The following is a 110901-nucleotide window of genomic DNA, read 5'->3' as shown; positions in this document are numbered from 1 at the left end:
CTGGACGATCCTGAGATCCGGGCGATCATCGATGAGCCCTCACCGGGCAAGGTCGCCCGCATCAGATACCTGATGGTGATGGCGGTGGTGAAGGGTTCGCATTTGCTGCACCCCACCGTGGACGAGGCGCTGGAGACCCTGCGCGACGACGACGCCATGCGACGCAAGGAACTCCGCCGCCAGGTCGCGTCGCTGCGCGACTACCTCGTAAAGGGCACCGGCCAGGAGCAGGCGCTGCGCCTGCGGGCAGTGAACGTACTGCTGGACGCGCTGGGAGACGATCTTATTGGGTCCGCGTGCGCAGTCGCGGATCACGCCTATATGGGGCATCTCACCGACGACCAGAAAGCCGTCATCGTCCTCATGGACCGATGTCTGCGCCGTATCACCCGCTCTTCGCCCTAGAGAGTGCTGAAGAGTGGGTGACTCGGATCTGGCTAGTCAAGCTCCCAGGCAGGCGGGATTCAAGAATAGCCTTGGGTCGCCCATCAGCGTCCGGGGACGGCGTGACGCGCAGGCGGTCGTCAACACGCATCAGAGTCGTCTTGGGCCCGTTGTGGACGAGCATGGACCTCCGACGTGCCCGGATGGATGGTGAGGATTTCCTTCAGCCAACTCGCGACTGGCAGCGTGCAAAGGGTCAGCGGCAGGTTCACCAGCAGCGGACCTGCCTCCTGCGACAGGCCCGGTGCGTCACCACCGAGGTGATGATCTTTGTGGTGTCCTCCCGCTCGTCGACCCTTGTACTCCCGCGCGTGCGGCAATGGTGCCACTCCCGGGGCCTGGTCGCGCTTCCATTGGAGGGCGCTTTCCTGCACGCGGGGATGGTCCTGGAGACGGACGTCGCCCGGATAGGGCCGTGTCGCGTTCCCCGCGCAAAGGTACCGGGCCCTGCCTCACTGTCTCGCGCGTGGGCGACTTCCGTAGCTGGCGGACTTAACCCGTCCGCGCGTGATGCACAGCTTAAGAATCTGCGGAAACTTGAGCTCGATCACCATTTGATGGTAGGACAAATCTATGGTGAGTATCGGGCGGTTGGAACCGGTGCCCTTGCGAAATGTATGGCCGAACGAGGCTTCAGACTTCACACCGTGGTTGGCCGAGAACCTTGATGTACTCGGTCAGGCGGTCGGGCTCGCACTGGTGTTGAAGCAGCGTGAGTATCCGGTGGGCAGATATTCCCTGGACCTCTTGTTAGAGGACGCCGAAGGGCGAGTTGTCGCCGTAGAGAATCAGCTCGATCAAACTGACCATACGCATCTCGGACAATTGTTGACGTACTGCGCTGGTATTCAGGCGCAGTACGTGATCTGGGTCGCTCACTCCATCACCGACGAGCACGCAGCAGCTTTGGCATGGCTGAATGAGAACACCATCGAGGGCGTGGGCTTCTTCGGTGTACAAGTCGAAGCGCTACGCATCGGTGATTCTTCACCCGCACCGAACTTCAACGTGATCGTCCGGCCCAACGACCAGATCAAAGCTGCACGCCAGGCCCGTATCCGCTCGGACTGGACCTGGGCCGGCTACGCGGAAGAACTGCGCATCCCTCCGGAGCGGATCGAGGTCGGCCGACTCCTCGTCGAGGCTATAGCGGAAGCGGTGGAAGAGCGCGGACTCGCCTGGCAAAAGGTGATGAACAAGGGTTACATCGCATTCCAACGCCCCGGCAGCTACAACGTTCTGGTCATCGACCTCTGGAACAAGCGGGTGCCCCGCCTCGCGGCCAAGATCCCAGGTCTGCCGAGCGAGCTCGGTCTCATCAACCCCTTTCCGCAACTGGAAGAGTCGTGGGACAGCGACAACCGGGAGTGGGGGTGGACCGTCCCACCAGGTACCGCGATTCCCGACCTCAATCCGCTCCTTGACCTCATTCAGCCCTTGCAGCCAGCGTCAGGACCGATGCAGGCCAGCGCGGCGTTGATTTCGTCGAGCGAAGTGTAGGACTCCAGCGAACGAACGGGCTTCCGGCCGTGACTTCGGTGCTGTCGAGTATGTGGGTGCTGCGGCGTAGGACGTGGATCTCACGTCCGGCCCACAGGTCGGCCTCGAACAGGGTGATGTCGTCGGTGAACGGGCGTAGCCACGTGGTGCGAACGGTCAACGCCATGGCCAGGATAAGGAGCACGCGGTCGGTCAGCTGGGGGCATGGCGGGGATGAGCCCGCAGGTCTGCTCCTTGGCCCAGGTGTCGAGTCAGAGTTGGTCGGCGGTGGGGTCTGAGGTCAGTTCGCCGTACATGCCTGCGGGAAGCGTGGTGATCCAGGCCGGATGCAGGGGCAGGTTCGGCCGGGACCACAAGCCCAGTGTCGACCGGATCGCCGCGGATCTGTCCATGATCGCCAGTACGGCTTGGGCTGTCTGCGAGGCGGTGGCGGCGTCCATCCCGACGGCACTGCAGTTTCCTGCGCCCTTGTCCCTCGGCGGCCGATGCCAGGTGGGCCAGCAGCGGCCAGGCGCCTGCGCTGGCCATCACGACCGCTCCACCCAACCGGTCTTCACCCATCGGGCGGTGAGTGTGTTCACTGCGGTCACCAAATCGTGCTGGTGCTGCCCGTTCATACGGGTGACCGTACAAGAGCCAAAGTCCTGGGCGAGGACATTTCTGGCCCTGGGATGCGCCAGTGGCGCCTACTCGCTGCGGGTGGTGAGCTGCTGAGGGGAGATTTGATCAATCGGCCGCTGCTTAGGACGGGCAATGATGATCTTTGCAGGTTGGCCATTCTGATGGCGTTGGCGTCGATGATGTCGATCTGGCAGGCATGTCAGTGACGGTCGTGGTTCCACGGTCGGGCGGCCGTGGGCGTTCTGCAGCCCTGGGTAATCCCTAGATCGGCACCTGACCTGGGAAATGCCGCCAAGATCATCCCCCATATGTCCCCTGATCATGGTCATACGGCTGCGTATGGGAGCTCTCGGCTGCCTATCAAGGTCCACCGAGCAAAAGACCTGCAGTAGCGAAACCGCAGGTCAGGGGATGAAATGCTTGTTCAGGTGAGTGCCCCCGGCAGGATTCGAACCTGCGGCACCCGCTTTAGGAGAGCGGTGCTCTATCCCCTGAGCTACGGAGGCGGACCCCGTAAGCCTAGCGAAACTACGGCAGTGTGTGGGACGCGGGGCGGCGGTGAGTTTGGCGGGGTGGGTCATGGGTGCTCTGAGCTGCAGTAAAGGCATGGCAAGCGATCAGATTGTTGCGCATCCCGCGTCGATAGCGTCGGGTCTGTGACCAGAAGGCGACGTAGTCAGGTGCGTAGGCGGCCTGTTGTGTTGATTGCGGCCGTGTTGGCGCCGGGGATCCTTGCTGGGGGGTTGTTGGCGGGGGAGCTCACCGGCTATGAGGAGGCGGCGGCGCAGCGGGGGATGCGGGCTGGGGTTGGGGGATGGGTGGGGTTTGAGCCGGTTTTGATGCCTGCGCCTGCTCGGCCTGAGCGGTGGTACGAGGGGGTGGTGCCGGCGGTTGTGCGCGAGGCCGCGCCGAAGCCGAAGCCGCAGGAGGACGAGGCGGAGGGGGTGGCGCCCCCTCCGGCGCCTGTCGTCGTGGAGCGAGGTAAGGCTGAGCCTGTGCGTACGGAGCGGGAGTGTGCAGGGGAGTGGGCGGATACGTGGCTTTGGAAGTCTTGTCGGGAGCATGGGCGGCGGCCCAAGCGGGAGGCGACCGGGCTCAAGCGGGAGGCGGCTGGCTCCAAGCGAGAGGTGGCAGGGCTCAATCAGGAAGTGACCGAGCCCAAGCGTGTGGTGACCGAGCCCAAGCGGGAGGTGGCCGACGGGGGAAGCGAGGGAGGGAACGAAGGCGGAAGTGAGGGTGGAAGCGAAGGAGGGGAGGTGGATGTTTGGGAGTGGTGGTGGCCTGCTTGATGCCTTTTGCCCGTGAACCCGCTCGCCCGTGAACCCGCTCGCCCGTGAACCCGCTCGCCCGTGAACCCGCTCGCCCGTGAACCCGCTCGCCCGTGAACCCACTTGCCCGTGAAACCGAGTGCGCGTTGATCCGACCATGAGTAGTGCGGCAGTCGCCTGCCCCGCCACGCACCCTTATGTGTGCCACACCCGACCGCCGGGGTCATCACATCCCCCGGTGGGCCAAATGCCCATCAGCGATGCACCGGCCGCACAGGTGGGTGGGTCTGTCCGTGATGTACCCGTCCTACCTGGGACGACAAGCCTATGAAGGCTGCCGGGAAGGCAGTTGGAAGTACAAAGTGGGTCTTTGGCGGTCATAACAGCTCTTCTGACTTCGGTCCGGGCACTCGAAGGGCTGTAGTAACGTGCGTGCCGGACCCTGGTAACAGAGTTGCAAACGGAGGAGTCGACGGTGCCATCCCCTCGGTCAGCGGGTCTGATCGCGGTTGTCATGGCCATGACTTCCCTGGTCGTGCTGCCTGCGGCGACGCCTGCCCACGCCGAACGGCGGCGGGATCCGGCGACCCTTACCGAGCTCCGCAAGGAGGCCGAGAAGTCGGCCAAGGAGCTTGAGGACGCGACCAAGGCGCTGGACAAGCGTCGTAGCGACATCGCCGCCTCTGAGAAGGCGTTGACGGGCAAGCTCAACGCGCTGCAGGAGGCGGAGAAGAAGCTTGCCGTGATCCGGCAGCCCGTGTCGCAGATGGTGGAGTTGCTGTACGAGCAGCCCGTCGGGGGTGATGGGATTGCGCCCTTCCTGTCCGGTGACGCTAACGCGGATACGTTGCGGGCCATGACCAACACCTCTCATATCGTGGCGAATCGGCAGCAGGTGGTTGAGCAGACCAGCACGCTCTACAAGGAGACCGAGCGGCTGGCCGGGGAGGCGCAGGAGTTGCGGGCGTCGAATCTGCTGGCCGAGGCGCAGATGGCGGTGGAGATCGACACGCTCAGGCAGCGGTCGGACAAGATCGTGAAGTCGTTGACCGCGGCGCTGGTCAAGATGGGCATCAAGGTCGACAAGGTGGGGCGGGCGGCGCTGGGGTGCAATCCGTTGCGGGCGGCGACGGCCAACTCCTATCCGAATGGGTTGATCCCGAAGGCGATGTTGTGCCCCTTGCAGCAGAAGGGGCAGAGCCTCAGGGCTGATGCGACGATCGCCTTCGTCAGTTTGAATGAGGCCTATCGGAAGCGGTTCGGCAAGCAGATGTGTGTGACCGACGCGTACCGCAGCCTGGCTGAGCAGCAGTCGGTTTACTATCGGCGGCCGGGGTTCGCGGCGGTGCCTGGGCGGAGCAATCACGGTCTCGGGCTGGCCGTTGACCTTTGTGGTGGGGTGGAGCGGTTCCGGTCGGTGGAGTTCGTCTGGATGGAGAACAACTCCAAGAAGTATGGGTGGTTCCATCCGTCCTGGGCCTACAGCAGCCCGTTTGAGCCGTGGCATTGGGAGTACGACCCCAAGAAGGATTCGGTTCTCTAGGCGAAGTCCATTTCGGGACGGTTGCTACGGGTGTGGCTTGATGGTGATGGACAGCCGGCCGCCTGCCTGGGCGGCGGCCAACTGGCTTGCTTGTGACGGGGTGGTGGCCAGCACGATCAGGGCGCCGTGGTCGTCGTCGGCCTTGGGGATGGTCACGACGGTGACGTCGTCGGCGACCAGTTGGGCCGGCTGGCCCTCCCAGGCGGCCAGGACGCCGATCGTCGAGCCCGGGGCGATCAGCTGGGCCGTGTCGGAGTCGGCGATGCGCACCGGTGCGGCCACGGTGCCGGGTGGCAGCGGGAGCGAGTGGAGCAGGCGTACGTCGGTGAGGGGCTCGCCGCGGCGCATGGCCCCGGCCAGCACGCGGCCGACGGCGCCTGAGCGGACGGCGCCGGACGGGGGTGGGTTGAGGGCGGCCGGCCGGAGGTCGCCTGGTTTGAGGATGCCGGGGGAGAGGTCATGGGTCGCCACCAGTACTGAGGGGGCGTGAGTAGGGCGTAGGGCGATATATGCGGAAAGGACGCCGATGCCGGTCACCGTCGCCGCGACCAGCCGTCGCCGACGCCCAAGCCCCCTGAATCCGCCGTGCCCTCCGAGCCGGTCAGGCCGCCCCGGCGAACCGGGGCGTGCGAGCCGCGGCCAGCCACCCGCAGGGCTCCCGGTCACGGCAGCTCGAACGGGAGCTTGATGCCGTCGAGCGCCGACCCGCATGGGCACGATCGCTCATTCGGCAGCGCCTGCACGGCTGCGGCCACCAGGGTCCGCATGCGCGTCACATTCTGGGCGAAGAACTCCAGCACCTCGTCATGGGTCACGCCTTCGCCGGCCTCGACCCCGGCGTCGTGGTCGGTCACCAGCGACAGGGACGTGTAGCAGAGCGCCAGCTCGCGGGCCAGAATCGCCTCGGGGAAGCCGGTCATGCCGACGATCGTCCACCCGTTGCCCGCGAACCAGCGCGACTCCGCCCGGGTCGAGAAGCGCGGGCCCTCGATCACCACGAGGGTGCCGCCGTCGACCGTGGCCCAGCCGCCCGCCCGAGCGGCCGTCACGGCCACGGAGCGGCCCGAAGGGCAGTAGGGGTCGGCGAAGGACACGTGCGCCGCGCCATCGATGTCGTAGAAGGTCTGGACTCGTCCTGACGTACGGTCGATGAGCTGATCGGGGATCACGATCGCGCCCGGCCCGTGCTCGACCTGGAGCGAGCCCACGGCGCTGGGCGCGAGCACCTGGCGGACGCCGAGTGAGCGCAGCGCCCAGAGGTTGGCCCGGTAGGGGATGCGATGGGGCGGAAAGCGATGATCCCGCCCGTGTCTGGGGATGAACGCCACGTGGCGCGAGCCGATCCGCCCGACCGTGACCACGTCGCTGGGTGGCCCGTAAGGGGTGGCGACCTCTATCTCCTCCGCATCGTCGAGCAGGGAGTAAAAGCCCGAGCCGCCGATGACGCCGATATCTGCACGAGTGAGCATGGCGCCGAGATTAGCGGCATTGGTGGAGGGGGAGCAGGGCCTGAATGACGTTCTGTGGATAACTTACTTCGTTGCGTTAGCACACAAGTGCGAAGAGTAGTATCTTCGCATGCGGCAAAAGGGCCTCGTCTTCATCATCGTCGCGCTCATGCTGGGTCTGCTGCTCGCGGCGCTCGACCAGACGATCGTGGCCACCGCCCTGCCGACGATCGTGAGCGACCTCGGCGGCCTGGAGCAGCTGTCGTGGGTGGTGACGGCCTACCTGCTCGCCTCGACGGTCTCCACGCCGCTCTGGGGCAAGCTGGGCGACCAGTTCGGCCGTAAGAGGCTGTTCGTCGCGGCGATCGTCATCTTTCTCGTCGGCTCGGCGCTCTGCGGCCTGAGTCAGAACATGGGCGAGCTCATCTTCTTCCGCTCGATCCAGGGCCTGGGCGGCGGCGGGCTCATGGTGCTGGCCCAGGCGATCGTCGGCGACGTCGTGTCGCCCCGCGACAGGGGGAAATACCAGGGGTTCTTCGGCGGGGTCTTCGCGGTGTCCAGCATCGTGGGGCCGCTGCTCGGCGGTCTGTTCGTCGACCATCTGAGCTGGCACTGGGTCTTCTACATCAACCTGCCCATCGGCGCGGTCGCGCTGTTCGTGATCGCCACGGCGCTGCCGGGGGACCAGACGCGGACCAAGCACAAGATCGACTATATGGGCGTCGTGCTGCTCGGCGGCGCCACGTCCTGCCTGGTCCTGATCGCCACCGGGGGCGCCGCCGTGAGTCCGGTGATCATCGGGCTCGCGGTGGCGGCCGTCGCCCTGCTCACCGGGTGGGCGCTCGCCGAGCGAAGGGCGGCCGAGCCGGTTCTGCCGCTCGGGCTGTTCAGGATCAGGGCGTTCTCGATGACGGCGTTCGTCGGGTTCGTGGTGGGGTTCGGGATGTTCGGCGCGCTCGCGTACCTTCCGCTCTATCTGCAGGTGGTTCACGGGGTCAGCGCGACGCTGTCCGGGGTCTATCTGCTGCCGATGATGGCGGGGATGTTCACGATGTCCATCGTGAGCGGTCAGATCATCACCAGGACCGGCAGATACCGCTTCCTGCCCATCGCGGGCACGGGGGTGGCGACGGTCGGGATGTTCCTGCTCTCCATGGTGACCGAGCACACGAGCCTGTCGGCGCTGGGTCTATACCTGCTGGTCCTGGGTGTGGGGCTGGGGATGACCATGCAGGTGCTGGTGATCATCGTGCAGAACGCGGTCGACTTCAAGGACCTCGGTGTGGCCACGTCGGGGGCGACGTTCTTCCGGATGATCGGCGGCTCGTTCGGCGTCGCCGCGCTCGGCGCGGTCTTCACCGCCCGGCTCGACGCCGATCTGCGCGAGCTGCTGGCCAGGACCAGGCTGCCGCCGGGCTTCGATCCGGCGCGGGTCCAGCAGGATCCCACCACCATCCAGCGGCTGCCGGGCGACCTCGTGGCTGCGTTTCTGCACGTGTACGCCGACGCGATCGCCGCCGTCTTCCGGGTGGCGGCGCCGGTGATGTTCGTCGCCTTCCTGCTCAGCTGGCTGATTCCGCAGCAACGCCTCAGGGAGACGACCAAGGCGACCGATCTGGGCGAGGGGCTGGGCGCCACGTCGGCGGAGCGGTCGTCGCTGGCCGAGGTCGAGCGAGGTCTCGTACGCCTGGCGGACGCCAACCTGCGCAGGGGCTTCTACGCGAGGCTGGGAGACCTGGCCGGTTTGACCGGCGTGCCACCGCAGGGCGTCTGGATCGTGGCCAGGCTCGGCGGCGAGGGCTGGGTCAAGGCCGCGGACCTGGCGGAGCGGGCGAACGTCAGTCGCGAACAAGGCCGCCCCTATACCAACCAGCTGATAACGGACGGCCTTGTCGAACGATCGCCGGACGGCGACTCGCTGAGGCTCACAGAAGACGGACAGCGGGCCGCGCTGAGGCTGCTGCGGTGCTCGAGTGAGGGATTGAGCAGACTCGTCGCGGACTGGGGCGCGAACCCCCAGCTGGAGCAACTCGTCGAACGAGTCGCCCCGGCCCTGCTCGGCGACAACGCCGATTGCCCACGCCAGACGAGGCAGCGTAAGGGCGCAGCGTAAAGGGCGTTAGGAGGTCGCGGAAGCGGCCGCGGGGGCCGGAGTCGTGGTGGACTTCGACTCGGCCGGCTTGGACTCGGCGGGCTTGCTCTCGCTCGACTTCCCGTTGGAGGAGGACGAAGAGGACGAACCAGTCGAACTGGCCCGGTTGTCCGTGCGGTAGAAGCCCGATCCCTTGAACACGATCCCGACGGCGGAGAACACCTTGCGCAGGTTCCCCTCGCAGGCCGGGCAGACGGTCAGCGCATCGTCGGTAAACTTCTGAACGACTTCGAGCTGCTCACCGCAGTCGTTGCAGGCGTACTGGTAGGTCGGCACGCGCTCCTCCTTCAAGTTCTGGCACTCGAGCGATGCGACTGCTAATGGTAACCGATTAGGTCAAACGTCTATTCCGAACCACGTTCTCCGTACCATCCGGCCAGCTTGCCCCGGCGGCTGACGGCGCGCATGCGGCTCTCGACCTCGTCGCGGCAGGCCGCCGTGGCGACCACGAGGAGCTGGTCGTCCGACCGGACCCGGGTGGTGGCCGAGGGTACGAACGATCTGCCGTCGCGGACGATGAGGGTGACGGCGGCCCCGGCCGGCAGGCGCAGCTCGAAGATCTCGACACCGTGCAGCTGGGAGCCGGGCGGCACCTTGATCTGCAGCAGGTCGGCCTTCAGCTCCTCCAGCGGCGCCGACTCCACCTCCAGGTCGTGCGCCTCTCCGGGGGCGGCCACGCCGAGGATCCTGGCCACGAACGGCAGCGTCGGCCCCTGCAACAGCGTGAACACCATCACGATCACGAAGACCTCGTTGAAGATGTCCTTCGAGCCCGCGACCCCGGCTGCCCAGGGGATGGTCGCCAGCACGATGGGGACCGCGCCCCGCAGGCCGGCCCATGACAGGAACGCCTGTTCGCGCCAGTTCGTCCGGCCGAGGCGCAGCAGCCGGGCCGCCAGCGCGCTGACCATCACGGACAGTGGCCTGGCCAGGAGCACCAGGACCGTTCCCGCGATGAGGCCCTGCACGATCGCCGACGGCATCTCCTTGGGATCGGCCAGGAGTCCGAGCATCACGAACAGCCCGATCTGCGCCAGCCAGGCGGCCCCTTCCGCGAACCCCCTGGTCGCCGCCCGGTGCGGCAGCCGCGAGTTGCCCAGGATCAGCGCCGTCAGGTAGACGGCCAGGAAGCCGGAGCCGTGCAGCAGCACCGCGCCGCCGTACGAGACGAAGGTCAGCGCCAGGACGGCGATCGGGTACAGGCCCGAGGCGGGCAGGGCGACGCGGCGCAGGGCGTACGCGCCGGCGGGTCCGATGGCCAGGCCGACCGCCGCGCCGATGACCAGCTCGGTCCCGGTCCGCAGCAGGAACGCGCCGAGAGACGGGGGTGAGTGAGTGGCGCCGCTCAGCAGCACCACCGCGATCACCGTGGGCGCGTCGTTGAAGCCCGACTCCGCCTCCAGCACGCCGGCCAGACGCGGCGGCAGGGGGAGCCGCCGTAGCACCGAGAACACGGCGGCCGCGTCGGTGGAGGCCAGCACCGCGCCGAGGATCAGCGCGGAGTTCAGGCCGAACCCCAGCAGCCCCTGTACGGCCACCGCCACCACCAGGATGCTGACCGCCACGCCCAGGGTGGCCAAGATCAGGGCCAGCGGCACCGAGCGGCGCACGTGGCTCCAGTTCGTGGTCAGACCACCCTCCGCCAGGATCACCGCCAGCGCGCTCAGGCCGATCTGCTGGGCCAGCTCCGGATTGTCGAACTGGATGCCGAACCCGGCCTCGCCCAGAACCAGGCCCAGGCCGAGGAACAGCAGAAGGCTGGGCAGGCCGCTGCGATGCGCGATGCGTACGGAGGCGATGGCCGCTATGACGATCGCGGCACCAAGAAGAAGCCAGACATCTAGCGTCATCTGGCCCCCTCCTGTGTGTTTCCTTCACATAAGCCTAGTGAGTCCGCTGGGTGTGATCGCCCAGCGGACCTGCTGATCGTGCGCTTCGACCGGCACGTCGTCGATCAGCTCACCGTCATGGAGAAGGGCGACAGTCGGGACGTTCGGCCCCACTCTGGACAGGGCGCGGTCGTACGAGCCGCCGCCGCGGCCGAGCCGTACCCCTGACCGTCTGTCCACGGCGAGAGCCGGGACGATCACGAGGGCGGCCGTGCGGACCGCGTCGACGCCGCGCCGGGTGTCGACCGGCTCCATGATCCCGAAGCGGCCGGGCGCCAGCGTGTCGGGACCGTCATAAACCGCCCAGTCGAGGTCGTCGTCCTCCCGCAGCACGGGCAGCATCACGGTCGCGCCGTGCTTCCACAACGCGAACACCAGCCCGTGCGTCCCCGGCTCCGATCCGACGGACCAATAGCAAGCCACCAGCCCGGCCATCTGCGCCCACGGCTGATCGAGCAGTGTTTCGCGGACCTTCGAGGCGTTTATCCGCAATTGCTCCGGGGAGAGGAAGCTACGCGCTGAGAGCAGCTCACGGCGCAGTTTCATCTTGTCCACAGATACCTCCACTAGGGTCTACTCATGGCTGACTTCGACCCTGTGACGAAAGCCGTCGTGCCCGCCGCAGGTCTGGGCACCCGATTCCTACCAGCGACGAAGGCGACACCCAAGGAGATGTTGCCCATCGTCGACAAGCCCGCGATCCAGTATGTCGTCGAGGAGGCGGCCTCCGCCGGGCTCCTCGATCTCCTCATGGTCACCGGCAAGAACAAGCGGTCGATCGAGGACCACTTCGACCGGGCGTTCGAGCTGGAGGAGGTGCTGGAGGCCAAGGGCGATGAGCATCGGTTGTCCCAGGTCCGCGACCCTGCCTCGCTGGCGACCCTGCACTACGTACGGCAGGGCGAGCCGAAGGGGCTCGGGCACGCGGTGCTCTGCGCCAAACAGCACGTCGGCGACAATCCGTTCGCCTGCCTGCTCGGCGACGACCTCATCGACTACCGTGACAAGCTGCTCGAACGCATGATCCAGGTGCGGGGCACCTACGGCGGCAGCGTGATCGCGCTGATGGAAGTGCCCAAGGAGCAGGTCTCGCTGTACGGCGTGGCCACGATCGAGCCCACCTCCGAGTCCGACGTCGTACGGGTGACCGACCTCGTCGAGAAGCCGGCGGTGGACGAGGCGCCCTCCAACTGGGCGATCATCGGGCGTTACGTGATCGACCCGGCGGTCTTCGAGGTGCTCGAGAACACTCCGCCGGGCCGCGGCAACGAGATCCAGCTCACCGACGCGCTCCGCACGCTGGCCGCGCGCGGTTCCGAGGAGGGCGGGCCGGTTCACGGCGTGCTGTTCCGCGGCCGCCGCTATGACACCGGCGACAAACTCGACTATCTGCGTACGGTCGTGAAGTTCGCGGCCGACCGGCCCGACCTGGCGCCCGAGTTCGTGCCGTGGCTGCGGGAGTTCCTCGATGAAATCAGTTGACGCCCACCTGGCCGAGATCCTGGCTACCGTGCGTCCGCTGGCCCCACTCGAACTCGACCTGGAGCAGGCTCTGGGCACGACCCTGGCCGAGGAGGTCTCCTCGCCGGTGCCGCTGCCGCCGTTCGACAACTCGGCCATGGATGGCTACGCGGTACGTGCCCAGGATGTCGCGGATGCCCCGGTCACCCTCCCGGTGATCGACGACGTGGCCGCCGGGTCGAGCGAGCTGCGGGCGGTCGGTCCCGGGCATGCCGTCCGCATCATGACGGGGGCGCCCCTGCCCGCCGGCGCCGACGCCGTCGTTCCGGTGGAATGGACGGACGGCGGTACGGTCTCCGTCACGATCGACCGCGCCGCCCCGGCCGGCAACGCCATCCGCCGGGCGGGCGAAGACGTACAAGCCGGTGAAGTCGTCCTCAAGCCGGGCATGGTGATCGGGCCCGCGCAGCTCGGCATCATCGCCGGGGTGGGCCGCCGCCGCGTCATGGTACGGCCGCGCCCTCGCGTCGTGGTCCTGTCGACCGGTGCCGAACTGGTCGAACCCGGCATGCCCCTCGGCCCAGGCCAGATCTGGGACTCCAACAGCGTGACCCTGACCGCCGCCGTACGCGAGTCCGGGGCCGAGGGCTTCCGCGCCACCACCGTCGGCGACGACCCCGCCGCCTTCCTCGACCAGCTCGACGCGCAGCTCATCCGCGCCGACGCGATCGTCACCAGCGGCGGCGTCTCGATGGGCGCCTACGAACCGGTCAAAGAGGCGCTCACTCCGCTCGGCACGGTCAACTTCGAGAAGGTCGCGATGCAGCCCGGCATGCCGCAGGGCTTCGGCGTCGTGGGCGACGACCAGGTGCCGATCTTCGCGCTGCCCGGCAATCCGGTCTCGTCGTTCGTCTCTTTCCTGCTCTTCGTCCGGCCGGCGCTGCTGAAGATGCGTGGCCTGCCCGTGGACCCGCCGGAGACGGTCTCAGCCCGGGTCAGCGGGCCGTTGCGGTCACCGTCGGGGCGGCGGTCGTACCTGCGCGGTGTGCTGTCGTCTGATGGCACCGTCTCGCCCGTACGCGGGCAGGGCTCGCACCAGCTGGCCGCGCTGGCCTCGGCCAACGCGCTGATCGTCGTACCCGAGGACGTGACCGAGGTGCCTGCCGGGGCTGTGGTGGAGGTGACCCGGTTTTGACGGAGTTCACTCATCTCGATGAGACGGGCGCCGCGCGCATGGTCGACGTGTCCGGCAAGGAGGTCGGGGCGCGTTCGGCCACGGCCACCGGGCGGGTGCTGCTGTCCGCCGCGGTGGTGGAACTGCTGCGGTCGGGTGAGGTGCCCAAGGGCGACGCGCTCGGCGTGGCGAGGATCGCCGGCATCATGGGCGCCAAGCGGACGCCCGACCTGATCCCGCTCTGCCATCCGATCGCGTTGCACGGGGTCAAGGTGTCGCTCGACGTCGAGGATTGGGGGGTCGCCATCACCTGCCGGGTGAAGACGGCCGACCGTACCGGGGTCGAGATGGAGGCACTGACGGCGGTGTCCGTGGCGGCGCTCGCGTTGATCGACATGGTCAAGGCGGTCGATCCGGCCGCGGTGATCACCGATGTGCGGGTGGAGGAGAAGGTGGGCGGCAAGACCGGGTTGTGGACGCGGTGACCCTCGATGTGCGGGTGGCGGCGAAGGTGGGCGGCGAGATCGGGTTGTGGGTGCGGTGATCCGGGCGCTGGTGGTGACCGTGTCGAACCGCGCATCAGCCGGGATTTACGCCGATAAATCGGGACCGCTCCTGGTTTCGTTGCTTTCGGCGGCCGGGTGCGCTGTGGAGGGGCCCATCGTGGTGCCCGACGGAGAGCCGGTCGAGGCCGCACTCCGTGACGGCGTTTCGGCGGGGTACGCGGTGATTGTGACGACCGGTGGGACCGGTCTGACTCCGACCGATCTGACGCCGGAGATGACCGCCCGAGTGATCACCCGCGAGATTCCCGGGATAGCGGAGGCCATCCGCCAGGCGAACCGCGACAAAGTGCCGACCTCGATCCTGTCCCGTGGTCTCGCGGGCCAGGCGGGCGACACTTTGATCGTCAATCTGCCCGGATCCTCCGGAGGCGTACGGGATGGTGTGGCCGTACTCGCTCCCGTCCTTCAGCACGCGGTCGATCAGATCCGGGGCGGCGACCACCCCCGCCCTTAGTGCGCGGAGAGTCACCGCTGCTGATCCGTGGCGACATCGTGCCCGATAGGGGGATGATGAGAGATGTGGATCGACTTCGTGGCTGGCCAGCGGTTCTCAACGAAGGCCCGGTGGGCCTGCGACCGCTGCGGCTGGCCGACGTACGTGTGTGGCGAGAGACGCGGCTGCGCAACGCCGAGTGGCTGCGCCCCTGGGAGCCCAGCAATCCGGAGACCCCGCTGTTCCGAACGGGTCTCGGCCCCTACGTCTCCATGGTCGGCACCCTGCGCCGTGAGGCCAGGCAGGGCCTCGCGCTGCCGTGGGTCGTCACGCACGGTGGCCGGTTCGCGGGACAGCTGACCATCGGCGCCATCGTCTGGGGCTCGGCTCGCTCGGCACAGGTGGGCTACTGGATCGACGGCGCGCTGGCCGGTCAGGGCATCACCCCGACCGCGCTCGCGATGGCCGTCGATCATTGCTTCTTCACCACCGGCCTGCACCGGCTGGAGGCGAACATCCGCCCCGAGAACCAAGCCAGCCGCAGGGTGGTTGAGAAGCTCGGATTCAGGGAAGAAGGCATACGGCGTCGCCAACTTCACATCGATGGAGCCTGGCGCGACCACATTTGTTACGCGTTGACCGTCGAGGACGTACCCGGGGGTTTGCTCGTACAGTGGCGTCGCGCGCGTGAGTCAGCCGCTCACGGTGGGTCTCCAGTAGAAGAGGTTTGACGATCTCGCGACACACCGCACCGAATGCTCGTCAATTAGTGACACGCGGTCTTACGGTGCGTGACGTGAGCACATCAAAGACGCCGCCAGCACGTAGGCGTCTTTGTGATGCCCGGAGGTGGCTGTGAGCATCCTCCTCTACCTGGCCATCGTCGTCATGTGGCTGTGTGTCCTGGTTCCGATGTGGTTGCGCAGGGACAAGACCAACCTCGCCGAGCTGGTGGAACTCGAGGAGTACTACACCGGCGAACACCAGCTGCCGGACCTGTCGCAGCAGCCCGACGATCTGGTGGAGCAGCCCGAGGACTACACGGGCGAGTTCGAACGCGTCGACCCACGGCAGTTCCGGGCAAGGCGCCGCGCGATCATCGTGGCCCGGCGCCGGCGACTGCTCTTCTTCACCGCCCTGCTCGTGATCGCCTCTGTGGTCACCGCCGCGGTCAAGGTGATCCCCTGGTGGAGCGTCGCGCCCGCCGGGGTCATCATGCTGGCGTACATGACCTTCCTCCGGATCGCGGTGCAGGTGGACCGCGAACGGCGCGATCGCGCGGTCCAGGCCCGTACGGCCCGCACCCGGCGACTGCGTGAGCAGCAGCGGGCGGCGGAGCTGGCGGCCGAACAGGCACAGGCCGAGATCATCGACCTGGCGGCTCGGCAGGGGGACGTACTGTTCGATCAGTACGCGGACCCGCCTCGGCGGGCGGTGGGGGACTGAATGTGTGGCGCGAGGAGTGCTGGGAGTTTGCTAATCTGGTCGAGTCCATGGGGATGTAGCGCAGTCCGGTAGCGCACTTCGTTCGCATCGAAGGGGTCAGGGGTTCGAATCCCCTCATCTCCACCCAGGTCAAAGGCCACTTCCAGTCATCGGAAGTGGCCTTTTTGATCTTCTGAGTGACATGCTGGCGGGCTACACGTCCGCGATGTCGTCGAAGATGCGATCCATTGCCAGCGCGCCGGTTTGGATCACAGGGCGGATCTGGTGTCGATAGACGGTCTCGGTCACGGTTGTGCTGGCGTGTCCGCATAGCTTTGCGATCTCGTCTATGGAAAGGCCGCCGTCGTCGGAGAGCAGCGACACGAAGCTGTTTCGCCCTCGAACAGCACCCGCAGCTGACTCTGTTCGAGGACGATGGTGACGACCTTGCCCCGGTGTACCTGGCCGACCTGGATCTTGCAGCTGGCCACCTTGAGGCTGCCGTTGCTGGACACCACCCGCTGCACCTGCGGAAAGGCATCGGGGGCGGCGGCGGGGGGTTTGCTCGCTAAGCGGACGCCGTGCAGCCTGCCACGCTGGGCCGGAGCCAGCGGGCTCGGTTTGGTGCGCACCAGCACCCCGTCGGCGATCACCTGGACGGTGCGCGCGTCGATCCGCAGCGTCACCCGCTTGCCGGCCAGCGGCAGGCCGACGCTGAGCAGCTTGCCCGCCAGGCCGACGCATCCGGCGTTGTTGACCTGCCGGTCGACCTCCACCACCACATCGGCGGCAACGGCCCGGCAGACAGCGCCGTGGCCGGAGACGGCCGCCCCGCCCGTCCGCCGTCGGCCATCAACCGGCCCAGATCGGCCCGGGTGAGCGTCACCGGATGCGTCTTAAGCCGCTCATCGCCGGCAAAGACATGCATGGTGGTGCTGCTGGCCCAGATCGTCACCTGCTGCCCGACCCTTGCCCGGCCGAGCCAGATCTGACGCCCGCACGCGCCCAGGTTGCCGCTCGGCGGCACCGTGCGCTCGAACTCCACCGCCACCGGCACCGCGGCTGGCGCCACTGCTGGCACCCCTGCTGGCACCGCTGCTGGCACCGCTGCCGCCGGCACGCCGCGATCGGCAGGCGCTTTCGGCGCCGCAGCGGAGCGGCCAGGCGTTGACGGTGCGCTGGGCAGTGCCGCCAGGTCGGCCGGAAGCCGCAAGGCCGGCTCCTCGTCGCTGCGCTTGCCGGCCTGTGCCGCCGGGCCGGTGAAGTGGGTGGCCGGGGTGGCCATGTCCAGCGCCTGATGCGGTCGCACCGTGTTGTAGTCCTCGATCCAGGCATCCAGTGCCAGCTGCGCCTGTTCCGGACCCTCGAACGGCCCGTGAACCTCCAGGAACTCCTCCCGCACCGTGCGATGCCAGCGCTCCACCTTGCCGGTGGTGGTCGGCGAGCGTGGCTTGGTGGTGCGCGCGGTGATGCCGTTCTCCCGGCAGATCCGCTCGAACAGCACCTCACTCGGCCGCGGCCGGGTGAACCGTCCGGTGAACTGCTTACCGTTGTCGCTCAGCACCTCCTCCGGCACCCCGAACCTCCGCAGCGCCCCGGCGAAGGCCCGGCACACCGCCCGCGCCGACGCGCGCCTCACCAACTGCGCGATCACGATGAACCGGGAATGATCGTCGATGCCCGAGATCAGCTTCAACTCCCGGCCATCGATCAGCATCACCCCGCCCATGATGTCCAGCTGCCATAACTCCATCGGCCGCTCACGCTGCCAGCGCACATACGACGAGCGCGGCCGACGCCGCCGCCCCGGCACCACCAGCCCGTTACGCACCAAAATCCGATACAAGGTCACCAGCGACGGCACCGGCGTCACATCGCGCCGCTCCAGCTCATAGGCCAGCCGCTGCGGACCCCACCGCGGATGCGACCGGCGCAGCTCACACACCATCGCCTCCACCGAAGCCGCCGTCTGATGCGGACACTGCTCCGGCCGATGCGACCGATCAGCCAGCCCCGCCAGACCGCCGGCTCGATACCGGCGCACCCACGCATGCACCGACTGCCGTGACACCCCATGCCGCTCGGCGACCTCGACCACCGCACAGCCCGCCTCTACTTCCAGCACAGCGCGATACCGCTGCTCCATGACGCTCAACTCCACCAGCGCCAACCCGGCCTCCCAGACGATCGCAACCGATCACTCAGGAACGCAGGTCAGCCGAAGGGGTGTAAAGCATCAACCGAAGCTCAGGTGTCAAGCATCAACCGGAACAGGACACAGACTTCCTGCTCTGCTTGTGCAGACTTTCTGTACGTCTTCAAGGCGGCCCCGAGGGGGCCGCACGCGCCGCCGTCTCGGCAACGCCGCCGCCTCCCGCTGGCGCTCCCGGCGGACGGCTAAAAGCACCCCGGACGGCTGGCGCGGACGAGTGGAGGGGCCGCCGTGCGACGGTACAGATCTGATCACAGGGGAGCGCACTTCTCCGGTCACGGGGCCGACCTGGTAAGCGCACGCGTGCGCGGTCACGGTGCCGGCCTTACTGCCTGCCTCCGGCGGGGGCGCTCCGGCTCCGGGCAGCCAAGATCGTTCCCTTCCCGTCTGAGTGGGTTGGCGTGGAAGCCTGCCCGCCTGCCGCCGTCCCAGGGCAAGCCCTAGCAGACCAGCCGCGGGGCCGCCTTCGCTCCATCACGGCCCTGGGCGCCGGGCGCGCGACCGGGGGCAGCCCCGCGGCTGGCTCGCTACCCCTACGGATGGGACGACGGCAGACGGGCAGGCCAAGGGTGATGCTGGCGGGAACATGCGCATCCTTCGTAAGCCGTCGCCAACGTATCCACGACATACCAGAAATATACCGCCGCACTCTATGGTTACATCCACAACCTTGGCAGGACATCCAGGATGCTATCCGGTGATTGTCGGGTGTTCACTCGACATTTATTCGGCCATCGTTGAACTAGCCTCTAGTATCAACTTCAAGGGAAGGCGTTTTGTGAAGCGATTCGTTACGGTTGCCATGCTGGCAGCGGCGACGTGTTTGACGCTGACGGTCAACGCAGCCCCGGCCAGCGCAGATACTTTCGTGAAGTACTACCCCTCTAGTACGGCGTGCTACAAAGCCGCCAAGCTTATGAACGCGCTCACTATCGGGAAAAAGAAGTACTATTGCTCGTCCAATCCGCGCCTCGCCATCTATAAAGTGATGCGTGTGACGAAATAGTGCGGTTGCCTGGCCAGGCAACACATGTGCTCAATCGATCCCCTCGGATGCTTCACACCAAAGCGATCAGAAGTCGCTGCCGGTAAGCGGCCAAGTGACAAAGTGAGTGACACCAAGGGTGCCCAGAGTGACCCGGCGGCACACTACGATGCACATGAACAGACGTTTGACCTGGCAATACGCAAGGTGGAGCGATCAACTCGAATGCTTCGCATCGAAGGGGTCAGGGGTTCGAATCCCCTCATCTCCACCAGGGGCCGTTCTTGAAACGGCTGGACTGAAGTTGACGGGATCCCGTCTGATCATCACGATCAGGCGGGATCTTGTCGTTTCGAAGGTTTCCGAATCGGGTTCGTCCTGGTTTGGGAGTCGCGGAGCAGGTGTCCGGGAAGGCCCGGGTGGTGTCAGGCCGCTGGCGGAGGACCGAGATCCGGCCGTTGGGCGCCTGCTCGCCCTTGATTGTCGTGGTGCCCAGACTCCCTGGAGGCGTGCGGCCAGGCTAAGGGATCGATCGGGGAGATACCGGATGGCTAGGGTGCGCGCGTTCTGGCACGCTGCTGATCATGAATGATCACGCGGTTCTCCTTGAGGAAGTGACCAGGACATATGGAAAGGGTGCAACCGAGGTAACCGCGCTCCGGCAGGTCAGCGTCGGCTTCCCACGCGGCAGTTTCACCGCCGTGATGGGCCCGTCGGGGTCGGGGAAGAGCACGCTGCTGCAGTGTGCCTCGGGGCTGGACCGGCCGGATTCGGGCGTGGTCCGCATCGCCGGGCAGGACATCACCCGCTTGAGGGAGAAGGAACTAGCGGTGCTGCGCCGCGACCAGGTCGGAGTCATCTTCCAGGCGTTCAACCTGGTACCGTCGCTGACCGCCTGGCAGAACGTGATCCTGCCCAGCAGGCTGGCCAGGCGGCGGCCCGACGCGTCACGCGTGCGAGAGTTGCTGCATCGGGTCGGGCTGGCCGGGCGGGAGGGGCATCGCCCGGCGCAGTTGTCCGGTGGCCAGCAGCAGCGGGTGGCGATCGCTCGCGCCCTGCTCGGCAGGCCGGAGGTGCTGTTCGCCGACGAGCCGACGGGGGCGCTGGACCGCAGCACCGGGGGCGAGGTGCTGACGCTGCTGCGGGAGGCGGTCGACGCGTTCGGCCAGACGGTGGTCATGGTCACGCACGATCCGGAGGCGGCGGCGCGGGCGGACAGCGTGCTGTTCCTGACCGACGGGCAGATCGTCGACGTCCTGGACAGGCCCTCGGCCGACGCGATCGGCATGCGGCTGGGCGGCCGCCGGTGACACTCGTGCTGGCTTGGAACAACGTGCGAACCAATCGGATGGGCTTCGCCGCTTCGTTCACGGCGGTGGTTTTGGCCGTGATGCTGGTGGGTGGTAGCGGCCTGGTGGTCGCCGGCGCGGCCACCCGTGACGAGTCGAACGGCGTCATGGGGTTGCTGGTGTTGTCGGCCGTGGTGTCGGGGTTCGTGTCGGTCTTCGTGGTCGCGGGCATGTTGAGCCTGCACGTGCTGCGGCAGCGCAGGAATTGGGCGCTGCTGCGGTCGGTCGGCATGACACCGCGGCAGGTGAGCCGCCTCATCACGGCGGAGGCGCTCGTGGTCGCCATGCTGGCGAGCGCGGCGGGCTGCGTGCTGGCCGTGCCGTACGCCGTGATGATGGCGGCGTTCATGCGGATGACCGGACTGGCACCCGGAGGCGTACCGGTGAAAGTGACGGCGGGGCCATTCATCGTGGCGCTGGTGGTCGGGCTGGCGGTGACGTTGCTGGCGGCCCGGATCGCGGCGCGCAAAGCTGTAGGTGTGGGCCCGCTGGAGGTGCTACGGGACAGCGCGGCGCAGCGGCGGCTGCTGCCCTGGACCAGGGCCGTCACCGGAGCGGCGGCGCTGGCCGGCGGCACCGTGCTGCTGTGGCTCGTGCCGCAGGTCAAGCCTAAGGACGCGGCACCGACCGCGCTGGGGGCGACGATGGTACTGTGCGTGGCCGCATCTGCGCTGGGCCCCGTCGCGCTGCGGGGGATGGGGTGGCTGCTCGGAGCCGTGGCGGCCCGGCTCGACCCGGGCGCTGGGATGCTGGCCAGGTCCTCGCTGGTCACCCAGCCGCGCCGGGCGATGTCGGCGGCGTCTCCGGTGATGTTGACCGTGGCGCTGGCGTGCACATTTTTGTTCGCCGTAGCGACCACCGATGCGGCGGCGGGTGTTACCCGTACAGGTCCGGCGGTGTGGGTTGCCCCGATGCTGGTGGGGTCGGCGGTTGTTTACACCGTGATCTCGGTGCTCAATGCGACGGCCATGACGATGGCCGAGCGGACCGGAGAGATCCGGTTGCTGCGTACGGTGGGGACCAAGCCGCGGCAGCTCGCGAGAGCAGTGTGCTGGGAGACGTTGATCGTGACAGGTGTCGGGACGCTGCTCGGAACGAGCATCGCTGCCGCCTCGCTCACCACGCTCGGCAAGGCCGCAACCGGCGAGCCGTGGTTCGCCTATTCCCTGCCACAGTACGTCGGGCTGGTGCTGGTCTGCACCGTTAGCAGCTTGGCCGGAGGACTGGCCGCCACGCGCCGGGCACGGCGCGGGGCCCTTCTGCCCGATTGACTTCGCAGACCTGACGCCGTGCTGGGACGGCTGCGGATGAGGCAGGTGGAAGCCGCGTCCGGGAAGCGATCACATCAATCCCGGGAAGCGATCTTCTTTGCCTCTCCTCCATCCCAGGCCAGGCCCATTGGTGAACCCCAGGGGGCCGTTCTTGAAACGGCTGGACTGAAGTTGACGGGATCCCGTCTGATCATCGCGATCGGGCGGGATCTCGTCGTTTCAGGGGTTTCCGAATCGGGTTCGTCCTGGTTTGGGAACCGCGGAGCGGGTGTCTGGGAAGGCCCGGGTGGTGTCAGGCCGCTGGTGGGGGAGCGAGATCCGGCCGTTGGGCATGGCGAAGCCGACGGTGAGCGAGGCGCTGCGACGGGGTGGCGGGTTTTGCGGCTTATGGGGTGGGTGGTGGTCTGCTCTGGCCTGCGGGTGGAGCGCCGTCGAAGGGCTCGGCTGGAGTCTGCGGGGTGTCGGCGGGTGTGACGGGCTCGTCTTGGGGCTGGTGGGCGTGGCGCCACGCGTGATGGCCAGGCGCTGCAGTCGTTCCTCGACCGTGGCCAGCTGCCTCCGCAAGCCCTCGGCCTGCCGTCGCGCAGCCATCTCGGCCTGGGCCACGCGTTCCAACAGTGACATCTGCCATCGCCTCCCACAGGAGAAGCAGCCGTACCCGCCTGCCGCATTCACGCCATGCAGCCAATAACTCCACGCTGTAAACGGCAAAGCACTGACAGTCGCTACGAGGCTTAAAGATCCTTCAGGCCATGCATCGTCAATGGTGGAACAGTCGAACGCCGGTGCGGGCGAGCGCGATCTGGCGCTCCCGGCAGGCGTCGTGCACCTCCGCAGACCGGATCGAACCACCCGGCTCAGCGATGTAGCGGACGCCGTGGCGGGAGGCGTGGTCGACGTTGTCGCGGAAGGGCAGGGCGCCGTCGGAGACGAACGCCACCTCGTCAAGGGTCGCGAGCCATGTGGCGCGCTGCTCGTCCGTCAGCTCACCCAGCGGTGAGGACAGCGCCCCCGACAGGCGCAGCTTCTCATCCGCGGTCAGGTCACCCTCGATGAAGCGGATCTGCCAGTTGATCCGATCCTGAAGCCGGACATCGGGCCGGAAAGCGAGCGCACGCACCATCGGATGGCGCCGCAGCCACCAGGTATCGACCTTTGCGCCAGCCAAGCGGGTGCAATCCACACGCGACTGCTGACCGGCACCGATACCCAACGTGGCGCCACCACGCAGATAACACACGGAGTTGGACTGGGTGTAGCGCAGAACGATCAAGCCCAACAGCAGGTCCTCGGCCGCCGTGGCCGGTAGCGTTCCGCACACGACGTCGTCCAGAAGCGCGGTCGAGAGCACAACCTCATCGCGCTCCTGGGTCAGCCGCACCCCGAACACTTCCCGCGCCTCCTGCCGCGGCGGGACGTAGACCGGGTCCGCTTCCATGACCAGGAACCGGCCACCCTTCTTCTTGCCGAGCACCGCCACGGTGCCCGGATCGTACCCGGGGGCGATGACGCCATCGCAGACCAGCCGGGTCAGCAACTCGGCGAGTTCGACATCGACCGGCTGCGAGACCGCGACGAAGTCGCCGTAGGAGGATTTGGGATCCGCGTCGCGGGCCCGCAGGTAGGCACTCGTGAGCGCTCCGACAGCGGCCCGGTCGACGCCATTGAGCTCGGCGGTGACCTCGTCCACGGGCCCGGCAACAGCCGCTCCGGCGGGCGATACGTGCTTGAAAGACGCAGCCGCCGGCCTGTTCAAGGCCTCACTTGCCTCGCTCACCAATTGCCAGCCGTTCAGCGCGTCGAGCATGTTGATGTAGGACGGGCTGCCGTGCAGCACCTTAACCGGCCAACGGCCAGGGCTCAGCGGTACGGCAACGGCCGATCGCTGCTGCGGATTCATTCCGTAACGCAGGTCCACGTCACGACCTCCTGTGTCAGTTGGACATCACTGACGCAGGCGCCCAGGCGGTCGACGCTCACGCGAGAATGCGGCCGCTCCCCGGTGGTTGTCCACCCTCGCCAGTCGCGGCCAGACACGATCTTAACCACACACGTTCGGACCAGTTGGAGCCGCCAGAGCAAACAAGTGCAGAGGGTCGCATATCCGACGAGCCGACCGACTCCCGTACCGGGAAACGATCACCGCAAGACTGGGAAGCGGTCTTCAGGTCATCGTGGGTTTGGCTGCCATGTGGGCGGCGCGCTGGCGGGCGTTGGCCAGATCCACCGCCGCGGGAGAGGTCGGCGGGGTGGGGTGGGTACGGTTGAGGCGCGGGCAGGTCACCGAAGGAGAAGGGCCCGCGGCCGGACATTGCAGTCGTATTCGTCCTTGGGCGTCGGGGTGGAGTTGTCGGGAACCCTGAACGCCAAGCGCGCCCGCGCGGTGAATGTGCAGGTGCTGGTGGACGGCCTCCCTTCGACGCCGCCGTCACCCTGCAGAACAGCGGTCAGCGGGTGTGAGTAGTTGAGGTACAGGAAGTCGCGCTGAGATTGATCATGTACGTGAGCTGGGGATGTTGTTGACCGCCTGAAATTGGACGAAGCCCGCGTGGGCCTGGGTGACGGCTTCGGGGTGCGCCTGCCGCTTCTCGTGCTCGGCAAGCGCCCGGTAGATGCTGGCGACGCTGGGGCTCTGCCCCTTCCATCTGCCGATGGGAATGATCAGGTCGGGCTGAATCGTCTCGACGGACTCGCCGCCTACGCGGCGCTGGAGCATGTCGTCGGTGATGACAGGTGGTCGGCTGCCGCGGCGTCGGACCAGCCAGGCTGACAACGGGACTGCGCTTGGGTGTTACGGGTGGGTGCGCGCACTCTCCTTCCGTCGCCCGATTCGCCCGCCCCCTGCCGTGCCACCGGCGTCCGGTCGCTTTCAGCGGGAAGCGCCCGCCCACACCGATGCCCTCAAACCGACCCTGGTCGGCTGCGCCTTCCCTTCGAGAAGGCAACCGTCCGCTCAGGTCGCACTCGCTCGATGGCCGGCGTTTTGACGTGCTGGTCTACAAGCGTATAGTTAACCGTAGTCTACAAGCGTATACCTGTGGTGAACTGGTCTTTCTCCGCATCGCAGACGCGCATCAGCACCTTAGACGGAGGCAAGGAATGAAACTCGATCTCATCGGAAAGCGTGCTCTCGTCACCGGTTCCAGCGCGGGACTCGGCGAGGCCACGGCGAAGCTTCTGGCCGCGGAAGGCGCCGCGGTCGTGGTGCATGGGCGAGACAAGAGGCGTACCGAGGACGTCGCGGAGGCGATTCGGCAGGCCGGGGGCAGCGCCACCACGGTACTGGGAGACCTCGCCACCGACGAGGGCGCCGCTGAAGTGGCCCGGGCGGCCACGGTCGACGGCCCCATCGACATCCTCGTCAACAACGCCGGCTTCTACCGCCACGTGTCGTGGAGCGACGCGAGCCCGGAGGAGTGGAACGAGACCTACAACGTCAACGTCGTCTCCGGTGTGCGAATGATCAAGCACCTGGTGCCGGGGATGCGCGAGCGTGGCTGGGGCCGGGTCATCACGATCGGTGGCGGCCTCGCCCTGCAGCCGATGAACACCCACCCGCAGTACAACGCCACCCTGGCGGCCCGGCACAACCTGGCGGTGTCGCTGGCACGCGAGCTCAGGAACACCGGTGTCACCTCGAACGTCGTATCACCTGGCGCGATCCTGGTCGAGGCGACAAAGGAGTTCGTGACGAGGATCGCGCCCGCCCGCGGCTGGGGCGAGACCTGGGAGGAGATCCAGCCCAACGCGGTCGAGGAGCTCATCCCCAACGATCACGGCCGCTTCGGCAAGCCCGACGAGATCGCGGCAGCGGTGGCCTACCTCTGCAGCAATTACGCCGAGTACGTCAGCGGAGCGACCATCCGCGTGGACGGCGGTCTCATCCGCTCCGCGTTCTGAGCTGATCGCCCAGGACGCCACGGCGGTGCCTCGGAACCCGTAACGACCCGGCTGGCCGCGCAGTGAGGAGGCTGTCCGACCTGCTGGACAGCCCTTCTCACGAGCGTCGAATCAGGCCTGAGCATGCCGGAGCGCGGGGAGGGGCGAGCGGGACGAGTGAACACCGCAAGAGAGGTAGGTGGGGGATGAGTACCGACATTGACGAGCTCTTCGAGCCGTTCGAGCTGGGGAGGGCTGTCGTGTCTTCTGTCAGCTCATGCACTGCGGCCGGCTCTCGGACCCGCTCCTGCTGCCCGGTCAGGCCGACCCTGTCACCCCTCGGCGGTCCGGCCGGCTTCCGACGGGCTGTATGCGCGGGGCTGCCCGCAGCCCGCCCGCCCGTATCCACGCCCTCGCGCGTTGAGCAACAGCGAGGTGCACGGTGTGGTGGCGGAGTACCGGACTGCGGGCGCACGCGCTCTCCGCGGGGATCGACGGCGTGGAGATCCACGCCGGTAACGGATATCTCCCGGCGTAGTTCCTGGCGACGAACGTGAACCGGCGCACAGACGAGTTCGGCGGCGGGGTTGAGGGCCGGAGCCGGTTCCTGCTGGCCCTCGTCGATGCGCTCGCTCCTCTGTGGGGCGCCGACCGGATAGGCGTCCGTCTGCATCCGGGGCAGCGTCTCGCTGACGTCCATGACAACGACCCCGTTCTCACCTGCCGCCACTTGGTGCCGGAGCTCTCAAGGCGGGGCGTGGGCTACCTGCATCTGTCCCTGCGCCCGGTGGGCTGGAACCTGCTCGGCATGGCGCGGCGACTGTTCGACGGGACGATCGTGGCCGGCGGGGGACTGTCCAGTACAAGCGCGGCGCAGCATCTGTCGGAGGGCGTCATGGATCTGGCCTCCTTCGGCCGGGCGTTCCTCGCCAACCCGGACCTGGTGCGGCGCTACCAGCAGGGTTGGTCGATCACCCGGCCCGATCCGGCGACCTACTACACGCAAGGACGCGAGGGATACATCGACTACCCCCTCTTCGCAGACACCGACGTCCCGACCCAGATCCCCCCGACCTGCCGGCCGCGCCCGCCCATGACCTGGCCGGAGGACACCCGGCCGCTTCGCCCGTGAACCCCGCGGGCCGAGCACCTGGCAACGGCCGCGATCAGTCGCTCCGGTGCTCAGCGTCCGGCTCGACGTCAGACTCGCGGGTGATCGGATCGAGCATCCGGGCCAGCAGATCGGCGAGACGCTCGTTGTCGACCGCTACCAGCGCGCCGGTGCCGACGACAGCGCGCAACAACCAGATCCCGGACACCAACGCCAACCCGAGCTGCGCCCGGACGTCGGCTTCCGAACCCCCGATCAGCTGTGCGAACCGTGCGCCGACGTGCGCCTCGATCCCCCGGCGGACGATAGGGCCGGCAACCGGATCCGACGCCGACCGCAGCATCAGCAGGAACGGGTCCAGACGCTCGGCCTCGGGTCCCGTGCGCTCGGCGAGCGAGCGCGCGACGGCGCTCGCCAGTCCGTCCGGCCCCTGAGCGACCACTGTCGGCAGACCGAAGGAGCGATCCACCGCCTCGGCGAACAGACCTTCCTTCGATCCGAAGTACCGGTTGATCATCATCGCCGTCACGCCCGCCCGCTCAGCGATCTGCCGGACACCGGCCCGTGCGTACCCGTGCTCGGTGAACTCGACGACCGCCGCCCCGAGGATCTCCTCACGCGTCCCTGCGGCATCCCGCCGACGGCCAGGCTCTGTGTCGCTCATGGGCCCCAGCGTAGCCCTCTTTGTCTACACCGGTAGACGGTATACGGGCTAGACAGTTTCGCGAAGCAAGCTTCGGTCCTTCCAGGTCAGACGGAGGTGGGCTTCCCCTCATAGCGTGGAGACCCGAACCTGAGAGAAGGTCGGGTCGTGGCAAGCAAGAGGCGCCGGTTTGATCCGGAGTTCCGAGCGGGTGCGGTGCGCATCGTCAAGGAGACCGGCAAGTCCGTCGCGCGGGACCTGGGAATCAACCCTTGCGTGGGTTCTGCCGGGCCGGGGTGCCTCCGGCAGGGTGAGATGCCGTGAGCACCGACGAACAACAGCAGCTGCAGCCACCTCCGCCTCGCTTCGCCGCCGCGGCGGCCTGGCCGCGTCCCGGGGCGGGCACGTCGTTTCGGGAGTTTCCGAATCGGGTTCGTCCTGGTTTGGGGAGCTGCGGAGCAGGTGTCCGGGAAGGCCCGGGTGGTGTCAAGCCGCTGGTCGAGGTCCACGTTCGCGTCGCTGGGCATGGCGATGCCGGCTCCGGGCTGGGCGCTGCGACAAGGTGATCTGAATTGCCGGTTATGGGGCGGGTGGTGGCCTGCTCCGGCCCGTGAGCGACGTGCGGTCGCTGCGCTCTGCTGGGATCGCTCGTCGGAGCGCAGGAGCTGGCACGATCTTGAACCCTGTCGCGACCCCAAGCGCCGAACAGGACAAGGAGCAACCAGATGAAGACCCGGCAAGGTGCTCGCGTCGTGTTGTTAGATCACGATGACCGGCTTCTCATGATGCAGGTCCGCAACGATGGCAACATCGTCGTCCCTGGTCATCCCGTGCCGGAGCTGCTCTGATCCTGTCCGGCGGGGGCGTCGAGCCCGGTGAGAGCCTCCTTCAGTCCGCCTGCAGAGAGCTCTTCCGGAGCTGGTGCCGCTGCTGGCGAAGATGTCCACCGGCCCGCCGCCCAGCGCCGAGATCAGCGGGTGCAGGTCGAACTCCTGACCGCGGATGCCGCCGTCGTCGCCCCGGCGTACTTGCTCACCGCCGCCGACCTGCGCAAACTGATCTGACATGAGTGATCGCTCATGGCGGGAGCGTGGTCCAACATTGGCGCTCATGACCGGGCCGTCGCATAGTGAAGGCCATGGACCGATCCCTGCGCGTCGCGGTCATTGGCGACCGCGACCCCGCGTTTCCTCCGCACCTGGCCACCGACGACGCGCTGCGCCACGCCGCCGCGCACCTCGGCATCGGGGTGGACGTCCGCTGGCTCGCCACCGAACCGCTCGAGTCCAATCTGGCCGAGGTCAAGGCCGCCGACGTGTTGTGGTGCGCGCCCGGCAGCCCGTACCGCAGCCTGCTCGGCGCTCTGGCCGCGCTCCGGCACGGCCGCGAGCACGGCGTCCCCACCCTGGGAACGTGCGGCGGCTGCCAGCACATGGTCATCGAATACGCCCGCCACGTGCTCGGCTATGAGGACGCCCAGCACGCCGAATACGACCCGTACGCCTCGACCCTGTTCGTGTCGGAGCTGACCTGCTCGCTGGCGGGCAAGACCATGCCCGTGACCCTGGTTTCCGGTTCCCGGGTGGCCACGTTGTATGGGCGGACCGAGGTCGAGGAGGAGTACTACTGCAATTTCGGCCTCGACCCCGGCCGACAGGGAATCCTGCACGACGGCGGCTTCCTGGTCACTGGCGTGGACGGCGATGGCGAGGCCCGGGTGCTGGAGATCCCCGGGCACCCGTACTACGTGGCCACGCTGTTCGTGCCGCAGGCCCGCTCGCGTCCCGAGGCACCACACCCCTTGGTGGTCGACCTGCTGCGTGCGGCGCTATGACGTTCACCCAGCTCAGGATCCTGCAGGCGGTCGCGCGAACCGGCAACATGACCAGGGCCGCGGAGGAACTGGCCACCACCCAGTCCGCCGTCAGTCACGCGTTGCGCGCGCTGGAGAGCGAGCTCGGGGTGGCGCTGCTGGTACGAGGCAACCAGGGGGTGAGCTTGACAGCGGCGGGGCGGGCCGTGTGCCGCCGCGCCACGCTCATCCTCACCCAGGCGGAGGCGCTGGAGCAGGAGGTGGCCGCGATCCGCGGGCAGGAGCGCGGCAGCCTACGCGTCGGCGTCATCCCCAGCGCCAACGCCCGGCTGCTGCCGCCCATCCTGCGCCGGTTCGCCGAAGCGCATCCGCGGGTGCGGCTCACGGTGATGGAGGGCTCGGACAACGAGGTCCTGGAGTGGCTCGAGACCGGGGCGGCGGACATCGCCACCGTGTCGGCTGCGGTCGACGAGGCCCCGCTTCCCGCCGGGTCGGTGGCGCGGCGGCTCGCCGCCGACCGCATGCTGGCCGTCCTGCCCAGCGGGCACGAGTTGAGCGTCCGCCATTCGTTGCCGGTGGCCGAGCTGGCGCGGCACCCTTTCATCATGTCCACGGGCGGGTGCGAGCCGCTGATCACGGCGATCGCGCGGGCGGCTGGTGCGAGCCTGAAGTGTCACTACCGAGTGCGCGATACCAACAGCATCCTCGCCATGGTCGCCGAAGGGCTCGGGCTGAGCATCGTCCCCGAACTGTCGCTGCCCGCCCACCACGCCGGCGTGCACGCGATCCCGCTGGAGCCCGCCGCCGAGCGGATCATCCTCCTCGCCTTGCCCGCGGACCCGCTCCCCACAGCCACCGCCTTCGCCGAACTGGCCATCGCCCGCCATGCGGCGTCCCCGTGAACTCACGGGCGGTCGGTCAGGCTCCACAAAGCCCTACAACATCGGACCGGTGCGGGAAACGATCATTCGATGTCCGGGAAGCGATCTTCAAGCAGGTCTTCTTCTTGCTGGACAACACGACTCGTGAACATCCCACCAGGGGCCGTTCTTAAGACGGCTGGACTGAAGTTGACGGGATCCCCTCTGATCATCGCGATCGGGCGGGATCTTGTCGTTTCGTGTCCTGTCGCAGCGAAAACTGAGCATTGTCATCGAAGGTTGATGACGGCTACGGTGTCTCACCGAAGGTTGAGTGACTGCTGGGGCTTGATGTCCGTTGCACCTCACCGACAGCGCGTTCGAGGTCTGGTACGTCGTCGCCGCAGAGGGCCGGGCATTGTGCGGTGTCCCATTAGGTGAGGCGGGTTGCAGTGCGCGGGTTGGATTCACAGGTTTGGCGGGAGGCCGTCCTTACGTGGAGCAGTGCCGCTCGCCGACCGGGTCCGGAGGCGTGATCGAGAAGCGATCGTATGCGTTGACCGCGACCATGGTGGCGAGCTGGCTCGTGGTTGTGACTGGACGGTATCTGCTGTGGCTGGAGTACTACGATCGGATCATCGAGCAGTTGATCCTTGGGATCGCGTTCGTCGTGACCGTGCTTTCCACGTCGTGGTGGGCGCAGAGACTTGTACGCCGACATGGTGACATCCGCGGTTACGTCGCGGCCGGTGCGGCGGTCGTCCTGTGTGCCGCCGTTGTGCTGCTGCCCTGGAACGGGATCTTCGGGCGTACGTGGTTCGCGGTCCATCACGGCAAGTTCACCGAGCTGGCCCAGTTGGCCAAGGACAGGAAGCTGTCGGCGGATATGCCTTCGGGTGGCTGGGTGCATCTGCCTGATGAGTTCGATGTCCTGCATTTTGATCATCTCAATACGCAGGATGTGCCGATCGAGCTTCATCCCGGACGTGTTCTCATGATGGGCCTGTCGAACGAGGAAGTGTCGGAGAACATGTTCCTCTACATCTATGACCGGCCTGACGCCGCGCGGGTAAGTCCCTGTGATCTCACCAAGACCACATTCGACGATTACTACTGGTGCAGCCGGCTGAGTGACGGCTGGTGGTGGCTGGCGCGCAAGGCGACCTATCCGGACGTGGACGAATAGGCGCGCGAGGCTGAGCGGGGCCGGTGCCCCAGGGCCGTGATGCCTCCGTGTCGTGGTCAGCGGAGACACCTCCTCACTGACAGGAAGACCTGAACGACTGCGTTCGGAACCGTCCGAACCAAGGTGACGTGCCGCAAGTCGAGAACTGCCCGCGCCCACGCCGGCCCTGAGGACGCGGAGAGCGGCAGGGCAAAGCCGAAGAAGCGCACGCGCCGGGTCAGAAGGCAGCTGAGAGCACAGCTGACGCGCCTGCAGTTTGATCTGAGACGGCTCCCGTTGAGGTGAGGCATCCCGGGGACAGTCTCGCGTTATATGAGGCATGCAAAATGCCTGGCATGGATCTACGACCGGAGCTGCTTCCCCCGCCCGTCTCCCACGAGCGCCAGGAGCAGCTAGGCAGGGAGATTGACCGGATCGCGGAACTCATAGAAACCGGCAGGCTGATGGAGGCACGCAAGGCCGTCGCCGCGTTCAACATGCAGACTGGACACAGCTACGAGCCGTCGGACTTCGCCGCGTACTGGGAGTCGCAGGATCTGGAGGAACTCGCCCGCGATGCCGCCCGCCCGGAACGGCCCAAGGTATCGGACATCACACGGGAAGAACTCGCCGAGATTGTCCGCAGAATCATGAAGGTTGACCCGGACTCCGACTACTACCTACGCCTGCTAGAAGCCAATATGCTCCATCCGCGCGTCCGTAATCTGATCTTCTGGCCGCCGGAAGAACTACAGGACGCCACAGCCGAGGAGATTGTTGAAGCCGCCCTCAGCTATCGCCCCATCGCGTTGTGAGCGCGGGCTAGGAGTTTGGCCAGGCCCTTGGGCCTCTATGCCTCATGATCTGACGGCTTCCCGCTCCTCGATGTCGTCCCCACTCTCTGAGGCGCCCGGTCACGTCCACGGACGTGACCTCGTACTCACCCGCATCCAGGCCGGACCGGGCACATGCAGGCAGACGGCATCGTGCAAGGCATGGGTGAAGCCGGCGAACTCGAAGTCGATCAGACGCGCATCGGGCGGCCCGTCCGCACAGACCAGGACATTGTTGGTCTCCGGATCGCCGTTGCTCAGCGTCAGGAACGGCCCCGGATCGGCTAGATCCGCCAGCGCGAGGGCGAACTCGCGCTCCACCGCCCCGGTGATCGGCACTTCCAGCACCTCGGCCTGCGACAGCCCTTCTCGGCGCAGTCGGGCGACGTGCCCAAGCCGGTCGGCCTCCGGATCGACCTGCCCCAGCCGCTCTCGCCGCCGGTAGTACAGCTCCGCCTGTCCGGCAGTGAACGCGCCAAGCTCACCACGGGCACGAGCGAACGCCTCCAGGCGTACGGCATGCGCGAAGACACCATCCCCGCGTAACAGTCCGTCCAGCGCAACCCGCGGCGCTAGATCCTCTAGAATGATGCGCCCCGCGAGAAGATCCTCCGCCAGCACGCGCGGCGCTAGATCGACTCTGAGATCCTCTGCCAGAAACCGCAGCGCGCCTACCTCTGTGCGTAACCGCCACGCCTCGGTGTGCCTGCCGTCAACATGAGGGCCCGCCCACTTGACGATCACGAACTCGCCGCGGTCAGTGCGCGCACGGGCGACCCGCCACGGCTCCAGCCTGGTCCACTCCACCACGTTGATCACCGGCACAGCCTAGAACGGCACTGGCGAACACGGCCCGAACTGTATTTCCGGGAAACGATCACACTCTGGCCGGGAAGCGATCTTTCGTCGCGCCCTGTCGTTCCAGGTCAGCCATACTCGTGAACACCCCACCAGGGGTCGTTCTTGAGACGGCCGGACTGAAGTTGACGGGATCCCGTCTGATCATCGCGATCGGGCGGGATCTTGTCGTTTCAGGAGCTTCCGAATCTGGTTCGTCCTGGTTTGGGAGCCGCGGAGCAGGTGTCCTGGAAGGCCCGGGTGGTGTCAGGGCGCTGGTGGAAGTCCACGTTCGCGTCGCTGGGCATGGCGATGCCGGCTCTGGGCTGGGTGCTGCGGGCCCGCGCTGGTGGAGGCGGTCGAAGCGGGGGCAGGCCAGCGATGGGGAGGTGCCTGCTGCCGGGCACTGGAAGCGGATGGCGCCGTCTGCGTTCGCGTTCTGTTTGAGCCGCAGCAAGTACGGCTCTCGCGCGGCGATCAACGCGGTGAGTTCTTCCGATGGTGCGCGGATGGCGGCGTCGTCCAGGCCGGTGGTGGCGTGGGCGAGCTTGGCGGGCATCAGTGGGCAGGTCAGGGTGCCGTCGATGAGCAGGGCGCCGTGGGTGCTGCCCTGTACTCCCCGCTGATCCACTTTGTAGTCGAGGGCCAGCCGGTAGCCGAGTTCGCGTGCGGGTTGAGCGAAGTGGGCGGGTTGTTGGTCGGTGTAGGCGCGGTCGACGACGGCGAAGGCGGTGGGCAAGCCGAGCGCGGCCAGTGGGCGCAGGGTGGTGATGGCGTTGGTGCCGATGCGTTTGTGCGGGGTGTCCAGGACCAGTTCGAGTTCCGCCCGCCGCAGCGTAGGGCCCAAGACAGCCCACTCCGGCGCGTCCCAGAGATGGGATCGCTCAGAAGGAGCGATGCGCACATGGGTATTTTGGGCGGAACTTCGTTGGTGATAAGTGCATCAAACCGAGCGTGTTGATCGAAGGAGACCCTCAGCGGCTCGGTCGTTACTGGCTGGCCGGGCGGCTCGGCGCCGGCGGCCAGGGAGTGGTGTATGAGGCATATGCCGAGGACGGCCACCGGGTGGCGATCAAGGTGCTGTACGGCGATCAGGTGGCCCAGCTCGGCCGGGAGGCGGCGGCCGCCCAGCGGGTGGCCTCGTTCTGCACCGCGCCGATCATCGAGGCCAAGCTGGAGGGCCCGCGTCCCTACATCGTCAGCGAGTACGTGGAGGGCCCGAGCCTGCGCGCGGCGGGCAGGATCTTCGCGGGTGACGACCTGCACCGCCTGGCCACCGCCATCGCGACGGCGCTGACCGCCATCCACGACGCCGGGGTGATCCACCGCGACCTCAAGCCCGACAACGTGCTGCTGGGCCCGGACGGCCCCCGCGTGATCGACTTCGGCATCGCCAGGACCGCCGAGATGTCGCTCACCGCGACCGGCGTGGTGAGCGGCACGCCCACCTACATGGCCCCTGAGGTGTTCATCGGCCAGCGAGCGGACGCCTCGGCGGACGTGTTCGCCTGGGGAGCCGTCATCGTCTTCGCCGCCACCGGCCGTGATCCGTTCCACGCCGAGAACCTGGGAAGCGTCATGCACCAGGTGTTGTCGGCCACCCCCGACCTGTCCGCGCTGCCCAGAACGCTGCGCCGGTTGGTCTCCTCGGCACTGGCCAAGGAGCCGGCCCAGCGGCCGACCGCCCGCGAGCTGCTGCTGGCGCTGGTCAGCGGCGACGGCGACCTCGACACCGCCCGCCTGCTCGCCCAGGGCGGCCAACGGGCCGCCGGGATCGGCGCGCAGGGGCCCGATCCCGCGCTCGGCACGCTGGCCGAGCAGGCGTACACGATGCTCGATCCGGCCGAGCGCGAGCTGGTCCCCGAGGTGTTCCTGCGGCTGGTGACGGTGGACGAGGCGGGCGAGCTGTCGGCCCGGCACGCCGATCTGGCCGAAATCGTCGAGGGGCGGGCGCCGCACGAGGTGGCCGCCGTGCGCAGCATCCTCGCCGTGTTCGGCTACCTCCTGGCCAGGCAGGACGGCGGCGTACGGCTGGCCAGGCCGGCCCTGCCCCAGGCCTGGCCGCGGTACCGCCGGTGGATCGAGACCAACCGCGACGGCCTGGCCGTACACCGGCAGATCCTCGCCGCGGCGCGACGCTGGGAGACGGCGGGACGCCGGGACGGCGACCTGTTCCAGGGCAGCAACCTGGACAACGCGTTGGAGTGGGCGGCCACCGCCCGCCGCGACATCACCCTGTCGCCCACCGAACGCGACTTCCTGTCCGCGGCGGCCACCCTGACCAGGCACAGGGCCAGGCGGGCCCGGCTGACCTCGCTGAGCCTGGGCGGGCTGCTGGTGATCGCGCTGGTGGCCGGCGGGCTGGCCGTACAGCAGAGCGCGGTGGCCGACGACCGGGCCGAGCAGATCGCCGGGCAGCTGACCAGGTCGGAGGCGGCCAGGCTCGCGGGGGTGGCGACCACGACCCGCGGGAGCGACCCTCGCCAGGCGATGCTGGCGAGCATGGCGGCCTGGCGGCTGGACCGCACGCCGGCCACCAGGGCGGCCCTGGTGGCCTCGCTGGCGCAGCGCGAGACGGCGATGTTCCGCGACCCGTCGACCGCGGGCGACACGGTACGCACGCTCGGCGCCGACGGCCGGACGCTGATCAGCGCCGATTCCACCGCGACGCGCGCGTGGGACGTGCGCAACGGCCGGCTCCTGCGGACACGCGGTGCCCGGCCGGCCGAGCCGATGGACAGCGTGACGCTGAGCCCGTCGGGCAAGGTGCTGGTGACTGTGACGGCCAGGCGCGCATCCGCGGTGGACCTCGTCAGCGGCAGGCCGATCAGCGACTACGTCTTCCCCACTGCCAAGGATTTCACGAACGAGGGGGTCGACGTGGCGTTCGAGCGGGACGATTCCGTCCTGCTCCAGGATGCTGACCGGCGTACCCGCTGGGACCTGCGAACCGGCGCCGCCAAGGCGCTCGGGCCCGCCTCCGCGGGCACATTCAGCCGGGACGGGGTCTGGCAGGCCGCGCGGCGCGGTCGTCTGCTGGAGCTGACCAACCTGAGGACCGGGGCGAAGGACTTCATCGGCGACAAGGACGGCGCCGGCACCCAGGGCACCTGGAACGGTGGCGCGGCCGTGTTCGGGGCCGGCCTCGTCGCGACGGTGGCATCGCGGTCGATCCAGTTCTGGCGCAGGTCGGACACGCAACTGCTCACCACGGTCCAGGTACGGGGGGACGATGAGGCGGTGCAGGGGGCCTTCGACGGAAGCACGTTCCGCTACCTGCTGGGCGACCAGGTTTTCTCGGTGGACGTGGCCGACCTGACCACCGAGAACGACGATCACTACGTGAGCACGGCGGCGCTGAGCGGCGACGGGCGGCTCGTGGTCCGCGACGGCGAGCTGTCGGCCGTCGGCGGGAGGAAGGTCGGCGCGTTGCCGGAGGCGGAGTACGCGGTATTCAGCCCGGACTCCCGTTTCGTCGCCACGTTCGGGCCCGGGGTGCGGATCGTGGACACCGCCTCGGCCGCCGTCCAGGGCACGCTGCGCACGTCCGCCGTGCAGGTGGCCTTCTCTCCCGACGGCGCCAGGCTGGTCGTGGTCACCGAGAAGGGCGGGGTCGAGCTGTGGGACCGGCAGAAGAGGCGGCGCATGTGGTCGGCCGAGGCGGGCGCGGCGAAGTATGCGGCCTTCTCCTCCGACGGGCGGACGCTGGTGGTGGCGGGCGACCGCATTCACCTGCTGGAGACGGCCGCAGGCAAGGCATTGGGGCCGGCGTTCGGCGGCGGCGGTAGGAACGCCGAGGGGGTGCGCGCGTATTTCACCCGCTCCGGCAAGGCGGTCGTGGTGCTCGACGCGCGGCGACGGATGACGGTCTGGGACGTGGCCACGCGCCGCAGGCTCGCCACCGCGCGCGGGTTCGGCGGCCCCGCCGCCTACTCGCCGCGCGAGGACCTGCTCGCCAGCCTTCAGGTGGGGGGAAGGGTGCGGCTGGTCGACGTGATGTCGGGCACGGACCTGGGCGCGCTGCTCGACCAGGGCGGCGGGCAGGACCCGGAGATCGGGCAGCCGCTCGACGTGGCGTTCACCGGCGACGGGTCGGCGGTGCTGACCTTGGACGGCAACGGCGCGGTCAGGCGGTACGCCGTGGGCGGGGAGGCGTTGGCGGCGGCGGTGTGCGCGAAGGCAGGCGGGCTGAGCGCGGCCCAGTGGCGGGTGATCGTACCCACGCTGCCGTATAGAAAGGCATGTCCCTAGCCGGCGACCGCGACGAAGCCCGTGCCGCGGTGGGTCACATCGGAGTAGGCGCGGGTGCGATCCTCGCCCTCAAGGTCTGCAACTGACGACACCCGACCACATCCGTGGACGGGTCATGGTGTTCGTCTTCAGCTCTCGTCCGCGTTCCGTTCTCTGCGCGATCATCTGGTCAATCGGGTCATCACGTATCAGGGTCACACAATTGGCTACCCCCACGAGGGCCCCTTCGATGCCTGACGCTGACCTCACCGGCCCTGCATCGTCAACGCTCAGAACGGAGCGACACCGGGCCGGGTGTAACGGCCCGATCGCAGGCTGAGCGGGAAATGATCTCCAAGAGTTCGGGAAGCGATCTTCAAACAGTCGTTCCTCCGCACGTCACAACCACTTGTGAACACCCCACCAGGGGCCGTTCTTGAGACGGCTGGACTGAAGTTGACGGGATCCCGTCTGATCATCGCGATCGGACGGGATCTTGTCGTTTCAGGGGTTTCCGAATCGGGTTTGTTCTGGCTTGGGGCAGATATGCCTGGCCCCGGTATAGGGAAAGATCGCCCCATGCGCCTCGCTCGCAAACCCCTCGCCCTGCTTTTCACCGGCGCCATCGGACTCGCCTCGCTTCTGACGCTCTTTGAGGTGAGCGCTCCCAGCCTGTCCTATTGGGCATTGCTGCTGGCGCTGTACTGGCTGGCGCTCGCCATCACCTGGTCCGCGCTGTTAGGTGAAGGCGCGCGGGGGCGGGCGCCCTGGATGTTCGTCCCACTCGTACTGGTGCTGGGCACCGTGCTGCTGGTCACGGTCGACGCGCCCCTGCACATGCGCTTCGCCCTGTCGGAATCGAGCCTGGAGCGCTACGCCCGGTCGGTGCGTGACGACGACGATGGCAGTGATCGGTGGCGGGGTCTGTATCAGGTGGGCTACACGGAGAAGATCCCGGGAGGAGCGCAGTTCATGGTCACCTCGTTCACATGGGGATGGAAGCGCTACGGCTTCGCCTACATGCCAGATCGGGTACCGGGACCGGACGAGGTCTGGTACGAGCATTTTAAGGGCCCTTGGTACATCTGGACCGATGGGCCCTGAACTCCACGATGCACGACCTTCCGGTTCCACGCCGATGCGTGCCGCGCGCAGAGCGCTGTCAGTACCTGAAGGCGCCGAACAGTTGGGAAACGATCAGTTATGTTACGGAAAGTGATCATCACCATCCCCGACTCGGTGTAGGCCACGCCTATTCGTGAACACCCCCAACCGGGACATCGACGGATTGCTGGAACTGATGACCGACGACGCCGTCTACGCCGCATCCGTCGGCCCAGAACCTGGACGTACGTTCCGAGGGCGTCCCGAACTGGTCGCAGGATTCCGCACCATGTTCGAGCACGACGCGGGCGCCCGCATCGAGCAAGGCGAGCCGCTTGTTCTCGGCGGGTGGGCCGTCAGCACCTGGGCCTACCACTTCGTCCGCGCCGACGGATCACCATGGTCGGGCGTTCGCCACCGCCGTCACCGTTTCGGCCGGTTGCCGTTGCTGCTGGGCAATCTGCAGCGCCGTGCGGCACACCCACCCCTTGGCCAACCGGGTAAACCTCAGCACCGCTCATACAGAATGGCCCGGCTCAGCCGGCCGCGACCAGCGCGGTCGCCGCCGCTCGGGCGTCACGGGCTGCAGCTCCGGTGTAATCGACCAGGCCACGGGCCTTGACGCCGTCATAGAGCACCAGCAGTTGCCGAGCCACGACGGTTGGTTGTGTGGCTCCCGCCGTACCGGCCAGGCGCTCGAACAGTGCGAGCATCCGCTCGTCGTGGGCGGTCAGCGCATGATGAGCGGGATGCTCGGGTGACAGGAAGGCCGCTGCGCTGTTCACCAGAAGGCAACCGTGGTAGCCCGGGTCCGGCAGGTTCGCCGCCAGCAGGTCGAACGGAGCCAGCAGTTGAGCCAGTGGGTCACCGCTGCGTCGTTTCAGCTCGAGGTCCAACTCGGTGAACCACTCCTCGCACGCCGCGGTGAGCATAGTGCCGATGAGGGAGTCCTTGGACTTGAAGTGCGCGTACACAGTGGGCTTGGCGACATTGGCACGCTCGGTGACGGCATCGATCGAGACGCTGTAGCCGTGGGCGTAGAACAGCTCGCGTGCGGCTTCCAACAGTCGATCACGAGCAGAAGGGCGAGGCATAGCCAATTCTAACCGGTTAGTTCAGTCTGTTAATATCCCTACTAACCTAACTGGTTAGTAAGTTTCTCGAGGAGCCTGGATGCGCGCCCTGATCTACGATCCCGACACTGCACACGGCGTACGTTTCGACGAGATCGACGAACCTCGCCCGCAGGCGTCACAGGCGCTGATCAAGGTTGAGACGGCCTCGCTCAACTTCGGCGAGCTCGCCTTCGCTGCGCGGCAAATGCGCCCAGGCCAGGTCTTCGGCAAGGACGCGGCCGGGGTCGTGGTGGAGGCCGCCGCCGACGGCTCGGGACCGCCCGAGGGCGCACGAGTCTCCTCCTTCGCAGGCACAGGTGGGTGGGCCGAGCTGCGTGCCGTCGATACTGCGGACCTGGCCGTTGTGCCCAGCGGTGTCGATCTCGGTGCAGCCAGTGCCCTGCCCGCGGCCGGCGCGACAGCCCTGCAAGCGGTCCGCCGGCTGGGTTCTGTCCTCGGCCGCCGCGTGCTGGTGACCGGGGCATCAGGAGGTGTGGGACGACTCGCCGTGCAACTGGCCGCGCGCGCGGGCGCGCACGTCATCGCATCGGTGGGGCGACCAGAACGCGCTGCCGGACTGCGCGAGCTGGGCGCCGCGGAGATCCTTATCGCTACGGCAAAACCTGCCGATCACGTGTTCGGCGTGCTCGACAACGTGGGTGGCCGACTGCTGAGCGAGGCGTTCGGGCAACTCCAGGACGGTGGCCTCGCCCTGTCCATCGGGTGGGCATCTCGCGAGCCGACCGTCATCGACTTCGAGGAAGAACGGCTGACGGGCATCCCAAAGCGGCTGGAACCCTTCATGGTGTCCGGCCCCTTTGGCCCGGATATCGCCTACCTGATCCACCTGTTGGAGAACGCTGAACTCGACCCACAGGTCGGCTGGCGCGGCCCCTGGACCCAGGTTGATGAGGCGATAGAGGCACTCCTGGCGCGCCGTATTCCGGGCAAGGCCGTACTCGACCTCACCCCCAGATAGCCGGACGATTCCTCGGGCTGCGTCCACCAGTCCCATGCGTAGAAGCCGGGAAACGATCAAGAGCGGTGAGTTGTTTCGTCGGTATCGAGCGGTCGGCTGTCGTGAATCGGCGAGGCCATATCCGACTTCACTCGCCGGACCCAGCGCCACCGCCCTGTCCGGTTGGGGAAACGATCAGTCGCTACACGGGAATCGATCTTCCGACGTTCCTGGTCCGGCCAGGTCACGCCCATTCGTGAACGCCCCACCAGGGGCCGTTCTTGAAACGGCTGGACTGAAGCTGACGGGATCCCGTCCGACCATCGCGATCGGGCGGGATCTTGTCGTCTCGGGGGTTTCCGAATCGGGTCGTCCTGGTTTGGGGGCGGCGGAGCGGGTGTCTGGGAAGGCCCGGACGGTGTCAGGCGGCTGGCGGAGGGCCGAGATCCGGCCGTTGGGCATGGCGAAGCCGACGGTGAACGGGGTGCTGCGACAGGGTGGCGGGATTTGCGGCTCATGGGGCGGGTGGTGGCCCGCTCTGGGCTGCGGGTGGCCTGCCGTCGAAGGGCTCGACCGGAGTCTGCGAGGTGTCGGCGGGTGTGACAGGCTCGTCTTGGGGCTGGTGGGTGTGGCGCCATTGGCCGAGGAAGTGGTCGTTGGCGACCGTGACGAGCAATGCGACCAGGATGGTCTGGGCGACGCGTCCGTGGGCGAGCCGGTTCTTGGAATCAAAAGCCGGGCCGGTTCACCCAGGATCATTGGGCGATCGGCTCGTAGGCATCTCCCCATTCGTTGAGCAGCACGAAGCCGGGTCGCGTCACCGTATTCAGGAGCCGGGCCAGCACGTCCGCCGCAGGCGGAAGGTCCAGTGTCAGCAGCCCGGCCAGCGACGCCCGGCATGCCTCAAGATCGATACCATCGCTGCGATACTCACGCTCTCCTTCTGAGATCGCTGATCCCATCGCCGCCAGCCCGGCGGACACATGGTCCAGACAGTCCCTCCAGCAGGGAACCCTCACAATCAGCTGGATCACGTCGATCAGGTCAGAGCCGATCAGCCCGGCCTGGCCCTCGGAGTCGGCATACAGCACAGGCCGTTCCCCGTCCGCTTGCCCGCACAGGAAGAACGTCCCGCCTGCGCCATCACCGGCGACCGCCTCAAGAGCGTCGCCCGACTCCAGCCTCACCACCTCCACGTGATCGGTCCGGGAGATGTCGAAGTCGAACGGCCATACCAGCAACTCGGCGGCTGCCGGAGTACGGCGAATAAGGCTGAGCAGGGTGTCCGGATACGTCACGGTGAGCACCGTACAGCTTTCTGTCCCGCACAGTTGCTGGGGAACGATCGCTCTCGGCTCGGGAAGCGATCAACGACCCTTGACCCATCGGCGGATCAAACCCACTCGTGAACACCCCACACAGGGCCGTTCTTGAGGGGAAGCGGTGGGGACCGTACGGCGATTCGACGGCGCCATGGCCAACCGGCCCGTGTGATCAGTGGAACCACCTGCTGCAAGGCCGCCCTCATGGGCAGCGCCATCCCCACGCCGGGCGCGACGCCGTACGATCAGGGCACCGGTCGGGTGGACCTGGTGCGGGGCCTGGCCCAGCAGATCGTGGCCGAGCCCGCCAACGTGTGGGCCGCCTTCCCCTGGGACGGCCAGGGCGAGCGCGTCTCGACCAAGACGATCACGTACGCCAACTCCGCCGCCTCCGTCTTCGCAGAGCTCTACGACTCCACGACCGGCGCCCTCTATGACCTGGTCGACCACCGCACTGCCGAGATCCCGGCGGACATGGGACAACGAGCCAGGCGTGCGGAGCTGGCGAAGGTGGAGGCGACGTTCCTCGCTTCCGGTGTCGCGGCACACCGCACTGGCCGGCTGCCTGCGCAAGCTCTGCCAGCTCACCGCCGCACTGCCCGAGCAGCAGGCGGAGTACACGCTCACCACCTCGATGCGCCGGCAGGCGCCGCACACGGTGCTGTCGTCGAGCGTGGAGTCCACCTGGACGTTCACGTCCGGGCGGACGACAGGTCAGTGGGCCCTTTCACCTCACTCGGCCTGAATCCACGGCGTGCTTCGGTCTGGTCATTTTCCGCCGATGAGCAGCGCGCCGTGGACGCTGCCGGCGCGGTTCTGGTCGCGCTTCAGCCCGTCCGGCGGCAGGACTCGACCTCCTTACGGCCGTCGCGGCGGCCTGATCGTCTATCTGCTCCTCTTGGCGGCGGTGACCAGGCCTGATTCGTAGGCGATGATGACGAGCTGGGCGCGATCGTGCACGTCCAGCTTCGCCAGCAGCCGCCGCACGTGGGTCTTGACGGTGGAGATGCTGAGCCCCAGGCTGGCGGCGATCTCGGGGTTGGTCAGGCCTCGGGCGATGAGCGTCAGCACCTCACGCTCCCGCCCGGTCACCGCCGCCAGCTCGCGCACCATTCGGGACTCAACCGCCGCCACACGGGCGAACTCGGCGATGAGCCTGCGGGTGACCGCGGGGGCCAGGAGCGCCTCGCCCGAGGCGACGACACGGATCGCGGCCAGCAGGTCGACCGGCGGGATGTCCTTGAGCAGGAAACCGCTCGCGCCGGCGCGCAGCGCCTCGTACACGTACTCGTCCAAGTCGAAGGTGGTCAGGATGACGACGCGGACCTCCGACAGCGCCGGGTCGGCGCGGATGCGGCGGGTAGCCGTCAGCCCGTCCATGCCCGGCATGCGCACGTCCATGAGCACGACGTCGGGCCGGGTGCGCGCGGCCAGCTCAACGACCTGGGTGCCGGAGTCCGCCTCACCGACGGCCACCATGTCGGCCGCCGTTCCTACCAGCATGGTGAGGGTGGCCCGCAGCAGCGGCTGGTCGTCGGCGACCGCCACCCTGATCACGGCGTGTCCTTGCACGCGTAGGGCAGGCGCGCCAGCACGCGGAAGCCCCCCTCCGGGAGGGGGCCCGCGGTCAGCTGCCCGCCGTAGGCCAGGCAGCGTTCGCGCATGCCGAGCAGCCCGTACCCGCCGCCGTCGCGCGGCGCAGCGCGGCCGCCGTCGGCCACCTCGACCTCCACCACCCCCGTTTCGGGTACGGTGACCCGCACCCGGCAGCCGGTTCCCGCGTGTTTGGCCACGTTGGTCAGCGCCTCCTGAACGATCCGGTACACCGCGAGACCCACCCCCTCGGGCAGGTCACCGGTGTCGACGCGAAGGTCCACCTCGATGCCCGCGTTCGCGGCCAGCGCGTGCAGGTCGCGCAGCCGCGGCGCCGGGGCCAGGTCGCCGGTCTCCGAGCGCAGCATGCCGAGCATCGCGCGCATCTCCAGCATCGACTCCCTGCCGGTGGTCTCGATGAGCCGCAGCGCCTCGCGCGCCTCATGCGGCCGGGTCTCGGCGACGATTCCGGCGACCCCCGCCTTCATCGTGATCAGGCTCATGCTGTGGGCGACGACGTCATGCAGGTCCCTGGCGATGCGCAGCCGCTCCTCGACCACGGCCCGCTCCGCCGTACGGGCCGCGTGCAGATGTTGCTCGCGGACGGCCAGCCCCGCCGTCCAGGACAGGCCCATCAGGGCCAGACCGAACCCGGCGCTGCCCAGCGCCTGCGTCCAGAACGGCCAGACGGCGGCCAGCAGCGCGGCGACCACGCAGGCCAGGGCGGCGGCGAGGCCGGTGACGGCCCGCCTGCGCGGCGCCTGCGCACCGACCGAGTAGAGCACGACGGCGACCGGAAGATAGGCGGACTCCACGCCCAGGAGCAGTGCGGTGACCGCTGCGGCCAGCGAGACCGCCAAAGACGGCAGAGGCCAGCCGCGCCGGGTCGCGACGGGCAGCGCGGCCAGCGCCGCGACGGCTTGCGGCAGATCGTTCCTCAGCTGGGCCGCGGACGCGAAGGCGACGGCAAGCAGGAGCGCGACCATCACGTCCAGAGCCACCCAGTGGCCGTGGCGCAGCCTGTGCACCAGCAGGGTCTCGTTCACCAGCCGACAGTATCCGCGCAGGTCACCGGCGGGGAAGTAACATCGTCCGCGAGGAGGAGGGCCGGTTTGGCGTAGCGTTCTGGGCTGACGCGCGGCTCATCCTGCGGCGTGATGCCGGGCGCCGGCCGGGGCGGCAGCGTGGAGAGCATGAAGATTCTCCTGATCGGCGTCGCCGCGTTCCTGACGGCCGCCGCTGTCCCTGCCGCCGCTGCCACGGCCCCCGCGCAATTCGAGCCGCCATCTCCGACCGGCCCGCACCGGATCGGCACGGTCGCGCTGCACCTGGTCGACTCCTCCAGGACCGACCCGTGGGTGGCCGGGCGCAAACGCGAACTGATGATCAGCATCTGGTACCCGGCGCGGAAGACCGCCGGATACCCGCTCGAGCCGTGGATGCAGAAGGCGGCGGCCGACCGCTACCTGCGCGACCTCGGCATACCGGGCAAGGTGGTGCTGGGCGCGACGGACGGGCACCAGGGCGCCCCGGCCGACCGGCGGCTCGGGCGGCTGCCCGTCGTGCTGTATTCGCCCGGCGCCAACGCCTCGCGCTCCTTCGGCACCGGGGTGGTAGAGGAGCTGGCCAGCCGCGGCTATGCGGTGGTGACGATGGACCACACCTACGACGCGGCTGTGGTCGAGTTCCCCGGCGGCCGCGTCGTCACCAACCCAAAGGGCGAGATCACCGACTTCGTCAAGGCGGCCAAGGTGCGCGCCGACGACACCCGGTTCGTGCTCGACCAGCTGAGCGGACGCAAGCTTCCCGCAGGGCTGACGGGCTTGCTGGACATGAAGCGGATCGGCATGTTCGGCCACTCCCTCGGCGGCGCCTCCACCTCCTCGGCCATGTACGCCGACAAGCGCATCAAGGCCGGGCTCGGCCTCGACGGCGCGGTGCTCGGACCCGTCGCCGAGGCAGGGCTGGGGCGGCCTTACCTGGTCGTCGACACCCCGGGCAAGGGCGGGATGGCCACCAACCCGATGTTGCGGACGTTCTGGAAGAACCTGCGCGGGTGGCGGCTCAACCTCACCGTCAAGGGGGCAGCGCACAACTCCTTCGGCGACGACGTGCGGCTCCTGCGTAAGGTCGGATTGTCCGAGGAAGAACTGGCCGAATCCGTCGGGACGATCCCGGAGAAGCGGGCGCTGGCCTTCCAGCGGGCCTACCCGCTGGCCTTCTTCGACCGGTTCCTGCGCGGCAAGAAGTCCCCGCTGCTGGACGGGCCGGCGCCACGCTTTCCCGAGGTGACCTACACCAGGTAGGTCAGTCCAACGTGGCCGTGTCGGACCGCGAGCACTCGCGGGTGTGGCAGTCCAGCAGCTTGATCGCGCCGTCGCTCACGTCCCGGTAGGCGATCAGCGGCCGGCCATCGGCCCGCACCACCATGACGGTGTCGGCTCGGCGTTCGCGGCCGGAGTTTGGCAACGCGCATCAGGGGCGGCGACGCTACTTGCCGATGGCGGAGCTTCCCGAACCGTTCGAGTACTGCCAGACGAATTCCAGCCACGGAGGGGCCACCCCCGTGAAGTGCGCCCAACTGCCCGGTTCCGCACCGGGGTAGTCGCCTCGGACTTCAGACAGGAGCCTCAGCATGAAGCCTTCCCCGATCAGGCTGTTGACTATCCGGCTCAGCGTCTGCCTGTATTCCATGGGTTCGCGAATGCGGTGACCGACCGGCTCCCGGTCGTAGACCCAGTCCTGGTCGGGATAGCAGGTCGCGGCCTCGTCGGTGTAGGGCTGCCTCAGCGTGTAGCCCTCCCCGTTCCACGAGTCGTGGGTGAGCCCGGAGAAGAACGGGTTGGCGCACATCAGGTAGTAATAGCCGCCTCGTTCGACGACTCGAGCGACCTCGCGGAAAACGATCCGGGAGTCCGGGACGAAGGTCAGCGAGTATGGATGCCAGACCAGATCGAACGAGGAGTCGTCGAGGGCCGACAGGTCCCGCATGTCTCCTTGGATCGTGCGGATGCCGACGCTGTAGTGCTCAGCGGCCAAGCGGTCCCGCTCCAGCTGCCCGGAGGAGATGTCGAGAACCGTCACGTCGGCTCCGAGCAGGGCGAAGGCCGCAGACTGCTGCCCGCCTCCTCCCGCCAGGCAGAGCACCTTTCGGCCCGCCAGGTCGCCGGGGATGCCCAGCTTGTCCAAGCCCAGATAAGCCTGAGCCTTGTCCGCGTCCAGGTCGAGCATGGGACGGGTGAACAACGCGTCCGCCTCTACAAGGGCTTCCCAGCGTTCCTCGTTGTAGTGGTAGACCTCGTCCCGCATAGCGGACACGCTATCTGTCGTCCAGCGGCCGAGGCGATCGATTTTCGGTCGGCCTTGCTCGTCCGCGTCCCCTTCACCAGTAATGGCCGAGCGGGGCTGAGCCTGGGTTCCTAAGCGGAAACCCAGCAGATCGTTCAGGCGGGCATGGGCTCCTGATCAGCATGGTCAAAGGGGGAATAGCTCTCGCCGGCCATTCGATCGGCCGCGTCAATGTAGTCGGCAAGAGCGTCGCGGGATTGAGCGAGCCTGTCCATCTGATCGTCCAGTCGCTGCAGCCGTGACCGCATCGCGGCCAGCAACTCGGGACATCCGAGTAGCTCCGGGGCCTCTCCAACGGCGCAGGGCAGCAGGTACGCGATGTCCTCAGAGGACAAACCTGCACCAAGCAGGTGCCGGATCTGCTTCACCCGCAGCACAGCGTTCTCGTCGTACTCGCGGTAACCGTTCGCGCCGCGGTCTGCCTCCAGCAGACCCTGGGCTTCGTAGTAGCGCAGCTGATGGGCGTTCACGCCCGTACGACGACTCAGTTCCCCGATCAGCATCGAAACCTCACTTGACCTTCACACCGGTATCAACGTTGACGATGGTGGCATGAACAGCAGAACCGATACACCTGTGACAGTCATCGGACTCGGACTGATGGGCCGGGCGCTCGCCGGCGCGTTCCTGAAAGCCGGGCATCCCACAACAGTGTGGAACCGTACGACCTCCAAGGCCGATCAGCTGGTGGCCGAGGGTGCGCGGCGAGCGCCAACGGTTGGCGACGCGCTCAAGGCGAGTTCCCTGACGATCATCTGCGTCACCGATTACCAGGCCATGCACGAGTTGCTCGGCGCGAGCGGTGTCGAGCCGGACGGCAAGATGTTGGTCAACCTGACCTCGGGCGACTCGGCCCAGGCCAGGGAAGCCGCCCAATGGGCCGAGCAGCGCGGCGCCCATTACCTGGACGGCGCCATCATGGCCATCCCTTCGGCGATCGGGACCGCCGAAGCGGTGATTCTGCACAGCGGGCCGCAGCCGGACTTCGAGGCGCACAAGTCGACGCTCGACGCGCTCGGCACCGTGACCTACCTTGGCGCGGACCATGGGCTGGCGTCTCTGTATGACGTGGCAGGCCTCACCATGATGTGGAGTGTCCTGAACGCCTGGCTCCAGGGCACTGCTCTGCTCAGGACGGCCGGTGTGGACGCCGCGACGTATGCGCCGTTCGCGCAGCAGATCGCTGCTGGTGTGGCCGGATGGCTGCCTGGGTACGCCGAGCAGATCGACAGCGGCTCCTTCCCGGCCGAGGTGTCGGCCCTGGAGACCGACGCGCGGGCGATGGCACACCTGATCGAGGAGAGCGAGGCGGTGGGCGTCAACGCCGAACTGCCGAAGTTGATCAAGGCGATGGCCGACCGCTCGATCGCCGCCGGACACGGTGGGGAGCAGTATCCCGTGCTGATCGAAGAATTCAGCAAACCCCACAACGACTGACCGCTCCCGATGCCGGGATCTCAGCGATCTCGGTGAGATCGACTCCGTGAAGTGAATAGTAGGTGGCGATCATTCATGTGATGTCCTGCAGCAGTGGTGCCGCGACGGCGATGGTGGCGGCGATCAGGGCGTAGCCGAGCAGCACGGCGGCGCCGAGAGGCGCGGGGAGCGGCCGCCGCGCCGGACAACTCGGCGACCCGCATGGCGCGGGCATTGCCGTACCGGCCTATGTGGGAGTAGACCCGCAAGTGGTGCAGGGCCGTGTGGTCGGGGTGGAAGCCGAAGCTGTCGGACACCCCGTCGCCTGGCTCCTGTTCGCCATCCTCGTCGTCGCCGCCGGGGTGTTCGTCCTGGCTGCCGTTCTCGGCGGCGTCGACCTGCCGCGGAAGCGGAGCATCTTCTGACGCCAGGAGGGCGGCGGCGACGCGGGAGCCGCGCCTGTGGACCACAACCAAAGTCACCAAGAGAGGTGTCCGAAGTGTCTGGCGCAGGCAGCCTGGGCTGCCACGTTCCGGCCGTTCGCCAGTAGAGGCAGGATCCCGCCGCCCGGCACGCTGGCCCCATGAACACACCCGCCATACCAAAGGGCGGCCGGCGCGCCGCGTTGCTGCTCGCGGTGATCACTCCGGTCATCGCCGAGCTCACCCTGGGCAACCCACCACTCAGCCAGATCTGGCTGATGCTCCTGTGGATCCCGATCTACGGTGCCGGCACGGTGCTGATCCGGGAGCTGGTACGACGGCGCCGCGGGGGCTGGCCGTCGATCCTGCTGCTCGGACTGGCGTACGGCATCGTCGAGGAGGGACTGGTGTTGCAGGCGCTCAGCAGCCCCACCATGTACGGGGTGGCCGGGTGGGCGCCGAGGTTCCTCGGGCTGAACAGCGCCTATACCGAGCTCAACCTGCCCTACCACGCCGTGTTCAGCGTGGCGCTGCCGATCCTCCTGGCCGACCTGGCATTCCCGTCCCTGCGCGACCGGCCGTACCTGAAGCGGACGGGGGTCGTGGTGGCCGGCGTGGTGTTCGTGCTGGGCGGGCTGCTGTTGCGGGTGACCGTCGCGACCTCCATCGACCCCGGCTACCAGGCGCCGGTCGCGGTGCTGGCGGGGTGCGTGGCCGCCGTGGTGCTGCTGGCAGTGGTGGCCCTGCGCGTACTCCCGCCCACTGCCACTGACGCGCCCGCTACATCCGCGGCGCCGACTGCGCGCGAGGCGTCCGCCGCCTCCCCGTCGACCGTGGACGGTATGCGGGTCGGGGCGGTTCCCGGCCCCTGGGTGGTGGGGATCTTCGGGGTGTTGGTGGGGTTCGGGTATCTGGCGCTGCTGTTCCCGTTCGGCGGGGCCGCTCAGCCCGCCTTCACCCACGGCGGCTGGGTGGCGGTGCCGATGCTGGGCGCGGCGGTGGTCGCGGTGCTGGCCGGGTGGCTGGTACGTGGGTGGACGGCGAGCGGCGGGTGGACGGATCGGCACAGCCTCTGCCTGGCCGGTGGGGCGTTGGTGGGGCACACCGCGTTCGGGGTGGTGGCCAACGCCGCTACCCTCGCGGACAAGCTGGAGCTGTCCGCCCTGGGACTGGTCATGGTCGGTCTGCTGGCGCTTCTCGGCCGCCGAAGCCCGGCCTCGATGCCGACGCGATGACCCGAAGAAGAATCTTCCCCCAGATGTGAAGAACGTCGCCACGGCTACGACTTACCCGCGAAACCGAAGAGAACAGGAACTGGACATGCGCAAGATCATCTTCTGGGTGCACGCCTCGATCGACGGCCACATCGACGGCCCGAACGGCGAGTTCGACTGGCCCGTGATGGGCGAGGAACTGTCGGCGTACTCCGAGGCGCTGAGCGACCGTAGCGACACCTTCCTGTACGGGCGCGGCGTCTGGGAAGGCATGGTGGCCTTCTGGCCGAATGCCGAGTCGATGTCGGATCACCCGCACGTCCTGAAGTTCGCCCCTCGCTGGCGTGACACGCCGAAGATCGTCTTCTCGAGGACGCTGAAGGAGACCGACTGGGCCACCCGGATCATCGGCGACGACCTCGCCGAGCAGGTCGCCGAGCTCAAGCGGCAGGACGGCAAGGACCTGCTGCTCACCGGCGGCTCCAGCCTGGCCGCCGCGCTCACCGACCACGGTCTGATCGACGAGTACCACATCGCGGTACACCCGGTCGTGCTGGGCGGTGGCCGGCCGCTGTTCGTCCCGCGCGACGAGCGACTGGGCCTGCGACTGGCCGAGTCCCGTACCTGCGATTCGCAGGTGGTGGTGATGCGGTACGACCGTGTCTAGCGCGGACTGTGGGCGCACCTGCACAGCCGGGGCCGTTGAGGGGTCGAAACGATCGTTCCTGATCGACGTTGTCTTTTCAGATGCGGGCGGGTTCCATGGGGCCGAACCACCGCTGCAAGGCCGCCCGGAGTGTTTCCATCTCCACGGAGTCTGGTTGGGGCGATGCGGATGCCCAGGCCACGTAGCAGTCCGGTCGAAGGAGCAGGGCGGTGGGCGCATGGGGCAAGGGGCGCGCGGTGACGATATCGACCTGCTCGTGCCGCAGGGCAGGTGTCTGCGCCAGCGACGCTCCTTCGGTCAGGTCGAGCAGCAGGGGGCGGGCGGTTCTGGTCAGCTCGGCCAGCCGGACCGGTCCGGCCGGGGTGTGCAGTTCCAGGTCCGGGGCGAAGCGGCCCATCAGTGGGTGCGGCTTGGGTTCGCCCATGTCGTAGCGGACGTCCGCGCCCGCGGTGAGTTCGGCCAGGTGCCGGACGGTGTTCGGGTCGCGGAGCAGTTCGGTGAACAGTTCGCGCAGCCCGGTGACGTCGCCGCCGGGGGCGATCAGCGCCGCCTGCGCCTGGGCGTTCAACACCATGCGGTGCGCGGCCGATCGCCGCTCCGTCTCGTAAGTGTTCAGCAGTCCGGGCGGAGCGCTTCCGCGGATCTCGGCGGCGAGTTTCCAGCCGAGATTGATCGCGTCCTGCAGACCGAGGTTGAGCCCGGGGCCGCCCCCAGTGGCGGCGAACACGTGAGCGGCGTCACCGATCAGGAACACCCGGCCGTGGGCGAACCGTTCGGCGACCCGGGTGTTGCCGCCGGTCAGCCGGCGCAAGGCGTGCGGCCCTTCGCCGTTGGGCGGCTCCAGCGGTACGTCGACGCCGAGCACGCGGCGGATGCTCGCCCGCAACTCCTCCAGGCTCATCGGGGCGTCAGTCGCGGGCTGGTCCCACTCGGTAGTGGCGACCAGCGGCGGATGGCCGGGCATCGGCGCGTAGGAGAACCCTCCGTGCTCGGTGCGGTGGGGCAGGAACGGCATGACGGCCCCGTAGCCGGGCACGTTCAGCGCGCCGTTGGCGGGCTCGACCCAGTCCGCGGGTACGGTCGCGTGCGCTGAGCGGACGGTCATGCGGTCGTAGGTGATGCCGCGGAATTCGATGCCGGAGAGCTTGCGCGTGGTGCTGTGGGCCCCGTCGGCGCCGATCAGGTATCGGGTCCGTAGGTGGTACTCCCCGTCCGGGCTCGTGATGTCGACGGTGACGGCGTCGTCGTCCTGTGACAGGCCGACGACTTCGTGTCCCCGCCGGATTTCCACGCCCAGTTCGATCGCTCGATCCTCCAGGACCTGCACGATGCGTCGCTGCGGCACCGGCAGGGCGTAGACGGGGCTGTCCTCCAGCAGGCTCAGGTCAAGGTCCATCGCGCCGAACATGAAGTACGCGGAGTTCGGCTGCGGCGGTTCCGGGCTGTCGCTGAGACGTTCGTGCAACCCGCGGTGGTCGAGCATCTTCACGACCTGGCCCAGCAATCCGTTCGCTTTCGGTTCCTGGCTGGGCTCAGGCAGCCGCTCCAGCACGAGCGGCCGGATCCCGGCCAGGCTCAGTTCGCAGGCCAGCATCAGCCCGTTCGGGCCGCCGCCGGCGATGACGACATCTGTGATCATGTTGCTCCTTCGTGCGCATGGGAAAGGTCGGGACGGATGAGGTGCTCATGCACCCGGCCCGTGGGCGGTGCGGGCCCGGCTTGCGGCGGATCTCGGTCTTGGGGTGACGTGATCTGTCTGGAGGAGACGCCAGGCTAGGCAGAAAAGTGCGTGCACGCAAGTTTGCGTGCGCGCACCCAGGCTGGGATGCTGAGATGGTGACGACAAGGCGAACCGGGTTGCGTGAGCAGAAGAAGCAGGCCACCCGGGAGGCGTTGAGCGCGGCGGCATTGCGGCTGGCCCTTGAGCGTGGACCGGACAACGTGCGCGTCGACGACATCGCCGAGGCCGTCGGCGTCTCATCCCGGACCTACAACAACTACTTCTCCAGCCGCGAACAGGCGATCGTCGCCGCCGTCAACAGCGAACGGGAAGCGCGGATCGCGGCGGCCGTGGCTGACCAGCCCGACGGCGTCGGCCTCGCGGCCGCGGTCATCGAGGCGATCGTGGATCAGTACACGGCTCCGGGCGTACCCAGCCGCGAGGCGCTGCTGCTGATCACCGCCCGTCCCGCGCTGCGCGATGCATTCGTCGATACCACCAGCGCGATCGAACATCCCCTCACCGACGCGATCGCCGGACGCCTCGGCGATATCGACCCGCACACCGCCCGCGTGCTAGCGGCGAGCGTGGCCGCCGCGGTCCGCGTCGCGATCGAACAGTGGCTGCGGACCACTGCCGCGTCCTTCACGGCCGGCGGGCTCGTCGTGCCGTCCGGCTCGCTACCGGACCTGCTGCGCACCACACTCGCACCACTCGCGCCCGCACTCGACGCCGCGGAGCAACGGGCACGCCGCCGGGATCAGTGAGCTGCTTCCTGGTTATGGGAGCGTTGCCGGGTGACTACGCCGGATGGGAGCAAGTGATGCGGACCCGACGAGGTGCCCGGATTGTGCTGCTGGATCAGGACGATCGGATTCTGATGATCCGGCACAGGAACGACGGCGCCATCGTCGTCCCCGGGTTTCCGGTCCGGGAGTTGTTCTGGGTGCCCCCAGGCGGAGGATTGAAGGAGGACGAGGACTTCCTTCAGGCCGCCCGTAGAGAGCTGCTGGAGGAGACCGGACTGACGGAGGTCGAGTGGGGGCCGTGCCTGTGGACTCTCGACGCGGACGTCCGGTGGGGCGGCGAACCCGTACACATGCACGAGCGATACTTCCTTGCGCGGCCGCGCGGCACGCAGACCATCACCCGCGCCTACCTGGAGCCGGGCGAACAGCAGGCCATCATTGACCACCGATGGTGGTCCTTGGCGGAGCTTGTCGCAGCCGAGACCACAGAGACCCTGCGGCCTGTGGGGCTTGCGGAGCTGTTGGCCGAGGTGCTGGCCGTTGGGGGACGTCCGTCAGGCGAGCCGCGTGCCCTGCGTACGTAGGCCGGGATGGAGGCTGATGCCGGCCTGGGGAGACGAGCGGGTTGGTCTCGCTCGTCTCCCCGGAGACGTCACGGCAGCAGTGCGGCGGCCTTGACCTTGTGCAGGTGGATCACGATGTCGAAGGACTTGCCGAGGGCGGCCTTGGTGGCCTGGTCGGGTGACCAGAAGCCGCCGCCGATCAGGCGGGTGGAGCGGGGCTCGGCGAGCCAGGCGCGGGCGGGCTGCGGTGCGGTGCGGGTGTCAAGGATGAAGTCGCGGCATTTCTGGGAACGCGCCACGCTCCGGAGCCGAACATGATCGTGCTTGGCTAGGGTGAAGGCATGTTTTGACGCTTGCCCGGAAGTCGGGCACCCCCATGACCTCCTTCGTATCCCGAACAACCCGGAACCCACGAAGGAGACACCTGACATGAGCACGTCGATCCCCGTCAACGTTCCCGACGCGTTCGCCGTGTCGTACGGCGAGAACAACGCGTCCGGCCGTGCCTGGATCGCCGAGTTGCCCCGGCTGGCCGCGGACTTCCTGGACCGATGGACGCTGCGACCGGACGGCCCCCCAGAACACGGCATGGCCTCGCTCGTGCTGCCGGTGATCGGCGCGGATGGTGCGCCCGCGGTGCTGAAGTTCCAGCAAGCAAGCGAAGACAACGCCGGTGTCGCGCTCGGTCTGCGGGTATGGAACGGCGACGGCGTGGTGCACCTGCTCGACCACGACCCGGACACCGGCACCATGTTGTTGGAGCGACTGGACGCGGCCCGGTCGCTGTCATCGGTGGTAGACGACGATGCCGCCATGCAGATCCTCGCCGAGCTGCTGGCGCGCCTGGTCGCGGTGCCCGCCCCACCCGGTCTGCGGCATCTTTCCGACATCGCCGCCGTCATGCTGGACCAGGTTCCACGCGCTGTACTGGCGTTGCGCGACCTGGCCGAGCAACAGCTGGTACGCACCTGCGCGTCCGCCGTGGCCGAATTGGTCGGCGAACCTGGCGACCGCCTGCTGCACTGGGACCTGCACTACGACAACATCCTTGCCGGGCAACGGGAACCATGGCTGGCCATCGACCCAGAACCGCTGGCCGGCGACCCCGGGTTCGACCTGTGGCCGGCGCTGGACAGCCGATGGGAGGAGGCGGTGGTGGCCACCGGCGACGTGACCCGTACGGTCCTCCGCCGCTTCGACCTCCTCACCGAGGCGCTCGGCCTGGACCGGCAGCGGGCGACCGGGTGGACACTTGGCCGCATCCTGCAGAACGCCTTGTGGGACATCGAGGACGGCAAGTCCACGCTGGAACCGGCCCAGGTCGCCCTTGGCACGATTCTGCTACGCCGATAGGCAAGGGGTCGCGCCACGCCCCTGCCCGGACGCCAAACGGAAGTACGTAGGCTGGCGGGATGATCTACGTCAAGACGCCCCTTACCCGTGAGATCCGCGAAGCCGTGGCCCTGACCTGGGGCGTCACGGGAGAGGGGGAGGGGGAGCGGTTGCACGGCGGAGAGGAATCCGCCGCCTACCGTCTCGACGGGCACGTCATCCGCGTCGGCCCGGCGTGGCGCGCCGCCGCCGAGTCGGAATGGTGCCACGCGATCGCCCGGCACGCCGCCGCCAGTCTCCCCGAGGCGGTCGCCCCGCTGCCGGCTGCCGAAGGGAGGACGGTCATCGTCATGGGCGGCCGCCCGATCTCCTGCTGGCCGTACGTCGAGGGCGCCTGGCCGGACTCCGGCATCCCGGCCCAACGCGAAGCCGGTGCTCGTCTGCTGGCCAGGCTTCACAGGTCCCTGGCCGGCTTCCGCCCCGGCCCGCGCCCGGTGCCCGCTTTCCAGGAGTCCGGCCTGTACGGCGATCCGCCCCAGGACGCCGCCGAGCTGGCCGACCCCGACCTGGACCGCTGGCTGGCCGCCTTCCACGCCGAGCACCCCGTCCGTCACCCCCTGCACGGCGACTACTACACCGGCAACACCCTGGCCAGGGACGGCCGGATAGTGGCGGTTCTCGATTGGGACGAGACCTTCGTCGGCGCCCCTGAGCTGGAGCTGGCCGCCGCCGCCCTGGAATGGGGCGACGACCTGGCCGGGCCGAGCGAGGAGTTCGTGGCTGCCTACCACGAGGCGGGCGGCACGGCAGCCCGTCTGGACGGGAAGTCGCTCGCTCAGCTCGTCAGGCACAAGCTCCGCAGGGAGCATGCCTACTTCCACAAGGCCGTCCGCTCGGGGGTCACGCACGACGAGGCGGACGTCGAATACCACCGCGGCCGGGTAGAACTGTTCCACCGGCTGCGCCCCTGACAGCGGCCGGCAGAGATCCGGGAGCCCTCGGGCATCGTCATCGGCGTGACGAACGTACTGATCGTCTGTTCCGGGCCGGTGCTGCTACCTGCGGGGGCTTTGTCCACGGCCTGCGGTCCCCCGCCCCGCCCCGCGGACTGGAACAGGTCTTGGAGCGGGGCGCCGCGGCTGTGTGAGGTTGTTCTCAGGATCCGAACTCACGAATTCGAAGAGGGCCGGTCGCGTTGAGGCTGTCCTGGGCTCTTGCCCACGCTTGGTCGAAAGCGTCGAGAGTCAGCGGCTCGGGGTTGTGACCTTCCCACTCATGGACAGGTCGCTCGGCTATTCGGTCGTAGACGGCTCCGTATCGTCTGACCTCTCCGCGCTCGAAAACTGCCTGCCATTCGGCCAGGGAGGCGGCGGCGAAAGGCCGCTCGTCGGGGCCCCGGAATTCGATCTGTCGAGTCACCCAGCCTTCGTCGTCGGCCTCGATGTATAACGAGATGTCTTCTTCGTCCCAGCGGCTGCGGAACCAGTGCGTCATCGTGGCATTCCTCCTGGGGCGAGTGGGAGGGAGCTTCCCGGAGTGGGGTGGGTGGCGCGAAGTTGCTCATTCTTGAGGCCGAGCGCCTTGACGCCTCGGGAAAGCCCGTCAACGTCGGCTTTCATTTCCGGGATCATCGAAAATCAAACCCGTCACCGACTAACTTCAACCATTGGGAAACGATCGCTGGGTTCGCCTATTCCAGCGACGATGCAACGCGCCGCTGCCTCGCGACGACTCCCGTGGTCTGCCTCGGCTCTGGTACTCAGGCGCGTGCGGAGTATGGGCCTACCGAGAACGCCGGAAGCAAGTCAGTCAAGAGTACGGTCGAGCCGTGACCACATACCGGAGTGAGGTTGATCAGACATCTCCATAAGCATCCAATTCAGACGGCATGAATAGACCCGTCCACCTGCCTCCGGATAACCGGCGTTCCGCTCCTAACAGAGATGGCAGATCGACAAACTACCGGTGTACGTATCACATCAAGACTTGATCAAGCCGCTTTCCCCGCAGATACCAGCATTACACGGGCGGCCGACGTATCGAACTCCTCGCGCCCGGGAGCTGTGCGCCTGCCGAAAACGCCATCCATGCAGCTGAGCATGCCGTAAGTGGCGTTCATTCCAGAGCAGGCAGACTGCACCCACCGCTCCATGACCGAGTTCATGCGAGACATGCGAACGCCGGTGAGCACCATCTGGATATCGGGCGTCGGTGAGGATCTGCTCCATGAGGGCCGGGAACGAGGACGATATCAAGGTCATCCGACGTGTCCGCCTTGGCGGGCTGATCCACGAATACGCGCAGGTTGCATAGGGTGGCCGAGTTCTTGGCATCCACAGGCGAACGCTCAGAACGGCGGTGCCTGGGGTAGACGCAGGCAAAAGCAAGCGCCTCCTTGTTCGCCTGGTTCGAAGTAGGTGTCGCCACCGTTGGCCTGGGCCAGGCTTTGGACGATCCACAGACCCAGCCCCGAGCCCTCGGTCTCCCGCTGGGTGCGCGATTCACGGCTGAACCGCTCGAACAGGCTCGGCCGGAACTCTTCGGACACGCCGGGCCCGTTGTCGCACACCCGGATCTCCACGCCGTCCGGCTGCTCGGCCACCCGTACCTCGAACGGCGGGGCTCCGTATCGGAAGGCGTTCTCCAGATAGTTGATCAACATCTCTGACAACTCGCTACGATCCACCAGAGCCCGGACTTGGGGATCGCACGACACGTACACGTCCTTGGGCCGATCGGCGAACTCGGCCAGCCGTTCGAGGATCACCTCCAGCACCGGCACCGGCTCCACAGAGAGCCGCACGGCGTTCGCATCGATCTTCGCCACGGTGAGCAGCTTCTTGACCAGTGCCTGGAGATTCGCCGTGCGAACCGCGATGCGGTCGAGGACGTCGGCACGCTCCTCGTCGGAAAAGCTCTCCTCGGGCTCACGCAGCATGTCCACCAGCAGGCCGATCCCCGCCAGCGGGTTGCGGACTTCATGGGCGACCACGGCGATCACCCTGCTGTGGCGTTCGAGTTCTGCTTCGAGCTGCTGTTCGGCCTCGCGCCGGAGAGTGACGTCGCGCAACGCGGCGACGTACAGGTGTTCTCCTGACACCGTCGCGGTGGTGGCGCGCATCTCGACCACTCGCGTCTGGCCGCTGGGCAGCATCAGGTCGATCTCGGTCGATTCGCCGTTGACGACCGGGTAACCGAACGGGGTGCCGATGAGTTCGTCCGACGGCCGGCCGAGCAGTTCCTCGGCGGCGGGGTTGCAGATCCGGATCGCACCGTCCTCGTCGACCGCGACGATCCCGTCCGCCAGCGCCGCCATGACCATACGTCCGGCGTCACGCCCGGGATCGGAGAGGCGCATCGGTTCGGTGTTCGGCCTCTCCGCGCTGTCGCTGGGCTCACGCATCAGCTCTCATCCTGGTCCCCGGCCGTTGCGCGGTCTGGGTCGGTCGGCCACTCCGGGTGGCGTGGCAGTACGACGGCGTCGGAGAGCATGTGGAAGGCTTCGGTATAGGGGTCACCGATGTGCATACCGGCACCGTCGATGGCGACCTGCCGGATGGTGTGGTCATGTGCCGAGCCGCGCGTCTGCAGGACGGCGATGGCACGCCGGACCACACCCGCTCCTTCGATGTAGGGCAGCAGGATCGTCACGTCGGCGATGCTGGCGACGTCCATGATCGGCGCTGTGAACATCGACGTTCCCCCGCCGGTCGGTGCGGAGGTGAACAGGGTCGTGATCTCGTGCTGCCGCACGACCCCGCCCAGTGCGATGACGAAATCCAGCAGTGTCCGCGGCGTCGCTCTCCGCTCAAGGGCGGAGAGACCGTCGATGATGAGCCGAGCCGGGGCAAAGTCCGCGGTGTCCCTCCTGATACGCAGGAAATGATCCTCCACTGAGGCCACTTCCGGGTACGTGGCAGTTACTCGGAGCAGTCCCGACGCCTCCATGACGTCCAAGTCCAGACCCCAGCCAGCGGCGTTGCGGCCGAGTTGCCCGCGAGTCTCGTCGAAGGCATGGAAAAGGCAGCGTTCGCCCGCCCGGAACGCGGCATCGGCGAACTGCAGAGCCGCCAGGGTCTTTCCGCCGCCGTACGACCCGATGAGCAGGACGACCGCGTCCCGGAAGACACCACCGCCCACCATGGCGTCCAGCTCGATGTTCCCGGTAGAGACCCGCTCCTGCGATGCCCGGTCACGTGGCACGAGGAACGCGACCGGGATGATGACCAGCCCGTCTTTCGGGTCGATGGTGAACAACCACTCCCCGGTGCGGTGAGTGGTGCCGCGGAACTTGACAATCTCGATCGTCCGGTGTCGTCTTTCGTTCCGCATGACGTTCCGCATGATCATGACGTTATCGAATACGAACTCCTCTATGCCTTGCCGGGTAATGTGGCTGTATTCTGCGTCGCGTTCGGCGGTCAGGACCGATGTGACCTCGAGCGACTCCAAGACCCGGGCGAGCCGATACAACTCACGGCGAATGAGTTCCCGATCGTCGAAACGCATGAAGACCGCGCCGAGCGAATCCAAGGAGACCCGTTTGGCGCCGATCTGACGCACGGCGCGATCGACGCGGGCCATCAGCGCGCCCAGGTCGTACGTCCCCACGGTGGGCGTCTGCTCACCGGCCTCCGGCGAGGCATCGACGAACGTCCACTTTCCCTCGGCCTCCCAGCGTGCGATGTCGAAGCCCAGGGAGCCGACGTTGCGGCGGAGGTTCTCAGGTGTCTCGTCGAAGGCGACGAACACGCCGGGGTCACCGAAACCGGCGATGCCCCGGGCGAGGAACTCCAGGCAGAACAGCGTCTTCCCGGTGCCGGTCGTGCCGGCCACGAGGGTGGACCGACCGGCAGGAAGCCCTCCGATGGCGATGTCGTCGAAGCCATTGATACCGGTCGGTGTCCGCCCGACCGTGGCACTGCCCATCATTGCGCCTGCCCTTCTGGGGACGATCTGCCCACCTCAGGAAGGCCGAGCAAAGCTGCAGCCCGAGCCTGATCGGACAGATCTCCGATAACCCGGAAACGTGGGAGCGGCTTGGTCCTGATCACGATTGGGATGGCCAGAATCCGCTCCTCCTCCGCGAGATCCGGTTGTTCGGCTGCATCGATGACCTCGATCTCATGGCAGCCGGGAAGATAGGTGTCACACAGGGCCCGCAGATTCGCCACCGCGGCCAGCGACCGCGGTGTCTGCCCTACCACGTACAACCTGAACGAGTAGGTCGCCATCGGCGTCAACACCGCCGTGCCGCCAGGAACTCGTGTTCCGACCCGGCCGGACTCCCATTCATGACGCCCCCTCGCCGCGCCGACCCGTGACGGCCGACACGCTCATCACGGCCCTGGCCGCTTGGGCCTGGTGCCTATGCGGCCGGTCGCCCCCCACCGGCGCCAGTCGGCCCCCATCAACCCCGGTATACCCCCGCTGACCGCCCGCTATCTGCCCGTCGATGTCGACCGGCGGCTTGGAGCACCCGCCGCCGCCGCGTCGGTCGAGCGGAGCCACCATGTCCTGTCCACTGGCCCAACGTGGACAGGCGCAGTTGCGAGGGTCAGCCGTACGGCGGATGCTTGAACCGGAGGTCTGGGAGGGACGCGAGCCCTACGGCTGAGCCTCGGACCTGCGCGCGGCCAGGAGGGCCCCTTGGACGGGCAATGTCCCACTGGGGAGATCGCCCGCAGGACCGCACAGAGCCCAGGCTTGAGCCGCTGCCTGAATCCGGTTCTGGTGAAAGGGGCCAACAGTGCCTGACAACTGCGTACTGATCATTCGATTTCACTCACTAAGCGGCGAAGATATCTCCATGATCAGTAGAGATTTCGACGGAGAGCAGGGAGCGCTCGAGGTGATCGCTCGCGCTCTTGACGAGCAGCGCAGCCTGGTTTTGACCCGCGCTAGGTACGACCGGGAGACCGAGACGAACGGCGTGGTCATCAACCTGGCCAACGTGGTTTTGGTGCGGGTGTCGAAGACAGACAGCGCTGAGGCGGGGCAGTACCTGTAGCGGGGAAGCCGGCCCCGCGATTGACACCACTCCTGGCACCTTTGCGGCCGTCCTGGAATCGGCAACTCGATTGACGAGGAATCGGGTTCGGTCGGTTGTAGTGTTGTATGAAGGTCGTGCACTCTCATGTGCAACGGCCTGGAAGGGGCGACCCCGGCGCGAACACGCCGGGGTCGTTTTCGCGTCCAGCGAGCCCATGTTCACTGTGACGCCGGTCGGCACGGCAACGCGGTCCAGGCCCGTGATGCGCCACGCCGCGCTGCGGCCTGGAGGCCGGTCACGGCGCGGGCGCCGCGCGGACATCGCCGTAGTCACACCGCGCCACACCCAGCCAACTCACCGACCGCCGACACGCCGCCGCCTGCCAGGATGCCGCCATGACCGACGAGTAGCAGCTAGCCCAGCTTGACGACCTCATCGCCCATGAGCAGATCATCCGAAGCATGCCGACGCCGCCACCCTCGACGACCACTTCGAGATGGGGCTCACCGCGATACTGAGTGGCTTCGAACAGTCCACCCGCTGAAAAGGCCGTCGCACAAGCGCGGGAATCATCCGTAAAACCCGCTGCACCGGATCCTCACATTTACTGCGCATTGTGCGCATAGGTGTCTGCTTGTATTGCGACGTGATCGATCGAAGAACGCCGCGTGCCGGCAATCTGCGCTGGATGATGGGGTGCGCGTTCCCGCTGATCATCGCTATAGCATGCGCGATATTCGGCACCTTCTTCGACACTTTCTTGGTGGCCAGGTCGCAGCTCTACTGTCTTGGCGACCTGAGCGCGGGAGAAAAATTTGCCGGATTCTTCTGGGATTTGACCAGAATTCTCCTCTTCCCGGTCATTTCGGCGCTGTCGGCACTTGTGTCGCTGCCATTCCAACTGCTGGCCCGGCTTCCTCGACTGGCCGGCCGCATCTGGCTGGAACTCATCTTGCTGGCTCTCACCATCGCCGTCTCGGCCGCTGGGCCGGTAGCGATGGTTCTGTACGACGTGGCCACCGAGGGCACGCCAGGTGACTGCGTTCTGCCGTGGTGGCCATCGTGGCTTCCCGCGTAGATCAGGAGCCGTGGACCGTCGTTCGAGGTTGACCCGCCGACCGGCGACCCGCCGGCCTGGCGCGGGCGGGCTTCGGCGGGGAGGTGAGAGCCGTATTGACATTATGCAGGCAAATGCCTGCATGATGGAGACGTGAGCCTCGAAGCGAGAGCGATGGACTCGGTCTTCAAAGCACTGGCCGACCCCACCCGACGACTGCTGCTCGACCGACTGCGCGAGCACAACGGCCAGACACTGAGCGAGCTGTGCGAACGCTTGAACATGGCGCGCCAGTCAGCGACCCAGCATCTCGACGTCCTTGAGCGGGCCAACCTCGTCACCGTCGTACGACGCGGACGGGAGCGGCTGCACTATCTCAACCCGGCACCTATCCACGAGATCGAGGAGCGGTGGATCTCGGGGTTCGACAAGCCGCGCCTGCGAGCGCTCAGTGCCATCAAGAACCAGGCAGAGGAGTACGCCATGACCACAGCACCCACCTACGTCTATGTCACCTACATCCGCGCAAGCGCTGAGCAGGTGTGGCAAGCCCTGACGGACGCGGACCTGACGGCGCGCTACTGGGGGCACGCCAACGTTTCAGACTGGCAGCCGGGCTCGACCTGGGAGCACCGGCGCGTCGACGGATCAGGCGTCATCGATGTCGTCGGTCGAGTGATCAAGACCGAACCCCCGACGCGCCTGGTCATCACCTTCGACGACGCCCCCGACGCCGAATCGCCGAGAGAGCCGTCGGTCGTCACCTTTCTCGTCGAACCACACCAGGACATCGTCCGCCTCACCGTGACCCACGAGAATCTCCCCAACCAGGAGATGCTCACCGGCATCTCGCAGGGATGGCCGGCCGTGCTGGCGAACCTCAAGTCGCTGCTGGAGACCGGCGAGGTCCTTCCGCAGGCGCCATGGGACATGTAACGCGCGCATGCCTGAGACCCGTTCATCCCCGCCCACGACCGCGGAAAGAAGACCTTGATGGACACCATCCCCCTGCGGGACGCCTACCGTGCGCTGCTGGAGGCCGCTGCCACCGTGGCCGACTCCGGCGATCCCAGCCGCCTCCCGCCGGCCGGTGAGTGGAACGCCGACCAGATCCTGGCGCACGTCTCCATCGTCAACGCCGCCACCATCGCCGCCGCCTCCGCCATCGCTTCGGGAGCGAACACGACCTACGACAACCGCTTGGCGCTCGACACCTGGACCATCGAACGCCTCATCGCGCTCGCCGGCGGCAACGTCGGGCTTCGAGAGCGCATCCGCCGCCAAGCGGACGCCCTCTGCACGCTCGGGGGGCCGGCGCTGAGCGACGCCGAACTCGACACGCCGGTGCCCACCCGGCTCCTGTCGAAGGACATCGTCCTGGTCGATCAGCCCATGCCGCTGAGAGACCTCATCACCGGCCTCGCAGAGGCGGAGCTGCCGGGACACACGCGACAGCTCCTGGCCCTCCTGCCGAGCGGCACTGGGGCCGAAGCCGCAAGGTGATCTTCCGGCACCAGTCGGAGACTCGGCCAAAAGTGGTGCTGGTCAAGTCTGAAACGTGCCAGTGCCAGCTGCTTCATGACTGCTTGGGTGGGTGTCCCAGTCCACATGCACCTGCCTGAACGGGAATCATGTCCACCACCACACTGGCTCCGCCACGCCCGCCTCTCATCAGCTGGCTCGCGGTCACCTCGCTCATGCTGGGCATCTTCGCCATCGTCACCAGCGAAATCCTGCCCATCGGTCTGCTGACCTCCATCGGCGCGGACTTCGGCATCTCCGACGGCACCACAGGGCTGACCATGACCCTGCCCGGCATCGTCGCCGCGGTCGCCGCACCCACCGTCACGCTGACCACCGCGCGCCTGGACCGCCGCGTGATGCTGTGCGTGTTCATGGCGGTGCTCGCCGTGGCCGACGTGCTGGCGGCCGTGGCGACCTCCTACTGGGTGATGTTGATCTCCAGGGTGCTCGTCGGTCTCACCATCGGCGGCTTCTGGTCGATCGGGGCCGGGCTGGCCGGCCGTCTGGTGCCGCCGCACGTCGTCGGCACCGCCACCGCGGTGATCTTCTCCGCCGTGCCGCTGGGCTCCGTGCTCGGCGTACCGGCCGGGACCTTCATCGGCGATCTCGCCGGCTGGCGAAGCGCGTTCCTGGTGCTGGCCGCGCTGGCAATCCTGGTCCTGGCCGCCCTGGTGATGCTGCTGCCGCCGCTGCCCGCCCACCAGGTCACCAGCCCACGCGTCCTGCTCGACCTGCTACGCGCCCGGGGCGCCACCATCGCCCTGCTGGCCACTTTTCTCATCGTCTTGGCCCACTTCGGCACCTACACCTATGTCACGCCGTTCCTCCAGAACATCACCGGCCTGTCTCCCGTGGCCGTCAGCGCCGTTCTGCTGGCGTACGGCATCGCCGGAATCGCCGGCAATTTCCTGGCCGGCAAGGCCACCGCCACACGGCTGCGGGCCGCCTTCGTGACCTGCGGCTGTCTGATCGCGGCCACCACCCTGCTGCTGCCCTCGGTCGGCGGCACAACCGTCGGCGCCGTGGTGTTGCTCGTGGTCTGGGGCCTGGCCTACGGAGGCGTGCCCGTCTGCTCGCAGGCATCGTTCATCACCGCCGCCCCGCACGCGCCCGAAGCCGCCACGGTCGTCTTCACCGCCTCCTTCCAGGCGACCTTCGCCCTTGGCGCGTTCGTCGGCGGCCGCGTCGTCGACGCCTTCTCGGTCTCCACCGTGATGATCTGCGGCGGGCTGGCCGCTCTGCTGATGGCGGTATCCCTATGGTCGCTCAAAGCCCGCTGAGTGTGGCGACGGCGTGGAGATCCTGGGCAGGAAGCGTGCAAACGGGCGTATGGCTGAGGTACCGCGCCTACCGTCGCAGGTATGCGGACCGCGTAGCAGGGCCGTCCGTGCCCCGTTTGTGATCCGCCTACGGCATCATCGCTGACCATGAAGAAGATGATCACTGCTCTGGCGGCCTGCGCCGCCCTGTCCGCCGGCTTATCGGCGGTTGCCGCCCCCGCTCAGGCGGCGACCAAGGACCCCGTCAGCGCGCTGAAGGCCCAGCTCGTACCCGGGCACGGCGTGCGCTTCACCGAAACGGTCGCCTGGTCGGACGGCACGGACGAGCGCGAGATCCAGGACCGCAAGGGCGCCTTCCAGTTCGACAAGAAGGGCGTCGCCGCGTTCGACATCAACATCCACTGGGACGACGACACCTACGGGCGGCAACGGGCCGTCGGCATCGGCAATATCACGTACCACACCGGCGGCGTCATGCCCATGGTGCTCCCGGAGGGCAAGACCTGGTACAAGGTCAAGAGGTACGGGCTGCCCGACTCCTACGGCCAGATCCTCAATCCGGCCGAGCCCAAGACCTTGGCCGCACTGATCAAGCACGGCAAGTCGACGAAGAACTCCATCACCGGCACGATCACCTTCAAGGACCTCAAGCAGGCCTCGGCCTGGTGGGCGGGCGCGAAGGCGGCCAGCTCCTTCGACAGCACGAAGGTCTCCTACACCCTCACGCTCACCTCGGGGGGTCTGGTGAGCAGGGTGCAGAGCAAGTACACGGCGACGGAGACCGGGAGACAGGCCATGATCGCCGTGGACAGCCGCTACAGCGGGTGGGGCGCGAAGGTGTCGGTCAAGGCGCCGGATCCCGCCAAGGTGACCACCGACTTCCGCTGACCCCACTTCCGCTTCCTTGCTCAACCTCGGACTCAGCGTCCTGGGAATCTGTCGTGCCCGCCGGCGGGAGCCGCGTAGTGCTCGGCGATCTCGTCGCTTGTCGTCAGCCATACGTCGGGGTGATTGGAGATGTACTCGAGCGCCTGGTCGAGGTATTTCGCCCGGAACGCCTGGCCGATGACGAACGGGTGCAGCGCCAGTGCCATGACGCGCCCGCTCTCCGCTGATTCGGCACAGAGCTGGTCGACCTGGTCCTTGACCATCTGCACGAAGTCGCCGCCGCTCCTGCCGTGCATGGTGAAGATGCCCAGGTCGTTGAGTTCGAGCGAGTACGGCACGCTCAGCATTCCCGGGACGTTCAGCCGGTACGGCTGGTCGTCGTTGGTCCAGTCCAGCACGTAGCTCAGGCCGAGCTCGGCGAGCAGGGACGGCGTCTGAAACGTCTCGGTGAGCGCGGGACCCAGCCAGCCACGGGGCCGCCGCCCCGTGGCCTTCTCCACGGTTTCGACGACCTCGGCCAGGTAGGCGCGTTCATCGTCGACGTCGGCCTGGAAGGTGGAGTTGTTCTTGCCGTGGGCGAGCCACGCCCAGCCGCGGGCGTTGCCCGCCTCGATGATCTGGGGATAGTGCTCGCACACGTCGGCGTTGAGCAGCACGCTCGCCCGGATGGCGTACCGGTCGAGGACCTCCATGACGCGCCAGATCGCCACCCGCGGTCCGTAGTCGCGCCAGCCGTAGTTCAGCGGATCCGGTACGAGAGTCGCGGTCGCCTCGTTGATGCTGGTGGAGGGGCGGTCGATCATGAAGTGCTCGACGTTCAGACCCACGTAGAAGGCGACGCGGGCGCCGCCCGGCCAGCGGATCGGTTCGCGGCCGACGATCGGGCTGTAGTCGAACAGGGTGTTCTGCATGGTGTTCCTCCACAGGGGGTTGCCTGTCGATGAAGGTAGAAGTTCGAGCTGCGGGCCAGGAGGGCCGGAGGCGTCACGAGGAGGGCCGAAGGCGTCATCTCCGTTGCGACATATCCTGCTTTTCGGTATGTCATACCAAGGGTGTCGGCACCGTCCCTTGGAGATAGATCGGCCATGGTGAACCACGCGATGCACGACGGTGGCGCGGTGAGCGACACGATGAAGGGCACCGTCTCGCCCCATTTGGCCCGCCTGCTGGTCCGTGCGGGCATCGCGGCGGGCCTGGATCGGTCGCGCCTGGTCGGCGTACCCGGTCTGGCCGTACTGGATGAGGACGGGATCCGCATCCCCACCGCCACCATCCTGCGGATCTGGGAACTGGTCTCCGGCCCGGTGTGGGCGGCGGGCGGCAGTGACAAGGTCATGGAGCTGTGGCAACCGGGCGCGCTGGGCGTGTGGGACTACCTGTTCTCCGCCTCGAACACCCTCGGCGACGCGTTCCGCATGGCCGCCCGTCGCTTCACCGCCATCGCCGACCCCGCCGACCGGCTGACGGTCACTCGCCACGATGACGGGGTGACAGTCGCTTGGCAGGGTCCTTACCGCGACTACCCGGAATACGCGATGATCGCGGAGTTCGTCCCGTACATGCTGCTCATGCTGGCGAGCTCAGGGGCCGGTCGGCGGCTCACGCCGGTGTGGGTAGGGCTGCCGCGCCGCCCGGCGACAGCGCCCAAGCGCCTGGCCGCGCTGTACGACACCAGGCGCGTCGAGTACGAGGCCGCCCACCCGTCGGTCACGTTCGCCGAGGCCGACATCGACGCTCGCCTGCCGCGCGCCGACCCCGCACTCGCCGCGATCCTGGACAACCACGCGCACTTGTCCACCGCGGCCGCCCGTCCGGTGCGGGGCTGGCTCGACCGCTTCCACGCCGCGCTCGAGTCCGCCGTCGCCGACGGCCCACCAGGCCTCGATCAAGTCGCCCAGCGGCTGGCCATGAGCCCCCGCACGCTCCAGCGCCGCCTGCGCGACGAGGGCAGCAGCTGGCGAGAGGAACTGGAGAAGCTGCGCCAGCGGCGGGTGGACCGCCTGCTGCGGGAAACCACGCTGAGCGTGGAGTCCATCGCCGCGCGGGTCGGCTTCACCGACCCCCGGGCCCTGCGGCGAGCCATCCACCGCTGGTACGGCCACGGACCGGCCGCCATCCGCGCGAGCGGCCCAACATAGGTGCCGGCCGAAGCATGTGGTCAGGCGGTCGCCGTAGACGTGACCGCTCGTACTTACCTATCCCCGTCAGCCGTCGACAAGGACCGGGTGGCGGGGCGGGCCGTCGGCTCTCAGGTGGAGCGGTCAGCCGAAGCCATTGGGGCAGAGGAAGGCTCTGATGGCGCCTGGCGCGCTCTTGAGGAGTGCCGACTCGTTCTCCCGTGAGCAGAAGTCACTACCGATCTCGGCGTTGACGAATCGGCTCGCGTTCCGCTTCGCGATCAGGTCGATGCCGCCGACGCTCGGGGAGTCGAGCTCGGCCGCGACCCAGTAGCCCACGCACCGCTTGCGCGCGACCCTGGCGTCCTGCGGCAGGCCGCCGTTCAGCGCGGCGGCCTGCCGGAGAATCGAGCTCGCGGACGCGCACGGCACGCTGGTGGCCGAGCGGGGTGTGCTGGGGGACGCGCTCGCCTTCTCCTTTGTGGCGGGCGTTTCCTCGGGGGTTTCCGTCTCGGTGGGCGTCTCCTCCGGGGTCTCCCGCGTGCTGGTCGTCTCCTCGGGAGTCGGGGTCGGGGTCTCCGTCGTCTCCTCGGGGGTGGGGGTCGCGCTCGTGTCCGGCGTCAGGTTCTCCGCGGGCGTGGACGCGGGAGGGTCGCTCAGGCTCCGGAATGCCTCCGGTATCCCCTCCGAGCCCACCCAGACCAGCGCGCCGATGGCCACGACCGTCGCCAGGACGGCGGCGGCCAGCCGCAACGGCACGCGATTGGCCGGCGGTGATACCGGCGGCGGCATGACGACCGTGCCGGACCTGGGTGGGGGTGGCATGGGGATCGTGCCCGACCTGGGCGGGGGCGGCATGGGGGTCGTGCCCGCCGTGAGTGGGGTTGTGCCCGATTTGAGTGCGGTGATCTGGGCGAGCAGCTCGTCCGCGCCGGGCCGGGCCGTCCTATCCTTGGCGAGCGCGCTCCGTACCAGGTCGCGGACCCGCGTGGGCACCTGGGACAGGTCGGGGTCGACGCTCATGACGCGGTAGGCGAGGACGTCGGGGGCTCCGGTGCCGAACGGCGGTCGCCCGGTCGAGGCGTAGGCCATCAGGGCGCCCCAGGCGAAGACGTCGGCGGCGGCGTCCGCCTCATCGCCCCGGTACTGCTCAGGGCTGATCCAGCCGGGCGTCCCGATCAGTGCGCCGGTGCCCGTGAGCCCGCTCTCGTCGAGGGCCCGGGCGATGCCGAAGTCCAGGACCTTCGCGCCGGCGGCGGAGAGGATCACATTCCCGGGTTTGAGGTCGCGGTGCACGATGCCGGCCCGGTGGATGTCGGTGAGCGCCTCGGCGATGTCCACGCCGAACGAGAGCAGCTCGTCCGGCGGCAGCGGGGCGTTGTCCTGTACGTACGTGCTGACGGTCGGCCCAGAGACGAACTCGGTGGCCAGCCAGGGAGGCATCGCGGCGGTGTCGGCGGACAGCACCGAGACGGTGCAGCGCCCGCGCACCCGGGACAGGAGATCGACCTCGCGGACGAAACGGGCGAGAAACTGCGGATCAGCGGCTAACCCCGGATGGATGACCTTGACCGCGACCCGGGCGCCGTCGGCCGCGATCCCCGCATAGACCACGCCCATGCCACCGGCGCCCATGCGGCCCACGATCCGGTACGGACCGATCGCCTCGCGCTCGTCCTTCACCAGGGGGCCGAAGCCGCCAGGGTCACTCATCGAGGCTCCCGATCGCCGGATCATCGCAACAGCAGTGATCTTATTGACGAGTGCCCGGGTGTGTCTGCCCGCCCTCGGAGCGTGATCGTCGGCAGGGCGATCGCGAGCGGCTCGGTGGGGAATTGTCCGGCATTGACATCCATCTAGATCAATTCCGGGTACTCTGCCGCACGTGCGGCGATTGATCACATCCCGCGGGCTATGGCTCGCGCTTTTGGCGGCCATAGCGGCAGCGACGATCGTGGTGATCGCTCGCACTCGACGGCGCCCGGTCCAACAGGCTTCCGATACCTCTTCGATTCCGGCCCGGCCCGAGAATTCGCAGTGGCCGCCGGTTCCGATCCTCGGCACTCCCACTGCTGAGGATCTCCAGCGCTATGACGCCGAAAAGCCCTCCCTCTTCGACCGCCCCGAGTTCGACAGGTTTTTCGAACGCGGCGAACCGAGAGAGCCGCTGGACGACGCCACTCGACGCCGCCTGACTCGTTGGGGCATCGCCGTATTCGCGGTTATCATGCTGGCTCTCGGCACTCAAGTCCTTGAATCCGCCGTCTTCTCCAAGCCCTCATCTGACGTGACTTGGGGGCCATGCCTGGAAAGCACCTCGGACAGCCGTACGGACTGCTGGTTCGCCGGAAACGAGGAGGATTACGGTCAGGACGGCGATTACGTCTCTCAGCAGTCGGCAGACAGTGGAGAAACGCGGGTCCGTCTCGACGCGGACTGCCGGCCCCGGGCTGCCGAACCGCGCGTACGGAAAATCGACACGAAGGTCAAGCGGGCGGTGGACCGGCAGTGGCAGCGCATCGAGGACTGGCTGAGGACCAATGCTCCCCGGAGTTATCGCACCCTCGGTAAGCACGGAAACGCGAAAACCATCGCGGCTGCGGAGGCGTACATGGGCTTGCGATTCCCCGACGATCTGCGGGCCTCACTGCTGCGGCATGACGGGGCCGTCTACCTCAAGGACACCTGGCCCTTCGGCTTCCTGGGCAACTCGAACATGAGCGTCCGGGAAATGCGTGACACGTGGCGAGAGTTGTGCGACATCGATGGTGAGGAGGAAAGTGATGGGGAATTCTCCGATCCACGATCGGAATGGTGGGACGGGCGAATGCTCCCCGTCGGTGCCGACGGAATGGGCGACCATCTGGTGATCGACTCGGCGCGGAAGGACGTCGGCGACACCGACCATGAGGGCACCATGGACTTCACGCCGGGAGGCGTCCGGATCCGCTCGTTCTACGCCCTGCTGAAGACCACCGCCGACGCCATGGAGAAAGGCGGCTCCATCGGCTACTGGAAGCCCAAGGCAGTCGACGGTGAGCTCGACTGGGACATCCTCTGAGCGCCCGGTGAGGCGATCAGGGCGCCCGGCACAGGCATGATCGGTAGAGTCGCGCACCATGGGTGTTCTCGTCGATTACTTCACGGTGGACTCCGAGCAGTCCGCCCGGCTGGCCCTGTCCGGTGGGCCGGCGGCCTTGAATCTGCCGTACGTGGACTGCAAAGGCTGGCTCGACGAGCTCGACACGCTGGCCGCCGAGCTGAGCGGACGTGACCTCAGCGAGTTCGGTGACAGCAAGGCTGTCGTCGACGACGGTGAGTCGGCGGGCGTGGAGCTGGCGGCGCCCGAGACCACTGCCGCGCTCGCCGCCGTCGACGACGCGCGGCTGCGCGAGTACGCCGAGGAGGAACTGCTCGACGAGTTCGAGGTCGAACGCATCACGGGCCTGCGGGACCTGGCTCGCGAGGCGGTACGGCTCAATCAGGGGATGTATCGCTGGTCGTGCGTCTGAGCGCCTCGAACAGCTCCTCGCGGAGCGCGGGCGGCAGTTTCCGGCCCAGCTTCGAAGGGCTCACCAGCGCATGGTCGTCGTTGTACTCAAGCGCCCTCTCCACGAGGAACTCCAGGCTGAAGCGGGCCTGTTGCCGGTGACGTGGGTCCGGCCAGCGTTCCACCAAGGGCAGCGCCGCCGCCACCCGCGCGCTGATCCTGTCGAGGAGCGCGTAGCCGGGCAGACCGGGAAAGCGCTGGGCCCGCAGGTCGATGTGCTGGAAGGCGACGTCGTCGAGCTCCGCGCCGGTGAAGTCGTTGCCGGTGAAGTCATTGCGGTCCCTGCCCAGTGCCGCCTGGTAGTGGGTCGGACGGCCCCAGAAGTTGGCATCCCGCACGCGGCCGAGGAAGACGCAGTCGACGAACTCGGCTTCGGACGTGGACGTCTGGTCCCTCAGCCGGGACCCGTCGAACACGCACCTTTCAAACCGGACGTTGCCGAAGGAGGTGTACGGCGCGAATCGGGTGCGGCGGAACACGCAGTCGCGGAAGACCGACTGCGGCCAGCTGACGCGGTTCCACCACCCGCGCACGCGGGTGGCCCCCATCGACAGCTGTTCGAAGGTGGTGCCGGAGAAGTCGCAGCCTTCGAACTGGCTGCCATGGACGCTGAAGGAGGCGAAGTGAATCCCGGAGAAGTCCACGCTCACCAGCAGCGCCCTGTCGAAGGTCACACTGGACACTCCGGCGGGGAGGTCGAAACGCCGCTCGCGAAGTGCTCCTCGGGCGAGCCACGCAGGTCGCCACTTGTCTGGGCTCGCCTGGAGACTGAACTGCTCGGACGTGCTCATGTCAGCCGCCGGCTGCGGCTTGATCCTGGGAGCTCGTGATCATGCATGCGCGGAGTCTCGCAGCCCGATCCGACAAAACAGCCTGCGGAATCGGTACAAAGGCCTGGCGCACGGGCCCGCAAGGGACGCACCACCAACCTCCGGAGACACTCATCGAGTCGGAATATTTCGGTATACGGCCAGGCTGACCGGGGCATGTCTAAGATTCTTGTGACTGGTGCGACCGGCAACGTCGGACGGCAGGTCATCGCCCAGCTTGTGTCCGCTGGCGTCCCTGCGCGAGCGCTTGTGAGAGATGGTCAGCAGGCTCGGCTCCCTGAAGGGGTCGAGGCGGTGGAAGGTGATCTGTCCAGGCCGAGCACGCTGGAGGGGGCGCTGGCGGAGGTCGAGACGGTGTTCCTGATCTGGCCCTTCCTCACCACGGACGGAGCCTCCGCCGTCCTCGACGTGGTCGAAGGCCGTGCCCGCCGCGTCGTCTACCTCTCCTCGTCGGGGGTGAACGACGAGGCCGAGCGGCAGACCGACCCGATCAACCAGCTCCACGCCGACATGGAGCGCCTGATCGAGAAGTCCGGCCCGCAGTGGACGATCCTGCGGTCGAACACGATCGCTTCCAACGCTCGCGGGTGGGCCGAGCAGATCCGTGGCGCGGACGTCGTGCGTGGTCCTGACATCGCCGCCACCGCGGTGATCGATCCGCGCGACATCGCGGCCGTGGCGGTACGTGTGCTGATCGAGGACGGGCATGCCGGCGCGACGTACGTGCTGACCGGTCCGCAGGTGGTGAGCAGGACCGAGCAGGTGCACGCCATCGGGCAGGCGATCGGCCGCCCGTTGCGTTTCGAGAAGGTGCCCATCGAGACCGCCCGGCAGCAGATGCTCGCGGACGGCAGGCCGCCGGCCCTGGTAGAGGCTCTGCTGGCCAGCGCCGAAACGCGACCTCACTCAGCATTGATCACCTCCACCGTGGAAGAGGTCACCGGAACTCCGGCTCGTACGTTCCGGGACTGGGCCTTCGACCACGCCGACGACTTTCGCTGAGCGGATGGACGAGGAGCCACCCCGCTCCGCGCTGTGGCGTTACCTGCGGTGGCGGCGGCTAGGCGCGGTGGTGGGGTGCTGGCTGGCCGTACGGGAGGCGCGCAAATCGCCGTATAAGGCGAATTGACTATATCTGTACGAAATGCACATCTCGCTCCTTGCGCGGTCCCTGCGGGTCTCCGGCGCCTGATTCGCCTCGCATGTCCGTTTTCTCCGATCATGTGTTTGTTTGTCTTTTTTGTGGGGCAGGTGGAGACCGGTTGTTCCAGGCGAGCGGGAGGGCAAGGAGCGCTGGTCATGAAAGACAAAGTTCAGATGGGGCTGGCCATCGCGGCGGGCTACTACCTCGGCCGACACCACAAGCTGCGTTGGGCGACCACGTTGGCCGTGGCCGGGGTGCTCAGCCGGCTGCGCGGACAGGGAGGCCTGCTGTCGCAGGGGATCAAGATGCTCGGTTCGTCGCCCGAGATGGACAAGCTCACCGGCCGCCTGCGTGGCGAGCTGATGGACGTCGGCAAGGCGGCAGCCGTGGCCATGACGAGCAGGCAGCTCGAATCGCTGACCACGAGGCTGCACGAGCGGGCCGAGGGTCTGCGCCATCCAGGCACGCCTGAGGAAACGGCCGAAGACGAAGAGGACTACGAAGAGGGCTACGAGGAGGAGGAAGAGGAAGAGGCGCCTGAGGAGGAGCCGCCCAAGCCGGCACGGAGAAGGAAGCCCAAGGCCGAGCCCGCACGCGCCACGCGGCCGGTCACCAGGACACGGAGGCGAGCTTGATGGCTCAGGTATCGAAGGCTCGGCCCATCAAGAAGGTCACGGACGCCCTGCCGACAGACGTCAAGAAGGTCGCGCAGGCTCTGCCGACAGAGGCGCTCACGCAGGAGCTCAAAAACCTCGCACAGGCCTTTATCGAGCGAGGGCTGCAGTCCGTGAGCGACAAGGTCGAGGACATGGCGGGTCGGCTCGCCGACCCCGCCGCAGGCGGCGGAGTCGGCGGTCTGTTCAGCGCGCTCACCGGATCGGATGATTCTGGCGGCAAGTCGGTCAAACGTTCGATGATGGGTGGTGCTGTCAAGGGAGCAATCAAGGGCCTGTTCGGAGGCATGACCAAGGGGACCAAGAAGCTACGGTTCGTCAACATTGTCGAATCGCTCGACATCGGCGCTCCCGTACGAGTGGTCTACAACCAGTGGACAAAGTTCCAGGACTTCCCGAGCTTCATGAAGAAGGTGGAGCACGTAGAGAACGAGAGCGACGAGAAGCTGTCGTGGAAGGCGCAGGTCTTCTGGTCCCATCGCAACTGGGAGTCGCACGTCGTCGAGCAGGTGCCCGATGAGCGGATCATCTGGCGATCCAAAGGACCTAAGGGCTACGTCGACGGCGCTGTGAGCTTCCACGCCGTGACTCCCAACCTGACCCGGGTCCTGCTCGTACTCGAATATCACCCGCGCGGACTGGTGGAGCACGTCGGCAATATCTGGCGTGCGCAGGGCAGGCGCGTACGGCTGGAGTTCAAGCACTTCAGGCGGCATGTCATGACGCAGAGCATGCTGCACCCCGACGAGATCGCCTCCGACGGGTGGCGCGGCGTGATCCACGACGGTGAAGTCGTCAAGGACCACGAGACCGCTGTCCAGGAGGAGCAGGCCGCGCAGGAGGAGGAAGAGGAACGGCCGGAAGAGGAGCGGCCGGAAGAGGAACGAGCGGAAGAGGAACGGCCGGAAGAGGAGCCAGAGGAAGAGGAAGAGGAAGAAGAGGAAGAGGGAGAAGAACTGCCAGAAGACGAGTTCGAGGAAGAGGAGGAGGAAGAGGGAGAGCCTGAGGAGGAGGAAGAGGAAGAAGAAGAGGAGGAGCCGGAGGAAGAAGAAGAGGAAGAGGAAGAAGAGCCGCCTCGCGCGGCCTCCCGGAGGCGGAGGCGCGCCCAGGAGCCACAGTCGCGGCCGGTTCGTCGCAGGGCCGGTTCCCGGACGACGTGACACGGGGCAGCGTCCGCGAAGACCAGCGTCCGGCGTCCGGCGTCCGCGAAGACCAGCGTCCGGCGTCCGGCGTCCGCGAAGACCAGCGTCCGGCGTCCGGCGTCCGCGAAGACCGGAGGGGCGGCGTCCGCGAAGACCGGCCGGGACGGCCTCCCAGCGACCGGCGGGCGGCGTCCGCGAAGACCGAGGGAGAAACAATGACCGTGCAACCCGCGACAGGCGGAATAGCCGACCGTCCGTCTCCGTCGGGCCTGGCCGACGTCATCGACACGATCCTCGACAAAGGGCTCGTCATCGACGCCTACGTCCGGGTCTCACTCGTCGGCATCGAGCTGCTGACGATCGATGCGCGCATCGTGGTGGCCAGCGTGGACACCTACTTGCGCTACGCCGAGGCCGTGAACCGGCTGGACCTCGCGGAGTCCGGGGGGCAAGGGCTGCCCGAGATCATGCAGAACATGACGCAGGGCAAGGGCAAGAACGTCACCCAAGGGGTCTTGGAAGCGGCAGGGGAGAAGCTGAGCGACTTCGTCGGCGACCGTGGCGAGAAACAAGAGACGCACAGTCGGCGGCAAGAGCGAGAGGAGCGCTGAAATGGCGCAATCTGCGGAAGCCGCGCATGCCGCCGGTCAGGATGTTCCTGAGCAGGCCACCAAGAATGCCGGCGTCTACATCTACGGTCTCGTACCCGAGGACGTCGAGGTGTCCGGCGACGCGCGGGGCGTAGGGGATGAAGCTACAGAAATCAGGCTGATACGGCACGGCGAGATCGCCGCTCTGGTGAGCGACGTCGCGCTCGGCCGCCCGCTTGGCACCCCCGACGACCTGTTCCGGCATGGGGCCTTGCTCGATGCCACCGCCGCCGAGGTGCCCGTCATCCCGCTCCGCTTCGGCTCGGTGATGACGAACGAGAAAGCCGTCGTCGAGGAGCTGCTGACGCCCCACCACGATGAGTTCCGCAGCGCGCTGGAGGAGCTGGAGGGACGGGCCGAGTACGTCATCAAAGGACGCTACGTCGATCAAACGCTGTTCCGCGAGGTACTGAGTGAGGTCCCGGAGGCCGCGCAGCTGCGTGAGCAGATCCAGGGGCAACCGGAGGATCTGACGCGGAACGCGCGGATCCGGCTCGGGGAGCTGATCAACCAGGCGGTCGTGGCCAAACGCGAAGCCGACACGCAGGCGCTGACCGAGGAGGTGGGTCCGCTCGCCACCCTCACCGTCATGCGGGAGCCGTCTCACGAACAGGACGCCGTCCACGTGGCCGTGCTCATGGAGACGGACCGGCAGGACGAGCTGGAGCGGGTGGTGAACGAGTTCGCCGATCGGTGGTCCGGACGGGTTGAGATGCGCATATTGGGCCCGCTGGCACCGTACGACTTCATCACCGCGCGGACTCAGGAGTGATGACCGATGGGACTGATCGGCCTCCTCTTCGGCTGGCCGCTCGCGCCGGTCAAAGGGGTGATCCGGCTCGGCGAGCTGATCCAGGAGCAGGTGGAGCGGCAGATGCATGACCCGGCGGTGGTCCGGCGCCGACTGGAGGAGATCGAGCAGTCCAGGGCCGCCGGCCTGATCTCCGAGGAGGAAGAGGCGTTGGCGATGCGGCAGACGCTCGAATCGATGATTGGCGCACCCGGCCAGGTCGGGCCCCGCCAGACTGTCGCGCCGGCAGGTGAGGAAGAGGAAGAGGAGGGGTGATCGCATGCCTGTCAGGCGCAGTGTCCGCGAAGAGCGGGCGACCGGCGGCCAGGCGGCAAGACGCTCAGAGGAGGAACCCGACGAGAGGCGGACAGAACCACGTCAGAAACGCCGCCCACGCGGCCTGTCCGTGGCGGACGTCGGCGAAGCCGGTTTGGAGCACATCGCCGATCTGGTCGCGGGCGAGCCGGAGGGCATCACGATGGTGAAGCCGATCGAGCGCGGCTGGGTGGTGAACGTGGAGGTACTGGAAGATCACCGCATCCCCTCTTCCGGCGACATTCTCGCGCTCTACGAGGCCGAGTTGGATCCGGAGGGGAACCTGCTGTCCTACCGGCGGATCCAGCGATACCGGCGGGGCAGCGGCACCAGCGGGGAGGGCGGTTCGCGATGACCGAGCCTGGCTCCGTGATGCGCCAGTCCAGCCTCCCCGCCGGGCGGCCCTCTGGCCACGAGCCGGCGAACCTCGGCGACATCCTGGAACGGGTTCTCGACCGAGGCATCGTGATCGCGGGAGACATCCGCGTGAACCTCCTGGACATCGAGCTGCTGACCATCAAGCTCCGGTTGATCATCGCCTCGGTCGACACCGCCAGGGAGATGGGGATCGACTGGTGGGAGCATGATCCATGGCTCAAGGGCCAGGATCGGGAGCTGCGTGAGGAGAACCGCAGGCTCCGGCGACGGCTCGCCGCGGCGGAGGAGGGCACCGCGCTGCCGCGCGGGCTGACCGCGGAGGTCGAGCCCGCCGACGAGCGAGCGGCTGAAGTGGACGAGCGTGATGGATGACGCGGGCACCTACCTGTACGCGGTCACCCGCGACGAGGGTTCCGCCCTTCCCGAAGACCTGAAGGGGGTGGCCGGTGAGGGGGTGCGCGCGATCACGCATGCCGGTCTCGTCGCGTACGTGAGCACGGTCCCGCTGGACCGGTTCGGCGAAGAGCCGCTGCGGCGGTCCATGGAAGACCTGGACTGGCTGGGCGAGACCGCTCGTGCGCACCATCGCGTGGTGGAGGCGGTGGCGCGGACGACACCGACGGCCCCGGTCCGTCTTGTCACGGTCTACAGCGGCGAAGACCAGATTCGGGAGCTCCTGGACCGGCGACGTGACGACTTCACCGAGACGCTCGGGCGGATCGCCGATCGGCAGGAGTGGGGGGTGAAAGCGTACGTCGATCCGGCCGCACCGCCGCCCGCCGAAGCGGGAGAGAAGGGCGCGAGCGCGACCAGTCCGGGACTGGCCTACCTCAAGAAACGGCAGGCGAGTCTGCGCAGTCGTGAGGAGAGCTGGCGCCAGGCCGCCGCGCGCGGGGAGCTCATTCATGACGCCCTCAAGTCCGTGGCGGTCGCCAGCCAGCGTCATCGCGCGCAGGACCCGCAGCTGTCCGGTCGTGCGGAGTGGATGGTGCTCAACGGCGCCTACCTGGTCGATCTCGACCGAAGCGCGGAGTTCGCGCGGGTCGTCGACGGGCTGCGGGGCGAGGGAATCGACGTGGAGCTCACCGGTCCGTGGGCGCCGTACTCCTTCGCCGCCTTCGCCGAGACACCGGAAAGGCCGGAAGGGGGAACCGGCGATGACGATTGATGAGCCCCGAGGCGCGGTGCTCGCCCGGGAGGACCGGCTGCCGCCCGAACGGGTGGCGCTGGTGGACCTCCTCGACCGGCTGCTGGCAGGTGGGGTCGTCGTGAGCGGGGATCTCGTCCTGTCCATTGCGGACATCGACCTGGTGCGCATCTCCGTACGCGCACTGATCATGTCGGTTCGGAGTACCGATGAGGAATGACCTTGAAAAGGCGGCACTCGAAAAGGCGGCGTCGGGGCGCAAGGTACCGTCGAGACGGTTGCGCATCGAGACCGACGCCGAGGCGGTGGAGCGCGACCTGTCGCGCCTGGTGCTCACCCTTGTCGAGCTCGTACGCCAACTCGTGGAGCGTCAGTGTGTGCGCCGGATGGAGCAAGGGGACCTGTCGGACGAACAGATCGAGGTACTGGGCGTGACCTTGATGCGACTGGAGGAGGCGATGACCGAAATGTGCGACCGGTTCGATCTGTCGCCATCCGACCTCAACATCGACCTCGGACCGCTCGGGACCCTGCTTCCCCGGGACTGACGCGGGACTAGCTGTCGGCGAGGACCTGCGCCAGCGCGTGTGAGGCCTGGCGGATCATGCCGGGGTTGGTCTCCCAGTAGTACGGCAACGCCACCACCGCCTGCGCGAGCGCCCAGCCGCGGCCGCGCACCCAGGACGCGTCGTCGACGCCGAGTTCGCGCCGGAATCGCCGGCGGCTGTCACCCGCGAACACGTTCCACGCTGGCTGGAGGTCGCAGGCGGGGTCGCCCACGTTGAGGCCGCCGAAGTCGATGACCGCCGACAGACGGCCGTCGACGACGAGCAGGTTGCCCGGAAGCAGATCGCCGTGCAGCCAGACCTCCGGGCCGTCCCAGGCCGGGGCGTCGAGTGACTCCTGCCACGAGCGGAGGGTGGCGTCGCCGTCGACGCGGTCGCCGAGCTGGGCGATCGCCTGGCGAACAGACGCGTCGCTCTCCGCGAGCGGTCCGCCTCGATGGTGCGGGGGGCGCGGGGGCGCGCCGGTCGTACTGACCTGGCGGAGCGCGGTCACGAACGCCGCGAGATCGACGGCCGCCTGGTCCAGGTCGCCGATCGTGCCGTTGGCGTTCGCGCCGGGCAGCCACTCGTACACCGACCAGTCATAGGGATAGCCCTCGGCCGGACGTCCCATGGCCAGTTGCACGGGAAGTGCCAGGGGCAGGTGCGGCGCGAGCTTCGGCAGCCACTCCGCCTCCTTCGCCGCCTGCCTGGTGGCCCACTCGATGCGCGGGAGCCGAGCGACCAAGTGGTCACCGAGCCGGTAGATGTCATGATCGGTGCCGTAGAAGTCGACTGGAGCGATCGGCAGCTCGGCCCAGCGCGGGAACTGCCCGGCGAGCAGGCGACGCACGAGGGCGACGTCGGTCTCGATCTCGTCAGCGTGCATCTTCGTAGCGCTCATCGCCGCCATTCTTGGTGAACCGCCTTGACCGTCGCAACGGAGTTTCGCGCTGAACACGAACAACGGCCGGGACAGGCCCGGCCGTTGTCTTGAAAGTCAGGTGTCTTGAAAGTCAGGCTGAGGTGAGCACAGCCGGGTCCTGGGCGGTGGCCGTGGTGTCCCGTTCGGGCCGGCGCAGCACGGTCAGCGCGACGATGAACGCGGCCACGAGCAGCGCGGCGGAGATGGTGAAGGCCACGTGATAGCCGCCGGTCAGCGCGACCGCCTGGCTCTGTCCGGCGGACAGCAGATCCTCGGTACGGGAGGCGGCCAGCGTGGACAGGACCGCGACACCGATCGCCATGCCGACCTGCTGGGTGGTGTTGAACAGCCCGGAGGCCAGGCCCGCGTCGTCGGCCTTGGCGCCGGACATGCCGAGCGTGGTCAGCGCCGGCAGGACCAGACCGCCGCCCGCGATGAGCAGCATGACCGGGAGCAGGTCGGTGACGTAGTTCGCGGTCACCGGGACGCGGGTGAGCCAGCCCATCGCCGCGAGCAGGAGCGCCAGGCCGACCAGCAGGACGCGGCGGACGCCGAAGCGGGTGTTGAGCCGGGCGGAGACGAACAGGGACACGGCGCCGATGGCCACCGCCGCGGGCAGCATCGCCAGGCCGGTGCCGAGCGCGCTGTAGCCGAGGACCTTCTGCATGAAGAGCGCGACGAGGATCTGGAAGGCGAACATGGCCGACAGCGCCAGCATCTGGACCAGGTTGGCGCCCGAGACGGTGCGCGAACGGAAGATCCGCAGAGGCATCAGCGGGGTTCTGGCGGTCGCCTGACGGATGACGAAGGCGGCCAGCAGGGCGAGGGACACCGCGCCGAGGCCGAGGGTGTGGGCGGAGAGCCAGCCGTACTCCTCGATCTTGACGACCGTGTAGATGCCCAGCATCAGGCCGCTGGTGACCAGGACGGCGCCGATGACGTCGGCCCCGGCGGCGAGTCCGGCCCCGCGGTCGCCCGGCAGCGCGCGGATCGCCAGCGCGATGGTGGCCAGGCCGATCGGCAGGTTGATGAAGAAGATCCAGTGCCAGCTGAGCGCGTCGGTGATGACCCCGCCAAGGACCTGGCCGATCGAGGCGCCGGCGGCGCCGGTGAAGCTGAAGATGCCGATCGCCTTGGCACGTTCGGCGGGCTCGGTGAACAGCGTCACCAGGATGCCGAGAACAACCGCGGAGGCCATCGCGCTGCCCACGCCCTGCAGGAACCGGGCGGCGATCAGCAGGCCGGGCCCGGTCGCCGCGCCGGCCAGCAGCGACGCGGCGGTGAAGACCGCGTTTCCGGCCAGGAACATGGTTTTCCGGCCGATGAGGTCACCCAGCCGGCCGGCCAGGAGCAGCAATCCGCCGAAGGCGATTCCGTACGCGTTGACGATCCAGCTGAGCCCGGCGGGCGAGAAGCCCAGATCCCGTTGCATGGCCGGCATCGCGACGGTCACGATGCTGCCGTCCAGGACCGTCATCAGCATCGCGGCGGACAGCACCATGAGTGCCAGCCAGCGCGATGGTTGGGGGGAAGGTGCGGTATATGACATGGCCATCTCCTGCTCAAAGGGCGAACAAGAGAAACCATAACAGATAGTTCCGTTGCAGACTATATGTCTCGGACCTTTCAGCCTTTCTGCCGAGCCCTCCGAACCCCTTGCGGCGCCTCGGCGGGGGTGGCCAGATGCCCCGTCGCCAGGCGATTCAGCGCCCGCAGCAGCACCTCGGCCTCGTCCTCGGGCAGCGCGGCCAAGGCCGCCCGGTGTACGCCATCGACGATCGTCTGGCTCTGCTCGGCGACCTCCGCGCCCTTCTCGGTGACGGCGATGATCCGGGCCCGCCGGTCCGTGCTGGACGGGCGGCGCTCGGCGAGGCCCGCCTTCTCCAGGGCGTCGACGGTGACCACCATCGTGGTCTTGTCCATGTCGCCGAGCTCGGCGAGCTGGATCTGCGTGCGCTCCTCTTCCAGGGCGTGCACGAGCACGCAGTGCATCCGCGCCGTCAGCCCTATCTCCGCCAGCGCCGCCGCCATCCGAGTTCTCAGGATGTGGCCGGTGTGGTCCAGCAGGAACGACAGGTCCGGAGCGGTGCGGGAAGGGGCCATGGCAGTCATGTCGTCCAGTTTAGCAATTAGTTCCGTTATGGATTATCCCGATGTTTCGCGTCGCCCTTCCTGGCGGCTTCTGCCACGCGGCGGACGGCGCTCTTGCCGGCCTCGCCGGGTGCTCGCACCTCTGCTCCGGAGGGGGCGAATCCCGGCGAATCACCGAGGGCCGGGTCCTGGGTGAGGATGCGCTGGTGGAGGCGCTCGATGTCCGCGCTCGGATCGGCCCCGATCTCCTCGGCCAGCCGCTTGCGCAGGGCGGCGAACGCGCCCAGGGCCTCGGCCGGTCGGCCGGCGCGGTGGCAGGCCAGCATGAGCAGGCCGGTCAGCTGCTCGTCGGGCGGCCCGGCGGTGGCCAGGTCCAGGATCTCGGGCACGAGCAACGTGTGGTGCCCGAGCCGCAGCTCGGCCTCCAGGCAGTCGATCACCGCGGCTCGGTGCTCCGCCAGCAGCTTGGCCCGGGCGTTCGCCGCGGACTGGCCGGTCAGGCCGCTGAGCGGCTCGCCGGGCCGCAGGCCACGGGTGCCCCACTGCCGAAGGGCGTCACGCAGGATCGGTACAGCCTGCGCGTCGTCACGCCCGACCAGCGGCCGCGCCTCGTTCACCAGATCGCGGAAGCGGTAGACGTCGACCTGGTTCCGGTCGGCCAGCAGCCGGTAGCCGCCTTGGTACTTGGGCAGCATGTCGCCCAATTTCGGCCCGGCGGAATGTCCCAAATGGGCGCGCAGGTCGCTCGCATAGTGCTGGATGACCTTGCGCGCGCTGTTTATCGGCTCCGCGCCCCAGATCTTGTCGATCAGCTCCTCCATGGTGACCGGACGCGCCCCGGCGAGCAGGAGCAAAGCCAGCATCAAACGTTGTTTTCGGTCACCAACATAAACCCGCACACCGTCCCGGTAAGCCTCCACGCCGTTCAGCAATCGAAACTGCATCGGTCCAACTCCTTCGTACTACGCGTATTGGATATGACTAACGGCGTTCATAGAATTCCTATGGCAGACCAACGGCGCGGCACCGAGCCGATACCCAGGCCGACCAGACAGCGGGCGGCACAAAGCTCCCCGGACGAACAGGAGAGAAACAATGGGTACTGTCAAGGAAAGCCGGTCGCCGCGCGCCGCATGGTTCAAGGCGACCTTCAGTGACAACGGCGGCGGCTGCGTGGAGGTCGCGCTGGGTGAGAACGTGGTCGCGGTTCGCGACTCCAAGGACCCCGAGGGGCCGGTCCTCTACTTCAGCGGTGAGGAGTGGGTCGCGTTCCTCGCCGGGGTGCACGCGGGCGAGTTCGAACTGAGGTGAGGCGAGTTCATGCCCGCGGAGGAGGCCGCGACGGGCGGGTCGCCGTGTCCTCGGGGAGTGCGCGAGGTGCCCGCTCCCCGGGGATGGGCGGACGGTCGTGCGCAAGGCGGGGTCACCGATCCGCGGCGCGGACGTCGGCGCTGATCGCGGCGAGGAAGTCCCGCGCCGCGTCGCCGAAGACGGCCATCCGGCTCAGCAGGGACCACTGCCGCTGATAGACCGCGATGTCGTCGGCGTGGCCGGCGGACAGCCTCACATGCGCGACTTCTATCTCCACAAAAGTATCCGCCGCGCTGCCGTCGCTCTCGTAGAGGGTGAAACCGTGCGGGGGGCAGACAAGCGCTTCCGTGTTGTGCGGTATCAAGCCGATGGAGACGTTCTCCAGGGTGCTCAGCGAGGCTATCCGGTCCAATTGGGCGAGCAGGAGTTTGGCCGATCCCGGGCGGCACCTCAGCGCCGCCTCGGTAATGAGGAATTCGAAACGCCGGCTTTCCTCATACAGGGCGAGCTGCCGTTGCAAACGAGCCGCGACGGCCATGGACAGGTTGCCCTCGCTGTATGGCGGGTCGAACAACGCGAAGATGCGCCGGGCGTACTCGGCGGTCTGCAACAGCCCCGGGATGACGGTGGGCTGGAATCCCCGCACCAGCTGCGCCTGGTCCTCCTGCTCCCGGATCTCGTCCTGCAGGTGCGCCTGACGCTGGAGCGCGGCCCGCCAGCTGTGCATCTCGGTGAACGCCGCCTCGGTCAGGTCGGTCAGCCACTCCCGGGTCTGACTCGAGGCCTCCACCGCCTCGCCCCACGCCGTCACCTCTGGCAGTGAGGGGATCACGCTCCCCGACTCGATGCGGGAGACCTTGGACTGACTGATGCCTACTCGGTGGGCCAGGTCGCGTCCGGAGATCCCGGCCAGGTCGCGCAGGCGCCGCAGCTCCGTGGCGAGACGCTCACGCTTGGTGCGCTGTTCCGCGCCGTCACCGTTCATCCGCTCCGCACCCTCGACAGCATCCGGCGCACCATTCTCTACGAACCAGTTTGATGCCAATTGATGATGCACTAAATCAGCTAATGTCGCACACGTCAAACTGGTGGGCGGTGCCCGGTCCTGCCAAGGTTGAGGAAAGGATGGCTGGTCCACGCGGGGGAGCCCTCACCGCGGCGGGACGGCGGAGTGATTCACGGTGATTCAGTGGGGACGAGCTCGGCTCCGGCGGGAGCGAGATGGGCTGCGCGCGGCGGGCCCGGGACCCGGCCACCGCGTTCTGCGCGCCGCGGTGGCCGGGCAGCCAGAGGTACGCGCGCGGGCGACAACCGGTTCATGCCCACTGGAGCGCGCCCTACGACAACTGGCCGGACCTCAACTGGAGCGCGCCCGATAGCACCTGGTCAGACCCCGGCCAGGGCGCGCCACGACCTCACCTCATGCGGTGCAGCTCCCACGGGTCGTGCGCGGAGAAGACCTCCACACCGTGCACGTTCGCCAGCTCGCGCAGCCGGTCCCGGCTCGTCAGCCGCGACCCCTCGTCCACCTGCGAGTCGAGCTGCACGATGTCCATCAGCGGATGCGTCCGTGGGTCGTCGGCCGACAGCTCGCGGTGGTAGAAGTAGGCGTCACCGGCGTGCAGCAGCCACCGGTCGCCGTCCCTGACCGCCACGCCCGCGTGGCCCCGCGTATGCCCGGCGAGCGGCACCATCAGGAAGTCCGGCGAGAACGTCGAAGGCCGCACCCCCTCGACCCCGTTCCAGCTGTCGCCGGTGCCGGGGTAGGTGACCCAGCGCGGGCCGTGCGCCCAATGGCCGGGGCGGTAGCGGCGGTTCGGCGCCTCCGTCAGCGCCGCCTGCAGCTCGGCCGCCATGACGTGCACCTCCGCCTGCGGGAAGTCGGGCAGCCCGCCGCTGTGGTCGACGTCCAGATGGGTCAGCAGGATGTGCCGTACGTCCGCCGGGTCGTAACCGAGGGCGGCGACCTGCTGGACGGCCGTCTCCGCCGGCCGGAGCTCGGGCCCGACCAGCTCGACCCACTCGGCTTCGAGCAGCTCGCCGGGCCGCGTCACGTCGTCCAGCCCCAGTCCCGCCTCCACCAGGACGAGCCCCGAGGCGGGGGTCTCGACAAGCAGGGCGTGGCAGACGGCGGGCGCGGAGGGCAGGGACTCGGTCGAATCGATCTCGCGCATCGAGCCGAGATTCAGGTGATGGATTGTCATGTGCCCTAGACTGCGACTTGAAGCGCGGTTCAAGTCAAGTCAAGGAGCGGGCTGTGGACGAGACGTTGCTCGACATCGGTGAGGTGGCGCGGCGGTCCGGCCTGGCGCCGTCGGCGCTGCGGTTCTACGAGCGCAAGGGGCTCATCACGGCCGACGGGCGCAACGGCCTGCGCCGGACGTACCTGCCCGAGACGCTCGAACGCCTGGCGCTGGTCACCTGCGCGCGTGACGCCGGGTTCACGCTCACCGAGATCGCCGCGTTTTTGCGGGCGGGGCCGTCCGACGCCGTGTTGCGTGAGCGGATGGCCGCCAAGGAGCGCGAGGTCGACGAGCGGATCGCGCAACTCACCCGGCTGCGTGACAGCCTGCGCCACGCGGCGGTCTGTGACCACGACCCGTTCGTGGAGTGCCCCGACTTCAAGCGGGCCATCCGCCGCGTCAGCGTCCCCTGACGGGCGTCAGCCCGCGCTCACGTACTGCCTCGGGCGTCAGCCCGCGCTCACGTACTGCCTCGGGCGTCAGCCCGCGCTCACGTACTGCCTTGGGCGCAGGGCGTGGGCGCGGAGGGCGGCCAGGGCCGCGAGTTGGCCGGAGCGGGTCACCCGTACGGCGAGGTCGTCGGCGAAGGCCAGGCCGAGCGCCTTGAGCTGGGCGACCAGGTCGGTGACCGGCGTGGCGACGTCCTCAAGGCTCGTCGCGGGATGCCAGCCCTCGCCGCCGACCACCTCGGCCACCCGCTCGCGCAGCTCGGTGGGCGACATCAGGGCGCCGTCGGCGAGCAGCATGAGCGCGGCCTCACGCGCCGAGACCTCGAACTCGTGCTCGCCCCTGGCCAGGAGCAGCTTGGTGACCGCGTCCCACATGGCCTCGGGGGAGTCGAGCAGTTGCCGGCCGTAGTCGGTGATCGACAGCCGGACGCCGTGGCGGCTGATCGCGCCCAGCTCGCGTTCGGCCAGCTCGCGCAGCCGGAGTGCCTCCGGTGAGGGGGCCAGGCGCATGGGGAGGCTGCCTTCCGAGGCGGCCAGCGACAGCAGGCCGTGCAGCGCGGGCAACTGCTGGACCGAGACGGGAGCGTGCAGCCGTACCTCGAACGGCTGGGCCAGCTCGCGCCGGGCCGGGCCGCGGCCGAGCACCCAGCGGTTGAGCCGCTCGCCGTGCACGCGGTGCAGCCAGCTGTCGCCGCCCAGCTCGGTCCGTGGCGCGGTCAGCCAGCGCTTGGTCAGCGCGCCGGGATCGACGCTCTCGCCCGAGACGATGGCCAGCTCCAGCGCCGCGGAGCAGGCGACGTGCGCGCCCAGCTCCTCGGGGCCCATGATCATGCTCCATTGGAGGTCGGGCACGTCGGGCGGGAGCACGCCGGTGGCCTCGAGCGCCACCTGGTAGGCGCTGGTGCCCGCGTCCTCGCCCTCACGGGCGTAGGTGCGCAGGATCTTGGCCGTAAGGGGCGACTCGCACAGCCCTGCATAGCGCTCCAGCCCGCCCACCTGCAGCAGCCGCCCGAGCGCGCGGGCCAGCCGCTCATGGTCGCCACCGACCTTGAGCGGCAGTGTGTACCAGAGGAACTCGCAGACGTCGAGCTGCGTAACCGTCTCCAGCGGCTCCCCGCCCGTCAACCACTCCACAGCGGTCCTGGCCTCTTCGGCCAGGTCCGGCTCGGAGCGCTCCAACTCGGCGAGCAGGGCGGTGACGTCTGGTGCACTCATGCCTCGAAGTTTGCCGTATCGACCCCGGGCCTGACGATGACCGAAACCGGTGCGTATTGGGTCTTGCACTGCGACTACCCTATGAAATTAGTAAATATGGAACTGTGACCGGGTCAAATCCACCGCTTGTCGAAGAGCATCCGTGCCTTCCACTCGGTGTAGGGGATCAGCTCGGCGGACAAAACCGGATGCAGCCACCAGAAGTTGATCAGTGCGAGTAGTGCGAACGCGCCGACGGCCGCAGCCCCGAGCGTACGTCTCAACGGTACAGCCCCACCCGGTGTCTTCGCTGAGGGGCCTATCAGCAAACCCGCGCACAGGGTGAGGGCCAGCACCATGAACGGCACCATCGGCACCGCGTAGAACAGGAACATCGTGCGGTTCTCGGTGATGGCGAAGTAGAACCAGGGCAGCCAGCCCATCGCGTAGGCCAGCAGCACCGCGCCCGCCCGCCAGTCCCGCGTGGCGACGTACCAGGCGATCAGGGCGATCAGCGCGGCCAGCGCGCCGAACCAGATCACCGGGGTGCCCACGCCGAGCACGGCCTCGGCGCAGTCCTTCGCGCCGCAGGCGCCGCCCTTGTTGCCCTCGTAGTAGAAGGCGACCGGGCGCAGCAGCAGCGGCCACTGCCACGGATCCGACATGTAGGGATGTGAGGTCGCCAGCCCGCTGTGGAAGGAGAAGACCTGCCACTGGTACTGCACCCACGACCGCATCGAGTCGATGACGAAGTAGATCGGGCCCGACGAGGTGGCCTGGTCCCAGTTGCGCCCGTAGCCGGCCGCGCTGACGAACCAGCCGGTCCAGGTGGCCATGTACGTCACGAACGGGGTCAGCGCGAAGGCGACCAGACCGGTCGGCACGTCCTTGGCGAGGGCGCCGGAGTAGGGATTGCGCAGGCCGACGGCCCGTCGCGCGCCGAAGTCCCACAGCAGGCTCATGACCGCGAAGGCGGCCAGGAAGAAAACCCCTGACCACTTGACCCCCATGGCGGCCCCGAGGCAGAGGCCCGCGGCGATCCGCCACGGCCGCAGCCCCAGCCAGGGCCCCTGCGGCGACAGCGGCGACGTCTCGTACCAGTCGACCAGCCGCTCCCGCGCCCGGTCGCGGTCGACCACCAGGCAGGCGAACCCGGCCAGCACCCAGAACATCAGGAAGATGTCCAGCAGCGCCGTACGCGACAGCACGAAGTGCAGCCCGTCGAGGGCCAGCAGGAGCCCGGCGAAGCAGCCGAGCAGGGTCGAGCGGGTCATCCGGCGGGCCACGCGGGCCAGGACCAGGATCGACAGCGTCCCGACCACCGCCGCGGCGAACCGCCAGCCGTAGGGGTTCATGCCGAACAGCCACTCGCCCACGCCGATCATCCACTTGCCCAGGGGCGGGTGGACCACGTAGGAGGCGCACTTGTCGAGCGTCGCCTCCGTGCACTTCTGCCAGATGTCGGTGTTGCCGGCGATGAGCGCCTTGTCGGCATCCTTGATCGTGACCCGCTCCACGAGCCACGTGATCAGCGAATAGCCGTCCTTGGCGTAATAGGTCTCGTCGAAGACGACGGCGTTGGGGTGGCCGAGCCCCATGAAGCGCAGCACCCCGCCGAACACGGTGATGAACAGCGGTCCCAACCAGCCCCACAACACGCTGCCCCGCATCGGCGGGACCACCCGATCTCGGATGGATCGCGTCCCGGGACTGCTCTCGTCCGCCGCCGGTTGGCCACTTGACTGACCAAAGGTTTCGTACGGGAAATCGGTCACCGCCATTCGGACATCGTACGGGCCTCAAGCCAGTGCTTACCCAGGAAACAGGGTCTTATCGGGATGCCCTGCCACAATGGCCGGGTGACAGTAAAGGGCAGGTTGGTGCTGGCAGGGGCCCCCATCGGGCAGGCGGGCGACGTTTCACCGCGGCTGCGCGAGGTGCTCGAGAACGCCGACGTGGTGGCGGCCGAGGACACCAGACGCCTGCGCAGGCTGGCCGGCGACCTCGGCGTGGAGATCCGCGGGCGGGTCGTCTCCTACTACGACGCCAACGAGGCCGCACGTGCGGCGGAGCTGGTCGAGACGCTCAAGCAGGGACAGACGGTGGTGGTCATCACCGACGCGGGCATGCCTGGTGTGTCCGACCCCGGCTACCGCCTGACGCATCTCGCGGTCGAGGAGGGCATCACGGTCACCGCCCTGCCGGGCCCGAGCGCCGTCACCACCGCGCTGGCCGTCTCCGGTCTGGCCAGCGACCGGTTCTGCTTCGAGGGCTTCCCGCCGCGCAAGCCCGGAGAGCGCGCTCGCCGCCTTTCGGCGCTGGCGAGGGAAGAGCGGACGATGGTGTTCTTCGAGGCGCCCCACCGCCTCCAGAGCGCGCTGGAGGCGATGGCGGAGGCCTTCGGCCAGGACCGGAGGGCCGCCGTCTGCCGCGAGCTCACGAAGACCTATGAAGAGGTACGGCGCGGCGGCCTGGGCGAGCTGGCCGCGTGGGCGGCGGCGGGCGTCAAGGGTGAGATCACCGTCGTGGTCGCCGGTCACGTCGCGGCCGACACCGAGCCCGATATCGAGTCACTGGTCGCTGAGGTGGACCGCCGCGTGGCCGACGGGGAGCAGCGTAAGGCGGCCGTCGCCGACGTGGCCAAGGAGGCGGGTCTGCCCAAGCGGGAGCTCTATGACGCGGTTCACAGGAGATCGTCCACGCCATAGGGTGCGCATCGTGAAGAAATGGGGGATTTCCGCACAGCGGCTGGTCCCGCCGATGCAAGGGGGCGCCCTCTGGGGGTGGCTGGGGCCGATCGCGGTCGCCCTCTTCGGCGGAATACTGAGATTCGTCAGGTTGAGCGAGCCGCGGGCCATCGTCTTCGACGAGACGTACTACCTCAAGGACGCCTACTCGCTGCTCAGGTTCGGCGTCGAGCGGGTCACGCTCGGTGACTCCAAGAACCCGGAGGCCGACCACCGGCTGATGGCCGGCAACCTCGACATCTTCAAGCACTGCCCGAACACGACCGACTGCGCCTCGTTCGTCGCCCACCCGCCGCTGGGCAAGTGGATGATCGGGCTGGGGGAGTGGCTGTTCGGCATGAACCCCTACGGCTGGCGGTTCGCCGCGGCGGTGGTCGGGACGCTGTCGATCCTCATCCTGGCCCGGCTGGCGCGGCGGATGACCCGCTCGACGATGCTGGGCTGCCTGGGCGGGCTGCTGCTCTCGCTGGACGGCCTGCACCTGGTGCTGTCGCGTACGGCGCTGCTGGACATCTTCCTGATGTTCTGGGTGCTGGCCGGGTTCGCCTGCCTGGTGGTCGACCGCGACCGGTCACGGCAGCGGCTGGCCGACTGGTACGACAGCTCGCCGCTCACCCCGACCGGGCCGCCGCTCGGCCTGCGGCCATGGCGGATCGCCGCGGGCCTCTGCCTGGGGGCGGCCTGCGCGGTGAAGTGGTCAGGGGTGTTCTTCCTGGTCGCGTTCGCGGTCATGAGCCTGCTGTGGGACATGGGGGCCAGGCGGGCCGTCGGGTTACGCCGGCCGTACCAGGGGGCGCTCTCGCTGGACGTGCCGCCGGGGCTGGCCGCGCTCGGGCTGGTGCCCGCGCTGACCTTCGTGGCCTCGTGGGCGGGCTGGTTCGTCACGGCGGGCGGCTACGGGCGCAACTGGGACCAGGCGACGTCGTCGGGGCCGCTGTTCTTCGTCGTCGACTCGGTGCGATCGTGGCTGAAGTACCAGGTGCAGGTGCTCGGCTACCACACCGGGCTGCACGACTATCACCCGTACATGTCGGATCCGTGGACCTGGCCGGTCCTGTTCCGGCCGGTCTCCTTCTTCTACCCGACCGACCTGCCGCCTTCGGCGTGCGGGGCGGACAAGTGCTCGCAGGCCGTGCTGGGAGTGGGCACGCCCGCCGTCTGGTTCGCCGCCCTGCTCGCCCTGCTGGCACTCATCGCCTGGTACGTCGCCACGCGCGACTGGCGGGCCGGGGCGGTGCTGCTGACCTTCGCCGCCGGCTGGCTGCCGTGGTTCTACTACGCCGTCGCCGACCAGCGGACGATGTACCTCTTCTACATGATCCCCGTGGTGCCGTTCATGGTGCTGGCGCTGGTCCTGGTCGCGGGGCTGGTGATCGGGAAGGAGAGCGCGACACCCGCGCGGCGGGCGGTGGGGGCCGCGGTGGTGGGGGCGTTCACGCTGATCGTCCTGATCAACTTCTGGTGGCTCTACCCGGTGCTGGTGGCCGAGACGCTCACGCAGGCACAGTGGTGGGCTCGGATGCTGACGCGGGCTTGGGTCGTACCCGCGCCCAAGTGACGCCGCGGCGCAGCGTGATCGCCGCCGCGATGCAGGCCAGGGGGACCGCCGGCAGGACGTAGCGGTAGTCGAACTCCGCCGTCGCGGCGGGCGCGAGCAGCAGGCCGAACGCCCCGAGCCAGGGCAGGATCACCGGCCCGCCGAACCGGCGCCAGCGGACCACCGTGCCGTACAGGCCGATCAGCATCACGCCGCCCAGCACGATGCCGGGCAGGTAGACCACCTGCTGGTAGCCGCTCATGATCTGTGCGAAGGGCGCGACGATCTTCGTCTCGGGCGGGCCCTGCTCGTAGGTGTAGGCGTCGGTGTCCGTCCGGCCCTGATAGGAGGGCCACTGAGGCAGTCGCTTGGGATTGCCGCTGTCATCCAGCTCGTAGAACGGGATGAAGCGATACATGTTGTACGTCTTCTCGTCCGGGAAGCGCGGCCGGCCCCAGTTGAAGGCACGGAAGAAGTCACGCGCCACCACCTTCAGGTAGTCGCCGGGCTGCGAGGTGATCGCCCGCGTGGCGAACGCGCTGGCGGCCTCGTTGGTGATGTCGGTGAACTTCTTGCCCGCGCCCCAGCGGTGCAGCACCTCACCCGTGCCCTGGCCGTCGCCGTTGCCCTGGCCCCAGAGGTACCACTGCGCGTAGTCCTTGCGCTGACTGACCGGATCGTTGATGCACAGGAGCAGCATCTGGAGCTCCCGGTATTTGTCGATGTGCATCTTGTTGCAGTCGGCGAAGATCGCCGTGCGCATGTAAAGGATGAGCCCGTCGCTGTTGGTCATCGCGAATTTACCGAAGTTTGTGGAGAACCAACCCATGTAGGCGACGACTGGGATCGCGCAGGTCATGATCACGGCCACGATCGCCTTCCAGCCGGTCCGCTTGATGAGCAGATAGGCGACGACCAGGGCGAGGATCGGCAGGCCGATCGAGCGGGTGAGCGCGGTGAGCGCGAGCAGCAGCCCGACGACCACGCCCAGCTTCCACGACATCCGCCGGTTCCACAGGACGATCGTGATCAGGCCCACGACCAGCAGCGTGAACAGCGTGTCGGACATGATGAGCTGCTCGAGCTGGATCTGGTAGGCGTCGAACAGCACCGGGACGGCCGCCAGCGTCGCCCCCCACTTCGGCAGCCCGAACTTCGCGCGCAGCAACGCGTAGATGAGCGCGCCCGTGGCCAGGCCCATCAGGTGCTGGGACATGGTCACCAGGGTGAAACTGTGGAACGGCTTGAGCAGCAGCAGCCAGAATCCGTAACCGTCGGGCCGGATCGGGTGCGGCCGGGGGTGCAGCGCCACGGATACGTACTCGTAGGAGTCGTTGAACCACATCGCCGGGCCGTAGCCGAGCATGGTGATCAGCCGCAGCACCCCGCCAATGGCGAATGCGGCGGCGAACCCCCGATGACGGCCGACGAACGCCCACACGCGCGCTATCCGGCCAGGGGCGGAGGGGTCCACAGGGGTCATCTCCGCAGCGCTCACCATGCTGTAAAGAATGCCAGTCGTTTTTAGGACTTGACCCGACCATCCTCGGGCACAGGGCATGATGGTGGGCTGGAAGAGCCTTAACTGAAGGGTTGAGACGTGGAACTGACGGTGGTCATGCCCTGCCTCAACGAGGCGGAGACCGTGGAAGTCTGTGTACGCAAGGCACTGGCGTGCATGGAAGAGCACGGCATCGAGGGCGAAGTCCTGATCGCCGACAACGGCAGCACGGACGGCTCGCAGCAGCTCGCCCGTGACGCCGGTGCGCGTGTCGTCCACGTCGATGAGAAGGGCTACGGCAACGCCCTCATGGGCGGAATCCGGGCCGCGCGCGGCAAATACGTCATCATGGGCGATGCCGACGACTCCTACGACTTCACCTCGTTGCTCCCATTCGTCGAACAACTGCGCGACGGTGCCGATCTCGTGATGGGCAACCGGTTCAAGGGGGGCATCGCCCCCGGCGCCATGCCTCCGCTCCACCGCTACCTGGGCAACCCGGTGCTGTCGTTCATCGGCCGGCTGTTCTTCCCGTCGGCCATCGGCGACTTCCACTGCGGCCTGCGCGGGTTCAGGCGCGACTCGATCCTGCGGCTCCAGCTGCAGACGGGCGGCATGGAGTTCGCCTCCGAGATGGTCGTCCGCTCCACGCTGTCCGGCCTCGACGTGCGCGAGGTGCCCACCACGCTGTCGCCCGACGGCCGCTCCCGGCCGCCGCACCTGCGCTCCTGGCGTGACGGCTGGCGCCACCTGCGCTTCCTGATGCTGTACAGCCCCAAGTGGCTGTTCTTCTATCCCGGCATCCTGCTGATGGTCATCGGGTTGGTCGCGGGCACGGCGCTGACGTTCGGCCCGGTCGAGATCGGCGAGCTGGCCTTCGACGTCGACACCCTGGTCGGCGCGTCGGCGGCGGTGGTGATCGGCTTCCAGGCGGCGTTGTTCGCGCTGTTCACCAAGGTCTACGCGGCCGAGGAGGGCTTCCTGCCCGAGTCGCCACGCGTCCGCCGGCTCATCGACATCGTCACCCTGGAGAAGGGCCTGGTGGTCGGCGGGTTGCTGGCCGTGGCCGGTCTCGTCGGCCTGGTGATGTCGCTGTCGCACTGGCAGGTCCGCAGCTTCGGCTCGCTGGACCCGCGCGAGTCGCTGCGCATCGTCGTGCCCTCCGCGACGGCGCTCATCATGAGTTTCCAGACCATCTTCGCGGCGCTGTTCATCAGCATCCTGGGCATCCGCCGCACCCGCGAGAGCTCGATCGACCTCGCCGCCAAGGTGGCCGAGGAGGCGGCCGAGGCCGTGTCCCGCGAGGAGTCCACGACGCGCTGATCATCCGCCTCGTGCCGGTATTCGGTACGAGGCGACCGTGGTCGCACCGTAGGCTTGGGCCTATGTCCCAGCACATCTTGACCGCCGTAGCGTGGCCGTACGCTAACGGCCCTCGCCACATCGGGCACGTATCCGGATTCGGCGTGCCGTCCGACGTCTTCAGCCGCTACCAGCGGATGGCGGGCAACAAGGTGCTGATGGTGTCCGGCACCGACGAGCACGGCACGCCCATCCAGGTGCAGGCCGACAAGGAGGGCGTGACCGCCCGCGAGCTCGCCGACCGCTACAACCGGGTGATCGCCGAAGACCTGACCGGCCTGGGGCTGTCCTACGACCTGTTCACCCGCACGACGACGAAGAATCACTACGACGTCACGCAGGCGATCTTCAAGGGCCTCTACGACAACGGCTACATCTTCCCCAAGACCACGATGGGCGCGATCTCCCCGTCCACCGGACGCACCCTGCCCGACCGTTACATCGAGGGCACCTGCCCCATCTGCGGCTACGACGGTGCCCGCGGCGACCAGTGCGACAACTGCGGCAACCAGCTCGACCCGATCCAGCTCATCAACCCCAAGAGCCGGATCAACGGCGAGACGCCGATCTTCACGGAGACCGAGCACTTCATGCTCGATCTGCCCGCCTTCGCCGAGGTGCTCGGCTCCTACCTGCAGTCCAAGCAGGGCGAGTGGCGGCCCAACGTGCTCAAGTTCGCCCTCAACCTGCTCGGTGACCTGCAGCCGCGGGCGATCAGCCGTGACCTCGACTGGGGCGTGCCGATCCCGCTCGACGGCTGGCGCGACCAGCCCAACAAGCGGCTCTACGTCTGGTTCGACGCCGTCATCGGCTACCTGTCCGCCTCCATCGAGTGGGCCAAGCGCTCCGGCGACCCCGACGCCTGGCGCCAGTGGTGGCAGAATCCCGACGCCCGTGGCTACTACTTCATGGGCAAGGACAACATCGTCTTCCACGCCGAGATCTGGCCCGCGATGCTGTTCGGCTACAGCGGCCAGGGCGCCAGGGGCGGCTCGCCGGGGGCGCTGGGCGCGCTCAACGTGCCGTCCGAGGTGGTCTCCAGCGAGTTCCTGACCATGGAGGGCAAGAAGTTCTCCTCCTCGCGGCAGGTCGTCATCTACGTCCGCGACTTCCTGGCCCGCTACGACGCCGACGCGCTGCGCTACTACATCGCCGTGGCCGGTCCGGAAAACCAGGACACCGACTTCACCTGGCAGGAGTTCGTCAACCGCAACAACGGCGAGCTCGTCGCGGCCTGGGGCAACCTGGTCAACCGGTCGATCTCCATGGCGGCCAAGAACTTCGGCTCGATCCCCGAGGCCGGTGAGCTGACCGACGCCGACCGGGCGCTGCTGGAGCGCTCGCGCAACGCCTTCGGGCCCGTCGGGGCGGAGCTCAACCGCTCGCGGTTCAAGAACGCCATCACCGAGGCGTTCGACGTGGTCCGCGACGCCAACCGCTACCTGGCCGAGCAGGAGCCGTGGAAGCTCAAGGACGACGCGGCGCGGCAGAAGTCGATCCTGCACGTCGCCCTCCAGGTGGTCGACGACGCCAAGACGATGCTCACGCCGTTCCTGCCCGGCTCCTCCAACAAGGTCCACGCGATGCTCGGTGGCGAGGGCGTCTGGGCCGGCATGCCGGAGATGCACGACGTCGACGAGGACGGCGGCACCCCCTACCCGGTGATCACCGGCGACTACCAGGGGGCGGCCCGGTGGGAGCACCGGCAGATCAAGCCGGGCACGCCGCTCGCGCCGCCGGTGCCGCTGTTCAAGAAGCTCGACCCGAAGGTCGTGGACGAGGAGCTGGCCCGGCTGGCCGACTGACCTATCTGCGAGCCTGGCCCGACCGACCTCCCGGTGACCTGCGGGAGGCTGGTCGGCTGGGCTCCCAGTGACCTACCGGGAGCTCAGGCCCCGCTCACCGGCCGTCGCGGCGATCGAGCGCAGCGGTGAGGCGTCGAGCGTCGCGGCGGAGACGCCGGCCAGCGCCGCTGCCTCCTCGAAGGTGAGCTCGGCGCCCTCGCGCCTGATCTGCGCGTACGCCTCCTCGCCGAGCGCGGCCCGCGCCCGCTCGGCGATGTCCGCGACGCCGGGCTCGTCGGGCCGGCTCATGCCGCGCACGGCCGTGGCGGCCCCCAGCAGCCTGGCGGCCAGCGTCGCGTCGCCGTCACGCGCCAGCGCGAGCCCGGCCAGGAGCTCGAACGCGCCGGCGCTCTCGGGCACCGCGCCGGCCGTGACCGCCACCTCGACCGCCTGCCAGTAGCAGGTCCCGGCCGCCTCCAGGTCGCCCTCCGCCTCCGCGACCCGGCCCATGCCGATCATCAGCCGGGTCCTGCTGCCCGCGCTCTTGAGCCACCGGGGGTCGAACTTCCGCAGCGCCTCCTCGTACAGCTTCCGCGCCCCGGCCAGGTCGCCCTCCTGGAGGGCCACATCGCCGAGGCCGCGCAGCGCCGAGCCCAGGTAGGTCGGCACACCCATACGACGGGCCAGCGCGGCGGCCCGCTCGTAGTCGGCCCTGGCCCCGGCCAGGTCCTCAGCGAGGCGGAAGTCGCCCCGGTTGCAGAACAGGTCGGCCAGGTCCTCGGCCGCGCCGAGCTGCTCGGCCAGCGTCACCGCCTCATCGGTACGGGCCAGCGCGACGGCCCTGTCCCCCCGCATGCCGGCCACCCAGGCGAGGGAGTCGAGCGCGAGCATGCCTCCCCACCGGTCGCCGAGCGCGCGGAAGGCGGTGAGCGCCGCCGTCAGGTCCGCCTCCGCCGGGGCGTACTCCCCGCTCGCCATCCGTGGATAGGCCCAGATCAGCCGGGCCATCGCGCGCTCCCATGGATCGGAACTCGCCATGGACCGCCTGAGCAGGGCGAGCGCCGGGCCGGGGTGGTGCGTGCCCGCGGTGATCATCGGCCACAGGAACGTGATGATCGGATGCCGCCGCGTCCCCGAACCCGCCATGAGCATCGCGTCGGCCGCGGCGGCGTGTCGATCCCACACCTCCCGGCCCGCCTCGTCGCTCGCCGCCGCCGCCAAGAGGCAGAGCACATAGTCGTCGCCGAGGCCCGGATCCGGCGCCGGACCAGCCGCGTCCAGCAGCGCCACGGCCGGGGCCGCGATCGTGGACCGGATCCCGCGCATCCACAGGTAGGCCGACTGCGCGCCCATCAGCCGCATGCCGAGCGGCACGTCTCCCGCCTCAGCGGCCCAGCGCAGCGCCGCCAGCAGGTTGTCGTGCTCGACGGCCAGCGCCGTCAGCCAGTCGAGCTGCTCGGCCCCGCGCAGGTGCGGATCGGCCTCCTCGGCGAGGCCGACGAAGTATGCCGCGTGCGCCCGGCGTACGGAGGCCGCGTCGGCGAGCTGCTCGGCGCAGAAGGCGCGGATCGTCTCCAGCATGCGGTAGCGGCCGGCCGCGACGGTCACCAGTGACTTGTCGGCGAGCGAGTCGAGCAGCTCCTCGGCGTCGGGCAGGCCGCAGACCGCGGCGGCGGCCGTCGCGGTGGCGCCGCCGGAGAACACCGTGAGGCGGGCGGCCATCGCGCGTTCGGGCTCGGTGAGCAGCTCCCAGCTCCACGCGACCACCGCGCGGAGCGTCTGGTGCCGGGCGTCGGCGGTCCGGCTGCCACGGGACAGCAGCCGGAAGCGGTCGGTGCCGGTGAGGCGTTCGGCCAGCTCGGGGGCCTCGTGCGTGCGCATGCGGGCGGCGGCCAGCTCGATCGCCAGCGGCAGGCCGTCCAGCGCGGAGCAGATCCGCTCGACCGTCTCGTCCGCGGTGAAACCCGGGCAGACCGCCGCGGCCCGGTCAGTGAAGAGGCGGACCGCGTCGGCGGGGGCGAGCGGGCGTACCGGCCAGAGGTGCTCGGCCGTTATGCCGAGCGGCTCGCGGCTGGTCGCCAGGACGCGCAGCCGGGGGCAGGCGGCGAGTAACCGTTCGGCCAGGGCGGCGGCGGCCTCGACCAGGTGCTCGCAGTTGTCCAGGACGAGCAGGAGCGGGCGCTCGGCCAGCGCGGCGATCAGCCGGGACAGGGCCGTGGGCTCGGACGGGCCGCCCAGCAGGCCGCCCTCGCGCACGCCCAGCGCGGCGAGCACCGCCTGCGGCAGCCCGTCGCCGTCGGTCAGGGAGGCCAGCTCGGCCAGGCAGGCGTCAGGCTGCCGGCCGGCGAGCTCGACGGCCAGCCGCGTCTTGCCCGCGCCGCCCGGTCCCAGCAGCGTCACCAGCCGGGCCGAGTCGAGCAGCGCGCCGACGGAGGCCAGGTCGTCGGCCCGGCCGACCAGCGTGGTGAGCGGAGTCGGCACGGGTGCCTGCCGGGCGACGGTCGGCTCGGGTGCCTGCGGGGTGACGGTCGGCTCGGGTGCCTGCGGGGTGACGGTCGGCTCGGGTGCCTGCCGGGCGTTGGTCGGCTCGGGCGCTTGTCCGGCGGGGGTGGGCCTGGTTGGGGGCGTCAGGTCGGGTGGCGTCGGGTGGGTGAGTTCGCCGCGGAGCAGGCGCTGGTGCAGGCCGGACAGCTCGGGCGAGGGGTCGGCGCCCAGCTCGTCGGCCAGCAGCCGCCTGGTCTGCTCGTACGCGACCAGTGCCTCGGCCGGTCGGCCGTCCGCGCTGAGCGCCCGCATCAGCTGGCCGCGTAGCCGCTCGCGCAGCGGGTGGCGTTCGATCAGCTCGCCGAGCTCCGGGATCGCCGCCCGCTGCGCGCCGCGCCGCAGGTCGGCCTCGATCCGGTCCTCCTGGGCGGCCAGGTGCCGCTCTTCGAGGGGTACGGCGTGCGTCGCGTCGAGGTCGGAGAGCGCGGGGCCGCGCCACAGGGACAGCGCCTCGCCCAGCAACGCGGCGGCCCGGCCGGGATCGGCGTCGAGCGCCTGCCGCCCCTCCTCGGCCAGCCGCAGGAACCGGTGCGCGTCGACCTGGCCGGGATCGACGGCCAGCCGGTAGCCCGTGGTCGCCCGCTCGACCATGATGCCGTCGCCGCGCAGCCTCGACACCTGGGAGTGCAGGGCGTGCTGGGCGTTCTTGGGCGGCTGCTCGCCGTACAGGACGTCGATGAGCCGGTCGTGGGGGACGACCTCGCCGGGCCGGATGAGCAGCAGGGCCAGCAGGGCTCGCCGGGACCGGCCGCCGAGCGGCACCTCGGCGCCGTCCGCGCGCCAGGCACGGGTGCTGCCGAGAATGCCGAAGCGCATGGACGTTACTTTAGAGGGCGTGAGCAAGATTCCCAGCCCGCCCGAGCCGCTGTCCGCACCGGTGTTCGACAGTCACTGCCACCTCGACATCATGGTCGGCAACCGGCAGGCGTCCACGGGCGATCCCGTGGCACAGGCGGCGCAGGCGGCTTCGGCGAGCGTCCGGAGCATCCTCGACGACTCGCGTGCCGTCGGCGTGACCCGGCTCGTCACGATCGGCTACGACCTGCCGTCCTCCCGGTGGAACGCCGAGGCGGCGGCGGAGCACGAGGGGATCTACGCCGGCGTCGCCATCCATCCCAACGAGGCGCACGCGGCCACTCCCGAGACGCTGGCCGAGATCGAGGCGCTGGCCGGGCGCGACGAGGTACGGGCGGTGGGGGAGACCGGGCTCGACTACTACCGCGACTGGGCGGCCAAAGAGGACCAGCACGCGAGCTTCCGTGCGCACATCGAGATCGCCAAGCGCACCGGCAAGGCGCTGGTCATCCACGACCGTGAGGCGCACGACGACGTGCTGAAGGTGCTGGCCGAGGTGGGCGCGCCCCCGGTGGTGGTGTTCCACAGCTTCTCGGGCGACCCCGAAATGGCGAAAAAGTGCACCGAAGCCGGATATTTCATGTCTTTTTCCGGGCCGGTCACCTACAAGAACGCCTCCTACCTGCGCGAGGCGGCTCGGGTGGCGCCGACGGAGCTCATGCTGGTCGAGACCGACGCGCCCTACCTGCCGCCGGTGCCCTACCGGGGCAAGCCCAACGCGCCCTACCTCATCCCCCTCACTCTGCGCTGTCTCGCGGAGGTCAAGGGCGTCCATCCGGATGAGCTGTGCGAGGCCATCAGCGTCAATGGAGTCACGGTCTTCGGAGAGTGGTGACCATCTTTCCGTGAACCGGTAGAGGCGGCGGCGCGGGCGCCACTAGCGTCGTGCCGCCCGAAGCCACTACCGGAGGTCAGTCCGTGCGCGGAAAGAGGCGCGCCCCGCGCCCTCGTATTGCCTGGCGATCACCGTGGACACCGGTGATCTGCCTGCTCGCGGTCGTGGCCGTGGGCGGCATCGGGACCGTCGCGACGCTGGTCAAGAGCGTGGTGCTGGTCGTCGACGGCAAGCCGATGGCGGTGCGCAGCTTCGCCGGCTCGGTGCGGGAGCTCCTCGGTGAGGTCGGGGTGTCGGTGGGGTACGGCGACTCCGTACGCCCGGCCGGGCAGGCGGAGCTCGCCGACGGGACGCGGATCGTGGTACGCCACGCCCGCCCGATCACGCTGACCCTCGACGGGCGCACCAGCCGCCGCCTGGTGACCGCCACGAACGTGGGCGATGCGCTGGCCGAGCTCGACATCAGCCCGGCGGGCGGCCGGCTGTCGGCCCCGCCGACCAAGCACGTGCCGCTGTCCGGGATGGCGCTCTCGGTGTACACGCGGCGTGAGGTGTACATCGAGACGGGCGGCCTGCGGATGGCGACCACGACCACCGGCCGGACCATCCGCGAGGTGCTCAGGCAACGCCGCGTCCCGCTGCGACCCGGCTACCGGGTGCGCCCGCCGCTCGACAGCTTCCCGGCGCAGGGGACCGTCATCAGGGTCAGCCCGCCCGCGCCGCCGCACACCGTGGCCGTGTCGGCCGCCGTGGCGGCCCTCGACTGGGCGGCGCTGGCCCAGTGCATGTCGAATGGCGACCCGCTGGCGGTGAACCCCGCCGGGCCCTATTACGGGATGTACGGGTTCAGCCTGGCCATGTGGACGGCCGTCGGCGGCACCGGGCTACCGCACACCTGGCCGCCGGAGGAGCAGACCTATCGGGCACAGCTGCTCTACCAGCTGGTCGGCGGGCGGTGGCAGGGGCAGTGGCGGGAGTGCGGGGCCCGGCTGTTCGACTGACCACTTTGTGTGGGCTGCCGGGTGGGTCAACCGGCGATCGATGTGCCGAAGTCGGCTCCCTTGGGTGGTTGGAGCGGCCGCAGTTCGTCGGAGTTGCGGGCCAGCACCAGGACCTTGCCGGTGGGGACGGCGTCGGGCTGGCCGATGTAGAGCTTGTTGCCGCTGTAGGCCAGCGACCAGCCGAACAGGCTGTCCGCCGTCGGGAGCCTCTTGTCCTCGGCCTCGTTCTTGAACGACAGCACCCGTACGGCTCCCTCATAGGGCGAGCCGACGGCCACCCTGCCCTCGGCCGAGGCGGCCAGCGAGAAGCCGAACCCGGTGCCCTGCCCCACCCGCCTCGTCGGGCGCATGGCCTGGTCGTAGAGCTGGACGTAGCCGTGGCCCGGCGCGGTCACCGCGAACCCGGCCCCCTCGGCGTACGCCACCGCATAGCCGTACCTGTCTCCGGCCTCCTTGGTGGGCGAGTCGACCTTGACCCCCGAGAGCCTCGGCGCCAGCGCGTTGTCGATGCGGACCGCGGCCCCCGAGTCGGACTTGCCCTGGTCGACCTGGCGGCCGGCGCCGTCGTCGTTCTCGTACGGGACGCCGACGAGCAGGCTGTTGCCCGGCCCGACCGCCACCGACCAGCCGAACTGGTCGCCCACCTCGCCGTTGCCCGGCACCTCCACCGAGTCCTGATTTATCCGGATCAGCCGCCCCATGCCCTGACGTACGTAGACAGAGCCCGCGTCGGCGACCTGGGCCTGGTCCTCGTACGGCGCGCCGATCGCCACCAGGTCGCCCCGGGCGGCCAAGGACCAGCCGAAGTGGGCGCCGCGCTGCGGCTCGGGAGCCGTCAGGCGTTCCGGTCCCTTGCTGTTCCCGCCGTACACGACATAGACCGCACCCGCGTCCCTGACACCGTCCACATCCGTGTAGGGGGCGCCCACCACCAGGTCGGCGCAGGCGTTGCCGGGGTCGATCTTGGCCAGCGTCACCGACCAGCCGAGGGCGTCGCCCTCGACGCGGGGCACCGGCACGGGGATCACCTTGTCCCCGGAGAGGATGTACACCGCGCCCTTGCCGTCGTCGGCGAACGGATCGCCGACCGCCACGTCGTCCAGGCCGTCGCCGTCGAAGTCGCTCGTACCCGAGCACGCGGCCTTCTCGGCGGCTGTCACCGCGGTGCTCATGCCGCCTATGAGAAGGGCCAGCGCCAGGAGCGCCGCACCGATCGTCTTCACAACCGGACCTCGATCTGGTTACCGTTCTTGAGCCTGGTCGCGATGAGTTGTACCGGTTTGCGGTACAGCGGCAGGTCGAACACGAACGCGCTGTCGATGCGGTCACCCGCGGTGATCGCCGCCGGGAACGCGGCCTCCACCGGGTCGTGGCGCCCGCCCTTGTCGTCGAGCAGCGAGACGATCGGGTCGCCGATCTCCTGGCGCTCGCCTCCGGGGTTCAGCATCGTCCAGCGGACCACGCACAGCTGGCCCAGAGTCTGCGTCTTGCCCTCGTACTCCTTCAGACCGCACTGCGGGGCCGCGGCGATGATGAGCTGCGGGTCGTCGAAGGACTTGCCGAGGGCGAACCGGTGACCGAGGTCGTTGGGCCGCGCCGAGGCGGACGCCGTCTGGGTCTGCGACTGGACGGGCGGCGTGATGGTGCGGCTGGAGGTCATGATGAGGATGCCGAAGGTGACGGCGATGGCCGCCACAGCCGCGGCGGCCGCGATGAGCCAGCGGGTGCTCAGGGACCGTCCGGGCGCGGGGGACTGGGTGTCGTCCGTGGACAGCACCTCTGCCTGGAGTCCCGGGTTCGTCTGGCGAGCTTGTACGTTCGGCTCGTCCTGACGGACCTGGACCTGGGCTCCGGCTTGAGCCTGATCCGGCTGGTCCGCCTGGCGGGCCTGCTCGGCTAAGCGGGCCTGCTCGGCTAAGCGGGCCTGCTCGGCTAAGCGGGCCTGCTCCTTTTTGGCGCTCGGCTTCTTGAGCGTCGCTTTCTTGGCGGTCGGCTGCTGGGGGGTGGGCACCTCCCAGCGCGCCAGCTCCTCACGAGCCGCCTGCTCCTCCCGGCGAGCCAGCTCCTGCAGATCAGGCTGCTCCTGACCCGGCGACGACTGTTCCCGGAACGCCTGCTGCGGCTGAGGCGCCTGCTGCCTCTGTGCCCCCGGCTGCGACCCGGACTGGGACCCCGGTCGAGATCCTGGCTGGGACGGGTCGGTCGCCACGGCCGGTCCCTTGGCCGTCGCGTCGCTGGGCGGCGGTGTGGCGAACGTGGCCGTGATGTCGGGCTCGTTCACCACGTTCTGCGGCGGCTCCCAGTCGTCGAGCAGTCCGGGAGCCACCAGCGTCGGCGGATCGGCCGCCGCCGCCGACGCCGCCGCGGGTGCGGGCGCAGTGCCACCGACCAGGGCGATCAGCAGGTCCTGGGCCGTGGGCCGCTGAGCCGGATCCATATCGGTAGCCCGCCGGACCAGCTCATCGAGCGGCGCGGGCAAAGCGCCCAGGTCCGGCGGAGTGTTCAGTACGCGCGTCGCGAGCGTGATGGGGTCGCCGCGCCCGAACGGGTGGCGCCCATTACCGGCGTACGCGATCAGGCAGCCCCAGGCGAAGATGTCGACGGCGGGCGTGACCGCTTCCCCCCGCACCTGCTCGGGCGCCCACCAGCCGGGACTGCCCAGCAGCTCGCCGGACATGGTGAACCCGGTCTCCCTGTCGAGCGCCCTGGCGATGCCGAAGTCGATCACTCGGGGGCCGGACAGCGACAATATGACATTGGCCGGCTTGAGATCCCTGTGCACCAGCCCGGCGACGTGAATCGCCGCCAGCGCCGCCGCGACTCCCAGCGCGACGCCGTGCAGCGGCCCCGGGTCGAGTGCGCCGTACTTGGCGATCTGGTCCGACAACGGGGTGCCGCCGATGTACTCGGTCACCATGTACGGGCGGCTGTCGCCGGTGTTGCCGTTGTCGAGCACCTGAGCCGTACAGAACGATGCCACCCGCCGCGCGTTCTCCACCTCGGCATGAAAGCGGTCCGCGAACCCTTGCTGGTTGGCGAACTCCGCCTTCACCACCTTGACCGCGACAAACCGCCCCGTCGGTGCCCTGGCCAGGAACACCGTACCCATGCCGCCCTCGCCGAGTCGGCCGAGCAGCCGGTACGGGCCGATTTCCCGCAGATCCGTCGGGCGGAGCGGCGCGGCGCCCGTTGGCTCCATCAAGGACGTCCCTTCTTGTTCCACGCCCATCCTCCCCTGTGGTGCCCCCATCCGCCATCGCAGGTTCTTCGATGCGGGAGACTGGTTGGATGATGAGCCTGTTGGGCCCTGCAGAAATACGTATTTTGGCGGATAAGCTAAATCTTCGTCCGACGAAAAAGCTAGGCCAAAACTTCGTGATCGACGCGGGAACCGTGCGGCGCATCGTCCGAGTGGCCGCACTGGCCCCGGACGACGTGATCATAGAGGTGGGCCCCGGCCTCGGCTCACTCACCCTCGCGCTGCTCCCCGAGGCCCAGCACGTGGTGGCCGTCGAGATCGACCCCGTACTCGCGGGCCAGCTCCCGTTGACCGTCGCGGGCCGTGGCCTCGGCGACAGGCTCACGGTCGTGGAGGCCGACGCCATGCGCATCACCTCCGCCGACCTGCTGGGCCACACGCCCACCGCCCTGGTCGCGAACCTCCCGTACAACGTCGCGGTGCCGGTCGTCCTGCACCTGCTCCAAGTGCTGCCGTCACTGCGCAAGGGCCTCGTGATGGTCCAATCGGAAGTGGCCGACCGCCTCGCGGCCGGCCCCGGGTCGAAGGTGTACGGAGTGCCGTCGGTGAAGGCCGCCTGGTACGCGGACGTACGGCGGGCAGGCCCGGTGGGGCGGACCGTGTTCTGGCCCGCACCAAACGTTGATTCCGGCCTCGTCTCCATGGCCCGCCGGGACCCGCCCGAGACCTCCGCCTCGCGCGAGGAGGTGTTCGCGGTGATCGACGCCGCGTTCGCGCAGCGACGCAAGACGTTGCGCGCCGCGCTGGCATCCTGGGCCGGCAGCCCCGCCCAGGCCGAAACCGCCTTGCGGGCGGCCGGGGTGGACCCGTCCGCGCGTGGGGAGCAGCTCGACGTGACAGCCTTCGCCCGAATCGCCGAGGCCAAGCCCTCGTAGATCGAGCGGGTATGGCTCGCAAGCCTTATGCGATCAGCGGGCCTGAGGAGGTCCGGGCCTGAGGCGATCCACGCCCGAGAGGATCCACGCCCGAGAGGATCCACGCCCGAGAGGATCCACGCCCGAGTGGGTCCGCGCCTGAGGCGATCCGCATGCTTAGCGAATCGGGCTTCGGGGCCTGGAAGCCACAAAAGCCATTCCCGGCAACCCCGGTTATCCACAGAGGGTCGCCTCCGCAGCTCCGGATATCCACAGAACCCCGCTCGGCTCCCCGTCTCCCCGCCCGACCGCAAGATCCTGGGGCCTCCGTTCCGCACATCGCAGGAGGCCCACATGACCCCCCGCTCCGCCCTGACCCCCCGCTCCGCCCTGGGCACCCGCTTCAGCCTGGCCACTCGCTCCGCCGTCACCCCTCGCCCAGCCCTGAGCCCTCGCCAGGGTCTGAGCATCCGCTCCAGCCCGGCCACCAGGCCCACCCTGAACCCTCGCCCCGCCCTCACCGTCCGCCCTACTCTTACCGGGCTTGCGGTCGGAGGTGGCACCCTCGCAGCCCTCCTCGCATTCCCCAACACGGTTGCGGCCGCGAGCGCCAGCACGACCTCACTCAAGCCGCCGACCACTCAGTGCTTCCACCTGATCGCCCTACCCACCAAACCCGTGAACGGCGGACGCGAGACAAGTCCCGTGAGCGACGGACGCGATACGAGCCCCGTGTACGGCGGACGCGATACGAGCCCCATGTACGGTGGGCGCGATACGAGGCTCTTCCAGGACGCCCCGCCCGAGACACTCGTGGCCCTGCCTCCTGAGGGCGCCGACCTTCCCGGTGGCGCGGACCAGCAGCCCATCTACGTCCTCATCCCCCTGCCCCCAGAAGCCTGTCCCCTCCCCAATCCCCCGACCAACACCCCCCGAGACTCCGGAGGCCCCCGAGACTCCGGAGGCCCCCGAGACTCTGGAGACCTCCTAGTCTCCGGAGACCCCGGAGACTCCCGAGGCCCAGGAGACCTCAGAGACTCCCGTGACCCCGGAGACCTCAGAGACTCCCGAGACACTCGGCCCAAGCCAAGGCCCATCAAGCCTCGGGCAAAGGGTGACATCGCGGCGGAAGCCGCCATCGACCAGTTGGGCGCCCGGTTCTCGTGGGGCGGCGGCACACCGTCAGGCCCCACCACAGGCGTAGGTAGGGGAGCCCGCACCAAGGGCTTCGACTGCAGCGGCCTGACCCTCTACGCCTGGTCCAAAGCTGGCATAAGGCTCGGCCACTACACAGGCACCCAGTTCCGCCAGGGCCGCAGAGTCACACTCGGCGAGCTGCGCAAGGGCGACCTGGTCTTCTTCGGCGGCGGCACCGGCGACCCCACCCATGTCGGCCTCAACCTCGGCGGCGGCGTAATGATCCATGCCCCCAAAACCGGCGACGTGGTCAGAAGAACCCCGTTCCTAACCTCCACCTACTATCGCCCCCTCTACCGAGGCGCCGTACGCCCAGGCTGACCCCGAGAGCCGAGAGCCGAGAGCCGAGAGCCGAGAGCCGAGGGCTGACAGCACCCCGAGCCACCTAGGCCCTCACCACCGCACGAGGGACCACCGCACGAGGACCAGCCCTCATTCCCGGGCCGCATCCATCCCCCCATTCACCGGGTGCGGCCCGGCTCCTCAGCGCGAGCGCAGACTTTGACCAACTTCTCGACCAGAGGCGCGAGCAGCTCCTGATCCTCGGGCCTGCCCGGCTCATACTCGACGATCCCCAGCCCCACCACGCCGAACCGCTCCGCCACCGCGCTGACCAGTCCAAGCAACCCATCAGGTCGCATCCCACCCGGGGCCGGCGTCCCCACGCTCGCGAACACCTCCGGATCCAACACATCAAGATCGATATGTAGGTAGACGACCTTCTCCTCGAATCCGCGCTCCTTCGGAAAACCACCCCGCCCCCGATCGAAACCATCCGGAAAACCACCCCGATCGAAACCAGCTGAAGCGATGGCATCGACCAGCGTCGCGGAGTCCGGCATACCCAGGTGGCACACCCCACTCGCCTCAACGAACGCACCCTCGGCCGGATCGAGATCCCGCACCCCGGCGAGCACGATCTGCCACGGACGGACCAGCTCCTCGGGCACCAGCCCCGCCGGTCCTTCGCCGGTGAGGGCTCGCAGCACCATCCCGTGAAACGCCCCAGACGGTGAGTCGGCCGGCGTATTGAGATCCCCATGAGCATCGAACCAGACGACCACCAGCCGATCCCCGTACTTTCGCCGAGCCGCCGCCACCGGCTCCAACTCGACTCCGCAATCACCTCCAGCAGTGACCATGAGCCCCTCGCCCACCTGCGACATCACCGCCCGCACCCGAGAAGCCGTGATGAGCAGATCATCATCGACCTGAACACGCAGCCGTCGCCTCGCAGGCACCATCCCGGCCACCAACCGGGCCCCCTCCCGAAGCCGATCCGCCGTGGCAGATCCTGACCCCCGCCATTGCGGCACCTCGACAACCGTCACTTCCGACAAAACGCCCTCTTTCTCTCAAAGAGCTGTATTTTCCCCCTGACATAGCGCACTGTCCAAGTCGAGCCACTAGCCTGATCGCCGTGCTTTCAGAAGGTGGGGCCGAGGCGATCGCGTCATGCGGGAAAAGCTCCACCACGACGAGTTGCTCGACCACGCCACCATCTCGACCACGCCACCATGGAGTTTGGGACCGACTGACGATGAGCGCGGAAGAGGATTTCAAGCAGGTCGGCGCCGAGCTGGCCGACCTGGGTGTACAGATCTCCAGGATGATGGGGAGTCCCGCGCTCAAAGATCAGGCGGGGAAAGTGTTCGCGAGCCTGCAGCGCGACGGCGCGATGGTGTTCCGGCTGGTCAGGGACACTCCCGAACACACAGCCGCGCTCCAGCTGGCCGGGGCGTCCCTGTTCGACCCCTCGGGGCAGGGCAGGGTGATAAAGGACTGGGTGGTCGTGCCCCACTCCTCGGCCGAGAAATGGACGGATCTGGCCGAGGCCGCCCTCAGCCGCCCACGCTGATCAGTAGGCCACGTCGACGGTGTGGCGGTGGGTGCCTGAGTCAGGCAGGACGCGGAGCACTGGCTAGCGCAGCCACCGCATAGCTGCGTCGGCGCAGTCCTCGGGGCTGCTGTTGAAGGCGATGGCTGCGTCGGGCGCGTGCTGGCGGACCAGGTTGACCGCCTTCTCGAAGAATTCGAGTAATGGCTCGTGCTTGCGGATGCCGCCCCCGATCACCACGCAGCCGTAGTCTTTGCGGGTCAGCGCCTCCACGATCGCTCCTTCGGGGTTTTCGTCAAGCGCCAACAGGCACCAGTCGGCCTCGATATCGAGATCATCGAAACGGGCCTGACCGCGTGCCATCGCTGCCTGGACCGGCTCCGGGTCCCAGCCCTGGATCTTGGCGGGGTCGAGACCGACCACCAGAACTCGTGCCATTGCCACGCGTCCTCCTTCTCAAAGAGCGTTTCCGCCAGCGCCATGGTTGAAGGCGGCGTCTGAGCGCACCGACAATGTCGATCTTCTCCAGAGGGCGCCACGTTATCCCGATCTTGCCACGCGCGCTTCTCGATGTGCTCTCGTCAGAGTGGCAGGACGTCGCCGCGTCAGTGCGGCGTCCACGAACGTTCGCGGGGTATCCGTTCTTCCTCTCCCCTGTAGGGGGCGTCATTCCATAGAAACCCCTGCCACCACGGACCGTTACCGACATCGCGAGAGTCGTGTGACGAAACGCCCGGCGAACCCTCGTGGTCACCGGTCGAGGACAAGAACCGGGCCGTTCGCGTCGTTTCTTAGGCCGTCGTCAGACCGGCTTGCTTGGCGGCGGCGGCCACGGCCTCAAAGCCGTACTGGAGCATCTCCGCCTCGTAGGCGTGTACGGCCTCGACGAGCGACAGTCCGCGGTCGCGGGCATCGGTGAGTCGGCGGGTGAGCAGGGCGGCGTCGCGCAGGGCCACCGCAGCGCCGATCCCGGCCGGCACCATGCAGTGGATGGCGTCCCCGACCAGCGTCACCGGGCCGCTCGTCCACGGCTTCACCGGCTCCGACGTCCGCATGGACGCGGTGCGGATCGTGGCTGGGTCCGCCCGCCGGATGATTTCCCCGAGGTCGGGGTGCCAGTCGGCGACGCGTTCGCGGGCAGCGTCGCGCAAGCCGGCGCCGTCCAGCGCCGACACGTCGTCGGGTACGCCGAGCACCCACATCACGTAGTCGCGGGTGTCGGTGAACTCCAGGCCGGACCGGACTTCAGCCGCGGCCTCGCGTGGGTCACGCCGAAACCGGTGCCCGGCCAGCGGCATGAACCGGCCGCCGGAGCCGACGACGGTGGAAAACCCGTCCAGGGACTCGGCAGGGGTGATCGCCGCCACCTCGCCGGTCAACGGGGTCTTGCCGAAGATCAGCCGTATGCCGAGGTCCACGACCCGGGCGTGCGGGAGCAGCTGGCGCCGGACCCGCGACATGGACCCGTCAGCGGCGACCAGCAGGTCAGCCTCCTGTACGGCGCCGTCGGCGAAGCGTGCCCTGACCCGGTCGCCGGGAAGGACCTCAAACCCGGTGAACTCGCTCCCGAACCGGGTCACCTTCTCCAGCTCGGCTAGCAGGATCGTGCGCAAGGTGAGCCGGTCGACGCTGATGTCGCTGTCGGGAGTGAGCTCGGCCGCCGGGTCGTTGACCACGAACCTGTTGATGACGGTGAGATCGCTGGCGAAGATAGTCACGCCCGACCCGGGCGTTCCCGCCGTGGCCAGCACCAGGCGGTGAAGGTGCTCGGGCAGGCAGTCGTGAAGGGCGCGGTTGCCCTCCGATGCGATGCGGATGCGATAGCCCTGCCCTGTGGCAGGCTCCGGGTCGCGCTCATGCAACGTCACCTGGAACCCCGCCCGTTGCAACCCGTGGGCCAGGCATGGCCCCGCGAGACCGCCTCCAATGATCGCGACATGCATTGACGCCTCCTGAGAACCCGTCTCCCTGATCGAGATATTACTTGTCTTCACCATCGCGTCAAGATATATCGCGTAATCCGACATCCATCCTGATAGCTCTTGATCGCCTGCATTGAAGGCGAAAAGTCCGCATTGGGCAGGGATTGGCGTCCACTGATCTACTCGAACGCCATCGCGTATGCCTGGCGACAGAATGCGCCACCGCCCCTCGGGTACGCGTGTTGGATCGGTCCCGTACAGGCGTCACCACTTCTGCTTGAGAATCACGTGAGCAGGAAGCGAGCCACTATAGGCTCGTGAGTCCTCTGACAAGCTCGAGAACAGTCCGCAACCCCGCCAGCCGACGAAAGTGACAGAAGATCGATGAGTTCGGTTACCGTACGGGTGCCCGCGAAGGTCAACGTGCAGCTATCCGTCGGACCGCTTCGGGAAGACGGCTATCACGACCTGGTCAACGTCTTCCACGCCGTATCGATCTTCGACGAAGTGGTCGCCAACGAGTCCGAGTCGATCACCGTCACGGTGGGGGGCAACTGGGCGGACCGGGTCCCGATCGATAACGAGAACCTGGCGATTCAGGCCGCGAGAGCCCTGGCCAAGCACGCGGGCCGCACCTATGGCGCGGCTCTGGTGATCCACAAGGCCATTCCCGTGGCCGGTGGCATGGCCGGTGGGAGCGCGGACGCGGCGGGGGCTCTGGTGGCGTGCAACGAGTTGTGGGGGCTTGGCCTGCCGTTCGACGACCTCATGGAGATCGCCGGCGACCTGGGTAGT

General features: G+C 68.3%; 115 protein-coding genes, 2 tRNA genes and 1 riboswitch (2 of these 118 running past the window's edge). Of the genes, 68 read left to right on the top strand and 49 right to left on the bottom strand.

From position 1 onward, the window contains the following. A protein-coding gene (locus tag AB0H88_RS40260; protein ID WP_357653827.1) for a DUF6461 domain-containing protein crosses the window boundary here: on the top strand, positions 1–405 show its final stretch. It extends 624 nt beyond the left edge of the window; the window shows 405 of its 1029 coding nt (coding positions 625–1029); its start codon lies beyond the left edge, outside the window; the stop codon is at positions 403–405. A gap of 612 nt (positions 406–1017) precedes the next feature. Then, complete coding sequence (locus tag AB0H88_RS40255; protein ID WP_357653826.1) at positions 1018–1944, top strand: hypothetical protein; 927 nt, start codon at positions 1018–1020, stop codon at positions 1942–1944. Positions 1945–2195: 251 nt separating this feature from the next. On the opposite strand, the gene AB0H88_RS40250 is transcribed toward AB0H88_RS40255, so the two are convergent. Next, a complete protein-coding gene (locus AB0H88_RS40250; RefSeq protein ID WP_357653825.1) occupies positions 2196–2384 on the bottom strand; it encodes a hypothetical protein in 189 nt (62 codons plus the stop codon). A gap of 614 nt (positions 2385–2998) precedes the next feature. Then, positions 2999–3071: transfer RNA gene (locus tag AB0H88_RS40245), tRNA-Arg, on the bottom strand. Positions 3072–4347: 1276 nt separating this feature from the next. Between AB0H88_RS40245 and AB0H88_RS40240 the strand changes: the two genes are divergently transcribed. Further along, entirely contained in the window at positions 4348–5376 is a 1029-nt protein-coding gene (locus AB0H88_RS40240; protein ID WP_357653824.1) for a D-alanyl-D-alanine carboxypeptidase family protein, read from the top strand. 24 nt (positions 5377–5400) lie between these two features. On the opposite strand, the gene AB0H88_RS40235 is transcribed toward AB0H88_RS40240, so the two are convergent. Both AB0H88_RS40235 and AB0H88_RS40230 read right to left on the bottom strand, forming a co-directional pair. After that, positions 5401–5847 carry an SAF domain-containing protein gene (locus tag AB0H88_RS40235; protein ID WP_225296098.1) on the bottom strand — a complete coding sequence of 149 codons (447 nt, stop codon included), beginning with the start codon at positions 5845–5847 and terminating at the stop codon, positions 5401–5403. A gap of 191 nt (positions 5848–6038) precedes the next feature. Further along, positions 6039–6845: an S-methyl-5'-thioadenosine phosphorylase gene (locus AB0H88_RS40230; RefSeq protein WP_357653823.1), complete on the bottom strand. Its 807-nt coding sequence runs from the start codon at positions 6843–6845 to the stop codon at positions 6039–6041. 109 nt (positions 6846–6954) lie between these two features. Here AB0H88_RS40230 and AB0H88_RS40225 point away from each other — a divergent pair, with 109 nt between their 5' ends. Further along, positions 6955–8937, top strand: a complete 1983-nt coding sequence (locus AB0H88_RS40225) for a DHA2 family efflux MFS transporter permease subunit (protein ID WP_357653822.1) — start codon at positions 6955–6957, stop codon at positions 8935–8937. A gap of 6 nt (positions 8938–8943) precedes the next feature. Here the strand turns inward: AB0H88_RS40225 and AB0H88_RS40220 are convergent, their stop codons facing one another. The 3 genes from AB0H88_RS40220 to AB0H88_RS40210 form a co-directional block, all read right to left on the bottom strand. Next, on the bottom strand, positions 8944–9252 hold the full coding sequence (locus AB0H88_RS40220) for an FmdB family zinc ribbon protein (protein WP_357653821.1): 309 nt from the start codon (positions 9250–9252) through the stop codon (positions 8944–8946). A gap of 68 nt (positions 9253–9320) precedes the next feature. Beyond that, the gene (locus tag AB0H88_RS40215) at positions 9321–10826 is read right to left on the bottom strand and encodes a potassium/proton antiporter (RefSeq protein ID WP_357653820.1); all 1506 of its coding nucleotides are present in this window, start codon (positions 10824–10826) and stop codon (positions 9321–9323) included. A 24-nt stretch (positions 10827–10850) separates the two neighbouring features. Then, positions 10851–11411 carry a 5-formyltetrahydrofolate cyclo-ligase gene (locus AB0H88_RS40210; RefSeq protein WP_357653841.1) on the bottom strand — a complete coding sequence of 187 codons (561 nt, stop codon included), beginning with the start codon at positions 11409–11411 and terminating at the stop codon, positions 10851–10853. Between the two features lie 33 nt (positions 11412–11444). On the opposite strand from AB0H88_RS40210, the gene galU reads away from it, so the two are divergent. The 7 genes from galU to AB0H88_RS40175 all read left to right on the top strand — a co-directional run bounded on the left by galU (position 11445) and on the right by AB0H88_RS40175 (position 16068). Then, entirely contained in the window at positions 11445–12347 is a 903-nt protein-coding gene (gene galU, locus AB0H88_RS40205) for a UTP--glucose-1-phosphate uridylyltransferase GalU (RefSeq protein WP_357653819.1), read from the top strand. Next, positions 12334–13521: a gephyrin-like molybdotransferase Glp gene (gene glp, locus AB0H88_RS40200; RefSeq protein ID WP_357653818.1), complete on the top strand. Its 1188-nt coding sequence runs from the start codon at positions 12334–12336 to the stop codon at positions 13519–13521. Before galU ends, glp begins: the two co-directional genes overlap by 14 nt. Further along, a complete protein-coding gene (gene moaC, locus AB0H88_RS40195; RefSeq protein ID WP_225296114.1) occupies positions 13518–13985 on the top strand; it encodes a cyclic pyranopterin monophosphate synthase MoaC in 468 nt (155 codons plus the stop codon). The genes glp and moaC overlap by 4 nt, the downstream gene beginning before the upstream one ends. A 55-nt stretch (positions 13986–14040) precedes the next feature. Further along, positions 14041–14520: a MogA/MoaB family molybdenum cofactor biosynthesis protein gene (locus tag AB0H88_RS40190; RefSeq protein ID WP_357653840.1), complete on the top strand. Its 480-nt coding sequence runs from the start codon at positions 14041–14043 to the stop codon at positions 14518–14520. Positions 14521–14576: 56 nt separating this feature from the next. After that, positions 14577–15230 carry a GNAT family protein gene (locus AB0H88_RS40185; RefSeq protein ID WP_225296541.1) on the top strand — a complete coding sequence of 218 codons (654 nt, stop codon included), beginning with the start codon at positions 14577–14579 and terminating at the stop codon, positions 15228–15230. A 124-nt stretch (positions 15231–15354) separates the two neighbouring features. Beyond that, complete coding sequence (locus tag AB0H88_RS40180; RefSeq protein WP_357653817.1) at positions 15355–15945, top strand: hypothetical protein; 591 nt, start codon at positions 15355–15357, stop codon at positions 15943–15945. 49 nt (positions 15946–15994) lie between these two features. Further along, a tRNA-Ala gene (locus tag AB0H88_RS40175) sits at positions 15995–16068 on the top strand. A gap of 69 nt (positions 16069–16137) precedes the next feature. Here AB0H88_RS40175 and AB0H88_RS40170 read toward each other — a convergent pair. The 3 genes from AB0H88_RS40170 to AB0H88_RS40160 are packed head-to-tail and all read right to left on the bottom strand — an operon-like array spanning position 16138 to position 18085. Beyond that, entirely contained in the window at positions 16138–16308 is a 171-nt protein-coding gene (locus AB0H88_RS40170; protein WP_357653816.1) for a hypothetical protein, read from the bottom strand. Continuing rightward, positions 16272–16700 (bottom strand): hypothetical protein, encoded by a 429-nt coding sequence (locus AB0H88_RS40165; RefSeq protein WP_357653815.1) that lies wholly within the window; start codon positions 16698–16700, stop codon positions 16272–16274. The genes AB0H88_RS40170 and AB0H88_RS40165 overlap by 37 nt, the downstream gene beginning before the upstream one ends. After that, positions 16607–18085 (bottom strand): IS481 family transposase, encoded by a 1479-nt coding sequence (locus AB0H88_RS40160; protein ID WP_357653839.1) that lies wholly within the window; start codon positions 18083–18085, stop codon positions 16607–16609. The genes AB0H88_RS40165 and AB0H88_RS40160 overlap by 94 nt, the downstream gene beginning before the upstream one ends. A gap of 829 nt (positions 18086–18914) precedes the next feature. Here AB0H88_RS40160 and AB0H88_RS40155 point away from each other — a divergent pair. The 3 genes from AB0H88_RS40155 (at position 18915) to AB0H88_RS40145 (ending at position 21741) form a co-directional block, all read left to right on the top strand. Continuing rightward, a complete protein-coding gene (locus AB0H88_RS40155) occupies positions 18915–19142 on the top strand; it encodes a hypothetical protein (RefSeq protein WP_357653814.1) in 228 nt (75 codons plus the stop codon). 563 nt (positions 19143–19705) lie between these two features. Continuing rightward, positions 19706–20431, top strand: a complete 726-nt coding sequence (locus tag AB0H88_RS40150; RefSeq protein ID WP_357653813.1) for an ABC transporter ATP-binding protein — start codon at positions 19706–19708, stop codon at positions 20429–20431. A gap of 23 nt (positions 20432–20454) precedes the next feature. Beyond that, the gene (locus tag AB0H88_RS40145) at positions 20455–21741 is read left to right on the top strand and encodes an FtsX-like permease family protein (RefSeq protein WP_357653812.1); all 1287 of its coding nucleotides are present in this window, start codon (positions 20455–20457) and stop codon (positions 21739–21741) included. Between the two features lie 760 nt (positions 21742–22501). Here AB0H88_RS40145 and AB0H88_RS40140 read toward each other — a convergent pair. Next, entirely contained in the window at positions 22502–23659 is a 1158-nt protein-coding gene (locus AB0H88_RS40140) for a phosphoribosylaminoimidazolecarboxamide formyltransferase (protein WP_357653811.1), read from the bottom strand. A 34-nt stretch (positions 23660–23693) separates the two neighbouring features. Continuing rightward, positions 23694–23778: riboswitch (ZMP/ZTP riboswitch) on the bottom strand. Between the two features lie 457 nt (positions 23779–24235). Further along, the gene (locus tag AB0H88_RS40135; protein WP_357653810.1) at positions 24236–24457 is read right to left on the bottom strand and encodes a hypothetical protein; all 222 of its coding nucleotides are present in this window, start codon (positions 24455–24457) and stop codon (positions 24236–24238) included. 383 nt (positions 24458–24840) lie between these two features. On the opposite strand from AB0H88_RS40135, the gene AB0H88_RS40130 reads away from it, so the two are divergent. Next, positions 24841–25641 (top strand): SDR family NAD(P)-dependent oxidoreductase, encoded by an 801-nt coding sequence (locus AB0H88_RS40130; RefSeq protein ID WP_357653809.1) that lies wholly within the window; start codon positions 24841–24843, stop codon positions 25639–25641. Between the two features lie 520 nt (positions 25642–26161). Next, entirely contained in the window at positions 26162–26752 is a 591-nt protein-coding gene (locus tag AB0H88_RS40125; RefSeq protein ID WP_357653838.1) for a hypothetical protein, read from the top strand. A 34-nt stretch (positions 26753–26786) separates the two neighbouring features. On the opposite strand, the gene AB0H88_RS40120 is transcribed toward AB0H88_RS40125, so the two are convergent. Continuing rightward, positions 26787–27395, bottom strand: a complete 609-nt coding sequence (locus AB0H88_RS40120; RefSeq protein ID WP_357653808.1) for a TetR family transcriptional regulator — start codon at positions 27393–27395, stop codon at positions 26787–26789. Between the two features lie 147 nt (positions 27396–27542). Between AB0H88_RS40120 and AB0H88_RS40115 the strand changes: the two genes are divergently transcribed. Continuing rightward, positions 27543–27698: a transposase gene (locus AB0H88_RS40115; protein ID WP_357653807.1), complete on the top strand. Its 156-nt coding sequence runs from the start codon at positions 27543–27545 to the stop codon at positions 27696–27698. A 434-nt stretch (positions 27699–28132) separates the two neighbouring features. On the opposite strand, the gene AB0H88_RS40110 is transcribed toward AB0H88_RS40115, so the two are convergent. Further along, entirely contained in the window at positions 28133–28441 is a 309-nt protein-coding gene (locus tag AB0H88_RS40110; RefSeq protein ID WP_357653806.1) for a hypothetical protein, read from the bottom strand. Positions 28442–28512: 71 nt separating this feature from the next. On the opposite strand from AB0H88_RS40110, the gene AB0H88_RS40105 reads away from it, so the two are divergent. The 4 genes from AB0H88_RS40105 (at position 28513) to AB0H88_RS40090 (ending at position 32027) form a co-directional block, all read left to right on the top strand. Then, a complete protein-coding gene (locus tag AB0H88_RS40105) occupies positions 28513–29208 on the top strand; it encodes a hypothetical protein (RefSeq protein ID WP_357653805.1) in 696 nt (231 codons plus the stop codon). Beyond that, positions 29205–30089 (top strand): LysR family transcriptional regulator, encoded by an 885-nt coding sequence (locus tag AB0H88_RS40100; RefSeq protein ID WP_357653804.1) that lies wholly within the window; start codon positions 29205–29207, stop codon positions 30087–30089. Before AB0H88_RS40105 ends, AB0H88_RS40100 begins: the two co-directional genes overlap by 4 nt. Positions 30090–30579: 490 nt before the next feature. Continuing rightward, positions 30580–31233 (top strand): hypothetical protein, encoded by a 654-nt coding sequence (locus AB0H88_RS40095; protein WP_357653803.1) that lies wholly within the window; start codon positions 30580–30582, stop codon positions 31231–31233. A 335-nt stretch (positions 31234–31568) separates the two neighbouring features. Next, positions 31569–32027: a hypothetical protein gene (locus tag AB0H88_RS40090; RefSeq protein WP_357653802.1), complete on the top strand. Its 459-nt coding sequence runs from the start codon at positions 31569–31571 to the stop codon at positions 32025–32027. 99 nt (positions 32028–32126) lie between these two features. Here the strand turns inward: AB0H88_RS40090 and AB0H88_RS40085 are convergent, their stop codons facing one another. Both AB0H88_RS40085 and AB0H88_RS40080 read right to left on the bottom strand, forming a co-directional pair. Continuing rightward, complete coding sequence (locus AB0H88_RS40085; protein ID WP_357653801.1) at positions 32127–32864, bottom strand: hypothetical protein; 738 nt, start codon at positions 32862–32864, stop codon at positions 32127–32129. 58 nt (positions 32865–32922) lie between these two features. After that, positions 32923–33729 carry a hypothetical protein gene (locus AB0H88_RS40080; RefSeq protein ID WP_357653800.1) on the bottom strand — a complete coding sequence of 269 codons (807 nt, stop codon included), beginning with the start codon at positions 33727–33729 and terminating at the stop codon, positions 32923–32925. A 107-nt stretch (positions 33730–33836) separates the two neighbouring features. Between AB0H88_RS40080 and AB0H88_RS40075 the strand changes: the two genes are divergently transcribed. The 3 genes from AB0H88_RS40075 (at position 33837) to AB0H88_RS40065 (ending at position 38838) form a co-directional block, all read left to right on the top strand. Further along, the gene (locus tag AB0H88_RS40075; RefSeq protein WP_357653799.1) at positions 33837–37133 is read left to right on the top strand and encodes a serine/threonine-protein kinase; all 3297 of its coding nucleotides are present in this window, start codon (positions 33837–33839) and stop codon (positions 37131–37133) included. 558 nt (positions 37134–37691) lie between these two features. Beyond that, complete coding sequence (locus AB0H88_RS40070) at positions 37692–38216, top strand: hypothetical protein (protein ID WP_357653798.1); 525 nt, start codon at positions 37692–37694, stop codon at positions 38214–38216. 154 nt (positions 38217–38370) lie between these two features. Further along, the gene (locus tag AB0H88_RS40065) at positions 38371–38838 is read left to right on the top strand and encodes a nuclear transport factor 2 family protein (RefSeq protein ID WP_357653797.1); all 468 of its coding nucleotides are present in this window, start codon (positions 38371–38373) and stop codon (positions 38836–38838) included. On the opposite strand, the gene AB0H88_RS40060 is transcribed toward AB0H88_RS40065, so the two are convergent. Then, positions 38753–39280 (bottom strand): TetR/AcrR family transcriptional regulator, encoded by a 528-nt coding sequence (locus AB0H88_RS40060; protein WP_357653796.1) that lies wholly within the window; start codon positions 39278–39280, stop codon positions 38753–38755. The genes AB0H88_RS40065 and AB0H88_RS40060 overlap by 86 nt on opposite strands. A gap of 109 nt (positions 39281–39389) precedes the next feature. Here AB0H88_RS40060 and AB0H88_RS40055 point away from each other — a divergent pair, with 109 nt between their 5' ends. Next, the gene (locus AB0H88_RS40055; protein WP_357653795.1) at positions 39390–40310 is read left to right on the top strand and encodes a zinc-binding dehydrogenase; all 921 of its coding nucleotides are present in this window, start codon (positions 39390–39392) and stop codon (positions 40308–40310) included. A gap of 493 nt (positions 40311–40803) precedes the next feature. On the opposite strand, the gene AB0H88_RS40050 is transcribed toward AB0H88_RS40055, so the two are convergent. Both AB0H88_RS40050 and AB0H88_RS40045 read right to left on the bottom strand, forming a co-directional pair. Then, entirely contained in the window at positions 40804–40965 is a 162-nt protein-coding gene (locus AB0H88_RS40050; protein WP_357653794.1) for a hypothetical protein, read from the bottom strand. A 79-nt stretch (positions 40966–41044) separates the two neighbouring features. After that, a complete protein-coding gene (locus AB0H88_RS40045) occupies positions 41045–41587 on the bottom strand; it encodes a hypothetical protein (protein ID WP_357653793.1) in 543 nt (180 codons plus the stop codon). Between the two features lie 192 nt (positions 41588–41779). Here AB0H88_RS40045 and AB0H88_RS40040 point away from each other — a divergent pair, with 192 nt between their 5' ends. Continuing rightward, positions 41780–42532 (top strand): hypothetical protein, encoded by a 753-nt coding sequence (locus AB0H88_RS40040; protein ID WP_357653792.1) that lies wholly within the window; start codon positions 41780–41782, stop codon positions 42530–42532. On the opposite strand, the gene AB0H88_RS40035 is transcribed toward AB0H88_RS40040, so the two are convergent. Genes AB0H88_RS40035 through AB0H88_RS40025 form a run of 3 tightly spaced genes read right to left on the bottom strand, consistent with a single transcriptional unit; the run spans position 42497 to position 44399 of the window. After that, on the bottom strand, positions 42497–43168 hold the full coding sequence (locus AB0H88_RS40035; protein WP_357653791.1) for a response regulator transcription factor: 672 nt from the start codon (positions 43166–43168) through the stop codon (positions 42497–42499). The genes AB0H88_RS40040 and AB0H88_RS40035 overlap by 36 nt on opposite strands. Continuing rightward, positions 43165–44250, bottom strand: a complete 1086-nt coding sequence (locus AB0H88_RS40030) for a sensor histidine kinase (RefSeq protein ID WP_357653790.1) — start codon at positions 44248–44250, stop codon at positions 43165–43167. The genes AB0H88_RS40035 and AB0H88_RS40030 overlap by 4 nt, the downstream gene beginning before the upstream one ends. After that, complete coding sequence (locus tag AB0H88_RS40025; RefSeq protein WP_357653789.1) at positions 44247–44399, bottom strand: hypothetical protein; 153 nt, start codon at positions 44397–44399, stop codon at positions 44247–44249. Before AB0H88_RS40025 ends, AB0H88_RS40030 begins: the two co-directional genes overlap by 4 nt. Here AB0H88_RS40025 and AB0H88_RS40020 point away from each other — a divergent pair. Continuing rightward, positions 44398–45510 (top strand): lipase, encoded by a 1113-nt coding sequence (locus AB0H88_RS40020; protein ID WP_357653788.1) that lies wholly within the window; start codon positions 44398–44400, stop codon positions 45508–45510. The genes AB0H88_RS40025 and AB0H88_RS40020 overlap by 2 nt on opposite strands. A gap of 184 nt (positions 45511–45694) precedes the next feature. Here AB0H88_RS40020 and AB0H88_RS40015 read toward each other — a convergent pair whose 3' ends face one another. Both AB0H88_RS40015 and AB0H88_RS40010 read right to left on the bottom strand, forming a co-directional pair. Beyond that, positions 45695–46513: a class I SAM-dependent methyltransferase gene (locus tag AB0H88_RS40015; protein WP_357653787.1), complete on the bottom strand. Its 819-nt coding sequence runs from the start codon at positions 46511–46513 to the stop codon at positions 45695–45697. A 134-nt stretch (positions 46514–46647) separates the two neighbouring features. Next, positions 46648–47055: a MerR family transcriptional regulator gene (locus tag AB0H88_RS40010; protein WP_357653786.1), complete on the bottom strand. Its 408-nt coding sequence runs from the start codon at positions 47053–47055 to the stop codon at positions 46648–46650. A 49-nt stretch (positions 47056–47104) separates the two neighbouring features. Here AB0H88_RS40010 and AB0H88_RS40005 point away from each other — a divergent pair, with 49 nt between their 5' ends. Then, positions 47105–47989: an NAD(P)-binding domain-containing protein gene (locus AB0H88_RS40005; RefSeq protein WP_357653785.1), complete on the top strand. Its 885-nt coding sequence runs from the start codon at positions 47105–47107 to the stop codon at positions 47987–47989. A gap of 73 nt (positions 47990–48062) precedes the next feature. On the opposite strand, the gene AB0H88_RS40000 is transcribed toward AB0H88_RS40005, so the two are convergent. Continuing rightward, the gene (locus tag AB0H88_RS40000) at positions 48063–48203 is read right to left on the bottom strand and encodes a hypothetical protein (RefSeq protein WP_357653784.1); all 141 of its coding nucleotides are present in this window, start codon (positions 48201–48203) and stop codon (positions 48063–48065) included. 34 nt (positions 48204–48237) lie between these two features. Between AB0H88_RS40000 and AB0H88_RS39995 the strand changes: the two genes are divergently transcribed. The 3 genes from AB0H88_RS39995 (at position 48238) to AB0H88_RS39985 (ending at position 50271) form a co-directional block, all read left to right on the top strand. After that, the gene (locus AB0H88_RS39995) at positions 48238–48393 is read left to right on the top strand and encodes a hypothetical protein (RefSeq protein WP_357653783.1); all 156 of its coding nucleotides are present in this window, start codon (positions 48238–48240) and stop codon (positions 48391–48393) included. A 158-nt stretch (positions 48394–48551) separates the two neighbouring features. Then, positions 48552–49625 carry a hypothetical protein gene (locus AB0H88_RS39990; RefSeq protein ID WP_357653782.1) on the top strand — a complete coding sequence of 358 codons (1074 nt, stop codon included), beginning with the start codon at positions 48552–48554 and terminating at the stop codon, positions 49623–49625. 85 nt (positions 49626–49710) lie between these two features. Further along, positions 49711–50271 (top strand): dihydrofolate reductase family protein, encoded by a 561-nt coding sequence (locus tag AB0H88_RS39985; protein WP_357653781.1) that lies wholly within the window; start codon positions 49711–49713, stop codon positions 50269–50271. Between the two features lie 76 nt (positions 50272–50347). Here the strand turns inward: AB0H88_RS39985 and AB0H88_RS39980 are convergent, their stop codons facing one another. After that, a complete protein-coding gene (locus AB0H88_RS39980) occupies positions 50348–51910 on the bottom strand; it encodes an FAD-dependent oxidoreductase (protein ID WP_357653780.1) in 1563 nt (520 codons plus the stop codon). Positions 51911–52104: 194 nt separating this feature from the next. On the opposite strand from AB0H88_RS39980, the gene AB0H88_RS39975 reads away from it, so the two are divergent. Together AB0H88_RS39975 and AB0H88_RS39970 are read left to right on the top strand one after the other, a co-directional pair. Beyond that, positions 52105–52758 carry a TetR/AcrR family transcriptional regulator gene (locus tag AB0H88_RS39975; protein ID WP_357653779.1) on the top strand — a complete coding sequence of 218 codons (654 nt, stop codon included), beginning with the start codon at positions 52105–52107 and terminating at the stop codon, positions 52756–52758. Between the two features lie 56 nt (positions 52759–52814). Then, a complete protein-coding gene (locus AB0H88_RS39970; protein WP_357653778.1) occupies positions 52815–53324 on the top strand; it encodes an NUDIX domain-containing protein in 510 nt (169 codons plus the stop codon). A 68-nt stretch (positions 53325–53392) separates the two neighbouring features. On the opposite strand, the gene AB0H88_RS39965 is transcribed toward AB0H88_RS39970, so the two are convergent. Then, the gene (locus AB0H88_RS39965; protein ID WP_357653777.1) at positions 53393–53602 is read right to left on the bottom strand and encodes an erythromycin esterase family protein; all 210 of its coding nucleotides are present in this window, start codon (positions 53600–53602) and stop codon (positions 53393–53395) included. 130 nt (positions 53603–53732) lie between these two features. Between AB0H88_RS39965 and AB0H88_RS39960 the strand changes: the two genes are divergently transcribed. After that, positions 53733–54656 (top strand): aminoglycoside phosphotransferase family protein, encoded by a 924-nt coding sequence (locus tag AB0H88_RS39960; protein WP_357653776.1) that lies wholly within the window; start codon positions 53733–53735, stop codon positions 54654–54656. Positions 54657–54715: 59 nt separating this feature from the next. Next, complete coding sequence (locus AB0H88_RS39955) at positions 54716–55606, top strand: phosphotransferase (RefSeq protein WP_357653775.1); 891 nt, start codon at positions 54716–54718, stop codon at positions 55604–55606. Positions 55607–55790: 184 nt separating this feature from the next. On the opposite strand, the gene AB0H88_RS39950 is transcribed toward AB0H88_RS39955, so the two are convergent. Then, a complete protein-coding gene (locus tag AB0H88_RS39950; RefSeq protein ID WP_357653774.1) occupies positions 55791–56129 on the bottom strand; it encodes a hypothetical protein in 339 nt (112 codons plus the stop codon). Between the two features lie 47 nt (positions 56130–56176). Here AB0H88_RS39950 and AB0H88_RS39945 point away from each other — a divergent pair, with 47 nt between their 5' ends. Beyond that, entirely contained in the window at positions 56177–56467 is a 291-nt protein-coding gene (locus AB0H88_RS39945; protein ID WP_357653773.1) for a hypothetical protein, read from the top strand. A gap of 515 nt (positions 56468–56982) precedes the next feature. Here the strand turns inward: AB0H88_RS39945 and AB0H88_RS39940 are convergent. Genes AB0H88_RS39940 through AB0H88_RS39930 form a run of 3 tightly spaced genes read right to left on the bottom strand, consistent with a single transcriptional unit; the run spans position 56983 to position 59869 of the window. After that, positions 56983–58038 carry an ATP-binding protein gene (locus AB0H88_RS39940; RefSeq protein ID WP_357653772.1) on the bottom strand — a complete coding sequence of 352 codons (1056 nt, stop codon included), beginning with the start codon at positions 58036–58038 and terminating at the stop codon, positions 56983–56985. Further along, positions 58038–59567, bottom strand: a complete 1530-nt coding sequence (gene kaiC / locus AB0H88_RS39935; protein WP_357653771.1) for a circadian clock protein KaiC — start codon at positions 59565–59567, stop codon at positions 58038–58040. The genes AB0H88_RS39940 and kaiC overlap by 1 nt, the downstream gene beginning before the upstream one ends. Beyond that, on the bottom strand, positions 59564–59869 hold the full coding sequence (locus tag AB0H88_RS39930) for a circadian clock KaiB family protein (RefSeq protein ID WP_357653770.1): 306 nt from the start codon (positions 59867–59869) through the stop codon (positions 59564–59566). The genes kaiC and AB0H88_RS39930 overlap by 4 nt, the downstream gene beginning before the upstream one ends. 575 nt (positions 59870–60444) lie before the next feature. Between AB0H88_RS39930 and AB0H88_RS39925 the strand changes: the two genes are divergently transcribed. The 6 genes from AB0H88_RS39925 (at position 60445) to AB0H88_RS39900 (ending at position 65376) form a co-directional block, all read left to right on the top strand. After that, the gene (locus AB0H88_RS39925; protein WP_357653769.1) at positions 60445–60645 is read left to right on the top strand and encodes a hypothetical protein; all 201 of its coding nucleotides are present in this window, start codon (positions 60445–60447) and stop codon (positions 60643–60645) included. Between the two features lie 628 nt (positions 60646–61273). Further along, positions 61274–61705 carry a hypothetical protein gene (locus tag AB0H88_RS39920; protein WP_357653768.1) on the top strand — a complete coding sequence of 144 codons (432 nt, stop codon included), beginning with the start codon at positions 61274–61276 and terminating at the stop codon, positions 61703–61705. A gap of 132 nt (positions 61706–61837) precedes the next feature. Continuing rightward, positions 61838–62620 carry a metalloregulator ArsR/SmtB family transcription factor gene (locus tag AB0H88_RS39915; protein WP_357653767.1) on the top strand — a complete coding sequence of 261 codons (783 nt, stop codon included), beginning with the start codon at positions 61838–61840 and terminating at the stop codon, positions 62618–62620. A 57-nt stretch (positions 62621–62677) separates the two neighbouring features. Continuing rightward, entirely contained in the window at positions 62678–63187 is a 510-nt protein-coding gene (locus AB0H88_RS39910; protein WP_357653766.1) for a hypothetical protein, read from the top strand. Between the two features lie 128 nt (positions 63188–63315). Further along, entirely contained in the window at positions 63316–64488 is a 1173-nt protein-coding gene (locus AB0H88_RS39905; RefSeq protein WP_357653765.1) for an MFS transporter, read from the top strand. A gap of 147 nt (positions 64489–64635) precedes the next feature. Further along, positions 64636–65376 (top strand): hypothetical protein, encoded by a 741-nt coding sequence (locus AB0H88_RS39900; protein WP_357653764.1) that lies wholly within the window; start codon positions 64636–64638, stop codon positions 65374–65376. 32 nt (positions 65377–65408) lie between these two features. Here the strand turns inward: AB0H88_RS39900 and AB0H88_RS39895 are convergent, their stop codons facing one another. Continuing rightward, positions 65409–66287 carry a polysaccharide deacetylase family protein gene (locus AB0H88_RS39895; RefSeq protein WP_357653763.1) on the bottom strand — a complete coding sequence of 293 codons (879 nt, stop codon included), beginning with the start codon at positions 66285–66287 and terminating at the stop codon, positions 65409–65411. Positions 66288–66461: 174 nt separating this feature from the next. Between AB0H88_RS39895 and AB0H88_RS39890 the strand changes: the two genes are divergently transcribed. Then, positions 66462–67514, top strand: coding sequence for a helix-turn-helix domain-containing protein (locus tag AB0H88_RS39890; RefSeq protein ID WP_357653762.1), 1053 nt, complete (start codon positions 66462–66464; stop codon positions 67512–67514). 123 nt (positions 67515–67637) lie between these two features. Here AB0H88_RS39890 and AB0H88_RS39885 read toward each other — a convergent pair whose 3' ends face one another. After that, the gene (locus AB0H88_RS39885) at positions 67638–69206 is read right to left on the bottom strand and encodes a serine/threonine-protein kinase (RefSeq protein WP_357653761.1); all 1569 of its coding nucleotides are present in this window, start codon (positions 69204–69206) and stop codon (positions 67638–67640) included. 172 nt (positions 69207–69378) lie between these two features. On the opposite strand from AB0H88_RS39885, the gene AB0H88_RS39880 reads away from it, so the two are divergent. Then, positions 69379–70554, top strand: a complete 1176-nt coding sequence (locus AB0H88_RS39880; RefSeq protein WP_357653760.1) for an SMI1/KNR4 family protein — start codon at positions 69379–69381, stop codon at positions 70552–70554. A gap of 58 nt (positions 70555–70612) precedes the next feature. Next, complete coding sequence (locus tag AB0H88_RS39875) at positions 70613–71005, top strand: hypothetical protein (protein ID WP_357653759.1); 393 nt, start codon at positions 70613–70615, stop codon at positions 71003–71005. Here AB0H88_RS39875 and AB0H88_RS39870 read toward each other — a convergent pair. After that, positions 70971–71717, bottom strand: coding sequence for a pentapeptide repeat-containing protein (locus tag AB0H88_RS39870; RefSeq protein WP_357653758.1), 747 nt, complete (start codon positions 71715–71717; stop codon positions 70971–70973). The two genes, AB0H88_RS39875 and AB0H88_RS39870, sit on opposite strands and share 35 nt — an antisense overlap. 312 nt (positions 71718–72029) lie before the next feature. Here AB0H88_RS39870 and AB0H88_RS39865 point away from each other — a divergent pair, with 312 nt between their 5' ends. From AB0H88_RS39865 to AB0H88_RS39815, 11 genes are all read left to right on the top strand, one after another. After that, complete coding sequence (locus AB0H88_RS39865; RefSeq protein WP_357653757.1) at positions 72030–72875, top strand: NAD(P)H-binding protein; 846 nt, start codon at positions 72030–72032, stop codon at positions 72873–72875. A gap of 297 nt (positions 72876–73172) precedes the next feature. Then, positions 73173–73652 (top strand): hypothetical protein, encoded by a 480-nt coding sequence (locus AB0H88_RS39860; RefSeq protein ID WP_357653756.1) that lies wholly within the window; start codon positions 73173–73175, stop codon positions 73650–73652. Continuing rightward, positions 73652–74851 (top strand): SRPBCC family protein, encoded by a 1200-nt coding sequence (locus AB0H88_RS39855; protein ID WP_357653755.1) that lies wholly within the window; start codon positions 73652–73654, stop codon positions 74849–74851. The genes AB0H88_RS39860 and AB0H88_RS39855 overlap by 1 nt, the downstream gene beginning before the upstream one ends. Before the next feature lie 197 nt (positions 74852–75048). Continuing rightward, the gene (gene gvpJ, locus AB0H88_RS39850) at positions 75049–75444 is read left to right on the top strand and encodes a gas vesicle protein GvpJ (RefSeq protein ID WP_357653754.1); all 396 of its coding nucleotides are present in this window, start codon (positions 75049–75051) and stop codon (positions 75442–75444) included. A gap of 1 nt (position 75445) precedes the next feature. Beyond that, entirely contained in the window at positions 75446–76255 is an 810-nt protein-coding gene (locus AB0H88_RS39845; protein WP_357653753.1) for a GvpL/GvpF family gas vesicle protein, read from the top strand. A 6-nt stretch (positions 76256–76261) separates the two neighbouring features. Beyond that, positions 76262–76549 (top strand): gas vesicle protein GvpG, encoded by a 288-nt coding sequence (locus AB0H88_RS39840; protein WP_357653752.1) that lies wholly within the window; start codon positions 76262–76264, stop codon positions 76547–76549. A gap of 4 nt (positions 76550–76553) precedes the next feature. Next, positions 76554–76943, top strand: coding sequence for a gas vesicle protein GvpO (gene gvpO, locus AB0H88_RS39835; protein ID WP_357653751.1), 390 nt, complete (start codon positions 76554–76556; stop codon positions 76941–76943). 17 nt (positions 76944–76960) lie between these two features. Then, positions 76961–77338: a gas vesicle protein GvpJ gene (gvpJ, locus tag AB0H88_RS39830; protein WP_357653837.1), complete on the top strand. Its 378-nt coding sequence runs from the start codon at positions 76961–76963 to the stop codon at positions 77336–77338. Further along, positions 77331–78134: a GvpL/GvpF family gas vesicle protein gene (locus AB0H88_RS39825; protein ID WP_357653836.1), complete on the top strand. Its 804-nt coding sequence runs from the start codon at positions 77331–77333 to the stop codon at positions 78132–78134. The genes gvpJ (AB0H88_RS39830) and AB0H88_RS39825 overlap by 8 nt, the downstream gene beginning before the upstream one ends. Beyond that, positions 78124–78333, top strand: coding sequence for a gas vesicle protein (locus AB0H88_RS39820; protein ID WP_357653750.1), 210 nt, complete (start codon positions 78124–78126; stop codon positions 78331–78333). Before AB0H88_RS39825 ends, AB0H88_RS39820 begins: the two co-directional genes overlap by 11 nt. Before the next feature lie 58 nt (positions 78334–78391). Next, on the top strand, positions 78392–78661 hold the full coding sequence (locus tag AB0H88_RS39815) for a gas vesicle protein K (protein WP_357653749.1): 270 nt from the start codon (positions 78392–78394) through the stop codon (positions 78659–78661). 7 nt (positions 78662–78668) lie between these two features. Here AB0H88_RS39815 and AB0H88_RS39810 read toward each other — a convergent pair whose 3' ends face one another. The 4 genes from AB0H88_RS39810 to AB0H88_RS39795 all read right to left on the bottom strand — a co-directional run bounded on the left by AB0H88_RS39810 (position 78669) and on the right by AB0H88_RS39795 (position 82537). Then, positions 78669–79562, bottom strand: a complete 894-nt coding sequence (locus AB0H88_RS39810) for an aminoglycoside phosphotransferase family protein (RefSeq protein WP_357653748.1) — start codon at positions 79560–79562, stop codon at positions 78669–78671. Between the two features lie 112 nt (positions 79563–79674). Further along, positions 79675–81132, bottom strand: coding sequence for a DHA2 family efflux MFS transporter permease subunit (locus tag AB0H88_RS39805; protein WP_357653747.1), 1458 nt, complete (start codon positions 81130–81132; stop codon positions 79675–79677). 77 nt (positions 81133–81209) lie between these two features. Then, positions 81210–81695: a MarR family winged helix-turn-helix transcriptional regulator gene (locus AB0H88_RS39800; protein ID WP_357653746.1), complete on the bottom strand. Its 486-nt coding sequence runs from the start codon at positions 81693–81695 to the stop codon at positions 81210–81212. A 26-nt stretch (positions 81696–81721) separates the two neighbouring features. After that, positions 81722–82537, bottom strand: a complete 816-nt coding sequence (locus AB0H88_RS39795; RefSeq protein WP_357653745.1) for an AfsR/SARP family transcriptional regulator — start codon at positions 82535–82537, stop codon at positions 81722–81724. 232 nt (positions 82538–82769) lie between these two features. On the opposite strand from AB0H88_RS39795, the gene AB0H88_RS39790 reads away from it, so the two are divergent. Continuing rightward, complete coding sequence (locus AB0H88_RS39790; protein WP_357653744.1) at positions 82770–82985, top strand: DUF397 domain-containing protein; 216 nt, start codon at positions 82770–82772, stop codon at positions 82983–82985. Positions 82986–83097: 112 nt separating this feature from the next. On the opposite strand, the gene AB0H88_RS39785 is transcribed toward AB0H88_RS39790, so the two are convergent. Together AB0H88_RS39785 and AB0H88_RS39780 are read right to left on the bottom strand one after the other, a co-directional pair. Beyond that, on the bottom strand, positions 83098–83970 hold the full coding sequence (locus AB0H88_RS39785; protein ID WP_357653743.1) for a helix-turn-helix transcriptional regulator: 873 nt from the start codon (positions 83968–83970) through the stop codon (positions 83098–83100). A gap of 430 nt (positions 83971–84400) precedes the next feature. Then, positions 84401–85189, bottom strand: coding sequence for an MBL fold metallo-hydrolase (locus tag AB0H88_RS39780; RefSeq protein ID WP_357653742.1), 789 nt, complete (start codon positions 85187–85189; stop codon positions 84401–84403). A gap of 53 nt (positions 85190–85242) precedes the next feature. Between AB0H88_RS39780 and AB0H88_RS39775 the strand changes: the two genes are divergently transcribed. Then, complete coding sequence (locus AB0H88_RS39775; protein WP_357653741.1) at positions 85243–85641, top strand: MerR family transcriptional regulator; 399 nt, start codon at positions 85243–85245, stop codon at positions 85639–85641. A 66-nt stretch (positions 85642–85707) separates the two neighbouring features. Here the strand turns inward: AB0H88_RS39775 and AB0H88_RS39770 are convergent, their stop codons facing one another. Both AB0H88_RS39770 and AB0H88_RS39765 read right to left on the bottom strand, forming a co-directional pair. Further along, complete coding sequence (locus tag AB0H88_RS39770; protein ID WP_357653740.1) at positions 85708–86892, bottom strand: hypothetical protein; 1185 nt, start codon at positions 86890–86892, stop codon at positions 85708–85710. A 113-nt stretch (positions 86893–87005) separates the two neighbouring features. Continuing rightward, complete coding sequence (locus tag AB0H88_RS39765) at positions 87006–88541, bottom strand: phospholipid carrier-dependent glycosyltransferase (protein ID WP_357653739.1); 1536 nt, start codon at positions 88539–88541, stop codon at positions 87006–87008. 189 nt (positions 88542–88730) lie between these two features. On the opposite strand from AB0H88_RS39765, the gene rsmI reads away from it, so the two are divergent. Together rsmI and AB0H88_RS39755 are read left to right on the top strand one after the other, a co-directional pair. Beyond that, the gene (rsmI, locus tag AB0H88_RS39760; protein WP_357653738.1) at positions 88731–89579 is read left to right on the top strand and encodes a 16S rRNA (cytidine(1402)-2'-O)-methyltransferase; all 849 of its coding nucleotides are present in this window, start codon (positions 88731–88733) and stop codon (positions 89577–89579) included. Between the two features lie 10 nt (positions 89580–89589). Then, the gene (locus tag AB0H88_RS39755) at positions 89590–91176 is read left to right on the top strand and encodes a phospholipid carrier-dependent glycosyltransferase (RefSeq protein ID WP_357653737.1); all 1587 of its coding nucleotides are present in this window, start codon (positions 89590–89592) and stop codon (positions 91174–91176) included. On the opposite strand, the gene AB0H88_RS39750 is transcribed toward AB0H88_RS39755, so the two are convergent. After that, a complete protein-coding gene (locus AB0H88_RS39750; RefSeq protein WP_357653736.1) occupies positions 91112–92656 on the bottom strand; it encodes a hypothetical protein in 1545 nt (514 codons plus the stop codon). The two genes, AB0H88_RS39755 and AB0H88_RS39750, sit on opposite strands and share 65 nt — an antisense overlap. A gap of 99 nt (positions 92657–92755) precedes the next feature. Here AB0H88_RS39750 and AB0H88_RS39745 point away from each other — a divergent pair, with 99 nt between their 5' ends. Both AB0H88_RS39745 and metG read left to right on the top strand, forming a co-directional pair. Continuing rightward, the gene (locus AB0H88_RS39745) at positions 92756–93979 is read left to right on the top strand and encodes a glycosyltransferase family 2 protein (protein WP_357653735.1); all 1224 of its coding nucleotides are present in this window, start codon (positions 92756–92758) and stop codon (positions 93977–93979) included. Positions 93980–94041: 62 nt separating this feature from the next. Further along, on the top strand, positions 94042–95823 hold the full coding sequence (gene metG / locus AB0H88_RS39740; protein ID WP_357653734.1) for a methionine--tRNA ligase: 1782 nt from the start codon (positions 94042–94044) through the stop codon (positions 95821–95823). Positions 95824–95895: 72 nt separating this feature from the next. On the opposite strand, the gene AB0H88_RS39735 is transcribed toward metG, so the two are convergent. Next, a complete protein-coding gene (locus AB0H88_RS39735; protein WP_357653733.1) occupies positions 95896–99162 on the bottom strand; it encodes a BTAD domain-containing putative transcriptional regulator in 3267 nt (1088 codons plus the stop codon). Between the two features lie 19 nt (positions 99163–99181). Here AB0H88_RS39735 and AB0H88_RS39730 point away from each other — a divergent pair, with 19 nt between their 5' ends. Both AB0H88_RS39730 and AB0H88_RS39725 read left to right on the top strand, forming a co-directional pair. Further along, the gene (locus tag AB0H88_RS39730) at positions 99182–100036 is read left to right on the top strand and encodes a TatD family hydrolase (RefSeq protein ID WP_357653732.1); all 855 of its coding nucleotides are present in this window, start codon (positions 99182–99184) and stop codon (positions 100034–100036) included. 143 nt (positions 100037–100179) lie between these two features. Beyond that, entirely contained in the window at positions 100180–101037 is an 858-nt protein-coding gene (locus AB0H88_RS39725) for a ubiquitin-like domain-containing protein (RefSeq protein WP_357653731.1), read from the top strand. A 26-nt stretch (positions 101038–101063) separates the two neighbouring features. Here the strand turns inward: AB0H88_RS39725 and AB0H88_RS39720 are convergent, their stop codons facing one another. Further along, entirely contained in the window at positions 101064–102260 is a 1197-nt protein-coding gene (locus AB0H88_RS39720) for a hypothetical protein (protein ID WP_357653730.1), read from the bottom strand. Next, entirely contained in the window at positions 102257–104236 is a 1980-nt protein-coding gene (locus tag AB0H88_RS39715) for a protein kinase (protein WP_357653835.1), read from the bottom strand. The genes AB0H88_RS39720 and AB0H88_RS39715 overlap by 4 nt, the downstream gene beginning before the upstream one ends. A 71-nt stretch (positions 104237–104307) precedes the next feature. Here AB0H88_RS39715 and rsmA point away from each other — a divergent pair, with 71 nt between their 5' ends. Both rsmA and AB0H88_RS39705 read left to right on the top strand, forming a co-directional pair. Beyond that, on the top strand, positions 104308–105171 hold the full coding sequence (rsmA, locus tag AB0H88_RS39710; RefSeq protein WP_357653729.1) for a 16S rRNA (adenine(1518)-N(6)/adenine(1519)-N(6))-dimethyltransferase RsmA: 864 nt from the start codon (positions 104308–104310) through the stop codon (positions 105169–105171). Positions 105172–106296: 1125 nt separating this feature from the next. After that, positions 106297–106668, top strand: a complete 372-nt coding sequence (locus AB0H88_RS39705) for an NlpC/P60 family protein (protein WP_357653728.1) — start codon at positions 106297–106299, stop codon at positions 106666–106668. 140 nt (positions 106669–106808) lie between these two features. Here the strand turns inward: AB0H88_RS39705 and AB0H88_RS39700 are convergent, their stop codons facing one another. Beyond that, positions 106809–107678, bottom strand: coding sequence for an arginase family protein (locus AB0H88_RS39700; protein ID WP_357653834.1), 870 nt, complete (start codon positions 107676–107678; stop codon positions 106809–106811). Between the two features lie 209 nt (positions 107679–107887). On the opposite strand from AB0H88_RS39700, the gene AB0H88_RS39695 reads away from it, so the two are divergent. After that, the gene (locus tag AB0H88_RS39695; protein ID WP_357653727.1) at positions 107888–108205 is read left to right on the top strand and encodes a hypothetical protein; all 318 of its coding nucleotides are present in this window, start codon (positions 107888–107890) and stop codon (positions 108203–108205) included. A gap of 63 nt (positions 108206–108268) precedes the next feature. On the opposite strand, the gene AB0H88_RS39690 is transcribed toward AB0H88_RS39695, so the two are convergent. Together AB0H88_RS39690 and AB0H88_RS39685 are read right to left on the bottom strand one after the other, a co-directional pair. After that, positions 108269–108622 carry a hypothetical protein gene (locus tag AB0H88_RS39690; protein WP_357653726.1) on the bottom strand — a complete coding sequence of 118 codons (354 nt, stop codon included), beginning with the start codon at positions 108620–108622 and terminating at the stop codon, positions 108269–108271. 353 nt (positions 108623–108975) lie between these two features. Further along, the gene (locus AB0H88_RS39685) at positions 108976–110127 is read right to left on the bottom strand and encodes an NAD(P)/FAD-dependent oxidoreductase (RefSeq protein ID WP_357653725.1); all 1152 of its coding nucleotides are present in this window, start codon (positions 110125–110127) and stop codon (positions 108976–108978) included. A 363-nt stretch (positions 110128–110490) separates the two neighbouring features. Here AB0H88_RS39685 and AB0H88_RS39680 point away from each other — a divergent pair, with 363 nt between their 5' ends. Then, positions 110491–110901: the 5' end (the start) of a 4-(cytidine 5'-diphospho)-2-C-methyl-D-erythritol kinase gene (locus AB0H88_RS39680; protein WP_357653724.1), read on the top strand. The gene runs 492 nt beyond the window's last position; only the first 411 of its 903 coding nucleotides appear in the window; the start codon lies at positions 110491–110493; its stop codon lies off the right edge, out of view.

Origin of the sequence: Nonomuraea sp. NPDC050680, from assembly GCF_040654555.1 — a bacterium.
GTDB lineage: Bacteria > Actinomycetota > Actinomycetes > Streptosporangiales > Streptosporangiaceae > Nonomuraea.
This window is presented reverse-complemented; position numbering and strand designations above follow the sequence as displayed.

Coding starts and splice junctions, on each gene's coding strand:
- AB0H88_RS40255 (WP_357653826.1), top strand. CDS start 1,018: ATGGTGAGTATCGGGCGGTTGGAACCGGTGCCCTTGCGAAATGTATGG.
- AB0H88_RS40250 (WP_357653825.1), bottom strand. CDS start 2,384: ATGGACGCCGCCACCGCCTCGCAGACAGCCCAAGCCGTACTGGCGATC.
- AB0H88_RS40240 (WP_357653824.1), top strand. CDS start 4,348: ATGGCCATGACTTCCCTGGTCGTGCTGCCTGCGGCGACGCCTGCCCAC.
- AB0H88_RS40230 (WP_357653823.1), bottom strand. CDS start 6,845: ATGCTCACTCGTGCAGATATCGGCGTCATCGGCGGCTCGGGCTTTTAC.
- AB0H88_RS40225 (WP_357653822.1), top strand. CDS start 6,955: ATGCGGCAAAAGGGCCTCGTCTTCATCATCGTCGCGCTCATGCTGGGT.
- AB0H88_RS40215 (WP_357653820.1), bottom strand. CDS start 10,826: ATGACGCTAGATGTCTGGCTTCTTCTTGGTGCCGCGATCGTCATAGCG.
- AB0H88_RS40210 (WP_357653841.1), bottom strand. CDS start 11,411: ATGAAACTGCGCCGTGAGCTGCTCTCAGCGCGTAGCTTCCTCTCCCCG.
- galU (WP_357653819.1), top strand. CDS start 11,445: ATGGCTGACTTCGACCCTGTGACGAAAGCCGTCGTGCCCGCCGCAGGT.
- glp (WP_357653818.1), top strand. CDS start 12,334: ATGAAATCAGTTGACGCCCACCTGGCCGAGATCCTGGCTACCGTGCGT.
- AB0H88_RS40185 (WP_225296541.1), top strand. CDS start 14,577: ATGAGAGATGTGGATCGACTTCGTGGCTGGCCAGCGGTTCTCAACGAA.
- AB0H88_RS40150 (WP_357653813.1), top strand. CDS start 19,706: ATGAATGATCACGCGGTTCTCCTTGAGGAAGTGACCAGGACATATGGA.
- AB0H88_RS40135 (WP_357653810.1), bottom strand. CDS start 24,457: ATGCTCCAGCGCCGCGTAGGCGGCGAGTCCGTCGAGACGATTCAGCCC.
- AB0H88_RS40130 (WP_357653809.1), top strand. CDS start 24,841: ATGAAACTCGATCTCATCGGAAAGCGTGCTCTCGTCACCGGTTCCAGC.
- AB0H88_RS40120 (WP_357653808.1), bottom strand. CDS start 27,395: ATGAGCGACACAGAGCCTGGCCGTCGGCGGGATGCCGCAGGGACGCGT.
- AB0H88_RS40110 (WP_357653806.1), bottom strand. CDS start 28,441: ATGTCAGATCAGTTTGCGCAGGTCGGCGGCGGTGAGCAAGTACGCCGG.
- AB0H88_RS40105 (WP_357653805.1), top strand. CDS start 28,513: ATGGACCGATCCCTGCGCGTCGCGGTCATTGGCGACCGCGACCCCGCG.
- AB0H88_RS40100 (WP_357653804.1), top strand. CDS start 29,205: ATGACGTTCACCCAGCTCAGGATCCTGCAGGCGGTCGCGCGAACCGGC.
- AB0H88_RS40090 (WP_357653802.1), top strand. CDS start 31,569: ATGGATCTACGACCGGAGCTGCTTCCCCCGCCCGTCTCCCACGAGCGC.
- AB0H88_RS40070 (WP_357653798.1), top strand. CDS start 37,692: ATGCGCCTCGCTCGCAAACCCCTCGCCCTGCTTTTCACCGGCGCCATC.
- AB0H88_RS40055 (WP_357653795.1), top strand. CDS start 39,390: ATGCGCGCCCTGATCTACGATCCCGACACTGCACACGGCGTACGTTTC.
- AB0H88_RS40020 (WP_357653788.1), top strand. CDS start 44,398: ATGAAGATTCTCCTGATCGGCGTCGCCGCGTTCCTGACGGCCGCCGCT.
- AB0H88_RS40025 (WP_357653789.1), bottom strand. CDS start 44,399: ATGCTCTCCACGCTGCCGCCCCGGCCGGCGCCCGGCATCACGCCGCAG.
- AB0H88_RS40015 (WP_357653787.1), bottom strand. CDS start 46,513: ATGCGGGACGAGGTCTACCACTACAACGAGGAACGCTGGGAAGCCCTT.
- AB0H88_RS40010 (WP_357653786.1), bottom strand. CDS start 47,055: ATGCTGATCGGGGAACTGAGTCGTCGTACGGGCGTGAACGCCCATCAG.
- AB0H88_RS40005 (WP_357653785.1), top strand. CDS start 47,105: ATGAACAGCAGAACCGATACACCTGTGACAGTCATCGGACTCGGACTG.
- AB0H88_RS40000 (WP_357653784.1), bottom strand. CDS start 48,203: ATGCCCGCGCCATGCGGGTCGCCGAGTTGTCCGGCGCGGCGGCCGCTC.
- AB0H88_RS39990 (WP_357653782.1), top strand. CDS start 48,552: ATGAACACACCCGCCATACCAAAGGGCGGCCGGCGCGCCGCGTTGCTG.
- AB0H88_RS39985 (WP_357653781.1), top strand. CDS start 49,711: ATGCGCAAGATCATCTTCTGGGTGCACGCCTCGATCGACGGCCACATC.
- AB0H88_RS39980 (WP_357653780.1), bottom strand. CDS start 51,910: ATGATCACAGATGTCGTCATCGCCGGCGGCGGCCCGAACGGGCTGATG.
- AB0H88_RS39975 (WP_357653779.1), top strand. CDS start 52,105: ATGGTGACGACAAGGCGAACCGGGTTGCGTGAGCAGAAGAAGCAGGCC.
- AB0H88_RS39970 (WP_357653778.1), top strand. CDS start 52,815: ATGCGGACCCGACGAGGTGCCCGGATTGTGCTGCTGGATCAGGACGAT.
- AB0H88_RS39960 (WP_357653776.1), top strand. CDS start 53,733: ATGAGCACGTCGATCCCCGTCAACGTTCCCGACGCGTTCGCCGTGTCG.
- AB0H88_RS39955 (WP_357653775.1), top strand. CDS start 54,716: ATGATCTACGTCAAGACGCCCCTTACCCGTGAGATCCGCGAAGCCGTG.
- AB0H88_RS39950 (WP_357653774.1), bottom strand. CDS start 56,129: ATGACGCACTGGTTCCGCAGCCGCTGGGACGAAGAAGACATCTCGTTA.
- AB0H88_RS39940 (WP_357653772.1), bottom strand. CDS start 58,038: ATGCGTGAGCCCAGCGACAGCGCGGAGAGGCCGAACACCGAACCGATG.
- kaiC (WP_357653771.1), bottom strand. CDS start 59,567: ATGATGGGCAGTGCCACGGTCGGGCGGACACCGACCGGTATCAATGGC.
- AB0H88_RS39930 (WP_357653770.1), bottom strand. CDS start 59,869: ATGGCGACCTACTCGTTCAGGTTGTACGTGGTAGGGCAGACACCGCGG.
- AB0H88_RS39925 (WP_357653769.1), top strand. CDS start 60,445: ATGATCAGTAGAGATTTCGACGGAGAGCAGGGAGCGCTCGAGGTGATC.
- AB0H88_RS39910 (WP_357653766.1), top strand. CDS start 62,678: ATGGACACCATCCCCCTGCGGGACGCCTACCGTGCGCTGCTGGAGGCC.
- AB0H88_RS39905 (WP_357653765.1), top strand. CDS start 63,316: ATGTCCACCACCACACTGGCTCCGCCACGCCCGCCTCTCATCAGCTGG.
- AB0H88_RS39900 (WP_357653764.1), top strand. CDS start 64,636: ATGAAGAAGATGATCACTGCTCTGGCGGCCTGCGCCGCCCTGTCCGCC.
- AB0H88_RS39895 (WP_357653763.1), bottom strand. CDS start 66,287: ATGCAGAACACCCTGTTCGACTACAGCCCGATCGTCGGCCGCGAACCG.
- AB0H88_RS39890 (WP_357653762.1), top strand. CDS start 66,462: ATGGTGAACCACGCGATGCACGACGGTGGCGCGGTGAGCGACACGATG.
- AB0H88_RS39885 (WP_357653761.1), bottom strand. CDS start 69,206: ATGAGTGACCCTGGCGGCTTCGGCCCCCTGGTGAAGGACGAGCGCGAG.
- AB0H88_RS39875 (WP_357653759.1), top strand. CDS start 70,613: ATGGGTGTTCTCGTCGATTACTTCACGGTGGACTCCGAGCAGTCCGCC.
- AB0H88_RS39865 (WP_357653757.1), top strand. CDS start 72,030: ATGTCTAAGATTCTTGTGACTGGTGCGACCGGCAACGTCGGACGGCAG.
- AB0H88_RS39860 (WP_357653756.1), top strand. CDS start 73,173: ATGAAAGACAAAGTTCAGATGGGGCTGGCCATCGCGGCGGGCTACTAC.
- AB0H88_RS39855 (WP_357653755.1), top strand. CDS start 73,652: ATGGCTCAGGTATCGAAGGCTCGGCCCATCAAGAAGGTCACGGACGCC.
- gvpJ (WP_357653754.1), top strand. CDS start 75,049: ATGACCGTGCAACCCGCGACAGGCGGAATAGCCGACCGTCCGTCTCCG.
- AB0H88_RS39845 (WP_357653753.1), top strand. CDS start 75,446: ATGGCGCAATCTGCGGAAGCCGCGCATGCCGCCGGTCAGGATGTTCCT.
- AB0H88_RS39840 (WP_357653752.1), top strand. CDS start 76,262: ATGGGACTGATCGGCCTCCTCTTCGGCTGGCCGCTCGCGCCGGTCAAA.
- gvpO (WP_357653751.1), top strand. CDS start 76,554: ATGCCTGTCAGGCGCAGTGTCCGCGAAGAGCGGGCGACCGGCGGCCAG.
- gvpJ (WP_357653837.1), top strand. CDS start 76,961: ATGCGCCAGTCCAGCCTCCCCGCCGGGCGGCCCTCTGGCCACGAGCCG.
- AB0H88_RS39825 (WP_357653836.1), top strand. CDS start 77,331: ATGGATGACGCGGGCACCTACCTGTACGCGGTCACCCGCGACGAGGGT.
- AB0H88_RS39820 (WP_357653750.1), top strand. CDS start 78,124: ATGACGATTGATGAGCCCCGAGGCGCGGTGCTCGCCCGGGAGGACCGG.
- AB0H88_RS39810 (WP_357653748.1), bottom strand. CDS start 79,562: ATGAGCGCTACGAAGATGCACGCTGACGAGATCGAGACCGACGTCGCC.
- AB0H88_RS39805 (WP_357653747.1), bottom strand. CDS start 81,132: ATGTCATATACCGCACCTTCCCCCCAACCATCGCGCTGGCTGGCACTC.
- AB0H88_RS39800 (WP_357653746.1), bottom strand. CDS start 81,695: ATGACTGCCATGGCCCCTTCCCGCACCGCTCCGGACCTGTCGTTCCTG.
- AB0H88_RS39795 (WP_357653745.1), bottom strand. CDS start 82,537: ATGCTGGCTTTGCTCCTGCTCGCCGGGGCGCGTCCGGTCACCATGGAG.
- AB0H88_RS39790 (WP_357653744.1), top strand. CDS start 82,770: ATGGGTACTGTCAAGGAAAGCCGGTCGCCGCGCGCCGCATGGTTCAAG.
- AB0H88_RS39785 (WP_357653743.1), bottom strand. CDS start 83,970: ATGAACGGTGACGGCGCGGAACAGCGCACCAAGCGTGAGCGTCTCGCC.
- AB0H88_RS39780 (WP_357653742.1), bottom strand. CDS start 85,189: ATGACAATCCATCACCTGAATCTCGGCTCGATGCGCGAGATCGATTCG.
- AB0H88_RS39770 (WP_357653740.1), bottom strand. CDS start 86,892: ATGAGTGCACCAGACGTCACCGCCCTGCTCGCCGAGTTGGAGCGCTCC.
- AB0H88_RS39765 (WP_357653739.1), bottom strand. CDS start 88,541: ATGCGGGGCAGCGTGTTGTGGGGCTGGTTGGGACCGCTGTTCATCACC.
- AB0H88_RS39750 (WP_357653736.1), bottom strand. CDS start 92,656: ATGGTGAGCGCTGCGGAGATGACCCCTGTGGACCCCTCCGCCCCTGGC.
- metG (WP_357653734.1), top strand. CDS start 94,042: ATGTCCCAGCACATCTTGACCGCCGTAGCGTGGCCGTACGCTAACGGC.
- AB0H88_RS39735 (WP_357653733.1), bottom strand. CDS start 99,162: ATGCGCTTCGGCATTCTCGGCAGCACCCGTGCCTGGCGCGCGGACGGC.
- AB0H88_RS39715 (WP_357653835.1), bottom strand. CDS start 104,236: ATGGAGCCAACGGGCGCCGCGCCGCTCCGCCCGACGGATCTGCGGGAA.
- rsmA (WP_357653729.1), top strand. CDS start 104,308: ATGCGGGAGACTGGTTGGATGATGAGCCTGTTGGGCCCTGCAGAAATA.
- AB0H88_RS39695 (WP_357653727.1), top strand. CDS start 107,888: ATGAGCGCGGAAGAGGATTTCAAGCAGGTCGGCGCCGAGCTGGCCGAC.
- AB0H88_RS39690 (WP_357653726.1), bottom strand. CDS start 108,622: ATGGCACGAGTTCTGGTGGTCGGTCTCGACCCCGCCAAGATCCAGGGC.
- AB0H88_RS39685 (WP_357653725.1), bottom strand. CDS start 110,127: ATGCATGTCGCGATCATTGGAGGCGGTCTCGCGGGGCCATGCCTGGCC.